Below are 115,343 nucleotides of genomic sequence, written 5' to 3'. Positions count from 1 at the left end.
TTACTTGTCCGAGCCGAATGCCTGGCACCTGCCGTTCCCGTTCGAAGACCTGCCGCCGAATCTGGAAGGCTTCGACACGGTGTTTTCCATGGGCGTCTTCTATCACCGTCGCTCGCCGATCGAGCATTTGCTGGCGCTGAAGGATTGCCTGGTCAAGGGTGGGGAACTGGTGCTGGAAACCCTGGTGGTCGAAGGCGACAAGCACCAAGTGCTGGTGCCGGAAGATCGCTACGCACAGATGCGCAACGTGTGGTTTTTGCCGTCGGTGCCGGCGCTTGAGCTATGGCTGCGGCGGGCCGGATTCACCGATATTCGTTGTGTGGATGTCAGTACCACGACGGTGGAAGAACAACGCGGGACGGAGTGGATGAAGTATCAGTCGCTGAGCGATTTTCTGGATCCTGAGGATCACAGCAAAACCATTGAAGGGCTGCCGGCGCCGATGCGGGCGGTTATCGTCGCCAGGAAGTAAGCGTATTTTCCCATGACCGCGGTGGGCCTACCCCCTCACCCCAGCCCTCTCCCCAGGGAGAGGGAGCTGATTATTGAGCTTTTCAAAACTTGCGTCCGACTCGGTATTTCAGGTCGGCGGATTTGGTCCATCCAACTCGGTCGGTCCCCTCTCCCTCTGGGAGAGGGTTAGGGTGAGGGGCTTTTGGTGCGTCTGGCGCGGAAAAACTCGGTCAGCACCGCACCACATTCTTCAGCCAGCACCCCGCCCTCATACAACACCCGGTGATTCAAAAAGCCCTGGGTAAAAAACTGTCCCTGACTCTGCACAATCCCGGCCTTGGGTTCCAGCGCGCCGTACACCACCCGCGCCACACGCGAATGCACGATCAGCCCGGCGCACATGCTGCACGGTTCCAGCGTCACATACAGCGTGCTGCCCGGCAGGCGATAGTTATCCACTGCCTGCGCGGCGGCGCGGATCGCGACCATTTCGGCGTGGGCACTCGGGTCGCTGGTGCTGATCGGGCAATTGAAGCCGCGACCGATGATCACGCCATACTGCACCAGCACCGCGCCCACCGGCACCTCACCGAGGGCGGCGCCCTGTGCGGCGAGGGTCAGGGCTTCGCGCATGAAGTCGCGGTCGCGGCTGCGGTCGATGATCGCCGCCGGGCGGATCTGGCGCATCATTTCACCTCGATCGCGGCCATCAGGCCGGTTTCCATGTGGTCGATGACATGGCAGTGGAACATCCATACCCCCGGGTTATCTGCCACCAGCGCCACTTGCGCACGCTCGTTCTTGCCCAGCAGATAGGTGTCGGTGAAATACGGAATGACTTTGTGCCGGTTCGACGCGATCACCTTGAAGCTCATGCCGTGCAGGTGGATCGGGTGCTGGTACTGGGTCATGTTCTTCAATTCGAAAATATAGCTCTGACCCAGTTTCAGGCTGGCAATCGGTCGGTCAGCACAGGTCTTGTCGGTGATGTCCCAGGCCTTGCCGTTGATCTGCCAGAGGCTCGGCGGTTTGCCGTTTTCGGTGTTCACCGAGACCGAGCCGACCCATTCGAAATTGAAGTTGAGTTTCTCGGCATTGGCCAGGTCCGGCTCGGCCACCGGGTTGGCCGGCAGGGCTTTCGGCCAGTCCGTCGGCGCATCGGTGTTGGCGACTGAACGCAGCGTGCCAAGACGCACCGGGCCGTTACGCAGCGACAACTCTTCACCGGCCGCCGGCGCCTTGATCGCCAGGCAAATGCGCATGCCGGGGCCGAGCCAGTATTCCTTGCCCAATGGTCGTGGCTCGACCGGGTTGCCATCCAGCGCGTAGATCTTCGCTTCGACACCGGGGATGTTGATGCGATAGGTCAGGGTGTTATCGAGATTGAGCAGACGCACCCGGGTGATCTGCCCGGCCGGCAGATCAATCACCGGCAGCGGCACGCCATTGATCGTCGACAAGCGCCCAGCGGTACCGCCACGGGCCGCTTCGCGGGGGATGCTGAATTCGACGAACTGGCCTTGCTCGTCGATGTGCCAGTTCTTCAGGCTCAGGGTTTTCTCGTACTTGAACCCGGTCGGCTCGCGTTCTTCGATGATCAGCGGCCCGACCAGCCCGCGCCCCAGTTCCTCGCTGCTGCTGACATGCGGGTGATACCAGTAGCTGCCAGCGTCCGGCACGCGGAATTTATAGTCGAAATATTCGCCCGGCAATACCGGCAGTTGCGACACATAAGGCACGCCGTCCATTTCCAGCGGCAGGCGGATGCCGTGCCAGTGGATGGTGGTCGCCACCGGCAGGTGATTGATGAAACGCACCCGCAGCCATTCACCCTGGCGTACACGCAACTCGGTGCCCGGCGCCGACGGGCCGAACGCCCAGGCCTCGGTCTTGTGCCCCGGCACCAGCTCGACATCGAGCGGCGCGGCGATCAGTTCATAGTCGTGGCCGGCCTCGGCGTCGGCCATCTTGCCCAGCCAGTAACGCGACGCGCCTCCCGCGCCCACGCCAACGACAACAAGACCGGCCAGGCCACCGAGGATTTGGCGACGGGTAAAGGACATGAACTCAACTACCTCACGTATCAGCGACAGACCCCGAGGGATCCGCAAAAAGGCGAATACGATACACCCGCAGTTGAGAAACAGTAAGGGCGACCTGCGGCCGCACATCTTTTCTGCCTTATGCGCGCAGCCCGATAATCAGGTGCAGCACACCGCCCTCAAGGCACATGACGCCCGACACACCGGCCATACTCAACGCCTGACGGTCGACACAGGCCGCGTCGTGCAGCGTGACGCGCACCCGGGTCAGCGCCAGCGGTTGCTGCGACTTGAGGTTATCCACACCGCCCAGCGCGGCGACGATCTCGGCGTTCAAGCCGGCAACCGCATCGGCGGTAATGTTTGCCTCATCCGGTACCAGATCCGGCGTCAGTGCTTTCCAGAATGCCTGCTGCAATTTGTCGAACATGTTCAATTCTCCATAACCGGTGAGGCATCGACTTTCGCCCCATGAAACTGCTGCAAGGCTGCGCGCACGTCGGCGGCGCTTTCCAGGTTCGAAACCTGTTCGGCGATGATTCGACAGTCGGCCAGATCCACTTCGCGGACCGCCGACTTGATCGCCGGAATCAACGGCACGCTCACCGACAGCTCATCCACACCCAGCCCCAGCAGCAGCGGCACGGCAAGGCGTTCAGACGCCATCGCACCGCAGACGCCGACCCATTTGCCGTGGGCATGCGCAGCCTTCACCGTCATCGCGATCAGGCGCAGCACCGAAGGGTGAAAGCTGTCCGCCTGACTGGCCAGACGCGGATGATCGCGGTCCATGGCCAGGGTGTATTGAGTGAGGTCGTTGGTGCCGATGGAGAAAAAGTCCACGTGCGGCGCCAGCACATCGGCCATCAGCGCAGCGGCAGGCACTTCGATCATGATTCCCAGCTTTGGCAGATGCGCCAGGCCCAGCACGCGCGCTTCTTGCTCGAGAATCTGCCGCGCCAGACGCAGTTCGGCCAAATTCGTGACCATCGGCAACATGATGTGCAAACGCGTCAGCTCACAGCAGGCGAGGATTGCGCGGAACTGCTCACGCAACAGTTGCGGTCGCTCAAGGCACAGGCGAATGCCGCGCAAACCAAGGAAGGGATTGGTTTCGCTGTCCATCGGCACGTAGGCCAGCGGTTTGTCGCCACCGACATCGAGGGTGCGCACCACCAGATTGTGTGCCGGCCCGATGGTGCGCGCGATGGCGCTATAAGTGGCCACCTGTTCGTCATGGCTCGGCGCCTGTTGACGGCCCAGGTAGAGAAATTCCGAACGCAGCAGGCCAACGCCACTCGCGCCGAGCTCCATGGCCTGGGCGGTTTCGCCCTGCGAGGCAACGTTGGCGGTGACTTCGATGTGCTGACCGTCACGGGTGCAGGCCGCCTCGCTGGCCTGCGCCAGTTCCTGCTGATGACGCTGGCGCTGGCGCTCATGCCGCGTGCGCAATTGATCGATGGACTCGGCGTCCGGGTGCAACTGCAATTCGCCTTTGTCGGCATCGAGCAGCACCCGCGTGCCGTTGCCGAGCCCGAGCATTTGCAATGGCATACCGCAGATCGCCGGCAAACCGCAGGCCCGCGCGAGGATCGCGACATGGCTGGTGGCGCCGCCGCCAACGGTGGCAAACCCGAGCACTTTGCGCGTATCGAGCCCGGCGGTCTGGGACGGGGTCAGCTGATCGGCGATCAGAATGGTGTCGTCCGGCAACTCCAGCGCTTGCTCGTGAACACCAAGGATCAGCTTCAGCACGCGCTGGCCGACATCATCCAGATCCGCCGCGCGCTCAGCCAGCAAGGCATTGCCCAGCGAGCGAAACATCGCCGCCGTTGCGTCGGTGCTGGTCTTCCAGGCAAACGCCGCGCTGTTGCCCGCGTCGATCAGCGCCCTGGCCTGATCCAGCAGGCTCGGATCGGCCAGCAGTTCCTGATGCGCCTTGAAAATCTCCGCCTGCGCCTGGCCGCTGGCGGTGTCGCGCAGATGTTGCAGGGCCATGTCGGCTTCGATCAGGGCTTGGCTCAACGCCTCCAGTTCGATTGGCGGCTCGGCGCCGAACTCGTTGACCATGAGCGACGCTTCGACGATCTGCATGACTTGTCCCAACGCCGAACCGGGCGAGGCGCAGACACCGCGCAGGATGTTCGGCATTTCTGCTGCATCGGCTTCGACCGGCGCGGGCGCTGTGACCGCTTCGCCGCAGCCTTCGCTCAGCAAGCGTGTCAGCGCATCGACGGCGGCTACGGCATCTTCACCTTCGGCGCTGACCTGCACGCTGTCGCCATGGGCCGTCTGCAACGCCATGATTGCCACCAGGGATTTGCCGTTGGCTTGCGCTTGCAACTTGTGCAGATGAATGGTCGCTGAAAATGCTTTGGCCGCTTGGGCAAATACTGCCGCCGGCCGCGCGTGCAGGCCATTGGGATTGGGCAGGTTGATCGGCTGCGAGAACACCGCGTCGCCCGGCACCGGCGCTGGGTGTTCGCCGACGGCTGCCCCGACGACGACGTCCAGCACTGGCTGGCCCACCTCGACCAACCCGGTTGAGCCAACGAGTGAAGCGAACGGCTCGCCGCTCACCACCAGCATGAAGGTCAACAAACTGCGCGCGTGCAGGGCAATGTAGTCAGCATCGAAGTCGATCAGCGCCTGCCCTGCTTCGACCCGCTGCCCCGCTTCAACGCGGCGGGTGAATCCTTCGCCGGCGAGATTCACCGTGTCCAGGCCGATGTGCATCAACACCTGCACACCCGCATCACTGGTGACGGTGAGCGCGTGCCCGCTGGTTTGCACATCGCTGACCACACCGGCCAACGGTGCGCAGAGCGTTGACGAAGTCGGGTCGATGCACAAACCGTCGCCGATGATCCGCCCGGCAAACACCGGATCGGGCACCTGGTCCAGCGCCATCAGCACGCCGGATAAAGGAGCCAGCAGCTGCAATTGTTGGGGTGTGGCCATGACATCACCTGAGCTTGTATTGATTGAATGAGCGGTCGCAGCCGCTTTGCTTATTTCCACCAGTATTCAACCTGCAAGCCGACATTGGCGCCGTGCCGTGCGTTGCCGAAGGCGCCCGTGTCGGACAGCGCCGAACCTTTGGCCAACAGGTTGGCGGCACGCTTGGCTGCCTGGTTCCAGCTGGCATAGGTGTAATACAGACGTACTTCGGGCCGCGCCCAGAATTCCGGGCCTTTCGGTGACCAGGTCGGCGCGAAGGTGAACTTGCTCAGCTTGCGCGTGCCGTCCGCCGCCTCGACCTGATCTTGCCCCAGTTCGGTCACCAGTTTGAACTGCTCGCTCAGCGCATAGGCCGGGCGCACGCCGAGTGACAGCCAGTTCTGGTCGGCGCCGCCCTGACGAATATCTTTCTGATACACCGCCTGGAATTGTCCGCCAAAACGTGGCGTCAGTTGCCAGTCGAAGAACTCGACGATGCGATAGCTCTTGTTGCGGTCATCAAGCCTGACGTTACCGGTATAGCCCAATCCGGTGCCCGGCCCTTCGCCGTATTGCAGCGCCAGTTTGTTCTTGCCACCGAAAAAGTCCTGCTGCACATGCTGGGTGGTGATCGCCCAGCCACGGTGGGCATCGCGGCTGTCGGGCTTGTCGATGTAACTCAGGCCGAACTCCAGTACACCGCCCGGGTTACTGTTGAAACCGCCGACGTTGAAGTCGTGGCGGTTGATGTAATCCTTTTGGTAAAGGTTGTCCTTGCGCGAAAAGGCGTAGCTGTATTTCAGGCCGCCGAGCAACACGTCTTCAATGCCTGCCCCGGTGGCGCTCTGGTTCCAGTAATAGAAATCGGAAATATGGATGTCGTTACGTTTGTAGTAACGCCGCCCTGCCCACAGCGAGCCGCCGTTGAGCGCGGGCATCGCCGACCATTGCGCATACGCCTGCGGCAAACGAATCGAGCCGTTGTCTTCCTTGAACGTCAGGCTGCGGTCGTAGCGGTTATACAGCGAGGCCATGCCGTCGACGCTCAGCACCGAGCCGTCGTCGAGGGTGTACAGATCCTGGCGCAGCTCGAGCTCACCGTACTGCTCGCACTCGTTACCGAGGCGATATTTGGTCTGCGCGCCGGGCAACTGGAAACACGACTGGCTGCCGCTGTTGACCGATGTACCGACACCGCTGCGCAGATAGCCGCCGAACTCCAGCGCATGTGATGACGTGGGCATTGCCAGACAAATCCCCGCGATTGCCAGACTGTAATTTATGGTTGCTCTCATATATGCCACCCGTTGTTTTTATTGTGTGGTTGCACGAATTCAGCGCGCACAAATCCCCCGCGCAGCGTTCTGCGTGTTTTTTCAAAGGTTGTTATTCAGTTAAAAATCAGGGGTCGGTCAGGTGCAGCACGAAGGATTCGTAAGGTCGCAACTGCAGCAATCGCGAGCGTTGCGGGCAGTCCGGGTAGTTGCTGATCAACAGGCGCTGCTCCTGGGCTTCGTCGATCAGTGCCGGTAGCTCGACCTCACAGGCAGTGCCATAGAAGTTGTTCACCGCTAACAGGCGTTCGCCCGTCCCCTCGCGCAGGTACGCCCAGACCTGTGGATGCTCCGGCAACAACTGGCGATAGATGCCATCGGAGATCAACGCTTCAGTGCGGCGTAAAGCGATCAGGCGCCGATAGTGATGCAGCACCGACTCCGGGTCGTGCAGTTGATGCGCGACATTGATCTGTGCGGCATTGGCCGACACACCAATCCATGGTTCGCTGCGCGTGAAGCCGGCGTTGTGCCCGGCGTGCCAGTGCATCGGCGTGCGCCCGTTGTCGCGGGACTTCTGCATGATCGCCGCCATGTTGTCGAGGTCGCTGGTGCCGGCTTCACGCTTGAGGCGAAAGATATTCAGGGTTTCGACGTCACGGTATTGCTCGATGCTCTCGAATCCGGGATTGGTCATTCCCAATTCTTCGCCCTGATAAACGAAGGGCGTGCCCTGCAGAAAGTGCAGCGCGGTAGCAAGCATCTTCGCCGACAGCTCGCGGTATTCGCCGTCATTGCCGAACCGCGAGACCACGCGCGGCTGATCGTGATTACACCAGAAGAGCGCATTCCAGCCACCGCCCGCCTGCATGCCGGTCTGCCAGTCGGACAGGATCTGCTTGAGCTGGAGGAAATCGAAATCGGCGCGGACCCACTTCTGCAGGTTCGGGTAATCGACCTTCAAGTGATGAAAGTTGAAGGTCATCGACAATTCTTTCGACTGCGGATTGGAGTAGCGGATGCAGTGTTCGAGGCGGGTCGAGGACATCTCGCCGACGTTGATCAGCTCATGCCCTTCGAAGACTTCGCGGTGCATCTGCTGCAAGTAGGTGTGTACGTTCGGCCCGTCGGTGTAGAAGCGCCGACCGTCGCTGTCGTCCTCGGGGAAGTCCGCCGGTTTCGAGATCAGATTGATCACGTCCAGACGAAAGCCACCGACACCCTTGTCGCGCCAGAAACGCATCATCTTGAACACTTCGTCGCGGACCTTGGGGTTGTCCCAATTGAGGTCGGCCTGGGTGTGGTCGAACAGGTGCAGGTAATACTGGCCGGTCTGCGCTTCGTACTCCCAGGCCGAGCCGCCGAACTTGGATTCCCAGTTGTTCGGCTGGTCGCGCCAGATGTAGAAGTCGCGGTAAGGGTTGTCGAGGCTGCTGCGCGCCTGCTGGAACCAGACGTGCTCGATCGAGGTGTGGTTGACCACGATGTCGAGCATCAGCTTGATCCCGCGCTTGCCCGCTTCGGCAATCAGCAGCTCACAGTCGGCCATGCTGCCGTAACTCGGATCGACCGCGTAGTAGTCGCTGATGTCGTAACCGTTATCGCGCTGCGGCGAGCGCAGGAACGGCGTGATCCACAGGTAATCGACTCCCAGCCATTGCAGATAATCGAGCTTGGCGACGATGCCGAGCAGATCGCCAGTGGCGTTGCCCGCATGGCTGTGAAAGCTCTTCGGGTAGATCTGATAGATCACCGAACGTTGCCAGTCTTGCATGGCGGATTTCCTCTTGAATTTTGGAGCCGTGTAGTAGCTGCCGAAGGCGGCGATCTTTTGATTTTGAAAGGCAAGATCAAAAGATCGCAGCCTCCGGCAGCTCCTACAGTTGAGTTTCAGGCAACCCGGTAACCCGGACGGACGATCTTCATGCTCAGCACGCAGGTCAGGGCAAACGGCACGAGCATGGCGATCAGCATCCCGATGACGAACATCGGGATGAACTGCGGAATGATCGAGATGAAACCGGGCAAGCCACCGACGCCGATGGCCGAGGCCTGGATCTTGTTCAGTGAGAGGAACATGCAACCCAGCGCCGAACCGGCCAGCGCGGCGTAGAACGGAAACTTGTAGCGCAGGTTGACGCCGAACATCGCCGGCTCGGTGATGCCGAAATACGCAGAAATCGCCGAGGTCGAGGCCATGCTCTTGTCCCGCGCATTGCGCGTCATCCAGAACACCGCCAATGCCGCACTGCCCTGCGCCAGATTGGACATGACAATCATCGGCCAGATGAACGTGCCGCCCTGGCTCGAAATCAATTGCAGGTCCACGGCGAGGAACATGTGGTGCATGCCGGTGATCACCAGCGGCGCATACAACAGGCCGAAAATCAGACCGCCCACCAGCGGCGCCAGATCGAACAGCATCACCAGCCCTTCGGTGATGTAGATGCCGATATGCCGGGTCACCGGACCGATGATCGCCAACGCCAGCACGCCAGTGACAACGATGGTGGTGATCGGCACCACCAGCAACTGCACCGCGTTGGGCACGCGTGCGCGCAGCCATTTTTCGATCACGCTCATTACGTACGCCGCCAGCAGGATCGGCAGGATCTGCCCCTGGTAACCGACCTTTTCCACCTGAAACAGACCGAGGATGTCGAAGTACGGCAGTTGCTGCCCATCCAGCCCGGCCACGGCCTTGCCGTAATTCCAGGCGTTGAGCAGGTCTGGGTGCACCAGCATCAGACCGAGGACAATGCCGAGGATTTCGCTGCCGCCGAAACGCTTGGCCGCCGACCAGCCGACCAGCGCCGGAAGGAACACGAATGAGGTGTTGGCCATCAGATTGATCAGGCTCCACAACCCGTCGAGGTTGGGATAGGCATCGAGCAGGGTCTGGCCCTCGATGAACATGCCCTTGGCGCCGAGCAGGTTGTTGATGCCCATCAACAGGCCGGCAATGATCAGCGCCGGCAGGATCGGCATGAACACATCGGAAAACACCCGCACCAGCCGCTGCATGGCGTTGATCTTCTCGGCGCTTTTCTGTTTAACGTCGGCGATGGTCGACGCCGCAAGGCCTGTCTGCTGGCGCAGTTCGGCATAAACCTTTTCAACATCACCCGGGCCGATGACCACTTGGTACAACCCGCCGGTGAAGAACGAACCCTTGACCAGATCGACGCCATTGAGCGCGGCCACATTCACCAGCGCGGGGTTCTTCAGCGCCAGGCGCAAACGCGTGACGCAATGCGCCGCCTGCTCGATGTTGTCACGGCCACCGAGGCTTTCCAGCAGCTCCTTGGCGATGTTCGGATAGTCATGGCTCATGCTTGTTCTTCCGTCGTGGATTGTTGTTATTGGCAGCACGCCGAAACGAAAAATACTCGTCTGTACGAGTTAATGCAACAACTCGTCTGTACGAGTTTGCATCCGTGGATGAACGTCAGAAAAACGCGGATTCTTCCTACTCTGACCTAAGATGTTTTCCTTCGTCCGCATGGACAAACCCCTACCCTGCCCTTAAGGTTCGGGGTTTTGAGCACCGTCGGCACAGAGTCCAGCCATGAGCAAATACAACCAGATCTACAGCGATTTGCTTGCCAGTATCACCACCCAGCGCCTGGAGCGCGGCGCCCGGCTGCCTTCCGAAACCGAACTGATGGACACCTATCAGGCCAGCCGTGGCACGGTGCGCAAGGCCATCGACCAGTTGCAGGAGCGCGGTTTCGCTCAGAAGATTCACGGCAAAGGCGCGTTCGTGCTGTCGACCAACCCGATCGAATTCCAGCTCGGCGGCATCGTCAGCTTCCAGGAGACCCACCCGCGACTGGGCAACGACGTCAGCACCGAAGTGGTCGAGATGTGTCAGGTGCCGCTTGAAGGTGCATTGCTTGAACATATCAATGCCGAACCCGGCAGCCCGATCACCCGGATCAAGCGGGTACGGCGCATCGACGGCAAACGCGTCATCCTCGACATCAACCACTTCGTCAGCGAGGTGATTCCCGACCTGTCCGCTGACATTGCCGAACATTCGATCTACGCCCATATCGAACAGACCCTGCAACTGCAGATCGCCTACGCCCAGCGCACCATCGAAGCCGTACCGTCCAGCAAGGACGACCAACAACACCTGGACCTCGACGGCCAGAGCCATGTCATCGTGGTCAGCAACCAGACCTTCCTGCAGGACGGCCGCCAGTTCGAGTACACCGAATCGCGGCATACGCTGGACAAGTTCTATTTTTCGGATGTGGCGCGGCGCTGAGGTTCGCCAACAGGCGAGCCCATTTCAAAATATGTGATTCGCTGACAAGCCGCGATGACCTCCGGTAGTATGCCGCCGTGGCTATGGAACACCTTCCTTCTATCCTCCATGAACTAGGGGTTCCGCTCTCCACACCGCGCCTGCTTATTGCAGGCGTTTTCGTATCGATTGCACAGGTGAGCTTCAGCTCACTGGAAACGGCGACCAAGGAAGAAATCATGATGAATCAGGAGCTGTTCCTGCGGCGCCGTACAAAACTGCACGTTCCTGCGGGCTCTGGCGGAGCCACACGCGCGCAGGTCGCATCAGCTGTCAAAGAAGTTACAGCGTTTCGATGCGTTCTCTCCGAGCCGCTGATCGAGCGAATCAGCATGCTCTCTGCGGTCGAACTCAAGAACTGGCTGCGTGAAGTCATTCGAGTCCTGCGGCGGCGCAGCGGTGCTCATGTACATCACCGACCGTTTTATCCTGACTTCCCCAATCAAGTCCTCGAAGCGACAGAGGCGGAGTTGTATCTCAACGCCGTCATTCACTACCACACACTTCGGCGCCTGCCACCCAGCGAACAGGTTCGGCCAGCCATGCTTGAAGGCAACTTCATCCATTGGGTCATCGAACCGGGAAGTGTCAGCGAGTTCGAGGCATTGCTCGAGCCGCTGGTCTCATCACGCACCTCGCTGTCCGAAGAGGAAGCTGCGGATGTCGGCTGGTTTATCCGAACGTACAAAAACGACGTGTTCCGTCTGCTGCCCGATACCATCCCGTTCCGCGAGATTCGCGCGCTGGTCGGCGGCGCGCTGATCCTGCATATCGGTGACGATGCCCGGGTCGAGGAATTCCTTGAGCAAAATGTCGAAACGGCAACGGACGTGCTGCGCGTGGCGATCGCACTGCATGGTGGAGACGTGTCGCTGGCGACAGCGCAGACGCGCTTTCGCAAACTGGATCGTTCGATGCGGCGCAAGCTGTTGCGCCTGCTCGACCGCACGCCCAACGCTACGGACGATGTGATGCGCCAGGCCGAACGCTGGAAACGCCTGGCCGAAGTCCTGCATCCAGGCGATTACGCTGAGAAGTATCCGCGAGCATTTGCGGCCATCACCGCAGCGCGACGCAATGATCCGCCGGCATCGTTCGGGTCGCGGGTGGAAACCATGCTTGCCCAACGCCAGATCGCCGCGCTTACGCCGGTGCTGCAGGATCGTCCCGGAGAATTCGCGCGCCGTCTGGACGTGATGTTACGGCGTGCCACAGAACCGGACGCGGTGCTCGACGCCTTTGCGGCTGTCGCGGCGCAAGTGTCCTCACCTGTGCTGCTGCAATTGCTGGCCCAGGTAAATGCCCCGCGCCCCCTGCCCTTGCGGGCGTTCACACCTAAAGGAGCACTGGCGAAAGTCTTCGGTACTGCTGATCGTCGAGAGTCGATCGCACCGCAGGTATTGGCACGTGCCGCACAGATTTGCGAGAACGCCCTGATCGCGCGTTTCACGTTGCTGCCACCACTGGGGCGTTGTTTCATCGATCCGGCGTTGCGCGAATACCGGGTGCCACTGGCACAGCGCGCCGCAGCGAAGTCGCTGCGAACACTGGTACGCGGCAGTCGGTTGCCAATGCCGGACACGCGATTCATTCGCCTGTTCCTGTGGTGGAAGAATGGTCGTGACCGCACGGACATCGACTTGTCCGCCGCCTTCTTCGACACCGACTTCGTCTTCAAGGAAGCGATCGCCTATTACAACCTCAAAGGTTATGGCGGTTACCACAGCGGCGACATCGTCGACGCGCCCAACGGCGCCTCCGAATTCATCGACCTCGACCTTGATGTTCTCGTCAAAAAGGGCGTCCGCTACGTCGTCACGTCCCTCAATTCGTTTACCTGGCAGCCATATTGCGACCTTCCTGAATGCTTCGCGGGCTGGATGGCCCGTGCCGACACTGCATCGGGGGAAGTGTTCGAGCCTCGCTCCGTGGTCGACCGCATCGATATCGCCTCCGACACGAGTATCTGCCTGCCATTCGTGATGGACCTGGAGGAGCGACGCATGATCTGGGCCGATCTGGGGCTGACTTCATCGCCCCGCTGGAACAACGTCGACAACAACCTCAGCGGAGTTTCGTTGATGCTGCGCGCCCTGGTGCATACACCAAGGCCGGATCTGCACACGCTTTTCGATTTACATGTGCGGGCACGAGGCGAACGAGTGCCCTCTGCAGAGCAGGCGCAGAGGGTGTTCGCACCTGAACAAGGTCTGACTCCGTTCGATACGGATCTGATTCGGTCTGAATATCTTTGATATCTGCGAAAGCATTGGCTCACTTTCAAAAGGACAACACGCAATAGCCGAGTAACACCCTCCCCTTGAGCACATCGGTCACCTTCAGCCTTTGTGTCTCAAGGATGAACACCCGCATGACCGCTCCCGAACGTCGTCTGCTGCCAAACGCAGCGGACAAAACCGCCCTCAAAGCGATCGCCACGACCATTGTGCAGAACTGCCCGAGCCTGCTCGATGCGGCCCGGCAAGTTGCGATCGAACTGCTGACCGACAAAGGGCTATCCGGCCTCGATCCCGACCAGGTTTATTTCCATCGATTCAAAACGGCGCAAAGCAGCACGCTGACCTTTACCGGTTGGGAACACTTGCTGGAAAAGCCTTATGAAACGCTCACCCTCACGCAGTTGGTGATCCATCGATTTCGTGCGACCGATCAAGACAACGCAGATTTGCTGGGCCTTTACTGTGGCTTCTACTCGGATGGCCCGAACGCGGAGAATTTCAATCAGAGCAACGAAGTGCGACTGCTTGGCAGCGATGTGCTGAAGGCATTCTGGGCCGTTGATTTCAGCACGCGTTACAGCGATCAATTGGCCAAATTCTGGCAAACCTCGTCGGAAGACTTCCGCGCCCTGGCCAAGTGCAACTTCCTCGGTCAGGCGGTGCAGGCGCTGCAACAGGGGGACGTTGACGGCAATGATTTTCAACGCATCGTCACCTCGCTGATCGGCCCCGTGACCTGGCCGGTAACCCTGCAAATGCTCCGATCGACGTACCCGGTCGGCGCGCAAGTGCGCACGCTGGATCTGGACGGTCACGTCGCCACTAACGTGCTGCGTCTGGTCGAAGACAGTGGCCGGCAGACCCTTTACCTGCCGGGACAAGCCCAGGCCTTTCGGCTGATGGACACTGCGGCGGATCTGCACTGGTGGTTGCTCGAACAGATGAATTCAGAGCAGAAACGCCCTTTGTTTCTCAAGCACTTCTCGCTGGCTGACAGCAATCACATCACCGAGAACATCACTGATTTGATGAACCGTTTGGTGAGCACCTGGGGTCACAGCGATCATCGGATGATCAACCGCAGCAACGTTGCGATCAGCGGTGATGCCTTCACGTGGTTAAGCGATTCGACTCGCGCGGGCATGGCTGCCGAGGCCCATCTGGTGCTCACGTCCAACAGTGATCTGCGCAAGAAACTCTGGACCGGGTATCTGAGCGCCGGGCTGAAAGTGTTCGGCCCGATGGCGGCCGTGGGCTGGCCGGTGGCTTTGCCCTTGATCGGCGCCGGCGTCGCGAACATGGGGCTGAACATCGATCAGGCGATCAACGGCATTACGGCGACCGAACGTAGAGCCGGGATGATCGGTGCGGTGCTCAGCGCTATCGAAACCGTATTCAATGTGCCGTTCCTGATCGGCACCGGCGCGCAACTGGAAGTCGGGCCACAGGTCGAGTATGCCGAGGCTGAAGAGATGCGCGGGCTGGTCGAACTTGCCTCGGCTGACACGCGATTATTGCCACCTGTGGATCCGCCATTCGTCACAGCGGCTGAAGAAGCAAGCAGCGAGTTGGCAAACGAGATACCCAGCGGGGCGACATTCGTCGACGTCACTGAGCCCTTGAATACGCCTGCTACACGGCAAGGTTCGACATTTCCACAAGTACCTGCCAGCTATCGATGCAACGAGTTACTTGCGCAACATTCCGTAGAGGCGACGCCGGGAAAATACGAAGGCATTTACCGCCTCGACAAAGAGCCCGGCCATGCCATCGAAATGGATGGTGCCGCCTATTACGTGCGCTACTTTGCAGACTCGCAGGACAGCGGCAACTGGGCAATCATCAATCCCGAGCGCCCCAATCAGTTCGCTTATTCGTTGCCGGTCCGCCTGGGAAGCGCTGGCAAGTGGGAGCGCATGCCTGCGCTGCGGCTGCGCGGAGGCGGCCAATGCGTGGGCAAGGCGTGTGCGCCGGAGACAGATTTGAGCCCTTCTGAGGCAACACCATCGGTGGATCTGCCACGCGTCGAACCGCTTCCTGGCGTTCCGTGCCCGCTGCGCCTGGTTACGGCGCTCAAAGATATTTCAGAGACGGAAAAACCCGGAATGAGGAGATGGGCAATGAACTTGCCCAACGCTTCTGCCGAGTCAACAAGCGCTGGACGCCGTTATTTACTGGCTACCGACCGTTACCAGGCGCATTTCAGCGAACAACGAACAGCACTGCTGAACAACGCAGGAGAATTCTTTCGAGAGCTGAAATGGACAAATCTGCCGGGACGGCCGCTCATTCCGCAAATCGATCCCTTGATGCAAACCGAAGAGCTGATAGAGCTGATGTTTGCCAATACCGATGGACTGGCGATCGGTGAAACCCTCGATCGCATCGCCAGCATGCGCTTCATGATCGAGAACATGCCAACGTTCGCGCGGCATATCAGAACGCTCTACGTGCGTGGATTGCTGAGTGATTTCGCCCAAGAGGACCTCAACCATTTCTACCTCTCTGGAGAAATGTCAGAGGACCTCACTACCTATTTGTCCAGCCTGGGTACCGACCCTGAGAACCGGTTCAACATGCTCGAATTGATCACGTCTGCCCAAGCCAATGGCGTCCGCGTCCATGGACTGGACGCAGCACAAACCTGCACGCTGAAAATCCCACTCACTTCGATCGAAGAGCAGATGATCAAGACCCGCCTGGCAACGCAGATCATGGAGCGTGACAAGCTCCTCAACAGACCCGGCAAGTGGGTGGCTCTGGTCGATGCCACGAACACCAATACCTTCAGGGACCTGCCAGGCATAAGCGAACTCAGGGGCGGTATCGGTTTGCGCATCGAAGAAGTCTGGCCCGACGAGGCAGCCGACGTCAGGATTGACCCGGGAGTGGAAGTCGCTCGCGGTCCGTTTCACAACGGGGCGACGACAAGCAACGCCTTCGACCCTCTGTTCGCTGACCTGCGATTGCAGGTCAAGGCCCCCGTGCCGCCATGGAATGACGCTACGCTGGAAAAGCTTCTGCATCGCAATGGCATGTTCGTGATACGAAAAACAGAACCCAGCACATACACACTCGTGCGGCGCAACAGCGCCAGTGACATCGTGCAAACAAGGGTGCATTGCACCGCAGATGGCCGGTTTTATATCTGGGACCAGTCGATGCGCCGCATCACCGGCATGATATTCCGCGACATCGCCGCAGTAGCCGAGCGCCTGATCGAGCTCGGCATGACCCTGCAAAGTCGTTTACCCACCTGACCTGTTTGGAGGGGCCTGAAACGAAAAAACCCTTGGCTTCACGCCAAGGGTTTTTCGTTATTCGAACCGCAGCAGGATCACTCCCACTCAATCGTCGCCGGCGGCTTGCTCGACACGTCGTAAGTAACGCGCGAGATGCCTTCGATTTCGTTGATGATGCGGCCGGATACGGTTTCCAGCAGTTCGTAAGGCAGGTGCGCCCAACGCGCGGTCATGAAGTCGATGGTTTCCACGGCACGCAGGGCCACGACCCAGGCGTAACGGCGGCCGTCACCGACCACGCCGACCGATTTGACTGGCTGGAATACTACGAACGCCTGGCTGACCTTGTGGTACCAGTCGGCCTTGCGCAGTTCTTCGATGAAGATGTGGTCGGCGCGACGCAGCAGGTCGGCGTATTCCTTCTTCACTTCACCGAGGATGCGCACGCCCAGGCCCGGGCCCGGGAACGGGTGACGGTAGACCATGTCGTACGGCAGGCCCAGCTCCAGGCCCAGACGACGGACTTCGTCCTTGAACAGTTCGCGCAGGGGCTCGACCAGTTTCAGGTTCATCTCTTCCGGCAGGCCGCCCACGTTGTGGTGCGACTTGATCACGTGGGCCTTGCCGCTTTTCGCGCCAGCCGACTCGATCACGTCCGGGTAGATGGTGCCCTGAGCGAGGTACTTGATGTTGTCCAGCTTGCAGGACTCGGCATCGAACACGTCGATGAAAGTGCGGCCGATGATCTTGCGCTTCTTCTCCGGGTCGGCTTCGCCGGCCAGGTTGTTGAGGAACTGCTCCTCAGCGTTGGCGCGGATTACCTTGACGCCCATGTTCTCGGCGAACATGGCCATCACTTGCTCGCCTTCGTGCAGACGCAGCAGGCCGTTGTCGACGAAGACGCAGGTCAGTTGATCGCCGATGGCCTTGTGCAGCAGCGCGGCAACCACCGAGGAGTCAACGCCACCGGACAGACCCAGCAGCACGTTGTCGGTGCCGACCTGGGCGCGGATGTTGGCGATGGCGTCTTCAGCGATCTTCGACGGCGTCCACAGGGCTTCACAGCCGCAGATGTCGAGCACGAAGCGCGACAGGATGCGACCGCCCTGTTTGGTGTGGGTCACTTCCGGGTGGAACTGCACGCCGTAGTAAGCGCGGTCGTCGTTGAACATACCGGCGATCGGGCAGCTTGGGGTGCTGGCGAGGATGTGGAAGTCTTCCGGCATCTTCGTGACTTTGTCACCGTGGCTCATCCACACGTCGAGGCCGAACAGGCCGTCGGCGTCAATGTGGTCTTCGATGCCGTCGAGCAGGCGGCTCTTGCCGACCACGTCAACGCGGGCGTAACCGAACTCACGCAGTTCGGAACCTTCCACCTTGCCGCCCAGTTGCTCGGCCATGGTCTGCATGCCGTAGCAGATGCCGAATACCGGAACGCCCAGGTCGAACACTGCCTGCGGGCAGCGCGGGCTGTTGGCTTCGTGCACGGACTCGGGGCCGCCGGCGAGGATGACGCCTTTAGGGGCGAATTCGCGGATCGCATCTTCGTCCATGTCGAACGGGTGCAGTTCGCAGTACACGCCGATCTCGCGCACGCGGCGGGCAATCAGCTGGGTGTATTGCGAACCGAAGTCGAGGATCAGGATGCGGTGAGCGTGAATGTCGAGGGCCATGACTCATTCTCATGTAGTGAATCAGAAACAACTCGGGGCTGAATGAACAGCCCCGGTGATTTAACGTTTTGCTGGAAGCCTCAACCTACGCGGTAGTTCGGCGCTTCCTTGGTGATCTGCACGTCGTGAACGTGGGACTCGGCCATGCCGGCACCGGTGATCCGCACGAACTCGGGCTTGGTGCGCATTTCTTCGATGTTGGCGCTGCCGGTGTAACCCATCGAGGAACGCAGGCCGCCCATCAACTGGTGAATGATCGCGCTCAGGGTGCCTTTGTACGGCACACGGCCTTCGATGCCTTCCGGAACCAGTTTCTCGGCGCCTGCCGAGGAGTCCTGGAAGTAACGGTCGGACGAGCCTTGAGCCTGGGACATGGCGCCCAGCGAACCCATGCCGCGATAAGCCTTGTACGAACGACCCTGGAACAGTTCGATCTCGCCCGGGGCCTCTTCGGTACCGGCGAACATCGAGCCCATCATCACGCAGGACGCACCGGCCACGATGGCCTTGGACAGGTCACCGGAGAAACGGATACCACCGTCGGCGATCAACGGCACGCCAGTGCCTTCAAGGGCGGCGGCGACGTTGGCGATGGCGCTGATCTGCGGCACGCCGACACCGGCGACGATACGGGTGGTGCAGATCGAGCCAGGGCCGATACCGACCTTGACTGCGTCGGCGCCCGCTTCGGCCAGAGCCTTGGCGGCAGCGCCGGTGGCGATGTTGCCGCCGATCACCTGCACTTCAGGGAAGTTCTCTTTGACCCAGCGTACGCGGTCGATCACGCCTTTGGAGTGACCGTGTGCGGTGTCGACCACCACCACGTCCACGCCGGCGTTGACCAGTGCTGTCACGCGATCGCCGGTGTCTTTACCGGTGCCGACCGCAGCGCCGACGCGCAGACGACCTTGATCGTCCTTGCTGGCCAGCGGATAGGCTTTTGCTTTTTCGATGTCGTTGACGGTCATCATGCCTTTGAGGGCGAATTTGTCGTCGACGATCAGCACGCGCTCGATGCGGTGCTTGTGCAGCAGTTCACGGACGTCGTTCTTGTCGGCACCTTCCTTGACCGTGACCAGACGCTCTTTAGGCGTCATCACTTCGCGGACAGTGGCTTCCAGACGGTTTTCGAAACGTACGTCGCGGGAGGTGACGATGCCGACCAGGTCGCCATCGTGCAGGACCGGAACGCCGGAAATGTTGTGCAGACGGGTCAGTTCGAACAGATCACGCACCGTGGCATCGGCCTCGATGGTGATGGGATCCTTGACCACACCGGCTTCGAACTTCTTGACCTTGCGCACTTCGGCAGCTTGCTGCTCGATGGTCATGTTCTTGTGGATAATGCCGATGCCACCTTCCTGAGCCATGGCGATTGCCAGACGGGCTTCAGTAACGGTGTCCATGGCGGCAGAAACCAGAGGAATATTCAGTTCGATGCCACGGGTAAGACGGGTCTTGAGACTGACTTCGTTGGGAAGCACCTCGGAATAACCGGGCACTAGGAGAATGTCGTCGAATGTCAGAGCTTCTTGGCTGATACGCAGCATCGCGGGGGCTCCCGAGCGGGAAAATGGAAGCGCGCCATTATAGTCAGACACCCCCTGCTGTTCAATGTAAAACTCAGCCTAATTGATAGATGGAAAAGCCCGGCCCTACAGCTCCACCTTGACCCAAGAGACAGGTTGATCGAGCCAATCGGCGAACTCGTCGATAAAGCTCTGCTTGAACCCCGCCTCCAGCCAATTATTGAAAATGAAGCCGAGGTTGGAAAACGCGCACTCCTGCAAAAACAGGAAGCCGTTGATGTCGTCCTCATGCCCGCATTCGGGGCAGGTGAAATTGTCGGTGCGCCCTGGAAACCAGTCTTCAAGACTTTCGAACAGCGCCTCGCCCACTTCGCGGCGGCACTCGGCGCAACCAGCCTCCTCGAGAAAGCCCTTGGCCGGTGTGTAGATGCAGCGTTTGGTGACGATCTCCAGGCCATTGGTCGGCTCGCCGAACGGCAGCGCTTCGGGGTACAGCACCACAGCGCGAGCACCGTCGGCGATGGCGTGGGCCATGCGGTTGCCGGTGCGGCCGCAGGTGGTCAGCTGTTCTTCGATGATGTTCTTGCGCACCAGCCAGCGCACGATCGCCCGCGCCCGGGGCTCGTGCACCGGCAGGGTGGAGATTTTCGGGACGATGATGCTTTGCGAGTTCATGGGAAATCCTGCGGTGTGACTTCTGACGCCTTCGCGAGCAAGCTCGCTCCCACAGAGATTGCATGCCAATGTGGGAGCGAGCTTGCTCGCGAAGAGGCCCTGAAGGCCGGCAGCTTAATCCCTGACGAAATCCGGTCAAGTGCTGAAATAGCGCACGATCAACGCGATGCCGCTGGCCAGCACCAGCCAAGTCACCAGCCGCACAAACGCCTCGCGCGACAATCTCATGCTCAGCCGCCGGCCGATCCACAAGCCCAGCGCCATGGCCGGCAACAGACACAGCGCCAGCATCAACAAGGGTAGCTCGGCATACACACCGGCGATGACAAACAGACTCAAGCGCACCACGGTGCTGCAACTGATCAAGGCACTTTGCGTGGCCCGCGCCGCGTCCTTGGGCAGGCGGCTGTTCAGATAGATCGCGTAAAGAAAGCCGCCGCTGCCAAACAACGCGCCGAACAGCCCGCCCACCGTGCCCATCGGCACCGCCCACGCTGCCGACAACTGTGCCGGCCGCGCTTTCACCCACAGGCTGTAAACCGCATAGGCGCTGATAAACAGCCCCATCAAAAGCAGTAACAGATCGGATTTCAGATTCAGCAGGAAGATCACCCCCAACGTGCAGCCGATCGCCATGCACGGCAGCAGCCTGAGCAATTCCGGCTTGGCGACGTCGCGCCGCGAGGGCAGCAGATTGCCGAATGCCGCGACGAAATCGAGCAGCACCAGCAGCGGCACGATTTTCGACAGTGGCATGAACAGGATCAGCATCGGCCCCGCGACCAGCGCCGTGCCGAAACCGGCGATGCCGAATACGATGTAGGCCAAGGCGATGGCCACCCCGATGACCGCCCAACCGCCCGCGCCCCACGACCACGCCCCCAACAGCTCCATCATGCTCATCGTCCGCATCCTTTATAAGACGCGCTGACTGTAGCCAGTAGCGGGCAGCACGACCAGATATCAAATTGATCCCATGTGGGAGCGAGCCTGCTCGCGAAGGCGGAGTGTCATTCCCCGTTGTTGTCCGCTGACACAATGCTTTCGCGAGCAGGCTCGCTCCCACAGGGTTTTGTGCGGTGTCATGGTGATTGGCGGGCAAATGCCTTTAAACTGCGCCCCATGATTAAAGATCCCTTTGCAAGACTTGGCCTGGACCGTGAAGTCCTGACCGTCAGCCAGCTCAACGGCCGCGCGCGGGTGTTGCTTGAAGACGTGTTCAGCAACATCTGGGTCGAAGGCGAAATCTCCAACCTCGCACGCCCGGCGTCCGGCCACGTCTACTTCACCCTCAAGGACAGCGGCGCGCAGGTGCGTTGCGCGCTGTTCCGGCAGAACGCCGCGCGGGTGCGCCAGGCATTGAAGGACGGTCTGGCGGTCAAGGTGCGCGGCAAGGTTTCGCTGTTCGAAGGCCGTGGCGACTATCAGCTGATCCTCGACACCGTGGAGCCGGCCGGTGACGGCGCGCTGCGTCTGGCCTTCGATGCACTGAAGGAAAAGCTCAGCGCCGAAGGCCTGTTCAGTGCCAAACGCAAAGTGCCGCTGCCCGCGCATCCGCAGCGCATCGGCATCATCAGCTCGCCGACCGGCGCGGTGATCCGCGACATCATAAGCGTGTTCCGCCGCCGTGCGCCGCAGGTGCAACTGACCCTGATTCCGACCGCCGTGCAGGGCCGCGAGGCCACCGCGCAAATCGTCCGCGCGCTGAAAATGGCCGATGCCCGTGGCTTTGACGCGCTGATCCTCGCCCGTGGCGGCGGCTCGCTGGAGGACCTCTGGTGCTTCAACGAGGAAGCGGTGGCGCGCGCGGTCGATGCCTGTGTCACACCGATCGTCAGCGCCGTCGGCCATGAAACCGATGTTTCGATCAGCGATTTTGTCGCCGACGTCCGCGCCCCCACGCCCTCGGCCGCCGCCGAACTGCTCGCCCCGGATTCCAGCCATCTGATTCGTCAGGTCGAGAGCCTGCACCGGCGTCTGGTGATGCGCATGCGTGATCGCTTGATGCGTGATCGCCTGCGTCTGGAAGGCATGGCGCGACGATTGCGCCATCCCGGCGAACGTCTGCGCCAGCAGGCGCAACGTCTGGACGATCTGGACATGCGCATGCGCCGCGCATTCGAGCGCAGCCTCAATACGCGTCGAGAACGCCTGATCCGTCTGGAAACCCGTCTCGCCGGGCAACATCCGGGACGCCAATTGGCGATGCTTCGTCAGCGCCTCGACAGCCTCGCCGAACGTCTGCCCCGGGCCATGCGCGATGCTCTGAAACAGCGTCGGCAGCAATTGCACAGTCAGATGCAGACGCTGCACGTGGTCAGCCCGTTGGCGACTCTCGGCCGGGGTTACAGCATTCTGCTCGACGAGCGTGGCCACGCGATCCGCAACGCTGCGCAGACCCACACCGGCCAGCGCCTGAAAGCCAAACTCGGCGAAGGCGAACTGCAAGTGCGCGTCGAGGACAATCACTTGACGCCCGTCACCCTCTCTTTACTGGACTGATCCATGCCGCGTTTTCTCGCTCCGCTGCTGTTGCTCTGCCTGACCTTCAACGCCCACGCCGACAGCTACATCACTCGGCTGCTGAACAAACCGGTGCCGGGCGGCGTCGCCGTGGTGGATCTGGGCACTGCCGCGCAGGCGCCGAAAGCCACTTATCAGGGCAAACCGGTGCTGGTGGTCAAAGAGCAGAACAATTGGCTGGCGATCGTCGGCGTGCCGCTGACGGTCAAGCCTGGCGCGCAGCAGATCAGCAGTGGCGGGCGCAACTTGCCGTTTACCGTGGGCAGCAAGAAATACCCGGAACAGCACATCACCCTGAAGAACAAACAGCAGGTCAATCCGAACGCCGACAACCTTAAGCGCATTGAAAGCGAACTGGCGGAACAGATCGCGGCTTACCGCAGTTTCAGCCCGAACACGCCGAGCAATCTGCTGCTGGACAAACCGGTCAACGGGCCGCTGTCGAGCAAGTTTGGCGTGCGTCGTTTCTTCAATGGCGAAGAACGTAATCCTCATGCCGGTCTCGATTTCGCAGTGCCCGCGGGCACGCCGATCAAGACTCCGGCGGCGGGCAAGGTGATTCTGATCGGCAATTACTTCTTTAACGGCAACACGGTGTTCGTTGACCATGGCCAGGGCTTTATCAGCATGTTCTGCCACATGTCGAAGATCGACGTGAAGAACGGCCAGCAACTGGCCCGTGGCGCGGTGGTGGGCAAGGTCGGCGCGACCGGCCGCGCGACCGGGCCGCATATGCACTGGAATGTCAGCCTGAATGATGCGCGGGTGGATCCGGCGATTTTCATTGGTGCTTTCCAACCTTGAGTATGTGTTGAGGCGACCGGCCTCTTCGCGAGCAGGCTCGCTCCCACAGGGGATCTTTGTTGTGAATAAGATCCAGTGTGGGAGCGAGCCTGCTCGCGAAGGCGGCCTATAAAACGCCGCAATACTCAATGAATCTCCAAAAACTTAATTGCGCCCCAATCTAGCCCCACGCAAACATCAACAACTTCCACCGCCTTAAGCGCAATAAATTCCTGCAAAATCCCGCTTTCCGGGTATTCCTCTCAATTTTTTCCGACTGCTTGCCATCCTTTCCCCTCGCGGTTAGGGTTGAAGCCATGAAAACCTCTCACACCCTCATTCAGCTTCGCCAGCACCGCAGCCTGTGCCTCGTCAGTGCACGACTGCCAGGCTGAATCGCTGCGCCTCGTCCCACGCTTTTCCAAGAACATTCGTTCAACCGGCAGGCCGCCTCTTTTCGGCCCAGACAACAAGGAATTTCCCGATGAGCATGCTCAAAGACCCGTCTTCGAAATACCGCGCGTTTCCCGTCATCAACCTGCCGGATCGCACTTGGCCGTCGAAGACCATCGATGCCGCGCCGATCTGGTGCAGCTCCGACCTGCGTGACGGCAACCAGTCGCTGATCGAGCCAATGGACGCGGCGAAGAAGCTGCGCTTCTGGAAAACCCTGGTGCAAGTCGGTGTGAAGGAAATCGAAGCATCGTTCCCCGCCGCGTCGCAAACCGACTTCGACTTCGTGCGTACCCTGATCGAAGAAGGCCACATCCCGGACGACACCACCATTCAGGTACTGACCCAGGGCCGTGAAGACCTGATCGAGCGCACCTTCGAATCCCTGCGCGGAGCGAAGAAAGCCATCGTTCACCTGTACAACGCCACCTCGCCTTCTTTCCGTCGCATCGTCTTCAACCAGGACAAGGACGGCATCAAAGCCATCGCGGTCAACGCTGCCAAGCTGTTCGTCAAATACGCAGCCATGCAGCCGGAAACCGAGTGGACCTTCGAATACTCGCCGGAAACCTTCAGCGCTACCGAGCTGGAATTCGCCAAGGAAGTCTGTGACGCCGTGATCGAGGTGTGGAACCCGACGCCTGAGCACAAAATGATCCTCAACCTGCCGGCCACCGTTGAATGCGCAACGCCGAACGTTTACGCCGACCAGATCGAGTGGTTCGGCCGCAACATCAACCGTCGTGACAGCGTGATCATCAGCCTGCACACCCACAACGACCGTGGCACCGGCGTCGCGGCCACCGAGCTGGGCCTGATGGCCGGCGCCGATCGCGTCGAAGGCTGCCTGTTCGGCAACGGCGAACGCACCGGTAACGTCGACCTCGTCACCGTCGCGCTGAACATGTACACCCAGGGCGTCGACCCTGAGCTGGACTTCTCCGACATCGACGGCGTGCGCAAAGTCGTCGAAGAGTGCAACCAGATCCAGGTGCACCCGCGTCATCCGTACGTTGGCGACCTGGTGCACACCGCGTTCTCCGGCTCGCACCAGGATGCGATCCGCAAGGGCTTCGCCCAGCAGAAACCGGACACCCTGTGGGAAGTGCCGTACCTGCCGATCGACCCGGCCGACATCGGTCGCAGCTACGAGGCGGTGATCCGCGTCAACAGCCAGTCGGGCAAGGGCGGCATCGCTTACTTGCTGGAGCAGGAATACGGCATCAGCATGCCACGCCGCATGCAGATCGAGTTCAGCCAGGTGGTGCAGCGTGAGACCGATCGCCTGGGCCTGGAGATGACCGCCAAGCAGATTCACTCGCTGTTGATCAGTGAATACCTGCAAGCCAATACGCCGTACGCGCTGGTCAGCCATCGTTTGCAGGAAGAGAACGGCAACAGCGCCGTCGAAGTCGAAGTAGCCAGCAAAGGTCAGGGCGAAACCAACCTGCACTGGCGCGGCAAGGGCAACGGCGCGCTGGAAGCACTGGTCGCCGGCCTGCCGATTCCGGTGGAAATCATGGACTACAACGAACACGCAATCGGCGCGGGCACCAATGCCAAAGCAGCGGCCTACATCGAACTGCGGGTGAACGGTGAACGTGCGGTGCACGGCGTGGGTATCGATGAAAACATCACCACCGCCAGCTTCAAGGCATTGTTCAGCGCGCTGAATCGCTCGCTGAGCCAGCCAGAGGCAAAAGCAGCGTAATCGACCGCTGAAATGCGAAAGGCCCCGGAGTGCAAACTTCGGGGCCTTTTTTGTAGATCAAAGGATGCGATCGTTCCCATGCTCCGCGTGGGAATGCCTCAAGGGACGCTCCGCGTCCAGTGAAGCGGAGCGTCACGGGCTGCATTCCCACGCAGAGCGTGGGAATGATCGGCTGCGTTAGGTGAACTCGAAAGTGTCGGCATCCAGGTTCGCCGGAAAGCGCTCGCGATACGCCGCCAACGGCGCAGCTTCCAGAACCACCTTGAACACGCCATCCGCCTCCCCCGCCGCCAGCAACGTCTCGCCCTGGAAATCCAGCACCTGACTGTCGCCGGTATAGGCGAAGCCTTTGCCATCGCTGCCCACCCGATTTACCGCTGCCACGTAGCAGAGATTTTCAATCGCTCGTGCCGGCAGCAGGCGGTTCCAGTGCAGACGCCGTGCGCCCGGCCAGTTGGCGGTGTACAGCAGCAGATCGGTGTCCTGCGAGTCGCGGCTCCACACCGGGAAGCGCAGGTCGTAGCAGATCAGCGGACGAATCCGCCAACCCTTGAGCTCGAACTGCACCTGCCGCTCGCCGGGCGTGTAATGGTTGTGCTCGCCGGCCATGCGGAACAGGTGACGCTTGTCGTAATGCAGCACTTCGCCGTCCGGCCGCGCCCAGAGCAAGCGGTTGCGATGGCTGCCGTCAGCCGCCTGAATGATCACGCTGCCAGTGATGACCGCATCGAACTTGGCCGCCTGCGCCCGCAGCCATTTACTCGTCGGGCCGTTTTCGGCTTCGGCGAGGGTTTCCGATTCCATCGAGAATCCGGTGGTGAACATCTCCGGCAGGATGATCAGATCGGCGCCCCGGGCCTGCTCCAGCAGCAGCTCGAAATGCTCGAGGTTGGCCTGGCGGTCGTGCCAGGCCAGGCTGGTCTGGATCAACGCGAGGGTCAGGTCTGGCAATGCACTCAGATCACGCATAGTTTTGCCGCCGCTTCACGCAGCGTCTCCTCGCGTTTGGCAAAGCACAGGCGTATCAGGCGCTGGCCTTGCGGTGGATGCTGGTAGAAAACCGACACCGGAATGCTCGCGACACCGTGCTCGCGAGTCATCCACATGGCCATGTCGACATCATTCAGATCAGGACAGATCTGCGAATAATCGACCAATTGGAAATAGGTGCCGGTGACCCGGGTAAAACTGAAGCGCGACGGCGCGAGCAGATCGCAGAACAGATCGCGCTTGGCCTGATAGAAACCCGGCAGCTCTTCAACGTGCTCCGGGTGCTCGGCCATGTAATCGGCCAGCGCGTATTGCAGCGGCGTGACGCCACAGAAACTGACGTACTGATGGACCTTGCGCAGCTCGGCCGTCAGCGCTGGCGGGGCGACGACGTAGCCGGTTTTCCAGCCGGTGACGTGGTACGTCTTGCCGAACGAACTGACCACGAACGCGCGCTGATACAGCTCTTCATGGGCCAGCACGCTGACATGCGGCACGCCGTCGAAAACCAAGTGCTCGTAGACTTCGTCGCTGATCAGATAGATGTCGCGATCACGGATCAACGCCGCCAGTTGATCGAGCTCGGCGCGGCTGATCAATGCGCCGCTGGGGTTGTGCGGGGTGTTGATGACGATCATTTTCGTCCGCGGGCTCAGGGCCGCAGCGAGCTGGTCGAAGTCGATGGAGAAATCGACCGGATTCAGCTGCACATGCACGCAACGACCACCCGCCAGCTCCGTTGCCGGTGCGTAACTGTCGTAGCACGGATCGAAGACGATGACTTCATCGCCGCTGTGGATAACGGCCTGAATCGCGCAGAAGATCGCCTGGGTCGCGCCGGGTGTTACCGTCACTTCATGATCGACATCGACAGTCACGCCGTAGCTGCGGGCGATCTTGGCCGCGATCTGCTGACGCAGCGCCGGCAATCCGGTCATCGGTGAATACTGGTTATGGCCACTGGCGATATGCCGCCCGACCGCATCACGCAACGACTGCGGGCCGTCGAAATCCGGGAAACCCTGGGACAGGTTGATCGCGCCGGTCTGCGCCGCGAGCTGAGACATCTGCGTGAAAATAGTGATGCCGACATTCGGCAGCTTGCTGGTGATCATCGGAGGCCCCTTGCAGGTGAGCTGCAAGTTTCAAGCGTCAAGCTGCAAGCTGCAAGCAAAAACCCCCGCCCACAAAAAAGGGCTTCATACGAAGCCCTCTCTGCTTTACCGCTTTTACTTGCAGCTTGCAGCTTGAAACTCGCAGCTGCTTCTACTTCTTGTCGCGGCGCTTCTTGCTGGCTTTCTTGTTGTGCGACATCAAGCGACGCTTCTTGTTGACCTGGCGGTCGGTCAGCGTGTTCTTGTTGCCTTCGTACGGGTTCTCGCCGCCCTTGAACTCGATGCGGATCGGCGTACCGACCAGCTTGAGTACACGACGGTAAGTGTTTTCCAGATAGCGCACGTAGGACTTCGGCACTTTCTCGATCTGGTTACCGTGGATCACGATGATCGGCGGGTTCGCACCACCGAGGTGAGCGTAACGCAGCTTGATCCGGCGGTTGTTGACCATTGGCGGCGCGTGCTCGCCCACCGCATCTTCCAGAATCTGGGTGAGACGGTTGGTCGGCCAGCGGGTCACCGCGGACTTGAACGAGTTCTGCACCGAGGCGTAGAGGTTGCCCACGCCCGTGCCGTGCAACGCCGAGATGAAGTGAATGTCGGCGTAGTCGACGAAGAACAGCCGGCGTTGCAGCTCGACTTTGACGAAGTCGCGCTCGCTCGGCGTCATGCCGTCCCACTTGTTGATCGCGATGACCAGCGCACGACCGGATTCGATCGCGAAGCCCAGCAGGTTCAAGTCGTGATCGACCACACCCTCGCGGGCGTCCATCACGAAGATCACCACGTTGGCGTCTTTGATCGCCTGCAGGGTTTTGACCACGGAGAATTTTTCGACTTCTTCGTGGATCTTGCCGCGCTTGCGCACACCGGCGGTGTCGATCAGCGTGTACTTCTCTTCATTGCGCTCGAACGGAATGTAGATGCTGTCGCGGGTGGTGCCCGGCTGGTCATACACGATGACGCGGTCTTCACCGAGCATGCGGTTGACCAGGGTCGACTTGCCGACGTTCGGACGACCGATGATGGCGATCTTGATCCCGTCTTTCTCGCTCGGGCCAGGGATGCGCTTGGCTTCCTCGCCTTCGGCAACGACTTCTTCCTCTTCGCCTTCAGCCGGCTCGTCATCATCACGCGGGAATTCGCTCAGAGCGGCTTCCAGCAATTGCGTGATGCCACGGCCGTGGGCGCCGGCGATCGGGATCGCGTGGCCCATGCCCAGCGGGGCGAATTCGGCGCGGGCCATTTCCGGGTCGATGTTGTCGACCTTGTTGGCCACCACGTGGGAACGCTTGTTACGTTTGCGCAAATGCTCGGCGATCATCTGGTCGGCAGCGGTAAAACCGGCCTTGGCATCTACCAGAAACAGCACCACATCGGCTTCTTCGATGGCCAGCAGCGACTGCTCGGCCATTTTTTCGTCCATACCATGTTCGTCACCGGAGATACCGCCGGTGTCGATCAGAATGTAGGAACGCCCTTGCCACTTGGCCTCACCGTACTGGCGATCACGGGTCAGACCGGACAGGTCGCCGACGATGGCGTCACGAGTCCTGGTCAGGCGGTTGAACAAGGTGGACTTGCCGACGTTCGGTCGGCCCACCAGGGCGATTACGGGAACCATGCGGCTCTCCACTTCGTTATTTCAGAAAATACAAAAGCCGCTGCGAGGCAGCGGCTGGTGCTCGGGGCAACACCCGGGGGCGCTGCAAACCCTGCTGATGCAGGGCCGCTTGGGGATGAACCCCAAGCATAGTTGTTACTTGATGGTCAGGGCTTCCAGTTTGCCGCTGTTGCCATACACATAAATCGTGTCGCCCACCACCAGCGGACGGGCACGCAGGCCGTCGCTGTCGATGCGCTCACGGCCGACGAAACGACCGTCGACCTGACTCAGCAGATGCAGATAACCTTCCAGGTCACCCACAGCTACGTAGCTGGAGAACACTTCCGGTGCCGACAGTTGACGGCGAGCCAGCGAGTCGTTGCTCCACAGTGCGGTGGTGGAACGCTCGTCGACGCCTTCAACGGTGCCCGAAGACAGGCTCACGTAGACGCTGCCGAAACCTTGAGCGATACCGGCGTAGCTCGACGCATCGCGCTGCCACAGTTGACGACCGCTTTCCAGGTCCAGTGCCGCAACGCGACCCTGATAACTGGCCACATACAGCGTGCCGCCGGACAGCAGCAGACCGCCGTCGATGTCGACCACGCGCTCCAGTTCCGAACGACCCTGTGGAATGGCGATGCGTTGTTCCCACACCGGCACGCCGTTGGAGATGTCCAGCGCGACCACTTTACCGGTCGACAGGCCAGCTACCGCCAGACGGTTGGTGACCAGCGGAGCACTGGTGCCACGCAGGGTCAGGACCGCCGGGGTGCTGTCATACACCCAGCGCTGGTTGCCGGTGGCAGCGTCCAGACCGATCAGACGATCGTCCTGGGTCTGCACAACGACCACCTCGCCATTGTTGGCCGGCGGCGCGAGGACTTCACTGTTGACGCGGGCACGCCACTTCTCTTCACCGTTGCTGGTGTCCAGAGCGACGACTTCGCCACGCAGGGTACCGATCAGTACCAGACCGTAACCCACGCCAACGGCGCCGGAGACAGGCAGTTCCAGATCCTGGTCCCACTTCACGTCGCCGTTGCTGCGATCCAGCGCCATTACCACACCGGTCACATCAGCGGCGTAGATGGTGTCACCGTCGATCGCCGGCACCAGCATGTTGTAGGTCTCGCCCTGACCGTCACCGATCGAGCGGCTCCACTGCTTCTGCAGAACGACTTCTTCTTTGAAGTCGGTCAATTCGGCCGGTGGCAATTCTTTCTTGCTGTTGCTGCTGCAACCCGCGGCCAGAAGGGCCAGAGCCAGCAATGCTGCATGCTTCCAACGGATCACGTCACGCATCCCCTTTGGCCAGGTCGTCGAGCTTGATTTGAAGGCCACCGACCGCCGCTTCATCCGACAGTGCCGCCTTGGCTTTTTGATACGCCTTGTTCGCGTCATCGGTACGGCCCAAGCGCACCAGCAGGTCGCCCTTGAGTTCTTCGCGAGTGGCCAGGAACGCTTTGTCGGCATCGCCGTCGAGCAGTTTCAGGGCGTCTTCGGCCTTGTCCTGCGCGCCCAGCACCTGCGCCAGACGCTGACGGGCGATTTCGCCCAGCGCCGGGTTGGCCGGCTTGTCGACGATGGCTTTGAGTTCGGTTGCCGCGTCGTCCAGCTTGCCGCTGTCGACCGCTACTTTGGCGACGAACAGGCTGCCGTACTGCGCGTAGGCCGAACCGCCGTATTCGCTGTTGAGCTTGCCGGCCAGATCCGCAACGCGGGCGGCATCAGGCTTGCCGTCAGGCGTCAGCGTGGTTTCCAGCAATTGCTGATAGAGCACCGAGGCGCCTTGCGACTGGTTGCTCTGGTATTTGTGATATGCCTGCCAGCCGAACACGATGACCAGCGCCAACAGGCCGCCGGTGACCAGAGGTTTGCCGTTGCGTGTCCACCAGTCCTTCAAATCCGCCAACTGTTCGTCTTCGGTACTCGACACCCCAATACTCCTTAATCGCTAAATCGGCTGTTAAGACAGCTTCAACCCTGCACGACGCAGGTGGCCAGGTGAGCGGCGAGCGCATCCCAGGCAATGCTTTGTTGTTCGCCCTGGCCACGCAGGGGTTTGAAACCTACCACTTGCTGGGCCATTTCGTCGTCACCGAGGATCAATGCGTACAGCGCACCGCTCTTGTCGGCCTTCTTGAACTGGCTTTTGAAACTGCCGGCGCCGGCATTGACTTGCAGGCGCAGGTTTGGAAGTTCATCGCGAACCCGTTCAGCCAGGGCCAGACCGGCCAGCTCGGCCTCTTCACCGAAGGCGCAGAGGTAGACGTCGACCTGACGGGAAATTTCCTGCGGGATCTGCTCGAGGGTTTCGAGCATCAACACCAGACGCTCGATGCCCATGGCGAAACCGACGCCCGGGGTTGGCTTGCCGCCCATCTGCTCGACCAGACCGTCGTAACGGCCGCCCGCGCACACGGTGCCCTGGGCGCCGAGCTTGTCGGTGACCCATTCGAAAACGGTTTTGCTGTAGTAATCGAGGCCACGCACCAGTTTCGGGTTGAGCACGTAAGGAATGCCGACGGCATCCAGACGCGCCTTCAGGCCTTCGAAGTGAGCGCGGGACTCGTCGTCGAGGTAGTCGGCCATTTTCGGCGCATCGACCAGCACGGCCTGGGTGTCGGCATTTTTCGTGTCGAGCACGCGCAGCGGGTTGGTTTTCAGACGACGCTGGCTGTCTTCGTCGAGCTTGTCGTGGTGCGCCGAGAGGTACTCGACCAGCGCTTCACGATAGCGACCACGGGATTCGCTGGTGCCGAGGCTGTTGAGTTCGAGCTTGACCGCATCACGGATGCCCAGCTCGCCCCACAGGCGCCAGGTCATGATGATCAGCTCGGCGTCGATGTCCGGACCGTCGAGGTTGAACACTTCCAGACCGATCTGGTGGAACTGGCGATAACGGCCTTTCTGCGGACGCTCGTGGCGGAACATCGGGCCGATGTACCAGAGTTTCTGCACCTGACCGCCGCCGGTGATGCCGTGCTCGAGCACTGCACGTACGCAGGCTGCGGTGCCTTCCGGGCGCAGGGTCAGCGAGTCGCCGTTGCGGTCTTCGAAGGTGTACATCTCTTTTTCGACGATATCGGTGACTTCGCCGATCGAGCGCTTGAACAGCTCGGTGAACTCGACGATGGGCATGCGGATCTGCTTGTAACCGTAGTTATCCAGCAGACGCGCCACGGTGCCTTCGAAATAACGCCACAGCGGGGTCTGTTCGGGCAGGATGTCGTTCATGCCACGAATGGCTTGCAGAGACTTGCTCACAAAATTTCCTTAATTCGTTCGATCAGCCGCGCGCGATAACGGCAGCGTCAGCTTCGACCTTTTCGGCCGCTTTCTGGCGGATCAGCTTTTCCAGCTCGTCCACCAGATTGTCATTCGTCAGCTTCTGCGACGGCTTGCCGTCGATGTAAATCAGGTTGGGCGTGCCGCCGGTCAAGCCGATATGGGCTTCCTTGGCTTCGCCGGGGCCGTTGACCACGCAACCGATGACCGCGACATCCAGCGGCACCAGCAGGTCTTCAAGGCGCCCTTCCAGCTCGTTCATGGTTTTCACCACATCGAAGTTCTGCCGCGAGCAGCTCGGGCAGGCGATGAAGTTGATGCCACGGGAACGCAGATGCAAAGACTTGAGAATGTCGTAACCGACCTTCACTTCCTCGACCGGGTCGGCCGCCAGCGAGATGCGGATAGTATCGCCAATCCCTTCGGCGAGCAGCATACCTAGGCCCACGGCGGATTTCACCGTGCCCGAACGCAAACCGCCAGCTTCGGTGATGCCCAAGTGCAGCGGCTGAACGATTTCTTTCGCCAGCAAGCGGTAGGCTTCGACGGCCATGAACACGTCAGAGGCTTTCACGCTGACCTTGAAGTCCTGGAAATTCAAGCGTTCGAGATGTTCAACGTGGCGCAGCGCGGATTCAACCAGCGCCGCCGGGGTCGGCTCGCCGTATTTCTTTTGCAGGTCTTTTTCCAGGGAACCGGCATTGACGCCGATGCGGATCGGAATACCGCGATCACGGGCCGCATCGACCACGGCACGCACACGATCTTCACGACCGATGTTGCCCGGATTGATACGCAGGCAATCCACACCCAGTTCGGCCACGCGCAAGGCGATTTTGTAGTCGAAGTGGATGTCAGCCACCAACGGCACTTTGACCAGTTGCTTGATCTTGCCGAACGCCTCGGCGGCGTCCATGTCCGGCACCGAGACGCGAACGATGTCGACGCCGGCGGCTTCCAGACGATTGATCTGCGCCACGGTCGCAGCGACATCATTGGTATCGCTGTTGGTCATGCTCTGCACAGCGATCGGCGCGTCGCCGCCCACCGGTACGTTGCCGACCCAGATCTTGCGCGATTCGCGACGTTTGATTGGAGATTCGCCGTGCATGACTTATTGACCCAACTTCAGGCGAGCAGTCTCGCCACTGGTGAACGGAGCGATATCGACCGGTTGGCCGTTGTAGCTGACCTGTGCTGCGCGGGCAACGCCCAGACGCACATTGAGCGGCGGTTTGCCGGAAACGGTCACGCTGTCGCCTTTATGCTTCAGACCACTGAAAATCACTTTGCCACGGCCATCGGTCACCTGTGCCCAGCAATCGCCGGTGAACTGCAATTGCACCTGGCCTTCGCCGGCAACCGGAGCAGCTGCTTCAGCGCTTGGCGCTTGGGCGACCGGCGCGGTCGGGGCAGGTGTCGCTGGGACATTCGGCGCTGGAGTGGCCGGAGCCGCCACCACTGGCGCAGGCGTCTGTGCCGGTGCGCTTGGCGCAACTGCCGGGGCAGCCGGCTCGGCTGCTGGCGCAGCAGATTCGGCGCCGGTGGATTCAGCACTGGTTTCCGACTGCGGCAAGGCCAGCGATGTCGAATTGTCAGCCTGATTTTCGGCGACAGCCTGGTCTTCCGGCTCGTCGATCGGGTGGATCTGCGTGGTGCCGTCAGCGCCTTCGACTTCGACGTGTTCCGGTGCGAGGCTGGTCAGATCGCGGGTGCGCTGCGAGGTTTGATCCTGCCACCAGACGAATCCGCCGCCGATGACCGCGATCAGCAGCAACAGGCTGACGATACGCAAAATGGTGTGGGAAACCCGCACCGGCTCTTCGATACGACCGAGGGCGTGAACGTTGCTGCCCTGGGAGTCGGTGCCAGTGGACTGGTCGAATTGCTGAACCAGAACGGTCTGGTCCATGCCGAGCAATTTGGCATAGGCGCGAATGTAACCGCGAGCGAAGGTATGCCCCGGCAGCTTGTCGAAAGCGCCGGCTTCAAGATTGCTCAGGGATGTCACGGTGAGGTTGAGCTTGAGGGCCACTTCGGCCAGCGACCAGCCATTGCTTTCGCGGGCCTGGCGCAGGGTCTCACCGGGATTTACGCGATTCGCTGCTACAACTTCGGGATGCGCCGCTTTCATCATTGCTCCGACAGGTATTGCTGATATTCCGGCGTACCGGGATAGAGTCGTTTTAATTGCAGACCGTAACTGGCTGCCTTGTCGCGATCTTCAAACACTTTTGCCAGCCGAACGCCGAGCAATAGACTACGTGCATTTTGTTCGGTGAGCTGGCTGAAACGGTCGTAATAGTCACGCGCGGGCACATAATGCCTGTCTTCGAAGGACAACTCAGCCATTTCCAGCAATGCGCGTGGTTGTTGGCGATTCAGGCGCAGGGCTTTTTCCAGCTGTTGCTGGGCCAGATCACGCTGGCCAAGCTTGGCGGCGGTCATGCCGAGATTTTCGAAGACCCGCGAGCGCTCAGGATACAGGGTATCGGCGGCCGCTTGTTCAAAACGCTCGTAGGCTTCCTTGTAGCGCTGTTCTTCGTAGAGGAAACTGCCGTAGTTGTTGAGGATGCGCGCATCGGCGGGACGTGAGGACAGGGCCTTGCGAAAGTGCTCGTCGGCCAGTGCCGGCTCCATTTCCGCCTGGAACACCAGACCGAGGGCCGCATTGGCGTCGGGGTCGGAACCGTCCAGCTCCAGCGCTTTCTTCAATGGCACCTTGGCGCGCTCGGTCATGCCTTGCTGCAGATAGCCCAGCCCCAGCTGCACGTAGGCAGCCCGCGCTTCATCGCGGCCCTTGCTGGTCTTCATCGGGTTGTAGTCACCCGACAGGACACAACCAGCACACAGGCTGGCCAACAGCAACAGCAGCGCAAAGCGCAGGGACATAGAGATCCTCTCTTAGTTAGTGTTCGCGGCGTTCTGTGCCAGATCGCTGTCGGCGCTCAACTCGCGCACGGCGATGTAACGTTCGCTGCGACGGGTGCGATCCAGCACCTGCCCTACCAATTGACCACATGCGGCATCGATGTCTTCACCACGGGTGGTGCGCACGGTGACGTTGAAACCGGCCTGATGCAACTGATCCTGGAAGCGGCGGATGGCATTGTTGCTCGGCCGCTCGTACCCGGAGTGCGGGAACGGGTTGAACGGGATCAGGTTGATCTTGCACGGGATATCTTTAAGCAACTCGATCATTTCCACCGCGTGCTCAAGCTTGTCGTTGACGTCCTTGAGCAAGGTGTACTCGATGGTCAGCACACGTTTCTCGCCAAGGGCGGACATGTAGCGCTGGCACGACTCGAGCAGCATCTTAAGCGGATATTTCTTGTTGATCGGCACCAATTGGTTACGCAATGCGTCATTCGGTGCGTGCAGGGACAACGCCAGGGATACGTCGATGTGCTTGGCCAGCTCATCGATCATCGGCACCACACCCGAGGTGGACAGGGTCACGCGGCGCTTGGAGATCCCGTAGCCGAGGTCATCCATCATTAGATGCATGGCGGCGACGACGTTGTCGAAGTTCAGCAACGGCTCGCCCATGCCCATCATCACCACGTTGGTGATCGCACGGTCGACGGTGGCCGGGACGCTGCCGAAAGATTTGTTGGCAATCCACACCTGACCGATGACTTCGGCGGCGGTGAGGTTGCTGTTGAAGCCTTGCTTGCCGGTGGAGCAGAAACTGCAATCCAGGGCGCAGCCTGCCTGGGACGAAACGCACAAGGTGCCGCGTTTGCCCTGGGGAATGTACACGGTCTCGACGCAGCTGCCGGACGCCACGCGCACCACCCATTTACGGGTGCCGTCGCTGGAGATGTCCTCGCTGACCACTTCCGGACCACGCACTTCAGCAATGGCCTTGAGCTTGTCGCGCAAGGCTTTGCTGACGTTCGTCATGGCGTCGAAATCATCGACGCCAAAGTGGTGAATCCATTTCATTACCTGACCGGCACGGAAACGCTTCTCCCCGATTGAGTCGAAGAATTTTTCCATTTCCGGCTGGGTCAGACCCAGCAGGTTTGTTTTAACAGTCGATGTAGTCATGGATTCACCTTCACTCTGCAAGCAATGCTTAGCGAGTGGTTACTTCAGTAGCTGCGAAGAAGTAAGCGATTTCGCGAGCGGCAGCAGCTTCGGAGTCCGAACCGTGAACGGCGTTGGCGTCGATCGATTCAGCGAAGTCAGCACGGATGGTGCCGGCAGCAGCTTCTTTAGGGTTGGTAGCGCCCATCAGCTCACGGTTGCGAGCGATAGCGTTTTCACCTTCCAGAACCTGAACGACAACCGGACCGGAAGTCATGAAAGCAACCAGGTCACCGAAGAAACCGCGCTCGCTGTGCTCAGCGTAGAAGCCTTCGGCTTCGGCTTTGGACAGTTGCTTCAGTTTCGAAGCTACAACGCGCAGGCCAGCGTCTTCGAAGCGAGTGGTGATCTTGCCGATCACGTTTTTAGCAACGGCGTCAGGCTTGATGATGGAGAAAGTACGTTGAACAGCCATGGTGTAACTCCAGAAACAGTAATTTGCGAAAAATTAAACCCGCGAATTATACGCGGGTTCTTGGGTATTGCCTAACCTGCGAGACGATCAGTCCAATTCTGCGGCCCAGAGCTCCTGAACCGCTTCGAGCACCTTCTCGCCGACCCGGCCGGAAGTAGCGTCGAAGTCAGGCAGTTCAAGAATCATCTGCTGCAAACGGACAAAACCTACAGAGTACGGGTCGAGTCCCTCGTGGGCCTCGGCCAGCTCTTCTGCAATGCGTTGAACATCATTCCAACCGTAGCTCATGACAGTCTTACCAGTCAGTGCGGCGCTTCGGCCGCATGGTTAAGCGAATATTTCGGAATCTCGACGGTGAGGTCTTCCTCACCGACGATGGCCTGGCAAGCCAGACGCGATTGCGCCTCAAGGCCCCAGGCACGGTCGAGGAAGTCTTCTTCCAGCTCGTCGGCCTCTTCCAGCGAGTCGAAACCTTCGCGGATGATGCAGTGGCACGTGGTGCAGGCGCAGACGCCGCCGCACGCGCTTTCCATCTCGATATGGTGTTCGTGGGCCAGTTCGAGAATCGATGTGCCGGGCGCAGCCTCGACCACCATGCCTTCAGGGCAGAACTTCTCGTGGGGCAGAAAAATGACCTGCGGCATCAGATATCCTCGATTTCATTCAGGTTGCGCCCCGACAGAGCGGCTTTCACCGTCAGATCCATGCGGCGGGCAGCAAAAGCATCGGTCACTTGCGACAGACGTTTGGTCTGCTGCTCGATGGCGTAACCATCGGTACCTTTCATCAGTTCGGCCAGTTCCTGCATTTGCAGTTCGATGACCATGCGCTCTTCGGCGTCGAGCAGACGCTCGCCATCGGCCTCCAGCGCGCCCTGCACTGCTTCGAGCAGGCGCTGGGCATCGACTTGCTGCTCACGCAGAACGCGGGCGACCTTGTCGTCATTGGCATGCTGGAACGAATCTTTGAGCATCTTGGCGATTTCGCCATCGGTCAGACCATAGGAAGGTTTGACCTGAATGCTCGCTTCAACGCCCGATCCCAATTCACGGGCAGACACGCTGAGCAGACCGTCGGCGTCGACCTGGAAGGTCACGCGAATTTTCGCCGCGCCCGCCACCATTGCCGGAATGCCACGCAATTCGAACCGTGCCAGAGAGCGACAATCGCTGATCAGCTCGCGCTCACCCTGCAACACGTGGATCGCCATGGCCGACTGGCCGTCTTTATAGGTGGTGAAATCCTGAGCGCGGGCGACGGGAATGGTAGTGTTGCGCGGAATCACCTTTTCCATCAGACCGCCCATGGTTTCCAAACCAAGGGAAAGCGGAATCACATCGAGCAGCAGCAGTTCGCCGCCATCGCGCTTGTTGCCAGCCAGGGTGTCAGCCTGGATCGCGGCACCGATGGCCACCACTTGATCCGGGTCGATTTCCGTCAATGGTTGACGACCGAAGGCTTCGGCAACGGCTTCGCGAACGCGCGGCACACGGGTCGAACCGCCGACCATGACCACAGCGTGGACGTCTTCCAGTTCAATACCGGAATCGCGAACGGCGCGGCGGCAGGCTTTCAGGCTGCGCGCGACCATCGGTTCGATCAGCGCATCGAAGGCTTCACGGGTCAACTGGGCTTTCCAGTCGCCGTAAGCCACTTCAACGCTGGCGGCGTCGGTCAAAGCTTCTTTGGCCGCACAGGCAGTTTGCAGCAGATTGCGCTGTGCGCCCGGATCGAGATCGGCGGACAGGCCAGCGCTCTCGATGATCCAGCCGGCAATCGCGTGATCGAAATCATCGCCGCCCAGCGCGCTGTCGCCGCCAGTGGCCAGAACTTCAAAGACGCCGCCGGTCAGACGCAGAATGGAGATATCGAAAGTACCACCGCCCAGGTCATAAATCGCCACCAGACCTTCAGCGTGCTGATCCAGACCGTAAGCCACCGCAGCCGCAGTCGGCTCGTTGAGCAGACGCAACACGTTAAGACCAGCGAGCTTGGCCGCATCTTTGGTGGCCTGACGCTGCGCATCGTCGAAGTAGGCAGGAACGGTGATCACCGCGCCAACCAGCTCGCCACCCAAGGTCGCCTCAGCGCGCTGACGCAGGACCTTGAGGATATCGGCGGAGACTTCAACCGGGCTTTTCGGGCCTTGCACGGTATCGATGAACGGCATGTGCGATTCGCCGCCGACAAAGCGATACGGCAACTGCTCGCCCAATTGCTTGACGTCGGACAGACCACGACCCATCAAGCGCTTGACCGAGAGCACGGTGTTCAGGGGATCGGAGGCTGCTGCCAGCTTGGCGGACTCACCGACTTCGACGCGGTCGGCGTGATAACGCACGGCGGACGGCAGGATGACCTGCCCGTTGGCGTCGGCCAGCGGTTCGGAAAGACCACTGCGCAGCGCAGCGACCAGCGAATTGGTAGTACCCAAGTCGATGCCCACAGCCAGGCGACGCTGGTGCGGTTGAGGACTTTGGCCGGGTTCGGCGATCTGCAGTAGAGCCATGGTGATCAGGTCTTGTCTGTCTGTCAGCGTGCAATCAGGGCAGCACTGGGTTAATCGTCGAGGCGCTCTTCCAGCTGGCGCACTTCGTAGGTGAGCTTGTCGAGGAACTGCATGCGCCGCATCAGGCGTTCGGCCTGCTCGCGTTGCGCTGCATCATCCCAACAGGCTGCGAAGCTTTCGTTGAGCTGCTCCTGAGCCGCCTTCAAGCGACGCTTGAACACGGCAACACCGTCGAGGTCGGCGCTGTCCTGCAGATCTTCGAGCTCTTCGCGCCATTGCATCTGCTGCAGAAGGAATTCGGGATCGTGGACAGTGACTTCCATCGCCACTTCATGCCCGCTGATTTTCAGCAGGTAGCGTGCGCGCTGGGCCGGGCTCTTGAGCGTCTGGTAGGCGTCGTTGAGCCGCGCCGATTGCTCGAGCGCCGAGCGCTGCTCGCGTTCGGATGCATCGGCAAAACGGTCAGGATGGACGCCGCGCGCCAACTCACGGTAGCGCGTGGCCAACTGCTCGAGATCCAGGCGGAAGCTCGGTTGCAGCTCGAATAAAGCGAAATGACAAGGAATACCCACGACCAGCCTCAGATGTTGAAGCTTTCGCCGCAGCCACATTCACCGCGCACGTTGGGGTTGTTGAACTTGAAGCCTTCGTTCAACCCTTCCTTGACGAAGTCGAGCTCGGTGCCGTCCAGGTAGGCCAGGCTTTTCGGGTCGATGATCACTTTTTCGCCGTGACTCTCGAACACCTGATCTTCCGCCACTACCTCGTCGACAAACTCCAGCACGTAGGCAAGGCCGGAACAGCCTGTGGTGCGAACACCCAGACGAATCCCTTCACCTTTGCCGCGCCCGTCGAGGGAGCGCCGCACGTGTCGAGCAGCCGCTTCTGTCATGCTGATAGCCATCGTTGACTCCTTACTCGTCGCCGAATCTTGAAATTCAGATCAAGCCTTTCTTCTGCTTGTAGTCGCGAACTGCCGCTTTGATAGCGTCTTCTGCGAGCACGGAGCAGTGGATTTTCACTGGCGGCAGGGCCAGTTCTTCGGCCAGCTGAGTGTTCTTGATGGTTTCGGCTTCGTCCAGGGTCTTGCCCTTCATCCACTCGGTGGCGAGGGAGCTGGAGGCGATTGCCGAACCGCAACCGTAGGTCTTGAACTTGGCGTCTTCGATAACGCCCTGATCGTTGACCTTGATCTGCAGACGCATCACGTCGCCGCACGCCGGAGCGCCGACCATGCCGGTGCCGACATCAGGATCTTCCGCGTTCATCTTGCCGACGTTGCGCGGGTTTTCGTAGTGGTCGATGACCTTTTCGCTGTAAGCCATGATTCTCAATCCTCACTCATCAGGGCCGCTCTTGAGACCCTGCAACTGCGCTGCGTTAACGCCGCGTCGCTACAGGATCTGTATCCGGCGGCTTCTATAGTTAGTGTGCCGCCCACTCGATTTTCGAGATATCGACGCCGTCTTTGTACATGTCCCACAGCGGCGACAGAGCGCGCAGCTTGGTAACGGCCTCGCAGACTTTCTGCGCGGCGTAGTCGATTTCTTCTTCGGTGGTGAAACGGCCGAAGGTAAAGCGGATCGAGCTGTGTGCCAGTTCGTCGTTGCGGCCCAGGGCGCGCAGTACGTACGAAGGCTCCAGCGAAGCCGAGGTGCAGGCCGAACCGGACGATACCGCCAGATCCTTGAGCGCCATGATCAGCGACTCGCCTTCAACGTAGTTGAAGCTCAGGTTCAGGTTGTGCGGAACGCGGGCGGTCAGGCTGCCGTTGACGTACAGCTCTTCCAGATGCTCGACCTGCTTGTAGAAGCGATCGCTCAAGGCTTTGATGCGCACGTTTTCAGCGGCCATGTCTTCCTTGGCTACGCGGAACGCTTCGCCCATGCCGACGATCTGGTGGGTCGCCAGGGTGCCGGAACGCATGCCACGCTCGTGACCGCCGCCGTGCATGGTCGCTTCGATGCGCACACGCGGCTTGCGGCTGACGTACAGCGCGCCGATGCCTTTAGGGCCATAAGTCTTGTGGGCGGAGAACGACATCATGTCGACTTTCAGCTTCTGCAGATCGATTTCGACCTTGCCGGTGGACTGAGCCGCGTCGACATGGAACAGCACGCCTTTGGCGCGCAGCATCTCGCCGATTGCAGCGATGTCGTTGATGGTGCCGATTTCGTTGTTGACGTGCATCACCGACACCAGAATGGTGTCTTCGCGCAGTGCAGCATCGATCATTGCCGGGGTGATCAGACCGTCTTCGGTCGGCTCGAGGTAAGTCACTTCGAAGCCTTCACGCTCCAGCTGGCGCATGGTGTCGAGGACAGCCTTGTGCTCGATCTTGCTGGTGATCAGGTGCTTGCCTTTGGAGGCGTAGAAATGTGCCGCGCCCTTGATCGCCAGGTTGTCGGATTCGGTGGCACCGGAGGTCCAGACGATTTCGCGCGGGTCGGCATTGACCAGATCGGCCACTTGACGACGAGCGTTTTCGACGGACTCTTCAGCCTTCCAGCCGAACACGTGGGAGCGGGACGCCGGGTTACCGAAGTTTCCGTCGACCAGCAGGCATTCACTCATTTTCTGCGCAACGCGCGGATCAACCGGGGTGGTTGCAGAGTAATCAAGGTAAATCGGCAATTTCATGGACTATCTCCTAAATCAGGGCTGGCGTGCCGCGGGTAGCTCTTCGGCTGTCATTCGACGGCGGACGCTTCAATCTTGTCCAGGCGTGGCGCCTTGCTGCTGCAACGGCGCTGGTCCTGACGCTGGGCCACTTCTTGTACCTCACGGCGAGTCACAAGGTCGGCCAAGCTGATACCGCTCAGAAATTCGTGAATCTGCAGGCTCAAATCGCACCACAGATGATGGGTCAGGCAGGTATCGCCGGAATGGCAATCGCCCTGGCCCTGGCACTTGGTGGCATCGACCGATTCGTTCACCGCATCGATCACCTGGGCGACCTGGATGCCCTGCATGTCGCGGGACAACTGGTAGCCACCACCCGGACCGCGAACGCTGGAAACCAGGTTGCTGCGGCGCAGCTTGGCGAACAGCTGTTCGAGGTAGGACAGGGAGATGCCTTGGCGCTCGGAGATATCGGCCAGAGACACCGGCCCGTGCTGCGCGTGCAACGCCAGGTCAAGCATGGCGGTCACGGCGTATCGGCCTTTTGTAGTCAGTCGCATGGACAGTTACCACGGAGTTCGGAATGGGCGGGAGTATGCAATTCCCGAGCATTTAAGTCAACTATAAGACCTAGTGCTTTAGTCGGGTTTACCCGCAAAAGAGCGCGCGCACTATAGCAAAGACGGGGCGCGGACAGCCAGCGCAACCGCGTGATCGTTCTTCGCGAGCAGGCTCGCTCCCACATTGGAATGCATTGCTCTTGTGGGAGCGAGCCTGCTCGCGAAAAGCAGCGCCGCAGTTCAGCCGGCTTTCGATTCGTCCTTGCCCTTGACGCAAGCGAAGTCTTCTTCACGCAGCTCAGGCAGATCTTTCGCACAGTAATTGCTGCCCAGATCCTTCAGCGCGCCGCACATGCCTTCCAGGCGCCCATCCACCGCTTGCAGATGGTCGAGCAACTGGCCGATGGCGCGGGCCACCGGGTCGGGCATGTCTTCGCTGACACCGTAGGCGTCGAAACCGATCTTTTCCGCCATGGCTTTGCGCTTGGCGTCCTGCTCTTCGTCGCTCTTGACGATGATCCGCCCCGGAATCCCCACCACCGTGGCGCCCGGCGGCACTTCCTTGGTGACCACAGCGTTGGAGCCGACTTTGGCGCCGGCACCCACCATGAACGGACCGAGAACCTTGGCCCCGGCACCGACTACAACGCCGTCTCCGAGAGTCGGGTGGCGCTTGCCTTTGTTCCAGCTGGTGCCGCCGAGGGTCACGCCTTGATAGATGGTGACGTCGTCGCCGATCTCGGCGGTTTCACCAATAACGATGCCCATGCCGTGGTCAATGAAGAACCGCCGACCGACCTTGGCGCCCGGATGAATCTCGATCCCGGTCAGCCAGCGACCGAAGTTCGACACCAGTCGCGCCAGCCATTTCAACTCATTGCGCCAGAGCATTCCGGCGAGGCGATGAATCCAGATCGCATGCATGCCGGGGTAGCAGGTCAGGACTTCAAAAGCGTTACGCGCCGCCGGGTCTCGATGGAATACGCTCTGGATATCTTCACGCAAACGCTCAAACATCATTTAATCCTTCCGCTTTAGAAGCTCGCCACGGGCCGCTTTCTGGGTTTCCGTGAGGATGCCACGCAAAATATTCATTTCCGCCCGGCTGACCGAGCTGCGTCCGTACAACCGGCGCAGGCGCGCCATCAAGTGGCGTGGCTTTTCCGGGTCGAGGAATTCGATGGCAACCAGCGTCTGCTCCAGGTGCTCATAGAATCGCTCCAGCTCATCCATGGTCGCCAGCTCGGCGCTTTTCACCGAGGCCACTTCTTCTTTCTCGACCTTGCTCGGCTGACCCTGTGCGGCCAGCCAGGCCATGCGCACTTCATAGCTCAATACCTGCACCGCCGCCCCGAGGTTCAGCGAACTGAACGCCGGGTCGGAAGGGATGTGCACGTGAAAATGACATCGCTGCAGCTCTTCGTTGGTCAGGCCGGAATCTTCACGGCCGAACACCAAAGCAATCTCGGCGCCCTGCCCGGCTTCCTCGACCACTTTGTTGCCGCATTCGCGCGGATCGAGCAGGGGCCAGGGAATGCGCCGGTCGCGGGCGCTGGTGCCGAGCACCAGATTGCAGCCGACCAGAGCATCTTCCAAGGTGGCGACGATTTGCGCGTTTTCAAGGATGTCACCAGCACCGGAGGCGCGGGCGTCGGCCTCGTGGTGCGGGAAGACCCGCGGTTCGACCAGCACCAGTCGCGACAGACCCATGTTTTTCATGGCGCGCGCGGCCCCGCCGATGTTGCCGGGGTGACTGGTGTTGACCAGGACGACACGAATGTTCTGCAGCAAGGGAGGCGCTCTCGGACACAGGAAAGGGGGGCAAATCTTACAGAACAGCCTACCGTTAAGCTATGAAAGCGAACAGCGTCCTTCACCTGAAGAAAAGTTCTGATAGAATGCGCGGCTTTCTTTAACAACCTTAGGTGACACATCCATGCAGCCCATGCTGAATATCGCGCTGCGCGCCGCCCGCAGCGCCAGTGAACTGATCTTCCGCTCCATCGAGCGCCTGGATACCATCAAGGTCGACGAAAAAGACGCCAAGGATTACGTATCCGAGGTCGATCGCGCCGCTGAACAGAAAATCATCGATGCCCTGCGCAAGGCTTACCCGAATCACTCGATTCAGGGTGAAGAAACCGGCCTGCACGCTGGCACCGGCATCGAAGGCGAAGAGTACCTGTGGATCATCGATCCGCTGGACGGCACCACCAACTTCCTCCGTGGCATTCCGCACTTTGCAGTGAGCATTGCCTGCAAATATCGTGGTCGCCTGGAACACGCAGTGGTTCTGGACCCGGTCCGCCAGGAAGAATTCACCGCCAGCCGTGGTCGCGGCGCTCAACTGAACGGTCGTCGTCTGCGCGTAAGCGGTCGCACCAGCCTCGACGGCGCCCTGCTCGGCACTGGCTTCCCGTTCCGCGACGATCAGATGGACAACCTCGACAACTACCTGGGCATGTTCCGCGCTCTGGTTGGCCAGACTGCCGGCATCCGCCGCGCCGGTTCGGCGAGCCTGGACCTGGCTTACGTGGCTGCCGGTCGTTTCGATGCGTTCTGGGAATCGGGCTTGTCCGAGTGGGACATGGCGGCAGGCGCCCTGCTGATTCAAGAAGCCGGCGGCCTGGTGAGCGACTTCACCGGTGGTCACGACTTCCTTGAGAAAGGCCACATCGTTGCTGGCAACACCAAATGCTTCAAGGCAGTGCTGACGGCGATCCAGCCGCACCTGCCGGCCTCGCTGAAGCGCTAAGCTTTCCGCGAAACCAGAAAGCACCCTCCGGGGTGCTTTTTTTATGCCTGCAATTCCAAACAGCACAATTCCCCGTGGGAGCGAGCCTGCTCGCGAATGGGCGCGCCAGCAAAGGAACTATCAACTGTTGGACCGCATTCGCGAGCAGGCTCGCTCCCACAGGTGAGAATCGCGCGCTGCCCTGAATCGCGGGTATAAAAAAAGCACCCCGCAGGGTGCTTCTTTTCACAACCGTAAATCCTTACTGAGCCGGCTCATTCTGCGACAGGATCAGCTTGCCTTCCTTGTCGACCGGAATCTGGTTGCCCGGATCGCGATCCATCCGCACTTTGCCTTCCTTGCCATCAAGCGAGTAACGCACGTCGTAACCGACGACCTTGTCGCTGATGTCATTGACCGTGTTGCAGCGGGTTTGCGTGGTGGTGTAGGTGTCACGCTCCTGCATGCCCTCCTGCACCTTGTTGCCCGCATAACCGCCACCGACCGCACCGGCCACCGTGGCAATCTTCTTGCCGTTACCGCCGCCAATCTGGTTGCCCAGCAAACCACCGGCCAGCGCGCCGACCACGGTACCGGCGATCTGGTGTTGATCTTTTACCGGTGCCTGACGGGTCACCGTTACATCCTTGCATACTTCACGTGGAGTCTTGATCTGTGTCTTGACCGGCTCAACGGCTAATACTTGCGCATACTCAGGGCCGCTTTTAACCAGGCTGTAGGTGGCAACAGCACCCCCGGCTGTGACACCGACAGCACCCAATACCGCACCAACCAGCAACGACTTGTTCACATGAACCTCCTGACCATCACATGCGGGACGCGCCCGCGCTTCTCCCAGCCTTGGAGCACAAAAAAAGGCGCGAGTTCAACTCGCGCCTTTTGTTGGCTGACAGCCGGGAAATCGCTGACCGTTATGGACGATCGTCGACTTCCTTGTCGGTGTTGGCCGGAGGAATCAGATCCTCGGTGGTCAGGTTCAGCCAGATCAGCACCACGTTGGCGATGTAGATCGACGAGTAGGTACCCGCCAGTACACCGATGAACAGTGCGATGGAGAAGCCGAACAGGTTGTCGCCACCGAAGAACAGCAGCGCCGCGATCGCCAGCAGAGTGGAGATCGACGTCGCCATGGTGCGCAGCAGGGTCTGGGTGGTCGAGATGTTGATGTTCTCGATCAGCGTCGCCTTGCGCAGCACGCGGAAGTTCTCACGCACCCGGTCGAAGACCACGATGGTGTCGTTCAGCGAGTAACCGATGATCGCCAGCACTGCCGCCAGCACTGTCAGATCGAAGGTGATCTGGAAGTACGAGAGGATACCCACGGTCACGATCACGTCGTGGATCAGCGACACAATGGCGCCGACCGCGAACTTCCACTGAAAGCGGAACGCCAGGTAGATCAGGATGCCGCCGAGCGCCAGCAGCATGCCGAGGCCGCCCTGGTCGCGCAGCTCTTCACCGACCTGCGGACCGACGAACTCGACACGCTTGACCGTCGCCGGGTTGTCACCGCCGACCTTTTGAAGCGCTTCCGCTACTTGATGGCCCAACTGCGGGTCTTCACCCGGCATGCGCACCAGCAGATCGGTGGTCGCACCGAAGTTCTGCACCACGGCTTCGTGATAACCGGAAGTCGCCAGTTGCTCGCGCACCTTGGTGACGTCGGCCGGACGCTCGTAGGTCAGCTCGATGAGCGTACCGCCGGTGAAGTCCAGGCCCCAGTTCATGCCCTTGGTGGCGACACTGAACAAGGCAATGACGGTAAGCAGCAATGTGACGCCGAACGCGAAGTTGCGAACGCCCATGAAGTTGATTGTACGTAACATGGCAGCCCCTTAAATCCACAACTTCTTGAAGTCACGTCCGCCAAAAATCAGGTTGACCATTGCGCGGGTCACCATGATGGCCGTGAACATCGAGGTAAAGATCCCGAGGGACATCGTCACTGCGAACCCCTTCACCGGGCCGGTGCCCATGGCGAAGAGAATGCCGCCGACCAGCAAGGTGGTCAGGTTGGCGTCGAGAATCGCGGTGAATGCCCGGCCGAAGCCTTCGTTGATTGCCCGCTGCACAGTCATGCCGGCGGCGATCTCTTCACGAATCCGCGAGAAGATCAGTACGTTAGCGTCGACCGCCATACCCATCGTCAGGACGATACCGGCGATACCCGGCAGGGTCAGCGTGGCGCCCAGCAAGGACATCAACGCCAGCAGCAGCACCATGTTCACCGCCAGAGCGACGGTGGCGATGACGCCGAAGAAGCGGTAGATGGCGATGATGAACAGCGATACGAACAGCATGCCCCACAGGGAAGCATCGATACCTTTGGTGATGTTGTCAGCACCCAGGCTCGGACCGATTGTGCGCTCTTCAGCGAAGTACATCGGTGCAGCCAGACCACCGGCACGCAGCAGCAGCGCCAGTTCGGACGACTCGCCCTGACCGTTCAGGCCAGTGATGCGGAATTGCGCACCCAGCGGCGACTGAATGGTCGCCAGGCTGATGATCTTCTTCTCTTCCTTGAACGTCTGCACCGCAACGTCTTTCTCGACGCCATCAACCACTTGCTTGGTGTAAGTGGTGACCGGACGCTGTTCGATGAAGATCACCGCCATGCTGCGACCGACGTTGGAACGGGTCGCGCGGCTCATCAGCTCGCCACCATGACCATCCAGACGGATGTTCACTTCAGGCGTGCCGTGCTCGCCGAAACCGGCCTTGGCGTCGGTGACCTGGTCACCGGTGATGATCAGGCCACGCTCGATCTGCGCTGGCGGACGGTTGCCTTCGCGGAATTCGAACGATTCGGAAGTGGCTTTCGAAGCGCCCGGCTCGGCGGCCAGACGGAACTCAAGGTTGGCCGTCTTGCCGAGAATACGCTTGGCTTCGGCAGTGTCCTGCACGCCCGGCAGCTCAACCACGATGCGGTTGGCGCCCTGACGCTGCACGATCGGTTCGGCAACACCCAGCTCGTTGACGCGGTTACGTACCGTGGTCAGGTTCTGCTTGATGGAGTATTCACGGATTTCCGCCAGCTTGGCCGGGGTCATCGCCAGACGCAGCACCGGTTGACCGTTGAGGTCGGCCGGAACAATGTCGAAATCGTTGAAATTCTTGCGGATCAGCGCACGGGCCTGTTCGCGGGAGTCTTCATCGCTGAAGCCCAACTGAATGGCACCGCCCAGTTGCGGCAGGCTGCGATAGCGCAGCTTCTCTTTGCGCAGCAGGCTCTTGACGTCGCCCTCGTAGACTTTCAGGCGCGCATCGAGGGCTTTGTCCATGTCCACTTCGAGCAGGAAGTGCACACCACCGGACAAGTCCAGACCCAGCTTCATCGGGTGCGCACCGAGGTTGCGCAGCCATTGCGGGGTGGTCTGTGCCAGGTTCAGCGCGACGACGTAGTCATCACCCAATGCCTTGCGTACAACGTCCTTGGCCGGCAGCTGATCTTCAGCCTTGCTCAGACGGATCAGACCGCCCTTGCCGCCCGCCGTCAGCGTAGCCGCCTTGACGTTGATGCCGGACTCTTTCAGCGCTGTGCTGACGCGAGCCAGATCGGCGTCATTGACCTGCAGAGCCGTGCTGGCGCCGCTGATCTGAATGGCCGGGTCATCGGGGTAAAGATTGGGAGCGGAATAAATCAGACCGATCGCCAGCACCGCCAGGATCAGAATGTATTTCCACAGAGGGTATTTGTTCAGCATCACGCCGCCCGTTATGAACGCGGGGCGCCTTGCGCGCCCCGTCGATTGAGTAGAAGTTGTTGCTCTTAGATCGCTTTCAGCGTGCCTTTTGGCAGCGTGGCGGCGATGGCGCCTTTCTGGAACTTCATTTCCACGGTGTCGGACACTTCCAGAACCACGAAGTCATCGGCAACCTTGGTGATCTTGCCGGCGATGCCGCCAGTGGTCACGACTTCGTCGCCCTTCTGCAGGCTGCTCAGCAGGTTCTTCTGCTCTTTGGCGCGCTTGGCCTGTGGACGCCAGATCATCAGGTAGAAGATGACCAGGAAGCCGACCAGGAAAATCCACTCGAAGCCGCCGCCCATTGGGCTTGCAGCAGCCGGTGCAGCTGCGTCAGCCATGGCGTTAGAGATAAAAAAGCTCATTTAGCACTCCAGTTGCAAATGTTGAATCTTGGGGTCAGAAAACTCAGTCCAAAGGCGGAACGGGAAGTCCGCGTTTGGTGTAGAAGGCATCGACAAAGGCGGCCAATGTACCCTGTTGAATAGCCTCGCGCAAACCAGCCATCAGCACCTGATAATGGCGCAAGTTATGGATGGTATTGAGCATGCTGCCGAGCATTTCGCCGCACTTGTCCAGGTGATGCAGATAAGCGCGCGAGAAGTTCTGGCAGGTGTAGCAATCGCAGGTCGGATCCAGCGGCGATTCATCGTGGCGATGGAACGCGTTACGGATCTTCAGCACACCGGTATCGATGAACAGATGCCCATTGCGGGCATTACGGGTTGGCATCACGCAATCGAACATGTCCACCCCGCGGCGCACACCCTCAACCAGATCTTCCGGTTTGCCAACGCCCATAAGGTAACGAGGTTTGTCAGCGGGCATCTGGCCCGGCAGATAATCCAGCACCTTGATCATTTCGTGCTTCGGTTCGCCCACCGACAGACCGCCGATGGCGAGGCCGTCGAAGCCGATCTTGTCGAGGCCTTCGAGCGAGCGCATGCGCAGGTTTTCATGCATGCCGCCCTGGACGATGCCGAACAGCGCCGCGGTGTTGTCGCCGTGGGCATTCTTCGAACGCTGCGCCCAGCGCAGCGACAGCTCCATCGATACCCGCGCGACGTCTTCGTCAGCCGGATACGGCGTGCATTCGTCGAAGATCATCACAATGTCGGAACCGAGATCGCGCTGCACCTGCATCGACTCTTCCGGGCCCATGAACACTTTGGCGCCGTCGACCGGAGAAGCGAAGGTCACGCCCTCCTCCTTGATCTTGCGCATCGCGCCGAGGCTGAACACCTGGAAGCCGCCGGAGTCGGTGAGGATCGGGCCTTTCCACTGCATGAAATCGTGCAGGTCGCCATGTTCCTTGATCACTTGAGTGCCGGGACGCAACCACAGGTGAAAGGTGTTGCCCAGAATGATTTCCGCGCCAGTGGCGACGATGTCGCGCGGCAGCATGCCCTTGACCGTGCCGTAGGTGCCGACCGGCATGAACGCCGGGGTCTCGACGGTGCCACGGGGGAAGGTCAGGCGACCACGACGAGCCTTGCCATCGGTGGCCAGCAGCTCAAAGGACATTCGACATTCGCGACTCATTCTGTTTCCTCTGGGCCTGTCTGTTCAGGGGCAGTTGGAGCGGGATTGCGGGTGATGAACATCGCATCCCCGTAACTGAAAAAGCGGTAGCCGTTTTCCACGGCGGCCTTGTAGGCAGCCATGGTTTCGGGATAACCGGCAAACGCGGAAACCAGCATCAACAGCGTGGATTCCGGCAAATGGAAATTGGTCACTAGGGCATCGACCACATGAAACGGCCGGCCCGGATAGATAAAGATGTCGGTGTCGCCACTGAACGGCTTGAGCACACCATCGCGCGCCGCGCTCTCCAGCGAACGCACGCTGGTGGTGCCGACCGCAATCACCCGACCGCCACGCGCACGGCACGCCGCCACCGCATCGACCACATCCTGGCCGACTTCCAGCCACTCGCTGTGCATGTGGTGATCTTCGATCTTCTCGACACGCACCGGCTGAAACGTCCCCGCGCCCACATGCAACGTCACGAACGCAGTCTCGACGCCCTTGGCGGCAATCGCCTGCATCAGCGGCTCGTCGAAATGCAGCCCCGCCGTCGGCGCCGCCACCGCGCCCAGGCGCTGGGCATACACGGTCTGATAACGCTCGCGATCCGAGCCTTCATCCGGGCGGTCTATATAAGGAGGCAACGGCATGTGCCCGACGCGGTCGAGCAACGGCAAGACTTCCTCGGCAAAACCCAGCTCGAACAGCGCATCATGACGCGCGAGCATCTCGGCTTCGCCACCGCCGTCGATAAGGATCTTCGAACCCGGCTTCGGCGACTTGCTGGAGCGCACATGGGCCAGCACGCGGTGCGCATCGAGCACGCGCTCGATGAGAATTTCCAGCTTGCCGCCGGACGCTTTCTGCCCGAACAGCCGCGCCGGAATCACCCGGGTATTGTTGAACACCATCAAATCGCCCGGGCGCAAATGCTCAAGCAAATCAGTGAATTGACGGTGTGCCAGGGCGCCGCTCGGCCCATCAAGGGTCAGCAGGCGACTACCGCGACGCTCGGCCAACGGATGGCGGGCGATCAGCGAATCAGGAAGCTCGAAAGTAAAGTCAGCAACGCGCATGATGGGGTTCGTCTAGCAGGGCCGGAAAGTCTAGCGGAAATATCAAAAATTGACCATGAAACGTGATTGACCAACGGTATTCACCTCTCTATACTTCGCCGCCATTGAGCCCTGATGGCGGAATTGGTAGACGCGGCGGATTCAAAATCCGTTTTCGAAAGGAGTGGGAGTTCGAGTCTCCCTCGGGGCACCACATAGCAGTATCTGAGAGTCTCTACCAGCCTCTCAGACCCAGAGAAACCGGCCACTTGGCCGGTTTTTTTGTGTCTGCCTGTTTACCCTTGTCTCCCCTTATCCGTTGTATCCCTGTATCCCTCCTTGTATCCTGAGAAAAATACCGAACTTTGGGATACAAGGATGAAGCGCGCAGACATCAAGCGCCGCCCTCTCGCTGACACGACACTTGCGGGATTGGAGCCGGAATCAAAGGAATACCGAGAGCTGGATGGGAACGGCTTATATTTCCGGGTCAAACCGGATGGGGGCAAGTCATGGCAACTCCGGTACAAGCGGCCTGCAGGTAACTGGGCATGGATGGGCCTCGGCGGCTATCCAGAAGTCAGCGGCGCACTTGCCCGCGAAAAGGCAGTCGATCTACGAAAGGTTGTCAGTAGCGGTGCCGACCCTCTTGAACGAAAGCGCTCGGCAAAAGCCGCAATCGATGCAGCTCGAACTCGAACCTTTAGAGCGGCTGCGGAAGCTTGGCTGAAGGCAAAGGAGGAAAAAGGTCTCGCCCCCTCCACCCTCAATAAAATCCGCACCTATCTCGACAAGGACATTCTTCCAGCGCTTGGTGATAAACCTCTGGACGAAATAACCCGAACCGATTGTGCAAATCTCCAGGCCTCCCTCGAAGCTCGGGAGGCACATAACGTTGCTGAAAAATGTCGGACATGGGTCAATCAGATCTTCGGCAGAGCAATCGGCTTGGGACTTACAGAAAACGATCCCGGTAGCCGTCTACGCGACATCGCGGCTCAAGCGCCGAAGACTCAACAACATCCTCATCTCCTAGAGCCCGAACTCGGCGAGTTTCTCACCGCCTTGACGAATACCCCCAGCAGACTCACCGCCCGAACGGCGGCATGGCTTTGCATATGGACAGCCTCAAGGCCGGGAATGGTTCGTTTAGCGGAGTGGAAGGAGTTTGATCTCGATAAAGCTCTGTGGACTACACCTGCATCGAAGATGAAGATGCGCCGAGATTTCGTGTGTCCCCTTCCGCGCCAAGCACTGGTCGCACTTAGAGAGCTGCACGCTTTAACCGGGCGCAGCCGCTGGCTATTTCCTGGGGTTGGTGCAAAGAATCCGACTATAAGTGAGAACACGATCAATAAGGTATTCGCGACCATAGGCTACAAAGGACGTCTTGTTGGTCACGGCACACGGCACACGGCGAGCACACTGCTCCGCGAACACGGATGGCCAAAGGAACATGTCGAGGCGCAATTGGCCCACAAAGAAGAGGGCATCTCAGGGGTCTACAACAAAGCTCAGTACCTCGAGCAACGAACAGCCATGATGCAGTGGTATGCCGATCACCTGGAGAAATTGCAGAATGGGAACGTCGTGTCGGGCCAGCTCAGAGAAGCCATCTGAACATGCGAATCCTGAATCCTCAAACACGCGGTGTTCCATGTGTTCCATGTGTTCCATGTGTTCCGAAACTGGTGAAAGCCATTAATTTCGGGGCTTTCAACGATGGAACACAAATAGCGCTCAGCTGGAACACATGGTCGATGGCACACAAAAGGTGTTCCAAAGACGGCAGCACTTCGAAGCAGCATCTCCCCAACCTCACTGGCGGTCTTCTAGCCTCGCCGGGCGCACGTCGTCGCGTTTTATTGACTGCAAAGACGGGGCGAGGGGTGAGTGTTGAGTAGAGTTTTTTACTTGAGCGATCCCCTCAACATTGAAGGTTGGGAGATTGTTGAGACGTTCGAGCGATTCACGCTCTACGAAGAGTTTGCCGAACGCATCGATGATGCCCTCGACCTCATACGAAATGGCCAAGAGCATTGGGCGAGCCACCTAAAAGATGGGGAGTGGTCCGTTGAATCCGTCCGCATACTGGCAAATGTAAGACGACTCTCCAGCAACATAAGTCAACAATTTGAACGTTCTAGGGACGACCTGCCTCGCTGCATCCGCTGGGTAGCAGGGGAGTCGGCCAATTCGGCGATAAATGATAGCCAGTATATTGCTGCGCTGGCGATTGACCGCGCTTGCCGGGCTATTGAGACGCTTGAGAGGTGGTTGAGTGGCTTCGATACAGATGTGTGCTCAGGAAATTTTGAGAGCTTTGCCGCACTTAATGCAGAGGCGTCGAACGACGTCGCAGAATTCATGATGGAGGTACGCCATGAGCTGGCAGACCTGGAAATCGAAGCTCGGGAGGCCGTGGCGGACTTGATAGGGACCGCCCGGAATTACATGACTTTGGCTAACGTCTATGCTTCACCGGTGCTGAGCAGCGCCGATAAAATCCGGATCAGCGCGACCGCACGCAAAGCAGGCTATAGCTCGGCAAACATACGTCGCGAGGCCGTCATAGACCGCAATCAGAGCATTTGCTCCCACGCTAAGCGTCTGCTCAGTGATGGACGATCAGACCGAGAGGTTGTAGGAGTTATTGTCGGTACTGACTCAGCGCTCAAAACGCCGAGCGGTGCAGCCAAGCTGTCCACCAAACAAATACGGAACATTTTGGTCGAGGGCGGAGTACTCAGCGCCGCTGTAAGAAAATAACTATTTGTCAAACATGGGAAGTTAGAGATGAGCAAACCAGAAATCGCACTAATTTACGAGGACACTTTACCAAAAGATTTATTTCAAGATTTTGAAGACTCTATACTAGATGAACGACTAACTCTAAATGTCCAATCCAGACCCCCCCTCGGCCCTCAAGCGAGTCTCGAATGGTTGGTCCTTCCTTTAGTTGCTGCTTACATTTCAAAGCCATATATCGATGGTTTTTTTGGCGAGATGGGTAAAGACCATTATCGACTTCTCAAGCAAAAACTTTTCGAAACATCCAAAAAGGTAATGTCCAAACCTAGGATTGAGCCAACCTTAGTCGGTTCAACAGGAAAGCTGAAGAAAGACAATCCCTACACCTCGGCATTTTCAATTTATGCCGACGCAAATGAAAGGATAAAATTCAAACTTCTAATACCGAAACATACCGACAATAACAACTATAAGGAGATCGTAGATATATTTTTAGATTTTCTAATGGACTATCACTGCGATGCAAAACCTCTCACCGCGATTGGCTTCGACTTGAGCACTCCCCCTCTAGGCGGACTAATACTTGTGCAGGTTAATCAGCAAACCAAATGCGTAGAATGGCGGGACCCAATGCAAATAAACTAAACTATCGCGAGCTGAACATACCTTTTTGGCTCGCTATCAAATTAATCCTCAATCATTACTATTTAATTAGTCCGCGATAGGTCAAGCCTCCCAAAAAATTTGCAGCGATTCGAATGGGAAGTGAACCACCGTTCGTTTCCATTTCTCCAATTAGCGTTAGCCCTGTAACTCTTAACGACTACAGGAAACGCTCAATGACTGCCGCGACGCTTCAATCCATCATCCCGCTTTCACCCTCCGCCACTGATTTACTCACTCCCGATCAGGTGGCAGCGACTCTGGGTCTTTCGCATCGCACGCTCGCCGCTTGGCGCAGTTCGCGCCGCAATCCGCTGCCGTATGTAAAAGTCGGAAGCCGCGTGCGTTATCGACCTAAGGATGTATCTGCGTGGCTCGATAGCCGCACGCATAGCGCTGATGGAAGTGTGAGAAACGTGCAATGAAAACCTCTCGCCTCCACTCCTTTGCAAACGACTCCACACCAAGCGACCCATCGCTGACGCTCATCCGAATCGCCGAGGTCATGGCCATCGTCGGTCTCGCACGCCCCACCATCTACAAGCTCATGAATGAGCCTGAGAGTGGCTTTCCTAAAACCGTAAAGCTCACCAACAGCAACGCCCGTGGCGCACCGGTCGCCTGGGTTTTGTCGGAAGTTCAAGCGTGGGCACGTGGTCGCATTGAAGCACGTGATGAGGTGGCCGCATGAGCCGCTCGATTGCCAATCAAGCCTTGATGCATCCCTTTTCAGTGCTACGCCGCATCGGCTTTTCAGCCGCCACGATGCAGCGCCTCGAGCGCTATCGCGGACGACAAGACAGACAGGGTCGCGTGGTCAGCGTACTTAGCTGGGCCGACGGTACATGGTGCGCCCTCGCGCTTCATTGCGAAAAATTTGGTGCGGTGATCGTTGATGAAGGCCAGCAAACGGAAGCCTACGAAGACGCCCGCTCCATGATCCATGACGGCTTCCTCCCCCTGCTCAAGCTGCGCTGGGAAGCCCACGCCTGAAACGAAAACGCCCCCGGCGGCAACCGGGGGCGTTTGAGGTCAATCTGTATGCCCGGTCAATTTATGTCGCATCAAAAAAATGCGCAAGGCTTCGTGCCGGTTGCGCTAATAAAATCTCGGGGTTATTCTGCCGGTGTCGCTGCAAATTCAGTGACCGGGTTTGGCGACCCGAGATACTTGGCGCACAGGCGCCCCATACGACAGCAGGCGCTTTTTTTGTGCCCGCCGTTTCGTGTTATGGCAGCTGTGCGTGGGAGACCTTCGGGTCTGCCGGGTTCCAAGTTCCCGGTTCGCCAACCTGCGCACAGCTGCCACCTTAAATCGTTTGGCGACGATCAGTGGCAGCTCCATCTTCAAACTTGGAGCTACACCTATGCACGCCCTCATTCCGTCCAAAAATCGCGCCGCTGCTCACCGTGCAATGGCTCTCGCCGCTCTACACGCCAACTCCAGTCTTGCTACACGTCTCGCCCGCTACAACGCACACATGGCCAAAGCTCGCGCTCTCGAAGCCGCAGGCGGTGCCCAATGAACAACGCCCTGAGTTTTGCCCTGCCCGAAGACATTCTCAGCGTCAGTCAGCGCGCCGGGGCTGGTGTGCCGATTGACGCTATCGCCTGCGCAATTGAGCGCGCGGACTCGGTGCTGACGTTGCTCGAAGACCACTTTGAAGGTGAGTCGCGCCTCTCCAACCGTGTTATTGCCGCCGTCATTTGGGATGTTCGCGGCACCCTCGGCTTGATTAAAACCCTCGCTCTGCACGGTGATACCACTTCCGTTCCAGCGGAGCACGAAGGCGGTGCGCTATGAACGCGTTGACCACGATTGGCCGCACGGATTTTTCGCCTGCTAATGCCAGCGGCTTGAAATTATTTCGCATCAACGCAGGCATCCCCATCGAAGATGCTCTGGAGCTAGCCTCTCAGTTGCAAGACCACGTGAACCTGCTGAACCGCGACGCCGCCATGAGCGATCAATGCGAACGGTTTAGTTGGCCTGCTCTTTATCTAGGTGAAATGGCAAAAGCGCTGCTTGATGACGTGGCTGACACCCTGTTCTCGCCGAGGGCCGACACATGAGCCAGCACCAGAGCAGCAAAACGAAACGACCGAGCTTCGCCGACGTAAAAGCTGCCTCGCAGAAGGACATTGAACGTGTCCTCGCGCACTGGCTGCCCAACGGAAAGCGTGTCGACGGCGGCAAGGAATACACCGCCCCCAATCCGACTCGCACCGATAAGCGCGCCGGCTCGCTCAAGGTCAATTTGAACAAAGGCACCTGGGCTGACTTCGCTACTGGAGACAAAGGCGGCGACCTGATTGATTTAGTCCGCTACTTGGACGGCGGCACCGATGTCGAGGCGTGCGCGAAGCTCACCGAACTGCTGAGCGTGAGTGTCGGTGCTGCGCGGTCGGCTCCTACTCAAGGTAAAACCAAAGCGCCAACATGGACCGCCATACAGCCGATCCCCGCCGAAGCGATGCAACGTTGCCCGGTCCGCCATCGAGATCACGGTGCTCCGTCGAAGGTCTGGATCTACAGTGACGCTAGCGGTCAGCCACTCATGGCGCTTTACCGCTTTGATCTCGGTCCAGATGAAGACGGCAAGCCTAAAAAAGTCTTCGCTCCACTGACTTGGTGCCAGCGCTCCAACAGCGAAACCACGCAATGGAGATGGCAGGGATTGCCTGACCCGCGTCCGCTCCTGCGCTTGGAAGAATTGGCACTGCGCGATTCTGCACCTGTCGTGTTGTGCGAGGGCGAAAAAGCCGCCGATGCGGCAAGCGAATTGATGCCGGACTTCGTGGCCACTTGCTGGCCGAACGGGTCTAACTCTTGGCACAAGGCAGACCTGGCACCACTCAAAGGACGTCATGTTGTGCTTTGGCCGGACAACGACAGCAGCGGCTCAGCGTGCATGGAAGAGGTCGCCAAAAAGCTGCTCGAGATCGGTGCCGAATCGGTGCGATTCGTTGAACTGGCTACGTTCAAGCGCAAACCCACGCTAAAGGATGGTCTAGCCGCGTTTGCCAAAGGCGGTAAGTGGGACGAAGGCGACGATGCCGCCGACGCGCTGGCCAAAGGTTGGACGGCAGCACACGTCGCCGAGCTGGAGCGCAGCGGTGAGTTTTTCGTCTCCCTCAAACACGAGCAGTCCGACGAACCTGCAGAACCAAAAGCAGCAGCCAAACAACCGGCAAAATCGAAAACAGATTTGCTGCCCGGTGGATTTCGACTGGCCCCCGAAGGCGTGTTCTATACCGGCGATGATGGTGAGTCGCGGCCAGTGTGTTCCTCCTTGGAGATTCTCGCCCGCACTCGCGATGACAAGGGTCACAACTGGGGTTTGCTGGTTGAGTTCGACGATCCAGACGGCGCTAAAAAGCGCTGGAACATTCCCGCTCGTAACATGACCGGTGACTTCGGCAAAGACGTTTTAGGGCCGCTGGTGGATATGGGACTGCGCTTGTCTGGAACGCGCTCCGGTCGCAATGCGCGCAACGATCTCCAAAGTTACCTGCAAGGGTTCGACAGCAACGAGCGGGCACGCTTAGTCACTCGCCTTGGATGGCATGGACCTGCATATCTGCTACCAGATCAGCAAATCGGCAACAGCCATGAGCATCTGTTCTTTTGTGATTCCGGTGCGCAGCTTCCTCCCATCAGCGAGGCCGGCACATTGGAGCAATGGCAACAGCAGATCGGCGCGCTTTGCGTTGGGAATCAACGCTTGGCGTTTGTCGCCAGCGTTGCCTTTGCCGGACCGCTTTTGCATTTGCTGGGGCATGAATCAGGTGGCTTCCATCTATACGGAGACAGCTCCGGCGGTAAGACGACACACCTGCAAGTTGCCGCCTCGGTCTATGGCGGACCGCGACTGGTCCGGTCCTGGCGATCGACGGATAACGCATTGGAGTCGATTGCCGCTGCGCATTCGGACGGTGTTCTGGTACTCGACGAAATCGGTATGTGCGATCCGCGCATTATCGGTGAAACGGTGTACATGCTCGGCAACGGCACGGGTAAAGCGCGCGCCAATGATCGAGGGCAAGCAGGCCGTCAGGTGCAAGAGTGGCGCTTGCTATTTCTCTCGACCGGCGAAAAGACACTGGCGCAGCACATGGCCGACGCGAACAAAGAGCTAAAGGCAGGGATGGAAATCCGCATGCTCGCAGTGCCTGCGGATGCGAGCAAAGGGCTGGGCATGTTCGACGTGCTGAACGGGTTCGAAGACGCCGCCGCCCTGTCGGACGCACTCAAAGCACGAGTAGGCAAATACTACGGTACGCCGCTTACCGCGTTCCTGTCAGCGCTGTGCAAGCCAGGTGAAATGCTCGGCTGGACAGCTGTGCTGCGGCGCACGGTGGAGCGCTTCATCGCCAAGGCTCTTCCTGCTTCCGCCAGCGGTCAAGCGCATCGTGCCGCTGCTCGCTTCGGTCTTGTCGCTGCCGCAGGTGAACTCGCGACAGCGCTCGGTGTAACAGGCTGGCCGGAGGGCACCGCGACCACAGCGGCGCAAGTTTGCCTGAATGCTTGGCTCGAGGAGCGCGGTGGCGCCGGGAACATGGAAGGTGACGCCATCGTGAGTCGATTGCAGCAAGTCATCGAGCGATTCGGTGAAAGCCGCTTCACACGCTGGGACGGTCTTGCCGCCAAAACCGACGATCACGCACCACGAACCACCGACCGCCTCGGTTTCCGGCGCACAGTTGAACACGGCATGGGCGATGGCGTTTATACGTTGGTCACCTACTACTTCCTGCCCACCGCGTGGAGGGCGGAAGTGTTCAAAGGCATGAGCCTCACCTTGGTCAACCGGGAACTGATCGAGCGCGGGATTCTGGAAGCCAGCGCGGAAGGTCGTGCTGCGCAATCGGTGCGGCTCCCCGGGCTCGCCAAAACGAGAGCGTACGTGGTGCATGCCAACGCCCTCCTCTCCTCTGAAACCGAAGCCGCGTGAAGTTGGCGGATCGAGGAGAGCTGCCGGCCGCCTCGGGTCTGGCCCGCCCGGAATCCAATCGAACGAATATCAAAAACTGAAATGGAAGACTTTTAATGAGCGACTACCAAAAGCAAATCAAGCAACATCAAATCGAGATGGAACAACTCGAAAAGCAGCTGCCGAAACTCACTACAGCGGCCAAGGAAGCAAAGAGCTTGTATGAACATACGCGCCACAATCGAGCGCCATACCCACATGACGTGATCAATGCTCTCAGCAACGCGAAATCCGAAATAGCTCGCCATGCTTCCGAGATCAGACGTCTGCAAACGTTGGTCGATTGGGAAGACGGAATTCGATCTGCCAGTAGCAACATTAAAAAGGCACAGAAAGAAATCAGCCAGGTGCAAAACGATCTGCGAAAGCAGCAAGACAAACGCGCCAAGCTTTCGAGCAAACTCGAAAGACTGGAAGAAGAGAAACGTACTGAAATTGAAAAGGCTCAATATGTCGAAAAACAAGCGGCTGCGAGCTACTCCGTAGCGTTGAGCGATGGGGATGACGCGGAAGAACAACGAGCGGAAAAGGCGCTCAGACAAGCCTCAGAGGCGCTTGCAGAGGCAACCCGTGACAAGCGGGGCATTGCAACTGCAACGCAAGCTTTGAAAGATGAAGTGGAGAAGCTCGAAACAGCCATTGCAGAGAGTAACCAGACCTTGAAGGATCTGCGACACCAGCAGCTACGTGCAGCACGGTTCATGTGGGCCGACCGTCTAGACAAAGCAGCTCAGGACTTCGCAGCCATCGCAGCACACCTGCATGCGACGGAAAAGGCGATGGGGCGTTCGAGCTCTCTAACTGACCTCTACGTACCACTACTCGTACCGTTCGGACCGATGGCCATCAATGAAGATACGGTCACTGCGAAGGCGGGTGCAATTTCCATTGAGCAACTGATCGCCGCTTGATTGCCCGCGTCGCGACTATCAGTCGTGACGCTCCCTCCTAAACCGGAGCATCACTCGCGGAACACCAAACGTGTTCCGCATTACTGGTGTTCCGGCTTATCGCATTTGGTGTTCCACCTCTGAAAGCCTTTATTTACTTGGCTTCTAGCGTTTCTGGAACACATGGAACACATGGAACACATGGAACACCGCATTTTCGCCACCCAAGGATTAGGATTCCCCTCGCCCCTTTTCACGGCGTGAACCTTCAGCGCAAGCAGACGCGACGGATCGCTCCAGATCCACCGATCTACTGTGTCTAACCCTCCCAGGCGAAGGAGTCGGAGCGGCGGATTTTATGGGTCCTCCCTAAGGGGGGGCTCCTACACGGGTTATCAGACTCGCAGGTTTCCTCTAGCTGAATTTTTGGCAGCAATGTCCGTCTTTATTAAAAAAAGGAAAACCCACTGACACAACGCCAACTAGCAACACGCCAAACAAATAACCCCTGGCAAACTTAGATTCAAGACAACCAAACAACCCAACCTCATATCCCAATCAATGAAACACAACTTCCAACACAAGCCATATAATTAATAACACCAAATTCAGAAACCAACTTGCGAGGCGCATTCAGATAATCTACATATAAGATAAAGCAGCTACTGCAATACACTCCACACAACCTACTAGATCAGATATAAGCGCTTGCTCTAGATTTAGATTTAGATTTAGATTTTTCACATCAGGATGCTCAGTAACTATTGCACTGCTACCTTATCTCATAATGACATTAACCCAGAGAAGAAAAAGGGGACAGATGTATTTTCAATAAAAAGTAAATCCCCCCCCTTTTTCTGAGCCCTATTTTTCTGAGAAAACTGCAAGCGGAAAAACGGGCCCCTTGGGACCCGTTTTTTTGGTAGACACATTCAAAATATTACCAACAACAACAGATACCGTCAGCATGCCTTCAGGCTAGAGGTTTATGATTCATTCAAGCTGCAATCAATCTATACATAAAACATTATCTTTACCAAACCACACTTTGGCTGCATCAACAACCTGATCAGACGGCTGATGATAGAAAAGAGCGAGATTCTCCATAGCCCGAGTACAACAGACGTATAGAATTTTCCTCGTGCGATTCACAACGCTTTCCTTATCAGCTCTTTCCGTAAACAAATAATCAAAGTTGTACGAGTTCCAATTCCCATTATTCAAAACTACTAGAACATTAGGAAACTCCCTCCCCTTTGTCTTATGCTGAGTAGAAAATGGTGTAAACCCTTCCAAATACTCGAACAATTTTTGAAACTCGCTATACCTCAAGGCCATCACTTGCTCGTAAACATACCTCCGGGTTTCCTTAAAGTTTTTAAGGCGATCATCAATTCTAACGATGCCACTTTTATGGGCTTCCTCGACAACCTGCCGGATAGTTTTATCGTGGACATTTGACAAACTGATAATTTTTTCCCTTAAAAGCATTTTATCCTTCTGAGATGAGACAGCATGCTCTGTAACCCTCAGAAATTCATTATGATTACCTTCTAGGTATAAACGAACGTTTTTTTGAATCTTAAACAGATGCTTAATCAAATCATCTCTATTAGATCCTGCCCGCGACAAATCGCCTTGATCTGTTTTCTTGTCATCTATGAGTTGATCTTTATCAACATAAATTGATGCCAAGTCGCTATACGGCATATTGAGTGCCGCCTGGTATAAATCTTGGTAATTCTCAATGTAAACGCTCATCCCATCTGTTGGCTCAACCTCCTTCAATAGCTTACCAACCTTGCCAGCCTTAATCTCATCTAAAACCTGCCCAAAAGACTTACCCTCCGCAATAAAATCCGGAAGTTTTAATTTAATATATTTTTTTATCCTCTTAACGTAATCAAGGATCTTGTCTCCATCATAGATCCGCATAAGCTCACCAAAACCGGCCTTCGAAGCGATTAAGTTATGGGTTAAATTCAACTCCTTAGTATTTTTAACATTCGCAAAATCCCAACCAAGAAAATCCTTAACCGCATTTACATCATCACTACTCGAATATAAAAATTTTACGGCACCCAGCTTGACGCCCCCATCAGGCAACATATTCGGAGCTTTAGGATCAGTAGAAGGAACTTGTGAAAGCCCATCATTTCGAAGTGAGTTAGCAAGTTTTATGATCGCGAGTGGATTTCGACGATTCTGTTCTTTCATAACTTCTACAACGTTGCCGATCGCATCCCCCTTATAACAATCCAAATCACCGACTCCGCTATCATAGATTGCTTGCATAGCGTCACCAAAAAAGCCTACTACATTTGACTTACCATTTTTTGTAAGCTGATTAAGCAATATATCTACTACTTGAGGATGTGTATCTTGATATTCATCAACCAAAACAAATGGATAACAATCCCTTAAAATCCTACACAATTTATCGTGGCGCTTAAACATTTCACTCGCGACAACAATAATCTCATCATGGGAAATTACACCATCACGGAGCCTCACATACTCCTTATAACGGATATCACCTTCGATGAAAGTCAATCCCTCTGGTTCGCCATACCTATCTAAAACATCAAACCCCTTTGACGCTGGATCATTAATCAAATCGAGCAATACGCCCTTCAGCTCTACCTGGAAATGCTTTATGGCATCCCAAAGAAAGTCATGGATAGTAGATACGCGCAGATTTGGATGGAGCGCTCGTTCTTCAATTTCTCGTACAGCTGCATTTGTATAAGTTATACAAGCGATTCGCGATAACGGCTTTCTTTCGGTAAGAGAAGTTATTACCTCAACAAGAGAATATGTTTTACCGCTACCCGCACCGCCACTCAGTAAAAAACTTTTTCCTTGTTCGGCAAGCGCTAATAACTGGGCAGTCTCCGAGATAGGTGAGGTCTGTTGAATCACTTGCGTAACCATTCTAAGCCCTCCTGAATATAATGAGGTGTTCTCCAATTCGAAAAATCGACATCACCCGTCGGAACACTGTTCAGCAATATCTCTATTGCAAGGGATGGTTTACTCCCCACCGCTTTTTCAGAGAAAACAAAAACGTCACACTTACCTTCAACATATTCATCAAACCATTTTTGTGTCAAGGAAGGAAACTTCGATGCATCTCGCCCAAGAAATTCTTTATTTATTGAAAAGAAAGCATCCTCAAAACTACGTCCATGACAACCATCCTCTTCAGTCTGATAAGCTATAAACAAGTACCCATCCTCACGCACTTCCCACTGTCCATCAATTTTGGAAAGGGCCTTACCCTCAGTTTGGAGCGATAAAAAATACATTAAGTCTTCACGCTGCTTACCATGATAGAAAACCAACGCTCCATTTGAAGTATGATCGGCCAGAGGATCATTTGGCGTGCATTTTTTTGTTTCCTTTTTTGGAGAACCATTTTGATGAAAAACGGGGGTGATCCCATCCTCATCAAATAACGGTCTGGTGAAACCACTATCAATATCCGTCAAAATTAAAGCTTTGATTCCAATAAAGTGAATAAACCTTTCAAATATTTGGGAGTGAGCCCCAACTTCAACGAGTGAAATATTTTGAGATAAAAGCGGAGCATAAGCTTCATCATGATATTCCTGATCTAGCTTTCTCATCATTGCAGGTAGTAAAACTCGCTCTGTCTCTCCCTCAATGAGTATTGCCTTATCTGCAAAGAACAACTCCGCTCGATTCAGTGTCAAATACTGCTTCAGAAACTTATAATGCTGCTCGGCCTCGATATTCTTCAATGGTTCTTCTGATCTGTATTCAAACTTTAGATCTTTAAGATTCTTTGCATCGACACCATTTTTACCAGGCAACCTCCTCAGATACTTGATATCATCAAAATCACACTCTGAAACAATATGAGAGGAATGAGTACTGATAACCGTTTGAAGGTGAATTTCTATTCCATCTTCACGCTTTCTACTTTCCTTGAGCAAGGACTTGATGTTCTTAATAAAAACGTACTGCATTTGAGGATGTGTATGTGCCTCTGGCTCTTCAACAAAAAGTAGGTTAATAGCAGCCGGCCGTTCTTTTATTGAGCGACGAAATGAAGTCATCAGCATCTCAATCTCAAAAATCATGCTAATGAGATTCATATAACCAAGCCCATTGAAGTGCTCTGGCAAATCATGACTATCATGGCTATACATGACAGTAGTATTACCATCTAACAGCTCACGATGCTGCAATGTGGACGCGATCTTAATATTTGTCTCTGCTAGCTTTGCCCCGCCAAATTTTGCAACCCTACCTAAAACTCCAGAAAACATGGTCTGGTATATTCCGGATAAGTCTTTATCAGTAGCACGCAATTGCCTTTTAAATTCTTCAACAGCGGCTTGCTGCTCTTGGCTTTCAGATGTCTTTTTATAAATCGTGGCAGTTTGTGTAGAAAGTGTCTTATCATTTTCCTTGTTGGTAACACTCCTTTTCGCACTTATCGACTTAAAAGAGACAACCTCATCTAAGCTAATTTTCTCCTTCGTAAGATCAGTAAACACACTATGATCTATGCTAGACAAACTTTTTCGTCTTATCTGATCGAAAAACTCATGTTGATTCTCCTTTAGAAAAAGCGAAGGGTCTCCGTCATACTTGTCACTTGTATTGCGATACTCGTCGCGCATCGCTAAAAGCTGCGCATATCCAATAACATACTCAAATGACAATATTATATTGTCATCATCTGGATCCAAACTCATTATCAGCTGAGCAACTTGTGCCAAATCATCGCCCGCATCGTATTTGATGAAGAGTTTCAAAATTATTCCTAGCGGTTCGAATTCCTCTTCATCCCCCAAGTCCTCTTCACCGCTTACCAACTTGATCAGTCTTTCTCTCAAATCAACATTAAAATCATCAAAAGTTATACGATTCCTATCTGATGAATTTATAAACTTGTCCAAAACAGACAACAACGAAGTTTTACCAGCGTTGTTTTTCCCAAGGACTAACGAAAGATCACTCTCAAGATCAAGCCTAAACCGTTGCAAAAGCCTAAAATTAAAAACCTCGATGCTTGCTATCTTCATTTCTTCCCCCGCCCAAACTCAATAATTACAAGAAAATATTTTAATCCGAATCAGCATACTGACTCACCCCAGAAAAAAACCGAGCATTGCGACTGCTTCAATAAACATAATAGTCATACCTTAACTCCTTGAAATTTTAAACTCCTGCCCTGCATTTAATCCTACAATTTTGCCGACTTCAGAAATGCTATATATGTCAAACCAGGCTAAATTTTTATCTTGTAACGGCCTAGTGCCTTTGCTAAATCACATGCCAAAATATCCACACTTGGGGCAGCAGCAGTTAGTCGCGTGCTTACCTCCAAAGTAACCACATATAGAGCAGCAGCAATTGGTTGCATGCTTTCCACCAAAATATCCGCATTGTGGGCATGCGCAATTCGTCGCGTGCACACCTCCATATTGGCCACAAATGGAACAGGAGCAGTTTGAGGCGTGCTTTCCGGTCCTTTTCACTTTGTTCTGACTCATGCTATGTCCATCCCTCTACTTTATTTTTTATTCATCACCTGCAAAATAGCTGACGATTTGGAGAAGTCAGCGCACAGGTTGAATCCCCGCCTTGAGTAACACTGTAGGACAGAAAAGATAAAACATGCATTAATTCAGTAAAACAACACGATCGTGGCGAATGTATAACATCCGTTCATCCTGTCACACGGGTAAACGCATCAAACGGACGATGTGCTAGTCAATATAAATGTCTTTAAAAACAACGGCATAGATAGGTGCGTAACGCCTGTAACTCTTGTAACAGGCGATTAATGCACGCTACCCCATCCCCTGATCATGATACGTTCAGCGAAATTCGAGATGTGGGGGGCCCTGAGGAGTTCTTGCTCATACGGGGTCGGAAACCCGCCGGACTTTGTTAGCGGACAGGTACCCAGCTTAGTGAACAGGTGAACCGGGTGAACACACAGTTCACCAGTGCAATTGCACAAGATGATGAGGTCGCCGGGGACCCTGAGCATTTCTGAATGACACGGGGCACAAAACCCGCGCGATCTTGGTAGTGGCTGAATTTTCTACATTGGTTGACCGGTTGACGGCCCAAGGTGTCCATAATCATCAACACAAAAGGCCATCGTTACCAATGCGGTAATGATGGCCTCTTTTCAGCAGAATTCTTTCGATTTCAATGACTAAAATTTCAGTAACTTTGAAAACCTTCCACTAACAAAGCCCCGCGGGTTTCCGACCCCGTACCGCGAGGATTGCCTCAGGGTCCCCGGCAGCTTTCGAACAAAAAGCGTCAGTCTCAATCGGTACCGAGATCGAATGCCAATAGTGAGATGGTCACCCTTCTTTCATTATCCTGCGGCAAAGAAAACACATAACGGTCACTGGTTTCATCCAAGTTTAAAGGGCCGCTCACGTAGCGAGGATGGCTCTTTATCAACACACGCATCTTCTGAACTACCGCTGTGAAGCTGGAATTCCGATTGAACATCACAATCGCTGTCTTAGTGTCACGCCAAGAGAGGTAGCTCAGCAGCTGATCAATCGTGGCCAGGAAACGCTTGTCCCCACCCCAGATCTTGAACTCGGCTACAAAGAGGTTGCCCTCGCCATGACGTATGAGCACGTCGGTTTTACCTTGATAGTTGAATGCCTCTCCTGTGGCAGTTCCGAAATGGGCATTCAGGGGTACCAAGAAAAGATCTCTGAGCGATTCTTCATCTAGCTTTCGCGTGCGCGATGAGCTTTGCTCGATACTTCTACCCGCACCTCTCACAAGGCCCAGGATCGTTTCGTATTGCTTCAAATCTAGTGTTGGCTCAGGAGCGACGGCGGGAGTCATTGGAGGTAGCTGAGGGATTACCTTTTGCTTTACGGTCGGAGGAATGTAGCTACGAGCATCTCCTTCCTTTTCTTTTAGGCGAATCCCCATGCCAGAGAGCTTCGAGGCATTTTCCTTTTGCGCAAGGAGCTTGCTGCGGCGTGCATCGATCTCAGCTCTCACCGCATTTGCCAATTGCTGGTGGAAGCCTGCCCACTGACGGCGATGTGATTCTAAATATTTTTCAATCGAAGCTAGGGTCGAATCTAACGCAGCCTTTATCGCTTCCGGCGTTAGTGACCGATCCGAGATGGTAAAGGCCAGGTGCTGCTTTCGAACCAGCGCTCTCGGAGGTGACATGTCGAATGAGTTGGGGCGCAGTTTAAAAATATCCGCCTCCCCCACGAAAGGGACTTCAAAATCGTAAGCTTCACCGGGCACCAGCCTGACCTGCTTATCCCAATGATCGTAGATCTCGACTTGACGTTCATGCTGAGACGCCACGATTTCATCGCGAAGCAGCGTAGGTATTTCAACGTCGTACTTTTCTACGAAGTAAGTAACCAGCGCGTCAGGATCAGTCTCAAGTAAACGGCGTTCAGGCAGCTTGCTTGCTTCAACACAAGCGCCGTTGATTTGGGCTGTCATGGAGTTCGATGCGTCCCCATCACAAAAAAGATAATCTCTCACTTCCCTACGATTCATCAGTGCGCCCTGCAGTATGATCAAATTGCCATCGAAGCTAATCGTGATTTGACTCACAAGCAACGTCGAGTACAAACGAAGCAGTGTGCGTTATGTATCCCTAGGTGTATCCCTAATTTCAAAACCCGGCTGAAACCCTTGTAGAATATGGCAGAAGCGAGTCTCCCTCGGGCACCAACACAGAGAAAAAGGTCTTGCGAAAGCAGGGCCTTTTTTTTCGTCTGGAGGAAAGTGGAGGGTTGTATTTGTCTTTTTTCCAAAACAATCAGGGCAACCAGCTTTTCACTCTTGCGGCGCCGGGGCCAACGCGCCACCGGCTAGCCTAATGCCCAACCGTCTAGGGCAACAAGCCCATCAAAAAACCTCAATCGAACCTGCAGTAATTGCTCTGACTCCATGTCCTGACGCTGGGGAACTGGCCGGATCGGTTACGTGCCGCAGGTTTTGCCAAACGCCCTGTCATAATCGCCTGATCCCGGCTAGTTCGAGCTCAAAGCCTACTTTCGATTTCCTCCCAGATGTACGCGTAGTGGTACTTCAACCAACGAACCAGCACTTTATCGAACTGGCGACGAAACCAGTTTCGCTCTCTAGCTGCCAGCCTTTCCTCAATCGATTCTCTGAGTATGTCGGGGTCGAAACCCGTCCATATCGGAGGCACAGGTGCAACGAGATTGGTAAAGCACACCGGCGCGACCTCGGAATAAAGAATTGAGTAAAGGATTTCAGGGTCGACACCTCTCACCTTATTCGCCAAATAATCATATTCCACGGGAAAATCATTGAATGGCTCGGAAAGAGCGGCTCTAACTTTTGTCAATTGTGGCTCGGTCAGAAGATATCCCAATGTGTGAGCTCCTCTAACTCTTCATCCAATGAACTCGCTACCGCTTCGCCTGCAATACCACCGGCAGGCGAGCTGCGGGCAAACCATCGAAGAAAACGTCAGGCGAACCTGTCGCGATGGGGTTCGTTCCGTGCCCTGGAACAGGACAGCTGGAGGGATCGCTTTTACGAGCGGCTGGGTTAGCCATGGATGACTCCTGTCAAAAAAATCCTTTTCGAGAGGTAAACCTATCACGAAATTCAGCCTGGACGGCCGCATCCGATCATTCAAAAAAGTGCTTGTTCACCAGACCGCGCTACCTGTTTCTCCGGTTAACGCGGTTGGTACTTCGCTGGCGTTTTCTACCTTGCCATCAACTCAAGTTTCAGAATGGGACGCGGCTCCTCCCTACTCCTTGACTGCAAACATCCGCTCAGCAATCTCCCGCCCCCGCTCCAACCCTTCCTCCGTCAACCATATCGACTTGTTCCTGTTCACCGGATTACTGATCAAACCCTGCTCGTGCAAGCGGTTCATGATCTCGAAGTCATAGCCCTTCCACGCATTGCCGTCGTCGGAGCTATAAGCTGCCAGAAGAGCAAGGACGGCGTCGTCGATCAGTTTCATGTCGTATTCCATGATGGTCACTCCGCTGATGTTCAGTGTTTGTAATCAAAGCGTCGTATCAAAGTGGATGTCAATGCTGCGCGAGCTTGTAGGTTTTAGATGCCCGATTGCTGGTTGCCTCGACTGCGATCCCCGCCCGTATAATCACGCCCGCACGGCAAACCTCCTCTGGCCTTTCGCGCATTGGTTTCAAGCCTTCCACTTCACTGACAGACATCCCCATGGAAACCTCACTGGAAACCGTCGCCCTCTTCTCCCTCAAACTTGCCTACGAAGAAGAAGGCCTGAGCCCGATCCTGCGCGATGACATGGTCATGGGCGATTATCAGAAAGACGTTTTCGAGTTACTGGTGAAACGCGGCGATGTCGAGGCCATCCAGTTCAAGATGAACGAATGCCTGAATCTGGCGCTGGATGCTTTGGGCGGGGTCGAGAAGCCGTTGGGGCGGGAGTTGCGCAAGTTGTCGGTGGAGTTGGCTCAGGCGCGGTCGGTGGAGCAGCTGGGTCAGCCGCTGCTCGCGCTGAAGGGGTATCTGCGCGACATTCTTTGAGTGGCGCGCTACAGCCATGCCGCTATCTCGTCCGATCAGCGACGCGCCTTCAGCACCCGAATATCCGTTGGGAAGCCGTCAGCGCCAACCAGTTTTTTCCAGCCCATGTATTGAAATTCGCCATTGGGATCAATGTAGTCGCCCTTCTCTGGTTGCCCTCCGCCAACTATCGCCACACGCTTCACTTCGCCACAGCCGCCATCCGACGGGCGAACCGTGTAGATCACATAGGGCTTCACGTATTGCGTGGCGCGGAAGTACTGGCCGCAGATTTCGTCGACGGTGATGAGCATGGTTTTCAGGCGGGCTTCGCCGTCGGTGTCTTCGTGCAGTTTCAGGAAGGAGATGTCGCCGACGTCGCTGTAGCCGAGGGAACGGGCGCGTTGGTAGGCGGGGGAGTTCTGGTGCGCAATACGGCCCTCCTCCACACCCCGTTGCATTTGCGCGGCGAACTCGGCTTTGCCTTGGGCCAGGGTTGCCTCGGCGTGGGCGGCGACGTTTTCGCAGTGAGCGTACTCGCTGGAGTCGAGGTGTTGCGGTAGCAGGTTGAGGCGGCGCTCGTTCATGGAGGCGAGGCTGTCTTGCAGGCCCGACGTGGCTGCATAGGCAGCAGAGACGCGACCGCTCTGGACGTCGGCGATTGTCTCCTGCATCCGCTGGCAATTGGCGAGGTAGTAATCCCAGCTGGCTTGCGGGTGTTCTTTCGCGAAGCAGAAGGCTGGGGTAATGGAGACGGCAAGGGTGAGAGCGCCGAGCAGTTGCAGCAAACGGGTTGTGGAAAACATGGGTAGTCCATTACAGAGAAGGCATGGCTGGACGCTACTATTTTGCTATCGTGCCGTCCACTCTCTACAGGCGAGCACGTTGCCGCCTCTGTCTCGTAGCCAGGAAAGAAATCCGATGGATGCTGTGTTGTGTTTGGTAGTCATGGCTGCAATGTGGTTCTGGGTGGTGCGACAGCGCGGGCATTGGAATCTGTTGTTGGCAAACCTTGCCGGAGCGGGCAGCGCTGTGGTCGCGGGCATTGTCTTCGCGCTGCTTTACGACGGGCTGTTCGGCACCACCATGGCAGCGCCGGGACTGCATAACAGCCTGGTGGTGTTCATGACCAGCGCGGGCGTTCTGGCGGGTGTGTGGTTGTGGATCGCCAAGCGTCGTCAGCCAGCGCATCCGGTTGCACGTCAACTGCTCGCGGGCGCCTGTGGCGTTGCCGCAGGCATGGTCACGTTGATTTTTCTGGCGGCGAATTATTTTCCGCAACCGTAGCCGGACGGCGCGTCTATTTTGCTATCTTGCCGCGCATCGTCGGGGCTTGCTGATCGTCTCGCGCCGCGCTTGGATTGTTGAAAGGTAAGGAAAGGATCAAATGGAGTTTCTGCGTTTTCTGGCGTTCGTTGCTGTCTGGGGTTTCATGTGGCGCTGGGTGGTGAAGAACCGCGGCAGCTGGAATATTTTCTACGGCAACATCGTTGGCGCGGCGGGTGGGTTCATTGTCGGGCTGGTGATGTTGTCGATCACCTTTTCGCTGTTTCCTTCGTCGTTCGATCACGAGGCGCAGGCGCAAAACACGCCAGTCGTCGAGTCGACCTCTGTGTTGCCTGAAGCCGAGGCAGTCACGCCCGCCACTGAACTGAAAGATGCGCCGGTTTTTGCTGCCATCGAAGCGGATGACAAGCCTTCCCCGCCGGACTCCGCACTGTTGCCGAATAACGTCAGCCGAGCGCCGAAATCAATGGCGGTACAAACGGTGCTGAATCAGAGCGACTACGAGGGTCGCATGGCCCTGGCCGCGCTGAACAAGAAATTGCGCGGCGACGCACAGGCCGACAAGTCGATGATCGCGTATGTCATGTGCAGCCCGTTTGTCACCAGCACCCTGCGTTATCCCGCTTCGGCGCGTTTTGCCGACAGCAAAGCGCTGGTCAGCCATCGCTACAAGGATCAGGTCTACAGCTTCAGCAACAGCGTCACTGCGCGCAACATGAATGGCGACGATGTCACCTACCGTTTTGATTGCTCCGTGCAAGAATTGCCACGGGTTGATGCGACGGCTGGGGAATGGCGTTTGCTGGCGCTGAAACTGCAAAAAGCCGACTCTTAAGGCTGATTTAAGGGATCAAGGCGCCGGCTGCGCTATCATCGCCGGCCTGTGCGCCTTGAACTTATCCTCAATGTTTCCAACACCCGATAACCTGATCTCGCTGCCTCCTGTCCTGGCCGGCCCGTTGCTGCGGCGGCTGGAGCCGACGCGCGTGGTGCTGTGGCTGGTGGGCTCGCGTGAACTGGCGCTGACCTTGCGCCTGCAGGGTGTAGGAGATATCCCGCTCGACTCGGAGAAATGCACGGTCATTGCCGTAGGCCGTCATGCGTTCGTGCATCTGATAGACGTTCAACTTGAATGCGCCCTGCCCTGCGACACGTTTATCGATTACGACCTGCTGATCGATGACGCCATCGGTATGGCTGAGTGGGCGCCTCATCTGCTTTACCCCGGCGCTACCTGCGCGAACCTCGTCGTGCGTTCGCGGATCGATCAATTGCTCCACGGTTCCTGCCGCAAGCCGCATCATCCGGCAACCGATGGTTTGCTCTGCGTCGATCAATTGCTGGCCGACGAAGCCGATGCGCAACGACGTCCGGCGTTGCTGATGATGAGCGGTGATCAGGTCTATGCCGACGACGTCGCCGGGCCGATGCTGCGGGCGATTCATGCCTTGATCGAGCGTCTGGGTCTGTTCGATGAGCACCTTGACGGTGCCGTGGTCAGCGACAGCGCCAAGCTCTATGAGCACCCGGCCAGCTACTACCACCGTGCGGATTTGTTACCGGCGCTGGAGAGCAACGAGACCTTGCGCGAGCGATTTTTCGGTGGCGCGCGTAAGCCGATTTTCACCAGCAGCAGTGCCGACAATCACCTGGTGACGTTCGCCGAAGTCATGGCCATGTATATGCTGGTGTGGTCGCCGACGCCGTGGTCGCTGATCAATCCGAGCGCGCCGACGCTGACGCCTGAACGCCGCAAGCGCTACAACCTCGAGCAGACGCGCATCGATGCTTTCAAGGCGGGCCTGGGCAATGTCGCGCGGGCGCTGGCGCATCTGCCGAGCCTGATGATTTTCGATGATCACGACATCACCGATGACTGGAATCTTTCTGCGCAATGGGAGGAAACCGCCTACGGCCATCCGTTCTCCAAGCGCATCATTGGCAATGCGCTGATTGCCTATTTGTTGTGTCAGGGCTGGGGCAACAATCCGGACGCTTTTAAAGGAATGCTGGAGCAGACCGCGCAACTTAGCGCCAGCGGTGATGACGGCTATCTGGACATGCCAGTGCAGGACAATCTGATTGATCAGTTGCTGCGTTTTCAGCAGTGGCATTTCGTATTGCCGAGCACTCCGGCACTGGTGGTGATCGACACGCGCACCCGGCGCTGGCGCAGCGAGATGGCGCTCAAGCAACCGTCGGGCCTGCTCGACTGGGAAGCCTTGAGCGAACTGCAACAGGAACTGCTCGATCACCCGTCGGCAATCATCGTGTCGCCGGCACCGATCTTCGGCGTGAAGCTGATTGAAACCGTGCAGAAAGTGTTCAGCTGGTGCGGTTATCCGCTGCTGGTCGACGCGGAAAACTGGATGGCCCATCGCGGCGCGGCGCAGGTGATCCTGAACATTTTCCGACACTCGCGCACACCGGGGAACTACGTGGTGCTGTCCGGCGATGTGCATTATTCCTTCGTCTACGAAGTCCTGATTCGCCACCGCAAGGCCGGCCCCCGGATCTGGCAGATCACCAGCAGCGGCATCAAGAACGAGTTCCCGCCGACCCTGCTGGAATGGTTCGACCGCCTCAACCGCTGGCTCTACTCACCGCGCTCGCCATTGAACTGGTTCACCAAACGCCGCTTGATGCGCATCGTCCCGTATACGCCGGAACATGCCGAGGCCGGGGAACGGCTGTGGAATTCGGCGGGGATCGGACAGGTGTTTTTCAATGAACAGGGGCAGCCGAGCGAGATTGTTCAGCACAACTCGAATGGGGCGGAAAAGACGAGGATGCTGGCGCCGGAGTTGGGGGACGGGCTGCATTGAGGCCAGACTCTGAGCATTGGTGGAGTACCTGCAATGGGCACTCCACCTGCTGACAATTACCGCTGATAAGGATTACAAGCCTCTCGGAAACGTCTCCGAAGTGCTTGAGTGATACTGGGCGCAATAACAGTCGACCTCACTGTGTACCGACCACTCGCAGGGCTACATCATGCAAACCACCACCTGCAGCAAAGCCACAGCCCACTTGGCCTTATCGATGGACCAAGTAACTAATGACCGCGAACCGTTGCTGATTACCAAGCGCAGTGCCGAACCGGTTGTAATGATAGGTCTGGCTGATTATGAGTCACTTTTGCGGACGGCCAACTCACTACCCTTACCAGACACACCGCAGCAGTGATTAGAACGATGGGGCTGACGACAACGCGCGTCCAACCCCTCTGACAATCATCCCCACCTCGCGCTCATCAATCGTCAGCGGCGGCAGCAACCTGATGGTCTTGCCACGAGTCACGTTGATCAACAAGCCGTGATCCCGTGCGGCGATCAGCGTCAGGTCGCGCACCGGTTGTTTCAGCTCGATGCCGATCATCAGGCCCTGCCCCCGGATTGCCAGCACGTTCGGGTTGTCTGCCAATTCGGCGCGCAAGCGTTCCAGCAGCCGTGCGCCCTGCACCCGCGCATTCTCCAGCAAACCTTGTTCTTCGATGATGTCCAGCACCGTGCAGCCGACCCGGCAGGCCAGCGGATTGCCGCCGAAAGTGCTGCCGTGGCTGCCCGGGGTGAACAGGTCGGCCGCGCGGCCACGGGCCAGGCAGGCGCCGATCGGCACGCCATTGCCCAAGCCCTTGGCCAAAGTCATGACGTCGGGCACGATGCCTTCGTGTTGACAGGCGAACCACTGCCCGGTGCGGCCGATGCCGGTCTGGATTTCATCGAGCATCAGCAGCCACGCGTGGCGATTGCACAGGTCGCGCAGGGCCTTGAGATAACCCGGCGGTGCGACTTGTACGCCGCTTTCGCCCTGGATCGGTTCGACCAGAATCGCCACGATGCGCGCGCCGTGTTTGCGCTGTATTTGCTCCAGCGCCGGGAGATCGCCGAACGGCACTTTGACGAAGTCCCCTGGCAGTTCGTTGAATCCCAGGCGCACTGCCGGGCCATCGCTGGCAGACAGCGTGCCGAGGGTGCGGCCATGGAAAGCGTTCGCCATGACCACCACCAGCGGCTGCTCGATGCCTTTGCGCCAGCCGTACAGGCGCGCCAGTTTCAGTGCCGTCTCGTTCGCTTCGGCGCCGGAGTTGTTGAAGAACGCGCGCTCCATCCCCGACAACACAGTCAGCCGCTTGGCCAGTTGTTGTTGCCAGTCGATGCTGTACAGGTTGGAGGTGTGCAGCAGCAGCCCCGCTTGCTCGCTGATCGCCGCGACGATGCGCGGATGCGAGTGCCCGACATTGGTCACTGCCACACCGGCAACGGCATCCAGATATTCGCGCCCCGCCTGATCCCACAGCCGCGTGCCCAGGCCCTTGGTGAAACTCAGGGCCAGGGGTTGGTAGGTGTTCATCAGGGCGGCGGTCATGACGTGAAACTCCATTGCGGGTCGGTGTTTTTGCAGTATGGTTAGCCACCTGAGCTGGATAAACTCGGAAAAACTTCAATCATTTAAAAGCCGGGCTTGATAATGGATTTGTTTCAGTCGATGGGCGTCTACGTCAAAGTGGTCGAAACCGGGAGCATGACGGCCGCCGCTGCGAAGTGTGAAATGTCGACGACGATGGTGGGCAATCATCTGCGCGCGCTGGAGCAACGGCTCGGCGTGCAACTGCTGCAACGCACTACGCGCCGCCAGCGCCTGACCGAATTCGGCAGCGTCTATTATCAGCGCTGCCTGGAAGTGCTCGGCCTGGTGGCCGACTCCGAACGCCTTGCCGAACAAGCGTCGGACGAGCCGCGCGGCTTGCTGCGTATCACCGCGCCGCTGACCTTCGGCGTCGAACGACTGACCCCGGCTCTCAGCGAATACTCCTTGCTCTATCCGCAAGTGAAGCTCGACGTGGTGCTGACCAACAGCCGTCCGGATCTGCTGGAGAACGGCCTCGATGTCGCATTCCGCCTGGGCAATTTCGACCAATCCAACCTGATCGCCCGGCCCTTGATCGACTACACCCTGACCGTCTGCGCTTCCCCTGATTACATCGCGCGGCGCGGCATGCCGCATACGCCACAGGATTTGCAGCAACACGATTGCCTGTCCTTCGCCTACCCGGCTGGGGATGACTGGCAATCGGTGGAAAAACGCTGGCGTCTGAGCGGTCCGGAAGGCGAAGTCCTCGTCGACGTCAGCGGACCGATGCTGATCAACAGCTCCGCCGGTTTGCACCAGGCAGCGCGCAACGGCATGGGCATCATGATGCTGCCCGACGCGCTGGTGGAACAGGATCTGCGCGACGGCAAACTGGTCAGGGTAATGACGGACTACCAACCGCCAAGCAGGCCGATGCATCTGTTGTATGCGCAGGATCGCTATCGATTGCCGAAGCTGAGACGCTTTGTCGAGTTTGCGATGCGTACTTGGGGGAAACCCGCTGACGCCATGCTCGGAAAATAACGCACGCCGGGAAAAATCCCGACCACCAGACCGTTGCTCCGTGACAACGCCGCCCCGCTCCCCTAAATTAGTCGGCCTGAAAAAGACCTCGTGCTTTCTCGCCTCAACTCAAGTTAAAAAGTAGTGAAATTTCAATGTCCGATTTCAACACCGCTGAATCCGTAGTCACCCAGTCGTCCAAAGCGGAATACGAAAACTCCATCAATCTTTCACAACACCTGCCACAAGCCAAAATCATCAGCGAGATGGTCCTGGACGCGTTCCAGTCGACCCGCGAAAGCGACCAGATCCGCGAATTGCGTGCGGCGATCCGTCAGGCGCATGACAGCTTTGATGACGACAAGGCGTACGAACTGATGGGCGAACTCAAGCGCCTGAAAGACGCCGAGGCAGCCGACATCGCCGCGCTGGAAGACCTGAGCAGCAAGTTCTCGATCGGACGCATTCTGTCCAGCTTCAAGGACGATCCGGCATTTCAGGAAATCGTCTATGGCCTGGCGCTGAAGGTGCTGAATCAGACCCATCAGGCGATCAGCAATCCGAGCGGCGGCAAGAGCAAAGCTGCGAAGAAGAAAGAAGTGGAAGTCTTCACCATCAGCAAGGACGGCGCCAGCGTGACCCTGCCAATGCGCACCCCGCGTTCGCGTCTGAACGTTGATCGTGAGGCGCTGGAATTCCTCGGTTTCACCTTCGTGGGTGAAGGCGATGAAGCCGAGCTGGAGAGCGAAACCTTCGTCGATAACGCCGGTACGGAACAGGCGGTGAACCGCAAGAACATCATCACCGCGCTGCAGCAGCAGACTGCGTTTGATGGGTACAGCATCGCGGCGCAGTAATCTGCCAAGCGCTTGCCAAAAAGCCCCGCGCTGAGTGATCAGGCGGGGCTTTTTGCTTGAGGCGGGGATAACCTCAAGCCGAAGGATGCAACGCGGCAATCATGTCCACTTCAATCGCCGCATTCTTCGGCAACTGATAGACGCCGATGGTCGTACGTGTATGCCGTCCGGCATCGCCCAGCACATGGCTGAACACGTCCGAAGCGCCGTTGGCCACTTCGCTCAGGTCGACAAAGTCAGCAGTCGACTTCACATACACCGTGACCCGCAACAACGCGCGAATCTTGTCCAGCGAACCCACCGCATCGACGATCAGCGCCAGGCAACGCATGGCGCTGATGCTCGCCGCTGCTTGCGCATCCTTGAGGTTCAATTCCAGCCCCACGCGACCGGGATACAGGATCTTGCCATTGACCCGCGGCACCATACCGCTGATGTACAGCTCATCGTGATGACGGATCAGCGGCGCGTAATTGCCACCGGCGGTGTTCTCGCCATAGATGTCGTAGTTGAGTTCTTCAGCCAGGGCGATAAAGCGCTCATCGCAGGTCATCCGTTCGGTCATTGCGCCCAGCCTTCTGATCAATGCACGGGTTAGGACAGTCGACCACCGGGGGATGGCGTGGAGCTACTACTGTCGGGGTTGGATCCAAATCTAGGGTGTTTGCGTAAGTTGTGCAACCAGCGTAGATGGAACAAAAAGCCCCAAACCTTCGGATGCCCCGGACCACAAGCTGATCTTCAGCGGCGCTCAAACAGTGTTCAAGCGCTCAACCATATCTGGAAATTTTTCAACCAGTCGTATCAATAAGGCTGCTTGAGCATTGGGCTTCGACTTTTCCTGCTCCCAATTTCGAAGGGTGTTTGGACTTGTCCTGATTCGACTGGCAAAAACAGCTTGAGACATATGCAGTTTTTCTCGAAGAGCCACAATTTCCTGTGCGCCCACTTCAGGTACAGGCTTGTCCTCAAGCACTGTATTGCGCAGTGTGATCTTGCCCTCGCGTTGAGCCGCCATCTCATCAACGCCCTGCATTAACTCTGCAAACAGGTCGCGTTTTTTCATGGGGTACCTCGTTTTTTCAACTCTTTATCAATGGCTGTCCTGAGTGCCCTCTCCTGCTCGGCAGTCAGCTTCTCAACCTCATCTTTGTCGTAAATGGCGAACATCCAGAACTGACCATCATTCATAAGCCAATAGTAGAGAACCCGCAAGCCGCCCCGTCTTCCCTTGCCACGGCGAGAATCAGCCCAGCGCAGCTTACGGAAGCCACCCGTTCGAGGCATTACATCGCCCGCAAGCGGATTGCTCTGAAGGTAGTTCTGCATTGTTCGATATTCGTCGTCCGTCAGATAGCGGCCAACGCTTGTGGTAAATATCGTGGTTTCAAAAAAGATTGTTCGCATAGTCAAACTATAAGCAGCTTGACTATAGGTAGCCTATCAACAAATTGCTGCTCGAATAAACAAAAAACCCCGCACATCTCTCAACGTGCGGGGTTTTTCCTGAAGCTTGCAAACCTTACGGCGCGTACGTCAGCAACAGCTCTGTCGGCACCTTGAAGTCCAGGGACATCATGACGCTCAACGCAGTGATGGTGAAGATCGAGAACACGAACAGCTTGCGTGCCCAGACGGTGTCATCGACTGCCTTGTAGCCGGTCCAGGCCATGTACAGCCAGTACATGCCCATGGCGGCGGCAACGGCGAGGTAGCTCATGCCGGCGTAGCCGCTGAAGGTCAGCATCAAGGTCGCCACGAGGAACGCCAGGATGTAGAGCAGGATGTGCTTCTTCGCCACTTGAATGCCGCGTTTCACTGGCAGCACCGGAATCGATGCGGCCAGGTAATCGTTGAAACGGAAAATCGCGATGGCGTAGGAATGCGGCATCTGCCACAGGCTGAACATCACCAGCAGGGTCAGTGCGGCCATGTCGAAGCTGTTGGTCACGGCAACGTAACCGATCACTGGCGGCATGGCGCCCGACAGACTGCCCACCAGCGTGCCGTGAACCGACTTGCGCTTGAGGTACAGGCTGTAGAAGCCAACGTAGATGATGAAGCCGATTACCGCGAACAAGGCAGCCAACGGGTTGGCCACCTTGTACAACAAGGCAACGCCGAGAACACCCAGAATGGTCGCGTAAACCAGGGCCAGTTTCAGGGAGATGAGGCCCTGGACCAGCACACGGTTCTTGGTGCGTTCCATCTTCAGGTCGATGTCGCGGTCGATGCAGTTGTTGAACACGCAACCGGAGGCCACGACCAGGGACGTACCGATCATGGCGGCCAGAAACACCGCCAGATCGACATGCCCTTTCGAGGCCAGGAAGAACCCGCCTGCCACAGAAAGCACGTTACCGAAAATGATCCCCGGTTTGGTGATTTGGATAAAGTGCTTGAGCGACATCGGGTCTACCTCACTTCGCCATCATGTACGTGTGGATGCTGAACATGATCCACAGCGACAGGCCAACCAGCAGCACGATCACGATCGCCGTAAAGACGAATGCGATCACGTTGTTACGCTGTGCAATGGAACGGTCCAGGTGCAGGAAGTAATACAGGTGAACGATCACCTGGATCACTGCGAACAGCAGAACGATTGCCAGCGTCGTCGACTTCGGCAGGGTCGGGTACATCACCAGACCGAACGGAATGACGGTCAGGATTACCGAGAGAATGAAGCCGATGGCGTACGACTTGACGCTGCCGTGGCCAGCATCGTGGCTGTCATGGGAGTGTGCATTAGCCATTACAGAGTCCCCATCAGGTAAACAACGGTGAAGACGCAGATCCAGACCACGTCCAGGAAGTGCCAGAACAGGCTCAGGCAGCTCAGACGGGTCTTGTTGGTCGACGTCAGGCCATGCTTGTTGACCTGATACATCATGATGCCCATCCAGATCAGACCGGCCGAAACGTGCAGACCGTGGGTACCGACCAGGGTGAAGAACGCCGACAGGAAGCCCGAACGGCTAGGACCAAAGCCCTCGGAGATCAGCAGGTGGAACTCGTTGATCTCCATGGCGATGAAGCCCGCGCCGAGCAGGAAGGTCATGAACAACCAGCCCAGGACCGCCTGCTTCTTGCCCTTGTACAACGCCAGCATGGCGAAGCCGTAGGTGATCGAACTGAACAACAGCAGAGCGGTTTCGCCCAGCACGTAAGGCAGTTCGAAGATCTCGTGGCCCGACGGGCCACCGGCAACGTTGTTTACCAGTACTGCGTACACCGCGAAGATCGACGCAAACAGAATGCAGTCGGTCATCAGGTAGAGCCAGAAACCGTATACGGTCATCTCGCCCGAGTCGTGGTGATGGTCATCGTGCCCATGGTCACCATGGGCGTGTCCAACATTGGTCACTAAGTTCGACATGGTTTAAGCCTGTTCCAACGAGGTTTCAACACGGGTGGCATTGGCCGGGATTTTCCCTGCCGCGACCAGACGCTTGTGCTGCTCGGCTTCGATACGCTCGATCGTTTCAACCGGAACCATATAGCCCTGGTCGTCACGTGCAGCGTGGATCACGAAGTAAACGACGGTGCCCACCAGGCTCGCGATCGCCAGCCACCAGATGTGCCAGATCATCGCGAAACCGAAGACGGTCAACAGCGCGCCCATCACCACGCCAGTGGCGGTGTTGTTCGGCATGTGGATCGGCTCGTACTTGGCCGGACGCTGGTACGCAGTACCGTTTTCCTTGGCTTCGGTGAACGGGTCGATGCAGTCAGCCTTAGGCAGCACAGCGAAGTTGTAGAACGGTGGTGGCGACGAGGTCGACCATTCCAGGGTGTGTGCATTCCACGGGTCACCGTGATCGCAAACGTTCTCTGGCTTGTTGCGGTCACGCACACTGACGTACAGCTGGATCAGTTGGCAGGCGATACCGACAGCGATCATCACCGCACCGAACATGGCAACGTACAGGTACGGTACCCACTCAGGGTTGGTGGTGGCGTTCAGACGACGGGTCATGCCCATGAAGCCCAGTGCATAGAGCGGCATGAACGCGACGAAGAAGCCCGAGATCCAGAACCAGAACGCTGCTTTACCCCAGCCTTCGTGCAGCTTGAAGCCGAACGCTTTCGGGAAGTAGAACGCGAAGCCAGCGATGTAACCGAATACCGCACCGCCGATGATCACGTTGTGGAAGTGCGCGATCACGAACAGGCTGTTGTGCAGCACGAAGTCAGCACCCGGGATGGCCAGCAGTACGCCGGTCATGCCGCCGATGGCGAAGGTCACCATGAAGCCCAGAGTCCACATGACCTGGCTGGTGAAGCGCAGACGGCCCTGGTAGATGGTGAACAGCCAGTTGAACAGCTTCACACCCGTCGGGATGGAAATCAGCATCGTCGCCAGACCGAAGAAGGCGTTGACGCTTGCACCCGAACCCATGGTGAAGAAGTGGTGCAGCCAGACCATGAAGCCCAGTACCGAGATCGCGCCCGAGGCGTAGATCATCGAGTGGTGGCCGAACAGTTTCTTGCCGGTGAAGGCCGAGATCACTTCCGAGAAGATGCCGAAGGCCGGCAGGATCAGGATGTAAACCTCAGGGTGGCCCCACGCCCAGAACAGGTTGACGTACATCATCGGATTGCCACCAAGTTCATTGGTGAAAATGTGGAAATCCATGTAACGGTCAAGGGTCAGCAGTGCCAGGGTAGCGGTCAGGATCGGGAACGAAGCCACGATCAGAACGTTTGCCCAGGTGCAGGTCCAGGTGAAGATCGGCATGTCCATCAGTTTCATGCCAGGGGTACGCATTTTCAGTACGGTCGCGAGGAAGTTGACCCCGGTTAACGTCGTACCCAATCCGGATAGCTGTAGCGCCCAGATGTAGTAATCCATACCCACGCCAGGGCTGTATTGCAGACCCGACAGCGGCGGATACGCAACCCAACCGGTCTTGGCGAATTCACCGATACCCAGCGACAGGTTGATCAGCACAACGCCGGACACCAGCAGCCAGAAGCTCAGGGAGTTCAGGAACGGGAACGCAACGTCACGCGCGCCGATCTGCAGCGGCACTGCAAGGTTCATCAGGCCGGTGAAGAATGGCATCGCCATGAAGATGATCATGATCACACCGTGAGCGGTGAAGATCTGGTCATAGTGTTCAGGTGGCAGGTAGCCAGGCGAACCCTCGGTGGCCATGGCCAGCTGGGTACGCATCATGATCGCGTCGGCAAAGCCGCGCAGCAGCATGACCATGGCGACGATGATGTACATCACGCCGATTTTCTTGTGGTCGACCGAAGTCAGCCACTCAGTCCACAGGTACGTCCACTTCTTGAAGTAAGTGATCGCAGCGAACAGCGCCAGACCACCGAGGGCGATCATGGCGATGGTCACCATCACGATCGGCTCGTGGAATGGGACTGCTTCCCAACTTAATTTACCAAACATCGTTTACTCCTCTGCCCCGGCAGCTGAATGCGAACCCGCGTCAATATCCGTGGCCGCCACTTCTTTCTCTTTCTTCTCGTGCTTCAGCGGCTTGCCCGGCTTCATACCTTCGTACTTGTCGACGATGATCTGGAACTGGTTCGGCGTGACCGACGAGTAGAGTTCGACTGGGTTGTTCTGGCTCGGTTTGGCCAGGGCCGCGTATTCAGCCTGATCAAGCTGTTTAGGCGACTTCTTGACTTCACTTACCCAGGCGTCGAAATCTTCCTGAGTAGTGGAGATAGCCTTGAATTTCATACCGGTGAAACCGGCACCGCTGTAGTTGGCGGAGATACCGTCCATTTCAGCGTTGCGGTCAGCGATCAGGTGCAGCTTGGTCTGCATGCCCGCCATCGCGTAGATCTGGCCGCCCAGGCCCGGGATGAAGAACGAGTTCATCACGGCATCGGAGGTGATCTTGAAGTTGATTGGCGTGTGCGCCGGGAACACGATCTTGTTGACCGTGGCAATGCCTTGTTCCGGGTAGATGAACAGCCACTTCCAGTCCAGCGCGACGACTTCGATGGTCACCGGCTTGACGTCAGACTCGATCGGACGATACGGGTCCAGCTCGTGAGTCGAGATGTAAGTGATGTAGCCCAGGGCGATGATGATCAGCACCGGGATGGTCCATACGGCCACTTCGATCTTGGTCGAGTGCGACCACTTCGGCGTGTAGACCGCGTTCTTGTTCGAAGCGCGGTACTTCCAGGCAAACAGGAAGGTCATGACGATGACCGGCACGACGACCAACAGCATCAGCAGCGTGGCGGTGATGATCAGGTTGCGCTGTTCCAGGCCGACCTGGCCCGTTGGATTGAGCAAGGTCATGTTGCAGCCTCCCAGCAACAACGTGCCGAGCAGCGGCACTAGGCCTAGTAATCTGGGGTACCTGTTTTTACTCATCTCACGACCTCTAAAGCAGCTTGCGCAATGCAGTTGGGTTTTGATCGCCAACACTTCACCCTGCCAAGGGTTGGCATTTTCTTTGGATTGAATAAGGGCCGCCCGTCGCGCGTCTCACGCTCGACAAAACCTTGGGACAGCGTTCAGTTCTTATTCGAATTCGTGGTCAAAGGCCTTGTTACAGACCAATTCCATTTGGTGCGGAAAATTGGAAAGGCACCGACACCAGGGTGTCTCGAAAACCTCGCGGCTCGCTCGACACCCGACCTCCTGATCAGTTCCTTGATAAAGGCTGAACAGCGTCGGGAATTCAGTGCGGGCGATTGTAGATAGGTAGCGCCCTATACACCATGTCTTATCCCGAAATAATTTTTATCACTCAGAGCAACAATCCATCGCCATTTTTGCAAAAGTTGCGCAAGTTATCGAAAGCGCTTCTCAATAAAAGCGGCAAAATCTGCCAGCGTAACCGCCTCAAATCAGACAGCTCTGCACCCGATCTACAAACGCTGGAGCGGCGCAAAGCCCGATGTTCCAAGGGCTTCGCCCATCTGCCGGCGCCTGTTAAAACTGCCTGCTCTGGTACGTCCGTGCTCAAGCCCGAAAACGCTGAAGCTGGCCAATGTTTTTATGTAACAGGCGGCCAATCCGCCGCATCCCGAGTCCCTGCGACAGCCCCTGTGTGACAACATGTCGCACATTTGCCGCACGCTTCATTGCCGTTCGTCACGGTGTTTTCACAAACGCTCTGAAATGCAAAACGCCCCGATTTTCAGCAGCGAAAATCGGGGCGTTTTGTTTATCGGCAGCTCTGCCGAGAAGTTGAATCAGTGCAGCGCTTTTCGATTACGCGAAGTCAGCAGAGGCACCAGAATGACCACCAGCACGAAGGCCACCAGCGCCCATTGCGCCAGCGACAGACCGAGGATCGGCGGATACGGCGTCGAGCAGAAACCGTCAACCTGAAAGCCCAGCGGGAAAATCTTTGCCAGCGGCAGATCATCGACAATCGGCTGCAGCACATCGACGCCACAGCTCACCGCCGGATAGAACTGCGTATAGACGTGATGCCCGGCCACACCAGCCCCGGCGATCGCACAGATCACCACCAGCGTCTCGAACACGGTGATGCTGCGACGGCTGCGCATGCCCGCGCCAATGAAGGCGAACAGTGCAATCAGCAACAGTGCATAGCGCTGCAGGATGCACAGAGGGCAAGGTGCTTCCCCTAGCACGACCTGCATGTAAAGTGCGCCGCCGATCAATGCCAGGCAGATGATCCCCAGCAACACCAGATAGCGCCGCTCACGCCCCAACCGCATCGTTTCCTCGCTCATTGCCTTTCCTTTGTAAGTCCATGGTCCAGCCGGCCGGCGGCTGAAATTGTCGCAAGTCTACACCGGGGCAATAAACGATAGAGCGGTTAAGGAATGATTAACCAACATGGCTTTTGCGGCGCGCAGAAGATTCGCGAGCAGGCTCGCTCCCACAATGGAACTGCGTCGAACGCAAATCCGGTGGGAGCGAGCCTGCTCGCGAACGAGACAACTCGGTCTCGGATCACTCCAGAGCAGCAGCCGGGCCGAAGAACTCGTAACGGCTCTGTTTCTCCGGCACGCCCAACGCTTTCAGATGCCGCTTGATCGCGCCCATGAACCCCTTCGGTCCCAAGAAGTACGCATCGACATCACGCTGCGCCGGCAGCCACTGGCCGAGCAGTTCTTCGCTGAGCAGGCCAACCTTGTCCGCCGCCGGGCTGATCCCATCTTCTTCGGCGTAGCAATAGAAGCGCTTGAGTTGCGGATGACGCGCCGCCAGCGCATCGACCCAGTCACGGAATGCGTGGACGCTGCCATTGCGCGCGCAGTGGATAAAGTGCACCGGACGTTCGGTGGCCAGCGCTGCTTCCAGCATCGCCAGCGTCGGGGTGATGCCGACGCCGCCACTGATCAGCACCAGTGGTTTGTCGCTGGCCGCCAGGGTGAATTCGCCCGACGGCGGGAACAGTTGGATGCTCGCGCCGACGTGCAGTTGATCATGCAGGTAGTTGGACGCGCGACCATTCGGTTCACGCTTGACGCTGATGCGGTACTGACCATTGTTGGCCAGTGCCGACAGCGAATAGTTACGACGGATTTCTTCGCCGTCGAGGATCAGCTTCATGCCGATGTACTGACCCGGTTCGGCCGCAAGAATCGGCCCTTTGTCCGCCGGTTCGAAGTAGAACGAGGTGATTTCGGCGCTCTCTTGCACCTTCGCCGCAACGATGAATTCCCGCGCACCGCGCCAGCCGCCGACGGCTTGCTCCTTCTGGTCATAGATCGCGGTTTCCGCGCCGATCAGGATGTCGGCCAGTTGCCCGTACGCAGCGCCCCAGGCACTCATCACCTCAGGCGTGGCGATCTCTTCGCCGAGCACTTCGGAAATGGCGCGCAGCAGGCAGGTGCCGACGATCGGGTAATGCTCCGGCAGAATCTGCAGGGCGACGTGTTTGTTGATGATCTTCGCCACCAGATCGCCCAACTGGTCGAGCTGATCGATGTGCCGGGCGTACATCAGCACGCCGTTGGCCAAGGCACGCGGCTGATCGCCACTGGCCTGATGCGCTTGGTTGAACAGCGGGCGCACTTGCGGGTATTCGGAGAGCATCATGCGGTAGAAATGCGTGATCAACGCCTCGCCGCCGCTTTCCAGCAGAGGCACGGTGGATTTGATGATGGCACGATCCTGGACGCTAAGCATAAGGTGACTCCTGCGCTTTCTTGAAAGATTGCATCAGGGATATCAGCTTTCGTGCCAACTAATTAATCCTTTGAATTCAACAGCTTGAAACCTACCTAGTCATTTGGACACAAATGAACGTATAGTCATCGCGACTACACCTTGTCTCTTTGACTACATAACCATGACCGCTAAATCCCTGCTTACCGCCCTGCTGCCCCTGGTCGCCGACCTCTCCCGCGAACTGCCCGAAGGTGAGCGCTACCGGCGTTTGCTCGAGGCCATGCGCGCCTTGTTGCCCTGCGATGCCGCCGCGTTGTTGCGTCTGGATGGCGAATCATTGGTGCCGCTGGCGGTGGATGGCTTGAGTACCGACACCCTCGGCCGGCGCTTCAAGGTCAGCGAGCATCCGCGTTTTGAAATCCTGCTGGCCGGCGCCGGGCCGACGCGCTTCGCTGCCGACAGCGACCTGCCCGATCCTTATGACGGATTGGTCGATGGCCTCGACGATCATCTTGAAGTTCACGACTGCCTCGGCTGTCCTTTATTCGTCGATGAAAAACTCTGGGGCCTGATCACCCTCGACGCGCTGGACCCGGAGCGTTTCGAGCCGATCGAACTCGACGCCCTGCAAGCCTTCGCCAGCCTCGCCTCGGCCACGGTCAATGCGGCCGAACGCATCGAACGTCTGGCCACCCGCGCCGAAGACGAACATCAGCGCGCCGAGGTCTACCGTCAGGCCAGCGGTCAGCAGCACCGCGAAATGATCGGCCAGAGCAAGGCGCATAAACGTTTGGTGGAAGAAATCAATCTGGTCGGCGGCAGTGATCTGACTGTTCTGATCACCGGCGAAACCGGGGTCGGCAAAGAGCTCGTGGCCCAAGCCATCCACGCCGCCTCCGCGCGCGCCGACAAACCGATCATCAGCCTCAACTGCGCCGCCCTCCCCGACACGCTGGTGGAAAGCGAACTGTTCGGCCACGTGCGCGGCGCCTTCACCGGCGCCACCAGCGACCGGCGCGGCAAGTTCGAACTGGCCAATGGCGGCACGCTGTTTCTTGATGAAGTCGGCGAGCTGTCGCTGACGGTCCAGGCCAAGTTGCTGCGCGTATTGCAGAGCGGTCAATTGCAGCGCCTGGGCTCGGACAAAGAGCACCAGGTCGACGTGCGTCTGATTGCCGCGACCAATCGTGATCTGGCCGAAGAAGTGCGCAGCGGTCGCTACCGTGCCGACTTCTATCACCGCTTGAGCGTGTACCCGCTGCGGGTGCCGGCCCTGCGCGATCGCGGGCGCGACGTGTTGCTGCTCAGTGGCTTCTTTCTCGAGCAGAACCGCTCGCGCATGGGCCTCAATAGCCTGCGTTTGAACAGTGATGCTCAGGAAGCGCTGCTCGCCTACACCTGGCCGGGCAATGTGCGCGAACTGGAGCACTTGATCGGGCGCAGTGCGCTAAAAGCGCTGGGTAACTGCAAAGTGCGGCCGAAGATTCTGAGTCTGAGCGCGGCGGATCTGGATTTGCCGCGTGAGGTTGTGGATAAAGTGGTTGCGCCTGCCAGTGCCGACTTGGTCAACGTGCTGCCGATGATCAGCGGGGATCTGCGCACTGCCACCGATGAGTTTCAGCGGCGGCTGATCAGTGCAGCGCTGGAGCGTCATCAGGATAACTGGGCGAGTGCGGCCCGGGAGTTGGGGGTGGATCGGGCGAATCTGGGGCGGATGGCCAAACGACTAGGCATGAAGAGCTAAAAGCACACCCTCACCCTAGCCCTAGCCCTCTCCCAGAGGGAGAGGGGACTGATTGGGGGATATTGAAGAATTCCACTGACGTGAAAGATTTCTTCCGAATCCATAATCGACTCGGTCGTTCAGGTCGGTGTAAAACGCCAGACACCTCCGTCGGCCCCCTCTACCTCTGGGAGAGGGCTGGGGTGAGGGGCAGTGATAGAGAGAACAGCGATCAACTCAAGCCGACTACCCGACAACTAACCTAAAGCCCATCCCTTTAACGCCGATAACACGGCATCAAAAGTTTCTGGCGATTCCCACTCTCGCCCCACAGAAGGTTCTTATGTCCTCCACCAAAGCCCGCGCAGATTCACTTTCGCTTCTGCTGTTTACCTTGCGCAGCGGCAAGCTGATGGCGATCAACCTGCTGAAAGTCAGTGAAATCATCCCCTGCCCGCCGCTGACCAAGCTGCCGGAGTCGCACCCGCACGTTAAAGGCATCGCCTCGCTGCGCGGTGCATCGCTGTCGGTGATCGATCTCAGCCGCGCGATCGGCGAGCGGCCTCTGGAAGATCCCAACGGTGGCTGCCTGATCGTCACCGATGTCAGCCGTTCCAAGCAGGGTCTGCATGTGCAGGCGGTCAGCAAGATCGTCCATTGCCTGACCACCGACATCAAGCCGCCACCGTTCGGCTCTGGCGGCTCGCGCGCCTACATCACCGGCGTGACCTCGGTGGACGGTACGCTGGTGCAGGTGTTGGATATCGAAAAAGTCATCCACAGCATCGCCCCGGCGCAGATCGAAATGGCGCCGACCGACCTGACCATGGAAGACGCTGAAGTGCTCGGCAACGCGCGCATTCTGGTGGTCGATGACAGCCAGGTGGCCCTGCAGCAATCGGTGCACACCCTGCGCAACCTCGGCCTGCAATGCCACACCGCGCGCAGTGCCAAGGAAGCCATCGACTGCCTGCTCGACCTGCAAGGCACCGCGCAGCAGATCAATCTGATCGTCTCCGACATCGAAATGTCGGAAATGGACGGCTACGCCTTCACCCGAACCCTGCGCGAGACCCCGGACTTTGCGCACTTGTACGTCTTGCTGCACACCTCCCTCGACAGCGCGATGAACAGTGAAAAGGCCCGACTGGCCGGTGCCAATGCGGTGCTGACCAAGTTCTCCTCGCCGGAGCTGACCCAACGCCTGATCGAAGCCGCCAAGCACGTCGCGGCCAATGGGCACTGAGTCTTGGCCGAGACGTTTTGCTTTCTGCTGCGGCGCGACTTGAGTGGGGTTCTGCCGGATGCGCAGTGGCCGGACGGGGTTGAGCTGTCCGTCTACTGCGAGGAGCTGGCGCCGGCGGTGCATCAGTTGATGCAGCTCGGACAGCTGGAAGGTGGCGGTCGAGTGCCGTCACTGGACGACTGGCGTCAGCGCTTTGCCAGCGACCCTGAATACGATCCAGCTTTGTGTTTCGTGGCCTGCGATGCCGAGGGCGTGGTGGGCGTGGCGCAGTGCTGGACCAGTGCGTATATCAAGAATCTGGTAGTGCACCCGCGAATGCAGGGCCGGGGGCTTGGACGCGCGTTGTTGCTGCATGCCTTCAGCGTCTTTCAACAGCGGCGCGAGGGGTTTGTCGATTTGCGGGTTCTGGAGGACAACCTGCGGGCGCGGCGGTTGTATGAGAGTGTCGGGATGGTTGTGGTTCGGCGCGAGCTTGTGCCCGACTGATCTACCGCTTTCGCGAGCAGGCTCGCTCCCACAGATGGATTGCATTTCAAACTGTGGGAGCGAGCCTGCTCGCGAAGGGCAGCACTGGCAACTTCCGCTATCCGACAGACTCCAACCTTGGCCATAACCAAGGATGCCCCAACCATGAAAGCCATCACCCTAGCGCTGCTCAGCCTCACCGCCCTCGCCTCCCAGGCCCACGCCTCCAGCCCCGACGCCTGGGCTGCCTATGACAAGACCGTACTCGCCAGCTGCACCAAGGCCAGTGGCCTGAAAAACGTCAAACCGGTCGGCACACCTGCGCAATTCGATGACCGCGTCGGTTACACCGCTGTCCTGCTGCAAGGCCAATACCCGCAAAAACACTTGAAAGGCCAGCAAGGCAGCGAGCTGTGTCTGTACAACAAACAGTCGAAAACCGCGTTCGTCACCGAGTGGGATTCGATTCGTCCGGTCACGAAAACCCACTGAGTGGCGCAGTCCTTGCTTCGATCCGGTTCTGTGCGATGGTTTTCTGCCGTCGTTTCACACCCTGATTGAAGACAGATCGCTCAATGAATACGACGTTTTCCTGCGTAGGTTGCGGCAAATGCTGCACTGACCACCATGTCCCGCTGACGCTGGCCGAAGCCCGCATGTGGGCGGCGGATGGCGGTCAGGTGATCGTGCTGGTCGAGGCGTTTCTCGGCAATGGCCTGGGCCTGCCAGCGCAGCAGCGCGAACATGCCGAGCGCCGTTCGGCGGTGGTCCGCAGTGGCACTACTGATGCTCACGTGGCGATCACCTTTGCCGCCTACAACGTCGGCCCCTGCCGGAATCTTGACGACGACAAGCGCTGCCGGATCTACGAGCGGCGCCCGCTGGTGTGCCGGATTTACCCGGCGGAAATCAATCCGCACATTCCGCTCAATCCAGCTGCCAAGGATTGCCCGCCAGAGTCCTGGGAGCAGGGGCCGGAGCTGATCGTGGGCGGTGAGTTGGTTGATCGGGAACTGGTTGAGCTGATCCAGCGTTCGCGTCAGGCGGATCGGGATGACATCAGACTCAAGGATGCGATCTGCGCAACGTTGGGGATTCGCACCACGGCGCTCAAGGGCGACGGGTTCACCGCGTACTTGCCGAACATGGATGCGTTTGCAGCGGTGATCGACCAGGTGAGCGCGCAACCGATGGCGGCGCAAACCAGTGAATGGCTGTTTCATTTGTCTGGCGATGATGTGGCCGGACAGGTACTGGCTGCGGGTGGGCAGGTGGTGACGGAACCGGCGCAGACTTATGCGTTTATTTCATTGCGCGCGGCTTGATCTGGTATTTGTGCTGTAGCGGATGTCGCTTTCGCGAGCAGGCTCGCTCCCACAGGTTTGGGTTCTACACAAATCCAATGTGGGAGCGAGCCTGCTCGCGAAGAGGCCAGCACAAGCACCATCACTTTCCGATGTCAGCGCTTGCCCATCGACCGACGCGTCCCCGGCGGCGCCATGCCCGGGGTTTTGGTGTGGCCATTCTTCGCGCCATTCTTGTACCACGGCTGATTCGAGCCTTTCGCCGAAGCCAGCTCGCCCGGCTTGAACGGGAACTTGAACGCCGGGATCTCGGCCTTGGTTTCGCTGGCGTCAGCCACTTCAGCCGGGACGTCGCTCACAGCGTCGTCAACCGGCGGTTGGGTCGGGGAAGTCATAAAAGCTCCGGGAACAAAAAGTCGGCCCGATCAGTGAGCCGCAAAGGCGCGCAGTATACCTGTGCGCTCTGGCTCGGCATCTGAAGATTTGCGCGATGCGCTGAATGGTTCCCTGGCACTGACACTGCGTGATGATATTTCAGTTCATGCGATGCTGAACGTCACCCAACAATTGCGACGTGCTCTCCAGCAATTGCTCAAGAAGCGCGTCATCTTCATCCATATAGCCTTCGTATTCGGCGAGATTGCGCCGCTCATGGCACAGCGCAAACAATCGCACCTGAACCTTGCTGCTTTGCGTGGTATGGATCAGGCACTGGAATACCAGATAGCGCTTGTCCGATCGATAGCCACTCAGGCGAAGAGCTGTCAGCGCCAGCGCGTGAGCGGCGTTGTAGGCCAAATCGAACCGGCTGGAAAACGACAGTGTGCAGGTGTGCGCATCCTTGAGCCTATCCAGAGCCGAGCGCATCAGCCCCTCACACTCCTTGCGGTCAGGTGGCTCCGCTTTCAGTACACCGCTACGTAGAAGATTCTCCAGACTCTCGTTGCTGCCCATCCTTGGACTCCAAAGGGTTTGCCCCTGACAGATCGATTTTTTCCTGCTGCATCACTCGCATGACAAAACTGTTCTGTGCCGCCAGCTTCGTAGCCCAGTCTTGCGGGGTGTATAGCGTCGGGTTGATGGGACGCCCCAATTGCTCCTCCAACGGCATGAGTCGCTCCATCAACTCACTGTAGTGCAGGCCTTCGCCAATCAGCATGAGATCTATGTCACTGAGTGTGTTCGCCGAGTTTTTGGCGATGGAGCCATACACGAACGCCCACGTGATCTGTTCGGCAAACGGTTCTAATGCCTGACGAAGAGGCTCGGCAACACCGAATGTCTTGCGCGTGATGCCCAGAAGCTCCGCGTAGATAGGACATGCGGGGTTGGCCTGGTAATGGGTCTGGTTACCCACTCGAGTCATACTGAGGATCCCGGCTCGTTGCAATCGATCGAGTTCACGCATCAGGCCGCCTTTGCCAACCCGTGCCCAGCGCACAATTTCGTTGGCGTAGAACGTCTGGTCAGGCTTGCCGAACAACAATCCCAACACTTTTTGCTGGGTGGCGGTGAACAGGGCTTCGCTTAAAGAAAGGTTTTCCACTGGCGCAAACCGAAGAGTCCCAAAACAGGAACGATAGGTCCCTTTTAGGGACTTATCAACTCAACGGTAATCGCAGCCAGAGCAATTAACGTCGGAAACTGACAATCCTGACAGCCAGCCGTCACCCTGCCGACCGCCTGACCGGTTTATAACTGGTCAATCTGCCCAAACTCCAGACTTCGGCGCCGCGCATGTCCATCCAGAAAAACAAAATCCTGCTGGCCACTCTCCTGATTCTGCTGGCAGCCGCCGGCCTGTGGTTCGCGCTGAAACCGGCGCCGGCCAAACTGGCTACACCGACTGCCATTCCGGTGCGGGTGGTGACGGTCAGCGCCAAAGACGTGCCGCGCTATACCAGCGGCATCGGCTCGGTGCTGTCGCTGCACAGCGTGGTGGTGCGTCCGCAGATCGACGGGATCCTGACGAAAATTCTGGTCAAGGAAGGCCAACTGGTCAAAGCAGGCGACCTGCTCGCCACCATCGACGACCGCTCGATCCGCGCCAGCCTCGACCAGGCCCGGGCGCAGTTGGGCGAGAGTCGGGCGCAGTTGCAGGTCGCGCTGGTCAATCTCAAGCGCTACAAACTGCTCAGCGTCGACGACGGCGTGTCGAAGCAGACCTTCGACCAGCAGCAAGCGCTGGTCAATCAGCTCAAGGCCACCGCGCAAGGCAATCAGGCCTCGATTGATGCGGCGCAGGTGCAACTGTCCTACACGCAGATTCGCTCTCCGGTCACCGGGCGCGTCGGTATTCGTACCGTCGATGAAGGCAACTTCCTGCGCATGACCGACACCCAGGGCCTGTTCACCGTCACGCAGATCGACCCGATCGCCGTCGAATTCTCCCTGCCGCAGCAGATGCTGCCGACCCTGCAGAGTCTGATCAGCGATCCGCAACGCGCCCCGGTCAAGGCGTACATCGGAGCCGATACTGATGGCGAAACCGGCAATCTGCTCGGCGAAGGTCAGCTGACCCTGATCGACAATCAGATCAACGCCAACACCGGCACCATCCGCGCCAAGGCCGAATTCGCCAATGCCAGCCAGAAGCTCTGGCCGGGTTTGCTGGTGACGGTAAAAATTCAGACGGCTGTGGATAAAGATGCGCTGGTGGTTCCGCCCACCGTCGTACAGCGTGGCCTCGAACAACACTTTGTTTACCGCGTGAAGGACGACAAGGTCGAGGCGGTGCCGGTGCAAATGGTTTATCAGGGCAGCGGCCAGGACATCATCAAAGGCGTCAACGCTGGTGACGTGCTGGTGACCGACGGCCAGTCGCGACTCAAACCGGGCTCGAGCGTGCAAATCATGAGTGAGCCGCCGCAAGTGGTGCAGGCGGAGCCCAAGCCATGAACTCGCACAAGGGCATCTCGACCTGGTGCATCGATCACCCGGTGGCGACGATTTTGCTGACGTTCGCTCTGGTACTGGTCGGCGTAATTGCCTTCCCGCGTTTGCCAATTGCGCCACTGCCGGAAGCGGAATTTCCTACGATCCAGGTCTCGGCACAGTTGCCCGGCGCCAGCCCCGACACCATGGCTTCCTCAGTGGCCACGCCGCTGGAGGTGCAATTCAGCGCCATCCCCGGCATGACCCAGATGACCTCCAGCAGCGCGCTGGGCTCAACTCTGCTGACCCTGCAATTTACCCTCGACAAAAGCATCGACACCGCCGCCCAGGAAGTACAGGCGGCGATCAACACCGCCGCCGGCAAGTTGCCAAAAGACATGCCGACGTTGCCAACGTGGAAGAAGGTCAACCCGGCCGATAGCCCGGTGCTGATCCTCAGCGTCAGCTCGACACAGATGCCCGGCACCGAACTCAGCGACCTGGTGGAAACCCTGCTCTCGCGTCAGATCAGTCAGGTCGACGGCGTCGGCCAGATCAACATCACCGGTCAGCAACGTCCGGCGATTCGCGTACAAGCCTCGGCGGACAAACTCGCGGCCATCGGCCTGACGCTGGCCGACATTCGGCTGGCGATCCAGCAGACCAGCCTTAACCTGGCTAAAGGTGCGCTGTACGGCGAATCGAGCATCTCGACGCTGTCGACCAACGACCAGTTGTTCCACCCCGAGGATTACAGCCAGCTCATCGTTTCCTACAAAGATGGCGCCCCGGTCCACCTGCGCGATGTCGCCAAAGTCGTCAACGGTGCGGAAGATGCCTACGTGCAGGCCTGGGCCGGAGATCGCCCCGGTGTGAATCTGGTGATTTTCCGCCAGCCCGGCGCCAACATTGTTGAAACCGTCGACCGCATTCAGGCCGCCCTGCCCGGCCTCGAAGCGATGCTGCCGGCCTCGGTGCAGGTGAAAACCCTGATCGACCGCACGCAAACCATTCGCGCCTCGCTGCATGAAGTCGAGATCACTTTGCTGATCGCGATCCTGCTGGTGGTCGCGGTGATGGCGCTGTTCCTGCGGCAGTTATCGGCGACGCTGATTGTTTCGGCGGTGCTCGGCGTCTCGCTGATCGCCAGTTTCGCCCTGATGTACGTCCTCGGCTTCAGCCTGAACAACCTGACGCTGGTGGCGATCGTCGTCGCGGTCGGCTTCGTCGTGGACGATGCGATTGTGGTGGTGGAAAACATCCATCGCCATCTCGAGGCCGGCGATGATATGCGCGAGGCGGCGATCAAGGGGGCCGGCGAGATTGGCTTCACCGTCGTTTCGATCAGTTTTTCACTGGTGGCGGCATTCATTCCGCTGCTGTTCATGGGCGGTGTGGTCGGGCGTCTTTTCAAGGAATTCGCCCTGACAGCGACTTCGACGATCATGATTTCCGTGGTGGTGTCGCTGACCCTGGCGCCAACCCTTGCCGCGCTGTTTATGCGTAAGCCGGTACATCACGCCAACGCCAAACCCGGTTTCAGCGAACGCCTGCTCGGCTGGTACGAAAAAGGCCTGCGCCGCGCCCTCGACCACCAGAAACTGATGATTGGTGTATTTGGCCTTTCGCTGGCGTTGGCGGTCGCCGGGTACATTTTCATTCCCAAGGGGTTCTTCCCGGTGCAGGACACCGGGTTCGTCCTCGGCACCACCGAAGCCGCTGCGGATATTTCCTACGGCGACATGGTGAAAAAACACTTGGCGATGGCCGAAATCGTCGCCGCCGATCCGGCGGTGCAGGCGTTTTCCCATTCGGTCGGGGTTTCCGGCAGCAATCAGACCATCGCCAACGGGCGCTTCTGGATCGCCCTGAAAAAACGTGGCGATCGCGATGTCAGCGCCAGCCAGTTCATCGATCGCATCCGCCCGCAACTGATGAAAGTGCCCGGCATCGTCCTTTATTTGCGCGCCGGGCAGGACATCAACCTCAGCTCCGGCCCCAGCCGTGCGCAGTACCAATACGTACTCAAGAGCAACGACGGCGCGACCCTCGCCACCTGGACCCAGCGCCTGACCGAGAAACTGCGCAGCAACCCGGCATTCCGCGACATATCCAATGACCTGCAACTGGGCGGCAGCATCACTCACATCAGCATCGACCGCAGCGCCGCCGCGCGTTTCGGCCTGACCGCCAGCGATGTCGACGAGGCGCTGTACGATGCATTCGGCCAACGGCAGATCAATGAATTCCAGACCCAGGTCAACCAGTACAACGTGATTCTCGAGCTGGACACCAAGCAGCGCGGCAAGGCCGAAAGCCTCAACTATTTTTACCTGCGCTCGCCACTGAGCGGCGAGATGGTGCCGCTGTCGGCGCTGGCAAGGTTTGACGCGCCAACCATCGGTCCGCTGTCGATTGCCCATGACGGCATGTTCCCCGCCGCCAATATGTCATTCAACCTCGCCCCCGGCGTGGCATTGGGCGATGCGGTGATTCAGCTCAACCAGGCCAAGGCCGAGATCGGCATGCCCACCGCGATCAGCGGCAATTTCCAGGGTGCGGCGCAGGCGTTCCAGAGTTCGCTGGCCAGCCAGCCGTGGCTGATTCTGGCGGCGCTGGTGGCGGTGTACATCATTCTCGGCGTGCTTTATGAAAGCTTCGTGCATCCACTGACGATCATTTCGACCCTGCCGGCGGCAGGTCTGGGCGCGGTGATCATGCTGTGGATCTGCGGCCAGGACTTTTCGATCATGGCGTTGATCGGTCTGGTGCTGCTGATCGGCATCGTCAAAAAGAACGGCATCCTGATGATCGACTTCGCGCTCGAGGCGCAGCGCCAGCGCGGTCTGCCGCCGCAGGAGGCGATTTTCGAAGCGTGCATCACCCGGTTCCGGCCAATCATCATGACCACCCTCGCCGCCCTGCTCGGCGCATTGCCGCTGATGCTCGGCTACGGCACCGGCGCCGAACTGCGCCAGCCGTTGGGGATTGCCGTGGTCGGCGGTTTGCTGGTCAGCCAGATGCTGACGCTGTTCACCACGCCGGTCATATACTTATGGCTCGAGCGGCTGTTTCACCGGCACTCACACCCACCAGCCCCAACGCCCGCAACGGCACTGGCGACCACAGACTGAGGCGGTCATGCGCGTTCTGATCATCGAAGACGAAGAAAAAACCGCGGATTATCTGCACCGTGGCCTGACCGAACAGGGCTACACCGTCGACCTTGCCCGCGACGGTGTCGAAGGCCTGCATCTGGCGCTGGAATGCGACTACGCCGTGATCGTCCTCGACGTCATGCTGCCGGGGCTCGATGGCTTCGGCGTACTGCGCGCATTACGTGCGCGCAAGCAGACCCCGGTGATCATGCTCACCGCCCGCGAGCGCGTCGAAGACCGCATCAAGGGCCTGCGCGACGGCGCCGACGATTACCTCGGCAAACCGTTTTCCTTTCTCGAACTGGTCGCCCGGCTGCAAGCACTGACCCGCCGCAGCGGCGGCCATGAGCCGGTGCAAGTGACCATCGCCGACCTGTGGATCGACCTGATCAGCCGCAAAGCCACCCGCGCCGGCACGCGCCTGGATCTGACCGCGAAAGAGTTTTCCCTGCTCAGCGTGCTCGCCCGTCGCCAAGGCGAAATCCTTTCGAAGACCGCAATCGCGGAAATGGTCTGGGACATCAATTTCGACAGTGACGCCAACGTCGTCGAAGTCGCGATCAAACGCCTGCGCGCCAAGCTCGACGGGCCGTTCAACGAAAAACTGCTGCACACCATTCGCGGTATGGGTTATGTGCTGGAGAGCCGTGGTGTCCAGTAACTCGATTGCCTTGCGCCTGAGCGGCATGTTCACGCTGGTGGCGCTGGTGGTGTTTCTGTTGATTGGCGGCGCGCTGTATCAGCAGGTCGACAAAGGTCTGGGTTTGTTGCCCGAAGCCGAGCTGGATGCGCGGTACAGCGTGCTCGAATCCACCGTCGGCCGTTACGGCACGCCGGAGCATTGGGTGAAGATCAACAACAAGCTCAAGCTGCTCGGCGAGGAAGACAAGCGCATCAGCTTCTGGATCAGCAGCGGTGATCCGCGCTACGAATACGGCAACCTTACGCCGCAGATTCGTGCCGCGATCAATGGCCCGTTGGGCATGCACGATCTGCAACTGCCCGATCAACCCTACCCACTGAAAGTGCTGGTCAGTCAGTTCCCCGCCAAGGACCAGCGTCCGCCGTTGCGCTTCATGATCGGCATCGACACCGAGACGCTGCATCAGACCCAGCATCACTTGCTCATCGCCCTGATCAGTCTGGCGATTGTCGGGGTGCTGCTGGCCTCTGCATTGGGCTATTGGGTTGCAAGAATCGGTCTGAAGCCGCTGATCAAACTGTCGCAGGAAGCCCAGCGTCTGGCACCACCGCTGCGCGCCGGACGCTTGCGCCTGTCGCCGCTGCCGCCGGAACTGGAACAGTTTGTCGAGTCGTTCAACTCGACCCTGGAACGGGTCGAACTGGCCTATTCACGGCTGGAATCATTCAACGCCGACGTCGCCCATGAACTGCGCTCGCCGCTGACCAACCTGATCGGCCAGACCCAGGTCGCACTGACTCGCGGGCGCTCCGCCGAACACTATTTCGAAGTGCTGCAATCGAACCTCGAAGAGCTGGAGCGGCTGCGTTCGATCATCAACGACATGCTGTTTCTCGCCAGTGCCGATCAGGGCAACAAGGCGACCAAACTGACCTCGACGTCACTGGCTGATGAGGTGGCGACGACACTGGACTATCTGGATTTCATTCTTGAAGACGCGCAGGTTGAAGTGCAGGTCAGCGGCGATGCGCAAGTGCAGATCGAGGTCGCGCATCTGCGCCGGGCATTGATCAATTTACTCAGCAACGCGGTGCAGCATACCGAACCGGGCCAGGTGATCGAGGTGCGCATCGAGGTTGAAGAACATCAGGTAAGCATTGGCGTAGCCAATCCCGGGACGCCGATTGCCAGCGAGCATCTGCCGAGGTTGTTCGAGCGGTTTTATCGGGTTGATGCCTCGCGTAGCAACAGCGGCAATAACCACGGGCTGGGGCTGGCCATCGTCAAGGCGATTGCGCTGATGCATGGCGGGGATGTGTTTGTGCGCAGTGACCGGGGCATGAACACCTTCGGCATCAACCTCCCGGTCTGATTTTTTGTCGAGCGATCGTTCCCACGCTCCGCGTGGGAATGCAGCCCGGGACGCTCTGCGTCCCTTCCAAACCGAACGCGGAGCGTCCGTGGAGACATTCCCACGCGGAGCGTGGGAACGATCAACTCGACGGGATGATCTTTGCTTTTGCTGTAACAGTCATTTATGAAAATCACGCTGTTTCCCAACCCTCGGCAACCTTATCTTTGCCCGCACCAAACAGCACTCGCCAAGCGAGAAGGTTTTCAAGATGTCCAACAGTATGGGTATTGCCAGCGCATTCGTTTTGTCCTCATTGATTCTGTCGCCGATGGCGATGGCTGAAGAATCGCAAGCGTTCGTGGCGCACAACGTCGCTCGCGCGCAGGCATTCGATCAGCATCAGGCCGAAGTGATGGCCAAGGCTCAAGACGCGACGCAATCCCAGCAGGCCGCTACTTCCCAGGCTCAAGCGCTCGAGAAAGACAGCTGAGTCGCACCGCGAAAGGTTTCCCTCGACGCGGTTGTTTGGCTCTTCCCGTTCAACCGTCGTCACTCCAGGCCGCTGCCATTCAGCGGCCTTTTTTCGTTGTGGTCTGAAAGCCGTCTGCTGCGTCTGTAACAACAAGAAACATCAAGCCGCTCAAGAAACAGAGCGGCCCGCTGACCCAAGGAGCCCCACCGCACGTGTTTTACCCTGTCCGCCTCACCCCGCTGTTCATTGCAATTGCCGCAACGATTGCCCCCGCTGTCCACGCCGATGAGCCAGCCCAACAGGGCTTCGTCGCAGGCTCGAGCCTCAACCTCAACGCCCGCAACTACTACATGAATCGCAACCGCTTGCAGAAGGCGGACGACAATATCGAGTGGGGTCAAGGTTTTCTCGGCGTGTTCCAGTCCGGCTACACCGAAGGCACGGTCGGCTTCGGCGTCGATGCCCACGCCATGCTCGGCCTGAAACTCGATGGGGGTGGCGGGACCGACGGTTCGAGCATCCTGCCGATCAGCGATGGCAACGGCAAAGCGCCGGGCTCGTTCTCCACCGCAGGCGGGACGTTGAAGCTGCGCGCCTTCGATACCGAGTTGAAGGCCGGTGATCTGTTCCTCACCAACCCGGTCATCGCCGGCGGCGACACGCGGATGCTGCCGCAGACCTTTCGTGGCATCAGCCTGAGCAACCACAGCTTCGACGGCTGGCTGATCGAAGGTGGCCAGGCCAGTTTCACCAAGCCGTATAACCAGAGCGGTCATACCCGCATCGGAACGTCATACGGCACCCTCGCCGACGGCGACAAAAGCCAGCACCTGAACTGGGCCGGTGTGGCCTGGAGCGGCGTTGAGGGCCTGACCAGCAGCCTTTACGCGTCCGAGCTCAAGGACATCTGGAACCAGTACTACTACGACCTCGACTACACCTGGCAACTGAACGATCTGGTCAGCCTCAACCCGGGCCTGCACTTCTATCACACGCAAGACACCGGTGATGCGCTGCTCGGCGATATCGATAACAACACCTGGAGCACGCATCTCACCGTCGGCATCGGCAGCCACAGCGTCACTGCCGCCTATCAGCGGGTCAACGGCAATACGCCGTTCGACTACATCAGCCAGGGCGACAGCGTTTATCTGGACAACTCGCAGCAGTATTCGGACTTCAACGGCCCGAACGAACGTTCCTGGAAGCTCAAGTACGCCTACGACTTCACCGGTGCCGGCATGCCCGGCCTGACTTCGGCGCTGTCTTATTCACGCGGCACGGTGGATCTGACCAAAGCCGACACGGACAGCCCAGGCTATTCGAGCTGGTACAGCGCCGATGGCCGCAACGCCAAGCATTGGGAACGCGACATCGATTTGCAGTACGTCGTACAAAGCGGCCAGGCCAAGGATCTCGCGGTGCGCCTGCAATGGGCGACCAACCGGGGCGGCAACGGCTACGGCGCGATTGATTCGGATACAGATGAATACCGCGTGATCATCGACTACCCGGTCAACGTCTTCTAAGATCGCCGCTGCGTTTTTCAGATCCTCTGATCTACCCTGTGGGAGCGAGCCTGCTCCGGGCGGCGTTCCGACGAAAGCTGATTGTCAGTCAACATCTGTGTTGAATGACACACCGCTTTCGCGAGCAGGCTCGCTCCCACAAGGTTGTCCGGCGTCAGCCCTACTAAGCTTACGAAACCACTCCTACCGACAGCCCATCATGATCACCAGCCGCACGCCGTCCATCACAGGCCTTACCGGTCGCCCCGAGCGCCTGCTGATCCTCGGCAGCCTGCTGACCGTGATTGCGATGGTGTGCATCGTCACCTTCCTGCTGATCCGCGAGTACGCCAGTGCGCAGGAAGTCGCCACGCGCCGCGCCACGACCATCGCGCAATTGATCGATGCCGATGTGCTGCGCACCGTCGAGCTGTACGACCTGACGCTGCAAGGGCTGATCGCCGCCGCCCAGCGTGACGACCTGCAGAACGTCTCGCCGCAGATCCGTCATCTGGCGTTGTTCGATCGCTCTGCCACCGCGCGCTTCAAGGGCGACATCCTGCTGCTCGACAAGCATGGCGAGGTGATCGCCGACTCCTCGCGCATCGAAGCGAAACCGGGCAATTTCGCCGACCGCGATTATTTCCTTGCCCACGCCTTCAACCGCGACATCGGCATGTTCATCAGCCGCCCGTTCAAGACCCGCTGCGATTGCGAAGAGGCTGATCAGTGGCGCATCAGCTTCAGCCGGCGCATTTCCTCGCAGACCGGCGAATTCCTCGGCGTAGCAGTGGCGTCGCTGAAACTCGACTACTTCGACGACCTGTTCAAAAGCCTCGACATCGGCACCGACAGTACGTTGAACATCATCAACAGCGATGGCGTGCTGCTTGCGCAGAAGCCGTATCTGCAGAGCGATTCGGTCGGCAAGAGTTTCGGCAACCGCCCCAATGTCGTGCGGATTCTCAACGATCGCGATGGCAGCGGCAGTTTCACCAGCACTTCGAGCATGGATGACCAGCGGCGGCTCTATACCTACTCGCGGGTCGGCAATCTGCCGTTGACCGTGATGGTCGCGCTGTCCAGCGAGGAAGTGTTCGGCACCTGGCGGCGCACGGCGATCCTGATCAGCGGCGCCACCGGCGTGTTGTGCCTGGGGCTGTTGTGGCTGACCTGGCTGCTCGCTCGGGAACTGCGTTTGCGCCATCGCGCCGAACGCGAACTGGCGCAACTGGCTGCCACCGATGACCTGACCGGAGTAGCCAACCGGCGCATGCTCGACCAGACCCTGCGCCACGAATGGTTCCGCGCCCAGCGCTCCGGCCAGCCGCTGTCGGTGATGATGATCGATGCCGACCACTTCAAGGCCTTCAATGATCGCCATGGCCATCAGGCTGGGGATCAGGTGTTGCGTGAACTGGCCAAGGTGATCACGGCGAACGTGCGACGCCCGGCGGATTTGGTCGCGCGGTATGGCGGTGAAGAATTTTCGGTGATTCTCGCCGAGACCGACAGCGCCGGGGCGCAGCAGATCGCCGAGCAGATTCGCCAGGCTGTGGAAAACTTGCCCTGGGTTGAAGGCGCTGAGCGGGCGATGACCGTGAGTATCGGCATTGCTACGTGGACATCGGCGAGCGAGATGACACTGGAGCAGCTGCTGTTTTCAGCGGACAAGGCGCTGTATCAAGCCAAGGAAGGCGGGCGTAATCGCGTTGTAGTGTCAGCCTGATGTTTCCAGGGTGATGGCGCCGCCACCTTCGCGAGCAGGCTCGCTCCCACAGTTGGAATGCATTTCAAAGGTGGGAGCGAGCCTGCTCGCGAAGAGGCCTGATCAGGCACTAGAGAAACCACAGGCATAAAAAAAGGCCATCCGAGGATGGCCTTCAAAAAACTAGAGAGGTTTTTTACTTACACCGCCGCAACCGGGCGCATGTAAGAGATTGGTGCGGTGCTGGCGTCTTCGAACGTCACCACTTCCCACGCGTCTGTCTGCTCAATCAATTTGCGCAGCAGCTGGTTGTTCAGTGCATGACCGGACTTGAAGCCTTTGAACTCACCAATCAGGCTGTTGCCCAGCAGGTACAGGTCGCCAATCGCATCGAGGATCTTGTGTTTGACGAATTCGTCTTCATAACGAAGACCGTCTTCGTTCAACACGCCATCAGCGTCGACCACGATCGCGTTTTCCACGCTGCCGCCGAGTGCGAGGTTGTGCTTGCGCAGGTACTCGATGTCACTCATGAAACCAAAGGTACGGGCGCGGCTGACTTCTTTTACAAACGAAGTGCTGGAAAAATCCACGCTTGCACTCTGGGTGCGGTCCCGGAATACCGGGTGATCGAAATCGATCTCGAAGCTCACCTTGAAGCCTTCGAAAGGGACGAAAGTGGCGCGCTTGTCGCCGTCTTCCACTGTCACTTCACGCAGGATGCGGATGAATTTCTTGGCGGCGTCCTGTTCTTCCAGGCCTGCCGATTGAATCAGGAATACGAAGGGTCCAGCGCTGCCATCCATGATCGGGACTTCGGACGCGGAGAGCTCGACGTAGGCGTTATCGATGCCCAGGCCAGCCATGGCCGAGAGCAAGTGCTCTACCGTGTCCACTTTGACGTCGCCATTGATCAGCGTCGTCGACATAGTGGTTTCACCAACGTTTTCCGCGCGGGCAGGAATCTGCACCACAGGGTCGAGGTCAGCGCGACAAAACACAATGCCAGTGTCGACAGGCGCAGGCTTGAGGGTCAGATAGACCTTCTCACCGGAGTGCAGGCCTACACCTGTGGCACGGATAATATTTTTCAGTGTGCGTTGTTTAATCATGGCTTGGGCCGCTTCAGCGCAAATTGCGAACTGGTATCAACAAAGGCTGGCGATGATAGCAGACCATGCCTTTGCTGAACACCAATCACCTTCATAGCCCTGATACATTCCATCAATCGGCCTGACGACGCAGGAATGCCGGAATGTCCAGGTAATCCAGGTCATCCTGCGGATTCATCTTCGCGGCAGCCGCAGCACCGGCCTGAGCCTGGTTGCGCATGACGGTCGGACGGTCCAGATCACGGTAGTTCACCGCTGGCTGCTCCTGACGGGCCGGAGCCGGTTGTTGCACCTGCGCCGAAGCCATCGAGGTGTGCACGGTGTTGTCGATAACCTTCACAGGCTTCTCGATTTTCGCGCCCAGACCGGTGGCAACCACGGTTACGTGCAGCTCGTCGCGCATGTCCGGATCGATAACGGTACCGACCTTGACCATCGCGTGCTCGGAAGCGAAGGCTTCGATGATCGAACCCACGTCGGAGTACTCACCCAGGGACAGGTCAGGACCGGCGGTGATGTTCACCAGAATGCCGCGCGCGCCTTGCAGGTTGACGTCTTCCAGCAGCGGGTTGCGGATTGCCGCTTCGGTAGCTTCACGTGCACGGTTCGGACCGCTGGCGCAGCCAGTGCCCATCATCGCCATGCCCATTTCGCTCATCACGGTGCGTACGTCGGCGAAGTCGACGTTGATCATGCCCGGACGTTTGATGATGTCGGAGATACCGCGAACGGCACCGGCCAGTACATCGTCAGCCTTGGCGAAAGCCGACAAGAGGCTTGCGTCTTTGCCGAGGATGGTCAGCAGTTTTTCGTTCGGAATGGTGATCAGCGAGTCGACGCTTTCCGAAAGCATGCGAATGCCTTCGTCGGCGATCTGCATACGCTTGCGGCCTTCGAACGGGAACGGACGGGTCACGACCGCAACGGTCAGAATGCCCATTTCCTTGGCCACTTCAGCGATGATCGGCGCTGCACCGGTACCGGTACCGCCGCCCATGCCGGTGGTGATGAACACCATGTTGGTGCCGGCCAGCACTTCAGCGATGCGCTCGCGGTCTTCCAGAGCGGCTTGACGGCCGACCTCAGGATTGGCGCCGGCACCCAGGCCTTTGGTCACGCCGGTGCCCAGTTGCAGGATGGTCCGCGCGCCGATGTTTTTCAGCGCTTGAGCATCGGTGTTGGCGCAGATGAACTCAACGCCTTCGATGTTGCTCTTGACCATGTGATTGACAGCGTTGCCGCCGCCACCGCCGACACCGATAACTTTGATTACCGGGCTTGCGGGGATGTTGTCTACGAGTTCGAACATTTTCCCTCTCCTTACATTCTCTAGTTTTTTCGCCTACTGCTGTTTGTAGCGGTGTATCTACTGCAGTTGCTTGCCGCTTGAAGCTTGTCGCTCCAGGCTGCTTTTAAAAGTTGCCCTGAACCCACTTTTTCAGTCGGTCCAGCAGCGGCGCCTGAGGCTCTTCGCTGTTGTAGCTGTCGCGGCTGCCGATGCCGGAGAACGAAACTCCGTCGGACTGCTTCTGCAGGCCGTACATCAACAAACCAACGCCAGTGGAATAAATCGGGTTGCGCACCACGTCATCCAGACCTTTCACGCCATGCGGCACACCGAGGCGCACCGGCATGTGGAAGATCTCTTCGGCCAGTTCAGTGGCGCCTTCCATTTTCGACGTACCACCGGTGAGCACGATGCCCGCCGGGATCAGGTCTTCGTAGCCGCTGCGACGCAGCTCGGCCTGGATCAGGGTGAACAGTTCGTCGTAACGCGGCTCGACCACTTCGGCCAGGGCCTGACGCGACAGTTCGCGCGGTGGACGGTCGCCGACGCTCGGCACCTTGATGGTTTCGCCGGCACCGGCCAGTTTGGCCAGGGCGCAGGCGTAACGGATCTTGATCTCTTCGGCGTACTGGGTCGGGGTGCGCAACGCCATGGCGATGTCGTTGGTCACCTGATCACCGGCAATCGGGATTACGGCGGTGTGACGGATCGCGCCTTCGGTGAAGATCGCGATGTCGGTGGTGCCGCCGCCGATGTCGACCAGACACACGCCCAGTTCTTTTTCGTCGTCGGTCAGCACCGAGTAGGCCGAGGCCAGTTGCTCAAGAATGATGTCGTCGATTTCCAGACCGCAGCGACGCACGCATTTTTCAATGTTCTGTGCAGCGTTGACGGCGCAGGTGACCACGTGAACCTTGGCTTCCAGACGCACGCCGGACATGCCCAGCGGCTCACGCACGCCTTCCTGGTTATCGATCACGTAATCCTGCGGCAGGGTGTGCAGCACGCGCTGGTCAGCCGGTATCGCTACGGCCTGAGCGGCGTCGAGCACACGCTCAAGGTCAGCCGAGCTGACTTCGCGATCACGGATCGCAACGATGCCGTGGGAATTCAGGCTGCGGATGTGATTGCCGGCCACGCCGACGAACGCGGAGTGAATGCGGCAGCCGGCCATCAGTTGGGCTTCTTCGATCGCGCGCTGGATCGACTGCACGGTGGATTCGATGTTGACCACCACGCCCTTCTTCAGACCGCGGGACGGATGCGTGCCGATCCCGACGATTTCCAGCTGGCCGTCGTCCGCGACCTCGCCTACCAGCGCCACCACTTTGGAGGTGCCGATATCCAGACCGACGATCATTTTGCCGCTTTGCACGTTTGCCATGGGTCCTGCCTCTTCTTAATTCTTTGCGACAGCGGGTTGGGCTGTCGTCGGCGCTACGGGTTCCCGCCAGCCAACAGCGAGGCCGTTGGCGTAGCGCAGATCGATGCGCGCAATGTTCGTAATCTGCTCTTTCAGCGTCTTGTCATAGATGGCGATGAAGCGGCGCATCTTTTCCACCAGGTTGCCGCGTCCCAGCAGCAACTCGATGCCGGGGCCGGAACTGCCGGCACCGGTGGTCAGGAACCAGCTGCCGCGTTCACGCAATTCCAGGCGTGCAATCGAAAAACCCAGCGGCCGCAGCAGTTGGCTCAGCACCTGATACTGCTGCATCACCTGCTGCTGAGCCCGTTGTGGGCCGAACAGCTGCGGCAGGTGTTCGTAGTTCGCCAGCTCTCTGGGGGTAAATGCCTGACCCTGATTGTTCAGCAGCGACTCGTCGCCCCATCGGGCCACCGGCAATTGCTCTTCGAGGCGGATCACCACCTGGTCCGGCCACACCCGGCGCACTTCGGCATGAGCGATCCATGGCATCTGTTCCAGCTCTTTGCGCATGCCGGCGAGGTCGATGGTGAAGAAGCTCGACGCCACGAACGGCGCGATTCGCTGCTGCACCGCCTGCTGGCTGATGTAACTCAGGTCGCCCTGCACCGCGACCTTGCTGATCGGCCGGTCGGCGTACGGCAGCAGACGCTGCGCGCCTTCGTAGGTGCCAAAGCCCAGCGCCACCAGCAGCACTGGCCAGAACAGGCTTTTCAGAAAGCTGAAATTGGCTTTCGGCAGGCGCGCGGACATCGGCTCTTTCGCCACCATTCGGCTGGCACCCCGCGGCACCGGCTTGCGGCCGGGTGCGGGTGGCTGATGTCTGAGATGAGCGCCTTGCATGGTCTTAACCTCGCGCCTCTGTTGCGCCTGCGTCTTCAACGCTGGCGGCCAGAATGGCCAGAACCAGTTGCTGGAAATCCAGACCGGCAGCCCGCGCCGCCATCGGCACCAGGCTGTGATCGGTCATGCCCGGTGCGGTATTGACTTCGAGGAACCAGAACTGCCCGTCGGCGTCCTGCATCACGTCCGCCCGGCCCCAACCGGCGATACCCAGCGCCTCACAGGCCTTGGCCGTGAGTTCCATGAGTTCCTGTTCCTTGGCCGCGTCAAGCCCGCACGGAATGCGGTACTGGGTATCGTTGGCGATGTACTTGGCGTCGTAGTCGTAGAACGTGTGCGGTGTACCCAGGGCGATAGGAGGCAACACCTGGTCACGCAGGGTGGCGATGGTGAACTCCGGACCTTGAATCCATTGCTCGACCAACACTTGCGAATCGTAGGTACTGGCCGCTTTCCATGCGTCGATCAACTCGGACGCAGAATTCACTTTGGCCATCCCGATACTTGAACCTTCATGCGCCGGTTTGACGATCAAAGGCAGGCCCAGTTCCGTCGCTGCGGAAATACAATCGGCTTCGCTGCACAGTACGGCGTGACGCGGCGTCGGAATCCCGAGACTGTGCCAGACCTGCTTGGTGCGCAGCTTGTCCATCGCCAGTGCCGAGGCGAGGATGCCGCTGCCGGTGTACGGGATGTCCGCGCACTCGAGCAGGCCCTGCATGCTGCCGTCTTCACCGCCGCGACCGTGGAGAATGATGAACGCGCGGTCGATCTTTTCGCTGAGCAGACGCTGCAGGAAGTCTTCGCCCACATCGATGCCGAACGCGTCGACGCCAGCGCTTTGCAGCGCTTCGAGCACGGCGTTGCCGGATTTCAGCGAAACCTCACGCTCGGCACTCAGGCCGCCGAAGAGCACGGCGACGCGGCCGAAGTCTTTCGGCGCGATGGTGGAGAACAGCTTGGCGTAGGCAGCAGTCATTTCAACTTCCCCTCGACCGGCGCCGCCACGGCGCCGGCGAACAATTCACTTTTCAACAGCTTCGGCGCGAGACCGCCGATATCACCAGCGCCCTGGCACAGCAGAATGTCGCCGGCGCGCAGCAGCGGCTTGACCAGCGGCGCCAGGTCAACGCCCCGCTCGATGTAGATCGGGTCGAGCTGACCGCGCTGGCGGATGCTGTTGCACAGCTTGCGGCTGTCGGCGCCCGGGATCGGCTCTTCGCCGGCCGGATAGACTTCCATCAGCAGCAGCACGTTGGCGTCGGCCAGTACATTGACGAAGTCGTCGTACAGATCACGGGTGCGGCTGTAGCGATGCGGCTGGTAGACCATCACCAGACGACGCTCCGGCCAGCCACCGCGCACGGCTTTGATCACCGCAGCGACTTCGGTCGGGTGGTGCCCGTAGTCGTCGACCAGCATCACGTTGCCGCCGTCCACCGGCAGTTCGCCGTAGACCTGGAAGCGCCGACCAACACCCTGGAAGCCCGACAGGCCCTGAACGATGGCTTCATCGCTGACGCCTTCGTCGGTGGCGATGCAGATGGTCGCCAGCGAGTTGAGCACGTTGTGGTTGCCGGGCATGTTCACCGACACGTCCAGCGGCTCGCGATCCGGGCGCAGCACGGTGAAGAACGTCTGCATGCCTTGCTGGCGCACATTGATTGCGCGCACGTCGGCATCTTCGCTGAAGCCATAGGTCACGGTCGGACGTTTCACCAGCGGCAGGATTTCACGCACCACCGGATCGTCCAGGCACATCACCGCCAGCCCGTAGAACGGCAGGTTGTGCAGGAATTCGACGAAGGTTTTCTTCAGTTTGTTGAAGTCACCGTCGTAGGTCGCCATGTGGTCGGCGTCAATGTTGGTGACCACGGCCACCAGCGGCTGCAGATGCAGGAAGCTCGCATCACTTTCGTCGGCTTCGGCGATCAGGTAACGGCTGGTGCCAAGCTGGGCATTGGTGCCCGCTGCATTCAGGCGACCACCGATAACGAACGTCGGGTCCAGGCCACCGGCGGCGAACACCGAAGCGATCAGGCTGGTGGTGGTGGTTTTGCCGTGGGTACCGGCGACGGCAATACCGTGGCGATAGCGCATCAGTTCGGCGAGCATTTCGGCACGCGGCACCACTGGAATGCGGCGCTCAAGGGCAGTCGCCACTTCCGGGTTGGACGTGTTCACTGCGCTCGACACCACCAGCACGTCGGCGGTAGCGGCGTTCTCGGCACGGTGACCGATGAAGATCTGCGCGCCAAACGACTCCAGGCGTTCGGTGACCGGGGACGCTTTCAGGTCGGAACCGGAGACTTGATAGCCCAGGTTCAACAACACTTCAGCGATACCGCACATGCCCACGCCGCCGATGCCGACGAAGTGGATGCGACGGATGCGGCGCATTTCCGGTTGTGGCATGGCTTTCTGATTCTCAACCATGGGCCACCTCCAGACAGGTATCGACCACGCTACGGGTGGCATCGGGTTTGGCCAGTCGGCGGGCCGCTTGGGCCATTGCTTCGAGTCGTTGCGGTTGCATCAAGACCTCTGTCAGGCGCGCGGCAAGATCCGCGGCACCAGTCGTTCTTTGCGGCATCAGGAAGGCAGCGCCTTCGCGGGCCAAATAATCGGCGTTGCGGGTCTGGTGATCGTCGATCGCGTGGGGCAAAGGCACCAGCATCGAGGGCAGACCGGCGGCCGCCAGCTCACTGATGGTCAACGCGCCAGCGCGGCACACCACCAGGTCAGCCCAGCCATAGGCCTGGGCCATGTCTTTGATGAACGGCTGCACCTGCGCTTCCACACCCACGGCGCGGTAACGCTCGGCAGTCACTTCATCGTGATTTTTGCCGGCCTGATGAAACACTTCCGGGCGCAGGTCGGCAGCGACTTGGGCCAGGGCTTCAGGCAGCAATTTGTTCAACGGTTCTGCGCCCAGGCTGCCGCCAAGGATCAGCAAACGCGCTTTGCGCCCGGCCAGTGCCGGCCGCGATGTGTCGAGGAACAGCTCGCTGCGCACCGGATTTCCGGTGGTACGGCGGCTGTCCGACAGAGTAAAGGTGTCGGGGAACGCTTCACACACTCGGGCGGCGAACGGCACCAGCAACCGATTGGCGGTGCCGGCGACAGCGTTCTGCTCGTGAACGATCACCGGCACGCCAGCCAGTTTCGCGGCAAGACCACCAGGGCCAGTCACATAACCGCCGAAGCCGACCACGCACACCGGCTTCAGACGGCGCATGATCGCCCGCGCCTGCCACACCGACTTCAGCAGCATCAGCGGCGCCTTGAGCAGCGACAGCTTGCCCTTGCCGCGCAGACCGCTGGCGTTGATGCGGTGCAGTTCAAGTCCTGCCGCCGGAACCAGTTCGTTTTCGATCCCGCGTGGCGTGCCGAGCCAGTGCACGGTGTAGCCGCGCGCCTGAAACTCGCGGGCACAGGCCAGCGCCGGGAACACGTGACCGCCGGTACCGCCGGCCATGATCAATACGTTAGCGCCCATGAGTCGGCTCCTCGGCGAAGTCGCTCTCCTGGAATTCCATCTCTTCGCTGCCCAGGTGGGTCCGACTCTCCCACTCGATGCGCAGCAACAGACCCAGACAGGCGCAGCAGATCACCAGCGAGCTGCCGCCGTAACTGAGGAACGGCAAGGTCAGCCCCTTGGTTGGCAGCAGGCCGACGTTCACACCGATGTTGATCAGGAACTGACCAATCCACAGGAACGACAAGCCGTAAGCCACGTAAGCGGCAAAGAACTGCTTGGCCTTCTCCGCCCACAGGCCGATGTACATGCCGCGAATACACACGAACACGAACAGCGCGACGGTGCACAGCGAACCGACCGCACCGAGTTCTTCGGCGAGTACCGAGAACACGAAGTCGGTATGCGCTTCCGGCAGGTAGAACTGCTTCTGCACGCTGTTGCCCAAGCCGACGCCCAGCCACTCGCCGCGACCAAACGCGATCAAGGCCTGCGACAACTGATAACCGGCGCCGAACTGGTCGGCCCACGGGTCGGCGAAGTTGGTCAGACGCGCCATTCGATAGGGCTGCATCTGGATCAGCAAAACCACCGCGCCAACCGCCAGCACCACCATCAGCGAGAAACGGAACAGCCCGACCCCGCCAAGAAACAGCATCGCCGCCGCCGCGCCCATCATGACTACGGTGGCACCGAAGTCCGGTTCCATCAGCAACAGACCGGCCATCGGCAGCAGGACGATGAACGGCTTGAAGAAGCCCATCCAGCTTTCGCGTACTTCTTTCTGCCGGCGCACCAGATAACCGGCGAGGTAGATCACCACGAACACCTTGGCGATTTCCGACGGCTGCACGTTGAAGAAGCTGAAACCGATCCAGCGCATCGAACCGTTCACTTCGCGACCGATGCCGGGAATGATCACCATCACCAGCAGGCCGAACGCACCGATCAGCATCATCCAGCCGAGGCGCTGCCAAGTGGCGATCGGGATCATCATGGTGACAATGCACGCGCCCAGACCCAGCACCACATAGATAAGGTGGCGAATCATGTAATACAGCGGACTGCCCGACTGCGCCGCCGCCACTTCGGTGGACGCCGAAGCGATCATGATCAGGCCGAGACCAAGCAGCGCCAGGCAACCGGCGAGCATCGGGAAGTCGAGGTCGATGCCACGCCCGGTGATCAGCGGCGACGGGTACGGCTTGATGATGTTTCTCAGGTTCATGCCAGTTCCTCCACAGCGCGGACGAACTGGTGACCACGGTCTTCGTAATTCTTGAACATGTCGAAACTGGCGCAGGCCGGCGACAGCAGCACCACATCGCCCGGTTGGGCAGCGGCGCGGCATTGCGCAACAGCGTCGATCAGCGAGCTCGCGCGAATCAGCGGTACGGCGTCGCCAATGGCTGCGCCGATCTTGTCGGAGTCGCGGCCCATCAGCACCACAGCGCGGCAGTTGGCCGCCACCGGATCACGCAGATCATTGAATTCGGCGCCTTTGCCGTCACCGCCGGCGATCAGAATGACCTTGCCGTCGATGTCTGCGCCCAAACCTTCGATGGCGGCCAGAGCGGCGCCAACGTTGGTGGCTTTGGAATCGTTGTAATAGGCCACGCCGTCGAGATCGCGCACCCACTGGCAGCGATGCTCAAGGCCGGCAAACGTACGCAATGCAGAGAGCATGGCGTCGAACGGCAGGCCCACCGCGTGCCCCAGTGCCAATGCGGCGAGAGCGTTGGACTGGTTGTGCGCGCCGCGAATCTTCAGTTCACGCACCGGCATCAGGTTCTGGAATTCGAAGGCGAGGTACTTCTCGCCGTCTTCTTCGCGAATGCCGAACGCCTTGAAATCCGGTTTGCTCAGGCCAAAGGTCCAGCATGGCTGGCCTTCGCCGATCAATGGACGGCTCAGGGCATCCTGACGGTTGACCACAAACTGCTTCGCGCCCCGGAAGATCCGGTGCTTGGCCAGGTGATAGGCCGGCAGACCGCTGTAGCGATCCATGTGGTCTTCGCTGATGTTCAGTACGGTGGCGACTTCGGCGTTGAGCTGGTCGGTGGTTTCCAGCTGGAAACTCGACAACTCCATGACGTACAACTCGACATCATCGCTGAGCAGATCCAGCGCCGGCGTGCCTAGGTTGCCGCCAACGGCGACGCGCTTGCCGGCCGCAGCCGCCATCTCGCCGACCAGAGTAGTGACGGTGCTTTTGGCGTTGGAACCGGTGATCGCGACGATCGGCGCCCGCGCATTACGCGCGAACAGTTCGATGTCGCCGGACATTTTCACGCCACGGGCAGCGGCGGCTTGCAGGGCCGGGGTCGCCAGCGCCAGGCCGGGGCTCACGTAGAGCTCGTCGGCACGGCAGAGGAATTCGACGTCCAGCTCGCCACAACGCACTTCCACGTGCGGATAGTCACGTTTGAGCGTGGCCAGTTCCGGTGGATTTTCCCGCGTGTCGGCCACAGCAAACGACGTGCCCCGGTTCGCCAGGAAGCGAACCAGGGACATGCCGCTCTTGCCGAGGCCGACAACGATGCGGAAGTGGTCAGAAGCGATCAGAGACACTCGTTCTACCTCAGCTTCAGGGTGGCAAGGCCGACCAGGACGAGAATCACGGTGATGATCCAGAAACGGACGATCACGCGCGGCTCGGGCCAGCCCTTGAGTTCAAAGTGGTGGTGAATCGGCGCCATGCGGAACACGCGGCGACCGGTCAGCTTAAAGGAGGCAACCTGAATGACCACTGACAGGGTTTCCATCACGAACACGCCGCCCATGATGAACAGGACGATTTCCTGACGGACGATCACCGCGATGGTGCCCAGTGCCGCGCCGAGTGCCAGGGCACCGACGTCGCCCATGAACACTTGCGCCGGATAGGTGTTGAACCAGAGGAAACCGAGGCCGGCACCGATCAGCGCACCGCAGAACACGATCAATTCGCCCGCGCCCGGCACGTAAGGAATCAGCAGGTATTCGGCGAATTTCACGTTACCCGACAGGTAGCAGAAAATCCCCAGGCCGCCGCCGACCATCACAGTTGGCATGATCGCCAGGCCGTCGAGGCCGTCAGTCAGGTTGACCGCGTTGCTCGAACCGACAATCACAAAGTAGGTCAGCACGATGAACCCGGCGCCCAGAGGAATGCTGTAGTCCTTGAGCATCGGCAGGATCAGCGTGG

The 115,343-nt window shown here is 58.6% G+C and carries 105 protein-coding genes, 1 tRNA gene and 1 pseudogene (2 of these 107 cut by a window edge); 38 read left to right on the top strand and 69 right to left on the bottom strand.

Annotated features, from left to right (window positions below; all coding sequences use genetic code 11):
- Positions 1-472, top strand: the 3' portion of a protein-coding gene (gene cmoB, locus D8U71_RS16695) for a tRNA 5-methoxyuridine(34)/uridine 5-oxyacetic acid(34) synthase CmoB (protein ID WP_130888248.1). The gene continues 485 nt to the left of window position 1, outside the view; the window shows 472 of its 957 coding nt (coding positions 486-957); the start codon falls outside the window, past its left edge; its stop codon occupies positions 470-472.
- A gap of 167 nt (positions 473-639) precedes the next feature.
- Here the strand turns inward: cmoB and tadA are convergent, their stop codons facing one another.
- The 7 genes from tadA to treP form a co-directional block, all read right to left on the bottom strand.
- Complete coding sequence (gene tadA, locus D8U71_RS16690; protein WP_130888247.1) at positions 640-1,140, bottom strand: tRNA adenosine(34) deaminase TadA; 501 nt, start codon at positions 1,138-1,140, stop codon at positions 640-642.
- On the bottom strand, positions 1,140-2,516 hold the full coding sequence (locus D8U71_RS16685; RefSeq protein WP_024014196.1) for a multicopper oxidase family protein: 1,377 nt from the start codon (positions 2,514-2,516) through the stop codon (positions 1,140-1,142). Before D8U71_RS16685 ends, tadA begins: the two co-directional genes overlap by 1 nt.
- A 118-nt stretch (positions 2,517-2,634) precedes the next feature.
- Positions 2,635-2,925 (bottom strand): PTS transporter subunit EIIB, encoded by a 291-nt coding sequence (locus tag D8U71_RS16680; RefSeq protein WP_130888246.1) that lies wholly within the window; start codon positions 2,923-2,925, stop codon positions 2,635-2,637.
- Positions 2,926-2,927: 2 nt separating this feature from the next.
- Positions 2,928-5,456 (bottom strand): phosphoenolpyruvate--protein phosphotransferase, encoded by a 2,529-nt coding sequence (gene ptsP / locus D8U71_RS16675; RefSeq protein WP_130888245.1) that lies wholly within the window; start codon positions 5,454-5,456, stop codon positions 2,928-2,930.
- Between the two features lie 50 nt (positions 5,457-5,506).
- The gene (locus D8U71_RS16670) at positions 5,507-6,730 is read right to left on the bottom strand and encodes a carbohydrate porin (RefSeq protein WP_130888244.1); all 1,224 of its coding nucleotides are present in this window, start codon (positions 6,728-6,730) and stop codon (positions 5,507-5,509) included.
- Between the two features lie 106 nt (positions 6,731-6,836).
- A complete protein-coding gene (gene treC / locus D8U71_RS16665; protein ID WP_130888243.1) occupies positions 6,837-8,483 on the bottom strand; it encodes an alpha,alpha-phosphotrehalase in 1,647 nt (548 codons plus the stop codon).
- 116 nt (positions 8,484-8,599) lie between these two features.
- Positions 8,600-10,042, bottom strand: coding sequence for a PTS system trehalose-specific EIIBC component (treP, locus tag D8U71_RS16660; protein WP_041479919.1), 1,443 nt, complete (start codon positions 10,040-10,042; stop codon positions 8,600-8,602).
- A 235-nt stretch (positions 10,043-10,277) separates the two neighbouring features.
- Here treP and treR point away from each other — a divergent pair, with 235 nt between their 5' ends.
- The 3 genes from treR to D8U71_RS16645 all read left to right on the top strand — a co-directional run bounded on the left by treR (position 10,278) and on the right by D8U71_RS16645 (position 16,521).
- On the top strand, positions 10,278-10,982 hold the full coding sequence (treR, locus tag D8U71_RS16655) for a trehalose operon repressor (protein ID WP_130888242.1): 705 nt from the start codon (positions 10,278-10,280) through the stop codon (positions 10,980-10,982).
- A gap of 83 nt (positions 10,983-11,065) precedes the next feature.
- Positions 11,066-13,276 carry a TerD family protein gene (locus D8U71_RS16650; protein ID WP_241664236.1) on the top strand — a complete coding sequence of 737 codons (2,211 nt, stop codon included), beginning with the start codon at positions 11,066-11,068 and terminating at the stop codon, positions 13,274-13,276.
- A gap of 116 nt (positions 13,277-13,392) precedes the next feature.
- The gene (locus tag D8U71_RS16645) at positions 13,393-16,521 is read left to right on the top strand and encodes a membrane-targeted effector domain-containing toxin (RefSeq protein ID WP_130888241.1); all 3,129 of its coding nucleotides are present in this window, start codon (positions 13,393-13,395) and stop codon (positions 16,519-16,521) included.
- Positions 16,522-16,598: 77 nt separating this feature from the next.
- Here D8U71_RS16645 and guaA read toward each other — a convergent pair whose 3' ends face one another.
- The 4 genes from guaA to D8U71_RS16625 form a co-directional block, all read right to left on the bottom strand.
- Positions 16,599-18,176, bottom strand: a complete 1,578-nt coding sequence (guaA, locus tag D8U71_RS16640; RefSeq protein WP_016773344.1) for a glutamine-hydrolyzing GMP synthase — start codon at positions 18,174-18,176, stop codon at positions 16,599-16,601.
- An 80-nt stretch (positions 18,177-18,256) separates the two neighbouring features.
- Complete coding sequence (gene guaB / locus D8U71_RS16635; protein ID WP_016773343.1) at positions 18,257-19,726, bottom strand: IMP dehydrogenase; 1,470 nt, start codon at positions 19,724-19,726, stop codon at positions 18,257-18,259.
- A gap of 105 nt (positions 19,727-19,831) precedes the next feature.
- The gene (locus tag D8U71_RS16630) at positions 19,832-20,380 is read right to left on the bottom strand and encodes a sugar ABC transporter ATPase (protein ID WP_130888240.1); all 549 of its coding nucleotides are present in this window, start codon (positions 20,378-20,380) and stop codon (positions 19,832-19,834) included.
- Between the two features lie 135 nt (positions 20,381-20,515).
- A complete protein-coding gene (locus tag D8U71_RS16625; RefSeq protein WP_130888239.1) occupies positions 20,516-21,283 on the bottom strand; it encodes a sulfite exporter TauE/SafE family protein in 768 nt (255 codons plus the stop codon).
- Positions 21,284-21,502: 219 nt separating this feature from the next.
- On the opposite strand from D8U71_RS16625, the gene xseA reads away from it, so the two are divergent.
- From xseA to leuA, 3 genes are all read left to right on the top strand, one after another.
- Positions 21,503-22,882, top strand: coding sequence for an exodeoxyribonuclease VII large subunit (gene xseA / locus D8U71_RS16615; protein WP_130888238.1), 1,380 nt, complete (start codon positions 21,503-21,505; stop codon positions 22,880-22,882).
- A 3-nt stretch (positions 22,883-22,885) separates the two neighbouring features.
- Positions 22,886-23,707, top strand: coding sequence for a peptidoglycan DD-metalloendopeptidase family protein (locus D8U71_RS16610; RefSeq protein WP_076564044.1), 822 nt, complete (start codon positions 22,886-22,888; stop codon positions 23,705-23,707).
- A 463-nt stretch (positions 23,708-24,170) separates the two neighbouring features.
- Positions 24,171-25,850 carry a 2-isopropylmalate synthase gene (gene leuA / locus D8U71_RS16600; RefSeq protein ID WP_130888237.1) on the top strand — a complete coding sequence of 560 codons (1,680 nt, stop codon included), beginning with the start codon at positions 24,171-24,173 and terminating at the stop codon, positions 25,848-25,850.
- 177 nt (positions 25,851-26,027) lie between these two features.
- Here the strand turns inward: leuA and D8U71_RS16595 are convergent, their stop codons facing one another.
- From D8U71_RS16595 to trmJ, 21 genes are all read right to left on the bottom strand, one after another.
- Positions 26,028-26,819: an amidohydrolase gene (locus tag D8U71_RS16595; protein WP_130888236.1), complete on the bottom strand. Its 792-nt coding sequence runs from the start codon at positions 26,817-26,819 to the stop codon at positions 26,028-26,030.
- A complete protein-coding gene (locus tag D8U71_RS16590) occupies positions 26,807-27,955 on the bottom strand; it encodes a pyridoxal phosphate-dependent aminotransferase (RefSeq protein WP_130888235.1) in 1,149 nt (382 codons plus the stop codon). Before D8U71_RS16590 ends, D8U71_RS16595 begins: the two co-directional genes overlap by 13 nt.
- 151 nt (positions 27,956-28,106) lie before the next feature.
- A complete protein-coding gene (gene der / locus D8U71_RS16585; protein WP_024014210.1) occupies positions 28,107-29,579 on the bottom strand; it encodes a ribosome biogenesis GTPase Der in 1,473 nt (490 codons plus the stop codon).
- 135 nt (positions 29,580-29,714) lie between these two features.
- Positions 29,715-30,866, bottom strand: a complete 1,152-nt coding sequence (gene bamB, locus D8U71_RS16580; protein ID WP_130888234.1) for an outer membrane protein assembly factor BamB — start codon at positions 30,864-30,866, stop codon at positions 29,715-29,717.
- Positions 30,859-31,500 (bottom strand): tetratricopeptide repeat protein, encoded by a 642-nt coding sequence (locus tag D8U71_RS16575; RefSeq protein ID WP_016773334.1) that lies wholly within the window; start codon positions 31,498-31,500, stop codon positions 30,859-30,861. Before D8U71_RS16575 ends, bamB begins: the two co-directional genes overlap by 8 nt.
- Positions 31,501-31,541: 41 nt before the next feature.
- On the bottom strand, positions 31,542-32,831 hold the full coding sequence (gene hisS / locus D8U71_RS16570; protein ID WP_024014212.1) for a histidine--tRNA ligase: 1,290 nt from the start codon (positions 32,829-32,831) through the stop codon (positions 31,542-31,544).
- A 22-nt stretch (positions 32,832-32,853) separates the two neighbouring features.
- Complete coding sequence (gene ispG, locus D8U71_RS16565) at positions 32,854-33,963, bottom strand: flavodoxin-dependent (E)-4-hydroxy-3-methylbut-2-enyl-diphosphate synthase (RefSeq protein ID WP_016773332.1); 1,110 nt, start codon at positions 33,961-33,963, stop codon at positions 32,854-32,856.
- A gap of 3 nt (positions 33,964-33,966) precedes the next feature.
- Complete coding sequence (locus D8U71_RS16560) at positions 33,967-34,986, bottom strand: RodZ family helix-turn-helix domain-containing protein (RefSeq protein ID WP_130888233.1); 1,020 nt, start codon at positions 34,984-34,986, stop codon at positions 33,967-33,969.
- Positions 34,986-35,744 carry a type IV pilus biogenesis/stability protein PilW gene (gene pilW, locus D8U71_RS16555; RefSeq protein ID WP_016773330.1) on the bottom strand — a complete coding sequence of 253 codons (759 nt, stop codon included), beginning with the start codon at positions 35,742-35,744 and terminating at the stop codon, positions 34,986-34,988. The genes D8U71_RS16560 and pilW overlap by 1 nt, the downstream gene beginning before the upstream one ends.
- 12 nt (positions 35,745-35,756) lie before the next feature.
- Positions 35,757-36,905, bottom strand: a complete 1,149-nt coding sequence (rlmN, locus tag D8U71_RS16550; protein WP_024014215.1) for a 23S rRNA (adenine(2503)-C(2))-methyltransferase RlmN — start codon at positions 36,903-36,905, stop codon at positions 35,757-35,759.
- A 28-nt stretch (positions 36,906-36,933) separates the two neighbouring features.
- Positions 36,934-37,359, bottom strand: coding sequence for a nucleoside-diphosphate kinase (gene ndk / locus D8U71_RS16545; RefSeq protein WP_024014216.1), 426 nt, complete (start codon positions 37,357-37,359; stop codon positions 36,934-36,936).
- 87 nt (positions 37,360-37,446) lie between these two features.
- A complete protein-coding gene (iscX, locus tag D8U71_RS16540) occupies positions 37,447-37,647 on the bottom strand; it encodes a Fe-S cluster assembly protein IscX (protein ID WP_016773328.1) in 201 nt (66 codons plus the stop codon).
- A 14-nt stretch (positions 37,648-37,661) separates the two neighbouring features.
- On the bottom strand, positions 37,662-38,003 hold the full coding sequence (gene fdx, locus D8U71_RS16535) for an ISC system 2Fe-2S type ferredoxin (protein WP_016773327.1): 342 nt from the start codon (positions 38,001-38,003) through the stop codon (positions 37,662-37,664).
- Positions 38,003-39,868, bottom strand: a complete 1,866-nt coding sequence (gene hscA / locus D8U71_RS16530) for a Fe-S protein assembly chaperone HscA (protein WP_073473310.1) — start codon at positions 39,866-39,868, stop codon at positions 38,003-38,005. Before hscA ends, fdx begins: the two co-directional genes overlap by 1 nt.
- 50 nt (positions 39,869-39,918) lie before the next feature.
- Positions 39,919-40,440 carry a co-chaperone HscB gene (gene hscB, locus D8U71_RS16525; RefSeq protein ID WP_130888232.1) on the bottom strand — a complete coding sequence of 174 codons (522 nt, stop codon included), beginning with the start codon at positions 40,438-40,440 and terminating at the stop codon, positions 39,919-39,921.
- 8 nt (positions 40,441-40,448) lie between these two features.
- A complete protein-coding gene (gene iscA, locus D8U71_RS16520) occupies positions 40,449-40,772 on the bottom strand; it encodes an iron-sulfur cluster assembly protein IscA (RefSeq protein WP_003227904.1) in 324 nt (107 codons plus the stop codon).
- Positions 40,773-40,806: 34 nt separating this feature from the next.
- The gene (gene iscU / locus D8U71_RS16515) at positions 40,807-41,193 is read right to left on the bottom strand and encodes a Fe-S cluster assembly scaffold IscU (RefSeq protein ID WP_003227907.1); all 387 of its coding nucleotides are present in this window, start codon (positions 41,191-41,193) and stop codon (positions 40,807-40,809) included.
- 100 nt (positions 41,194-41,293) lie between these two features.
- Positions 41,294-42,508: an IscS subfamily cysteine desulfurase gene (locus D8U71_RS16510; protein WP_016773324.1), complete on the bottom strand. Its 1,215-nt coding sequence runs from the start codon at positions 42,506-42,508 to the stop codon at positions 41,294-41,296.
- A gap of 50 nt (positions 42,509-42,558) precedes the next feature.
- Positions 42,559-43,050, bottom strand: coding sequence for a Fe-S cluster assembly transcriptional regulator IscR (gene iscR / locus D8U71_RS16505; RefSeq protein ID WP_016773323.1), 492 nt, complete (start codon positions 43,048-43,050; stop codon positions 42,559-42,561).
- Between the two features lie 240 nt (positions 43,051-43,290).
- Positions 43,291-44,067: a serine O-acetyltransferase gene (cysE, locus tag D8U71_RS16500; protein ID WP_130888231.1), complete on the bottom strand. Its 777-nt coding sequence runs from the start codon at positions 44,065-44,067 to the stop codon at positions 43,291-43,293.
- Positions 44,068-44,070: 3 nt separating this feature from the next.
- A complete protein-coding gene (gene trmJ, locus D8U71_RS16495) occupies positions 44,071-44,841 on the bottom strand; it encodes a tRNA (cytosine(32)/uridine(32)-2'-O)-methyltransferase TrmJ (protein ID WP_130888230.1) in 771 nt (256 codons plus the stop codon).
- Between the two features lie 145 nt (positions 44,842-44,986).
- On the opposite strand from trmJ, the gene suhB reads away from it, so the two are divergent.
- The gene (gene suhB / locus D8U71_RS16490; protein WP_016773320.1) at positions 44,987-45,805 is read left to right on the top strand and encodes an inositol-phosphate phosphatase; all 819 of its coding nucleotides are present in this window, start codon (positions 44,987-44,989) and stop codon (positions 45,803-45,805) included.
- A 241-nt stretch (positions 45,806-46,046) separates the two neighbouring features.
- On the opposite strand, the gene D8U71_RS16485 is transcribed toward suhB, so the two are convergent.
- The 6 genes from D8U71_RS16485 to queA form a co-directional block, all read right to left on the bottom strand.
- Positions 46,047-46,595: a glycine zipper 2TM domain-containing protein gene (locus tag D8U71_RS16485; protein ID WP_130888229.1), complete on the bottom strand. Its 549-nt coding sequence runs from the start codon at positions 46,593-46,595 to the stop codon at positions 46,047-46,049.
- Between the two features lie 121 nt (positions 46,596-46,716).
- Positions 46,717-47,631, bottom strand: coding sequence for a protein translocase subunit SecF (gene secF, locus D8U71_RS16480; protein ID WP_016773319.1), 915 nt, complete (start codon positions 47,629-47,631; stop codon positions 46,717-46,719).
- A gap of 9 nt (positions 47,632-47,640) precedes the next feature.
- A complete protein-coding gene (gene secD / locus D8U71_RS16475) occupies positions 47,641-49,509 on the bottom strand; it encodes a protein translocase subunit SecD (RefSeq protein ID WP_016773318.1) in 1,869 nt (622 codons plus the stop codon).
- 65 nt (positions 49,510-49,574) lie between these two features.
- Complete coding sequence (gene yajC, locus D8U71_RS16470) at positions 49,575-49,913, bottom strand: preprotein translocase subunit YajC (RefSeq protein ID WP_016773317.1); 339 nt, start codon at positions 49,911-49,913, stop codon at positions 49,575-49,577.
- A 43-nt stretch (positions 49,914-49,956) separates the two neighbouring features.
- The gene (gene tgt, locus D8U71_RS16465) at positions 49,957-51,072 is read right to left on the bottom strand and encodes a tRNA guanosine(34) transglycosylase Tgt (RefSeq protein WP_177434918.1); all 1,116 of its coding nucleotides are present in this window, start codon (positions 51,070-51,072) and stop codon (positions 49,957-49,959) included.
- A 14-nt stretch (positions 51,073-51,086) separates the two neighbouring features.
- Positions 51,087-52,151, bottom strand: coding sequence for a tRNA preQ1(34) S-adenosylmethionine ribosyltransferase-isomerase QueA (gene queA, locus D8U71_RS16460; protein WP_016773315.1), 1,065 nt, complete (start codon positions 52,149-52,151; stop codon positions 51,087-51,089).
- Between the two features lie 108 nt (positions 52,152-52,259).
- On the opposite strand from queA, the gene D8U71_RS16455 reads away from it, so the two are divergent.
- The 11 genes from D8U71_RS16455 (at position 52,260) to D8U71_RS16405 (ending at position 61,448) form a co-directional block, all read left to right on the top strand.
- Positions 52,260-52,344 (top strand) — tRNA-Leu (locus D8U71_RS16455).
- A gap of 164 nt (positions 52,345-52,508) precedes the next feature.
- A complete protein-coding gene (locus tag D8U71_RS16450; RefSeq protein WP_130888227.1) occupies positions 52,509-53,750 on the top strand; it encodes a tyrosine-type recombinase/integrase in 1,242 nt (413 codons plus the stop codon).
- A 294-nt stretch (positions 53,751-54,044) separates the two neighbouring features.
- The gene (locus D8U71_RS16445; RefSeq protein WP_130888226.1) at positions 54,045-54,899 is read left to right on the top strand and encodes a hypothetical protein; all 855 of its coding nucleotides are present in this window, start codon (positions 54,045-54,047) and stop codon (positions 54,897-54,899) included.
- 27 nt (positions 54,900-54,926) lie between these two features.
- The gene (locus tag D8U71_RS16440) at positions 54,927-55,526 is read left to right on the top strand and encodes a hypothetical protein (RefSeq protein ID WP_130888225.1); all 600 of its coding nucleotides are present in this window, start codon (positions 54,927-54,929) and stop codon (positions 55,524-55,526) included.
- A 113-nt stretch (positions 55,527-55,639) separates the two neighbouring features.
- Positions 55,640-55,969, top strand: coding sequence for a helix-turn-helix domain-containing protein (locus D8U71_RS16435; RefSeq protein ID WP_347233379.1), 330 nt, complete (start codon positions 55,640-55,642; stop codon positions 55,967-55,969).
- On the top strand, positions 55,966-56,235 hold the full coding sequence (locus D8U71_RS16430; RefSeq protein ID WP_130888223.1) for an AlpA family phage regulatory protein: 270 nt from the start codon (positions 55,966-55,968) through the stop codon (positions 56,233-56,235). Before D8U71_RS16435 ends, D8U71_RS16430 begins: the two co-directional genes overlap by 4 nt.
- The gene (locus D8U71_RS16425) at positions 56,232-56,537 is read left to right on the top strand and encodes a hypothetical protein (protein ID WP_130888222.1); all 306 of its coding nucleotides are present in this window, start codon (positions 56,232-56,234) and stop codon (positions 56,535-56,537) included. The genes D8U71_RS16430 and D8U71_RS16425 overlap by 4 nt, the downstream gene beginning before the upstream one ends.
- Positions 56,538-57,065: 528 nt before the next feature.
- A complete protein-coding gene (locus D8U71_RS16420; RefSeq protein WP_130888221.1) occupies positions 57,066-57,347 on the top strand; it encodes a hypothetical protein in 282 nt (93 codons plus the stop codon).
- Positions 57,344-57,616: a DUF3077 domain-containing protein gene (locus D8U71_RS16415; RefSeq protein ID WP_130888220.1), complete on the top strand. Its 273-nt coding sequence runs from the start codon at positions 57,344-57,346 to the stop codon at positions 57,614-57,616. Before D8U71_RS16420 ends, D8U71_RS16415 begins: the two co-directional genes overlap by 4 nt.
- Positions 57,613-60,498, top strand: coding sequence for a DUF927 domain-containing protein (locus D8U71_RS16410; protein WP_130888219.1), 2,886 nt, complete (start codon positions 57,613-57,615; stop codon positions 60,496-60,498). The genes D8U71_RS16415 and D8U71_RS16410 overlap by 4 nt, the downstream gene beginning before the upstream one ends.
- 95 nt (positions 60,499-60,593) lie before the next feature.
- Entirely contained in the window at positions 60,594-61,448 is an 855-nt protein-coding gene (locus D8U71_RS16405) for a hypothetical protein (RefSeq protein ID WP_130888218.1), read from the top strand.
- 987 nt (positions 61,449-62,435) lie between these two features.
- Here D8U71_RS16405 and D8U71_RS16400 read toward each other — a convergent pair.
- The 6 genes and pseudogenes from D8U71_RS16400 to D8U71_RS16375 all read right to left on the bottom strand — a co-directional run bounded on the left by D8U71_RS16400 (position 62,436) and on the right by D8U71_RS16375 (position 70,425).
- Positions 62,436-64,361, bottom strand: coding sequence for a UvrD-helicase domain-containing protein (locus D8U71_RS16400; RefSeq protein WP_130888217.1), 1,926 nt, complete (start codon positions 64,359-64,361; stop codon positions 62,436-62,438).
- Positions 64,346-66,484: an ATP-dependent endonuclease gene (locus tag D8U71_RS16395; RefSeq protein WP_130888216.1), complete on the bottom strand. Its 2,139-nt coding sequence runs from the start codon at positions 66,482-66,484 to the stop codon at positions 64,346-64,348. The genes D8U71_RS16400 and D8U71_RS16395 overlap by 16 nt, the downstream gene beginning before the upstream one ends.
- A gap of 1,261 nt (positions 66,485-67,745) precedes the next feature.
- On the bottom strand, positions 67,746-69,029 hold the full coding sequence (locus tag D8U71_RS16390) for a hypothetical protein (protein ID WP_241664235.1): 1,284 nt from the start codon (positions 69,027-69,029) through the stop codon (positions 67,746-67,748).
- Between the two features lie 433 nt (positions 69,030-69,462).
- Positions 69,463-69,819: a hypothetical protein gene (locus tag D8U71_RS16385; RefSeq protein ID WP_122611845.1), complete on the bottom strand. Its 357-nt coding sequence runs from the start codon at positions 69,817-69,819 to the stop codon at positions 69,463-69,465.
- Between the two features lie 67 nt (positions 69,820-69,886).
- Positions 69,887-70,006 (bottom strand): annotated as a pseudogene (locus D8U71_RS16380) (PAAR domain-containing protein); the annotation flags it as partial.
- A 200-nt stretch (positions 70,007-70,206) separates the two neighbouring features.
- Complete coding sequence (locus D8U71_RS16375; protein ID WP_232245565.1) at positions 70,207-70,425, bottom strand: DUF6429 family protein; 219 nt, start codon at positions 70,423-70,425, stop codon at positions 70,207-70,209.
- A gap of 221 nt (positions 70,426-70,646) precedes the next feature.
- Here D8U71_RS16375 and D8U71_RS16370 point away from each other — a divergent pair, with 221 nt between their 5' ends.
- On the top strand, positions 70,647-70,976 hold the full coding sequence (locus D8U71_RS16370; protein ID WP_130888215.1) for a hypothetical protein: 330 nt from the start codon (positions 70,647-70,649) through the stop codon (positions 70,974-70,976).
- Positions 70,977-71,011: 35 nt separating this feature from the next.
- On the opposite strand, the gene D8U71_RS16365 is transcribed toward D8U71_RS16370, so the two are convergent.
- Entirely contained in the window at positions 71,012-71,761 is a 750-nt protein-coding gene (locus tag D8U71_RS16365) for a hypothetical protein (protein ID WP_110603665.1), read from the bottom strand.
- A 115-nt stretch (positions 71,762-71,876) separates the two neighbouring features.
- On the opposite strand from D8U71_RS16365, the gene D8U71_RS16360 reads away from it, so the two are divergent.
- The 3 genes from D8U71_RS16360 (at position 71,877) to D8U71_RS16350 (ending at position 75,067) form a co-directional block, all read left to right on the top strand.
- Positions 71,877-72,242, top strand: a complete 366-nt coding sequence (locus D8U71_RS16360; RefSeq protein WP_130888214.1) for a hypothetical protein — start codon at positions 71,877-71,879, stop codon at positions 72,240-72,242.
- Positions 72,243-72,342: 100 nt separating this feature from the next.
- Entirely contained in the window at positions 72,343-73,077 is a 735-nt protein-coding gene (locus D8U71_RS16355; protein WP_071173532.1) for a hypothetical protein, read from the top strand.
- Positions 73,078-73,147: 70 nt separating this feature from the next.
- Entirely contained in the window at positions 73,148-75,067 is a 1,920-nt protein-coding gene (locus D8U71_RS16350; RefSeq protein WP_130888213.1) for an alkaline phosphatase D family protein, read from the top strand.
- A gap of 361 nt (positions 75,068-75,428) precedes the next feature.
- Here D8U71_RS16350 and D8U71_RS16340 read toward each other — a convergent pair whose 3' ends face one another.
- Complete coding sequence (locus D8U71_RS16340; RefSeq protein ID WP_130888212.1) at positions 75,429-76,610, bottom strand: aspartate aminotransferase family protein; 1,182 nt, start codon at positions 76,608-76,610, stop codon at positions 75,429-75,431.
- Positions 76,611-76,712: 102 nt separating this feature from the next.
- On the opposite strand from D8U71_RS16340, the gene D8U71_RS16335 reads away from it, so the two are divergent.
- Positions 76,713-77,639: a LysR family transcriptional regulator gene (locus D8U71_RS16335; RefSeq protein ID WP_016773308.1), complete on the top strand. Its 927-nt coding sequence runs from the start codon at positions 76,713-76,715 to the stop codon at positions 77,637-77,639.
- A 134-nt stretch (positions 77,640-77,773) separates the two neighbouring features.
- On the top strand, positions 77,774-78,475 hold the full coding sequence (locus tag D8U71_RS16330; protein WP_130888211.1) for a hypothetical protein: 702 nt from the start codon (positions 77,774-77,776) through the stop codon (positions 78,473-78,475).
- 73 nt (positions 78,476-78,548) lie between these two features.
- On the opposite strand, the gene D8U71_RS16325 is transcribed toward D8U71_RS16330, so the two are convergent.
- The 8 genes from D8U71_RS16325 to cyoA all read right to left on the bottom strand — a co-directional run bounded on the left by D8U71_RS16325 (position 78,549) and on the right by cyoA (position 84,833).
- Positions 78,549-79,040 (bottom strand): RidA family protein, encoded by a 492-nt coding sequence (locus D8U71_RS16325; RefSeq protein ID WP_016773306.1) that lies wholly within the window; start codon positions 79,038-79,040, stop codon positions 78,549-78,551.
- Positions 79,041-79,226: 186 nt separating this feature from the next.
- Complete coding sequence (locus tag D8U71_RS16320; protein ID WP_041479944.1) at positions 79,227-79,541, bottom strand: helix-turn-helix domain-containing protein; 315 nt, start codon at positions 79,539-79,541, stop codon at positions 79,227-79,229.
- Positions 79,538-79,882 (bottom strand): toxin, encoded by a 345-nt coding sequence (locus D8U71_RS16315; protein ID WP_130888210.1) that lies wholly within the window; start codon positions 79,880-79,882, stop codon positions 79,538-79,540. The genes D8U71_RS16320 and D8U71_RS16315 overlap by 4 nt, the downstream gene beginning before the upstream one ends.
- Positions 79,883-79,997: 115 nt before the next feature.
- Positions 79,998-80,885, bottom strand: a complete 888-nt coding sequence (gene cyoE / locus D8U71_RS16310; protein WP_016773305.1) for a heme o synthase — start codon at positions 80,883-80,885, stop codon at positions 79,998-80,000.
- A gap of 10 nt (positions 80,886-80,895) precedes the next feature.
- Entirely contained in the window at positions 80,896-81,231 is a 336-nt protein-coding gene (cyoD, locus tag D8U71_RS16305; RefSeq protein WP_011335842.1) for a cytochrome o ubiquinol oxidase subunit IV, read from the bottom strand.
- The gene (gene cyoC, locus D8U71_RS16300; protein WP_024014230.1) at positions 81,231-81,854 is read right to left on the bottom strand and encodes a cytochrome o ubiquinol oxidase subunit III; all 624 of its coding nucleotides are present in this window, start codon (positions 81,852-81,854) and stop codon (positions 81,231-81,233) included. The genes cyoD and cyoC overlap by 1 nt, the downstream gene beginning before the upstream one ends.
- A 3-nt stretch (positions 81,855-81,857) precedes the next feature.
- The gene (cyoB, locus tag D8U71_RS16295; RefSeq protein ID WP_016773302.1) at positions 81,858-83,888 is read right to left on the bottom strand and encodes a cytochrome o ubiquinol oxidase subunit I; all 2,031 of its coding nucleotides are present in this window, start codon (positions 83,886-83,888) and stop codon (positions 81,858-81,860) included.
- A 3-nt stretch (positions 83,889-83,891) separates the two neighbouring features.
- Complete coding sequence (gene cyoA / locus D8U71_RS16290) at positions 83,892-84,833, bottom strand: ubiquinol oxidase subunit II (RefSeq protein WP_024014231.1); 942 nt, start codon at positions 84,831-84,833, stop codon at positions 83,892-83,894.
- Between the two features lie 350 nt (positions 84,834-85,183).
- Between cyoA and D8U71_RS16280 the strand changes: the two genes are divergently transcribed.
- Entirely contained in the window at positions 85,184-85,519 is a 336-nt protein-coding gene (locus D8U71_RS16280) for a hypothetical protein (RefSeq protein WP_130888209.1), read from the top strand.
- A gap of 141 nt (positions 85,520-85,660) precedes the next feature.
- Here D8U71_RS16280 and D8U71_RS16275 read toward each other — a convergent pair whose 3' ends face one another.
- Both D8U71_RS16275 and hmpA read right to left on the bottom strand, forming a co-directional pair.
- Complete coding sequence (locus tag D8U71_RS16275) at positions 85,661-86,170, bottom strand: disulfide bond formation protein B (RefSeq protein WP_122507825.1); 510 nt, start codon at positions 86,168-86,170, stop codon at positions 85,661-85,663.
- 223 nt (positions 86,171-86,393) lie between these two features.
- Positions 86,394-87,575, bottom strand: coding sequence for an NO-inducible flavohemoprotein (gene hmpA, locus D8U71_RS16270; protein ID WP_130888208.1), 1,182 nt, complete (start codon positions 87,573-87,575; stop codon positions 86,394-86,396).
- Positions 87,576-87,738: 163 nt separating this feature from the next.
- Between hmpA and norR the strand changes: the two genes are divergently transcribed.
- The 5 genes from norR to D8U71_RS16245 all read left to right on the top strand — a co-directional run bounded on the left by norR (position 87,739) and on the right by D8U71_RS16245 (position 92,316).
- Positions 87,739-89,301, top strand: coding sequence for a nitric oxide reductase transcriptional regulator NorR (gene norR / locus D8U71_RS16265; RefSeq protein WP_130888207.1), 1,563 nt, complete (start codon positions 87,739-87,741; stop codon positions 89,299-89,301).
- 322 nt (positions 89,302-89,623) lie between these two features.
- Positions 89,624-90,526, top strand: coding sequence for a chemotaxis protein (locus tag D8U71_RS16260; protein WP_016773296.1), 903 nt, complete (start codon positions 89,624-89,626; stop codon positions 90,524-90,526).
- Between the two features lie 3 nt (positions 90,527-90,529).
- Entirely contained in the window at positions 90,530-91,012 is a 483-nt protein-coding gene (locus D8U71_RS16255) for a GNAT family N-acetyltransferase (protein WP_024014234.1), read from the top strand.
- A gap of 144 nt (positions 91,013-91,156) precedes the next feature.
- Complete coding sequence (locus D8U71_RS16250; protein ID WP_130888206.1) at positions 91,157-91,483, top strand: hypothetical protein; 327 nt, start codon at positions 91,157-91,159, stop codon at positions 91,481-91,483.
- A gap of 83 nt (positions 91,484-91,566) precedes the next feature.
- Positions 91,567-92,316 carry a YkgJ family cysteine cluster protein gene (locus D8U71_RS16245; protein WP_122880687.1) on the top strand — a complete coding sequence of 250 codons (750 nt, stop codon included), beginning with the start codon at positions 91,567-91,569 and terminating at the stop codon, positions 92,314-92,316.
- Positions 92,317-92,450: 134 nt separating this feature from the next.
- Here D8U71_RS16245 and D8U71_RS16240 read toward each other — a convergent pair whose 3' ends face one another.
- From D8U71_RS16240 to D8U71_RS16230, 3 genes are all read right to left on the bottom strand, one after another.
- A complete protein-coding gene (locus D8U71_RS16240; RefSeq protein WP_016773292.1) occupies positions 92,451-92,690 on the bottom strand; it encodes a hypothetical protein in 240 nt (79 codons plus the stop codon).
- 139 nt (positions 92,691-92,829) lie between these two features.
- Positions 92,830-93,249, bottom strand: coding sequence for a hypothetical protein (locus D8U71_RS16235; RefSeq protein WP_122507832.1), 420 nt, complete (start codon positions 93,247-93,249; stop codon positions 92,830-92,832).
- Entirely contained in the window at positions 93,212-93,841 is a 630-nt protein-coding gene (locus D8U71_RS16230; RefSeq protein WP_130888205.1) for a nucleotidyltransferase domain-containing protein, read from the bottom strand. Before D8U71_RS16230 ends, D8U71_RS16235 begins: the two co-directional genes overlap by 38 nt.
- A gap of 191 nt (positions 93,842-94,032) precedes the next feature.
- On the opposite strand from D8U71_RS16230, the gene D8U71_RS16225 reads away from it, so the two are divergent.
- The 7 genes from D8U71_RS16225 to D8U71_RS16195 all read left to right on the top strand — a co-directional run bounded on the left by D8U71_RS16225 (position 94,033) and on the right by D8U71_RS16195 (position 104,033).
- Positions 94,033-95,193, top strand: coding sequence for an efflux RND transporter periplasmic adaptor subunit (locus D8U71_RS16225; RefSeq protein WP_130888204.1), 1,161 nt, complete (start codon positions 94,033-94,035; stop codon positions 95,191-95,193).
- Positions 95,190-98,303, top strand: coding sequence for a multidrug efflux RND transporter permease subunit (locus D8U71_RS16220; RefSeq protein WP_130888203.1), 3,114 nt, complete (start codon positions 95,190-95,192; stop codon positions 98,301-98,303). The genes D8U71_RS16225 and D8U71_RS16220 overlap by 4 nt, the downstream gene beginning before the upstream one ends.
- A 7-nt stretch (positions 98,304-98,310) precedes the next feature.
- Positions 98,311-98,988 carry a heavy metal response regulator transcription factor gene (locus D8U71_RS16215; protein ID WP_016773287.1) on the top strand — a complete coding sequence of 226 codons (678 nt, stop codon included), beginning with the start codon at positions 98,311-98,313 and terminating at the stop codon, positions 98,986-98,988.
- Positions 98,978-100,342, top strand: coding sequence for a heavy metal sensor histidine kinase (locus tag D8U71_RS16210; RefSeq protein WP_122611824.1), 1,365 nt, complete (start codon positions 98,978-98,980; stop codon positions 100,340-100,342). Before D8U71_RS16215 ends, D8U71_RS16210 begins: the two co-directional genes overlap by 11 nt.
- Positions 100,343-100,592: 250 nt before the next feature.
- Positions 100,593-100,814: a hypothetical protein gene (locus D8U71_RS16205; RefSeq protein WP_130888202.1), complete on the top strand. Its 222-nt coding sequence runs from the start codon at positions 100,593-100,595 to the stop codon at positions 100,812-100,814.
- A gap of 194 nt (positions 100,815-101,008) precedes the next feature.
- On the top strand, positions 101,009-102,325 hold the full coding sequence (locus D8U71_RS16200) for an OprD family porin (protein WP_130888201.1): 1,317 nt from the start codon (positions 101,009-101,011) through the stop codon (positions 102,323-102,325).
- 199 nt (positions 102,326-102,524) lie between these two features.
- Positions 102,525-104,033, top strand: a complete 1,509-nt coding sequence (locus D8U71_RS16195) for a sensor domain-containing diguanylate cyclase (protein WP_130888200.1) — start codon at positions 102,525-102,527, stop codon at positions 104,031-104,033.
- A 179-nt stretch (positions 104,034-104,212) separates the two neighbouring features.
- On the opposite strand, the gene lpxC is transcribed toward D8U71_RS16195, so the two are convergent.
- The 10 genes from lpxC to mraY all read right to left on the bottom strand — a co-directional run.
- Entirely contained in the window at positions 104,213-105,124 is a 912-nt protein-coding gene (lpxC, locus tag D8U71_RS16190) for a UDP-3-O-acyl-N-acetylglucosamine deacetylase (protein WP_007916984.1), read from the bottom strand.
- Positions 105,125-105,236: 112 nt separating this feature from the next.
- On the bottom strand, positions 105,237-106,433 hold the full coding sequence (gene ftsZ / locus D8U71_RS16185) for a cell division protein FtsZ (protein ID WP_016773283.1): 1,197 nt from the start codon (positions 106,431-106,433) through the stop codon (positions 105,237-105,239).
- 103 nt (positions 106,434-106,536) lie between these two features.
- The gene (ftsA, locus tag D8U71_RS16180) at positions 106,537-107,796 is read right to left on the bottom strand and encodes a cell division protein FtsA (protein ID WP_130888199.1); all 1,260 of its coding nucleotides are present in this window, start codon (positions 107,794-107,796) and stop codon (positions 106,537-106,539) included.
- Between the two features lie 15 nt (positions 107,797-107,811).
- A complete protein-coding gene (locus D8U71_RS16175) occupies positions 107,812-108,678 on the bottom strand; it encodes a cell division protein FtsQ/DivIB (protein WP_016773281.1) in 867 nt (288 codons plus the stop codon).
- A gap of 4 nt (positions 108,679-108,682) precedes the next feature.
- Positions 108,683-109,657 (bottom strand): D-alanine--D-alanine ligase, encoded by a 975-nt coding sequence (locus tag D8U71_RS16170; protein WP_130888198.1) that lies wholly within the window; start codon positions 109,655-109,657, stop codon positions 108,683-108,685.
- Positions 109,654-111,114 (bottom strand): UDP-N-acetylmuramate--L-alanine ligase, encoded by a 1,461-nt coding sequence (gene murC, locus D8U71_RS16165; RefSeq protein ID WP_039761387.1) that lies wholly within the window; start codon positions 111,112-111,114, stop codon positions 109,654-109,656. The genes D8U71_RS16170 and murC overlap by 4 nt, the downstream gene beginning before the upstream one ends.
- Positions 111,107-112,177 carry an undecaprenyldiphospho-muramoylpentapeptide beta-N-acetylglucosaminyltransferase gene (gene murG, locus D8U71_RS16160; RefSeq protein WP_016773277.1) on the bottom strand — a complete coding sequence of 357 codons (1,071 nt, stop codon included), beginning with the start codon at positions 112,175-112,177 and terminating at the stop codon, positions 111,107-111,109. Before murG ends, murC begins: the two co-directional genes overlap by 8 nt.
- Positions 112,167-113,378 carry a putative lipid II flippase FtsW gene (gene ftsW / locus D8U71_RS16155; protein ID WP_172667897.1) on the bottom strand — a complete coding sequence of 404 codons (1,212 nt, stop codon included), beginning with the start codon at positions 113,376-113,378 and terminating at the stop codon, positions 112,167-112,169. The genes murG and ftsW overlap by 11 nt, the downstream gene beginning before the upstream one ends.
- Positions 113,379-113,380: 2 nt before the next feature.
- Positions 113,381-114,727: a UDP-N-acetylmuramoyl-L-alanine--D-glutamate ligase gene (murD, locus tag D8U71_RS16150; RefSeq protein WP_130888197.1), complete on the bottom strand. Its 1,347-nt coding sequence runs from the start codon at positions 114,725-114,727 to the stop codon at positions 113,381-113,383.
- Between the two features lie 5 nt (positions 114,728-114,732).
- A protein-coding gene (gene mraY / locus D8U71_RS16145) for a phospho-N-acetylmuramoyl-pentapeptide-transferase (RefSeq protein WP_016773275.1) crosses the window boundary here: on the bottom strand, positions 114,733-115,343 show its 3' portion. 472 nt of this gene lie beyond the right edge of the window; the window shows 611 of its 1,083 coding nt (coding positions 473-1,083); its start codon lies beyond the right edge, outside the window; it ends in the stop codon at positions 114,733-114,735.

The sequence above is a fragment of the Pseudomonas sp. Sample_21 genome, from assembly GCF_004307525.1.
GTDB lineage: Bacteria > Pseudomonadota > Gammaproteobacteria > Pseudomonadales > Pseudomonadaceae > Aquipseudomonas > Aquipseudomonas atacamensis.
Note: the sequence above shows the minus strand (reverse complement) of the source record. Positions and strands in the feature narration are given on the sequence as shown.

What these genes read in the sequence shown, in the direction of transcription:
- D8U71_RS16215 (WP_016773287.1), top strand. Translation starts at nt 98,311, where the DNA reads ATGCGCGTTCTGATCATCGAAGACGAAGAAAAAACCGCGGATTATCTG.
- D8U71_RS16335 (WP_016773308.1), top strand. Translation starts at nt 76,713, where the DNA reads ATGGATTTGTTTCAGTCGATGGGCGTCTACGTCAAAGTGGTCGAAACC.
- D8U71_RS16420 (WP_130888221.1), top strand. Translation starts at nt 57,066, where the DNA reads ATGAACAACGCCCTGAGTTTTGCCCTGCCCGAAGACATTCTCAGCGTC.
- D8U71_RS16275 (WP_122507825.1), bottom strand. Translation starts at nt 86,170, where the DNA reads ATGAGCGAGGAAACGATGCGGTTGGGGCGTGAGCGGCGCTATCTGGTG.
- D8U71_RS16175 (WP_016773281.1), bottom strand. Translation starts at nt 108,678, where the DNA reads ATGCAAGGCGCTCATCTCAGACATCAGCCACCCGCACCCGGCCGCAAG.
- D8U71_RS16400 (WP_130888217.1), bottom strand. Translation starts at nt 64,361, where the DNA reads ATGGTTACGCAAGTGATTCAACAGACCTCACCTATCTCGGAGACTGCC.
- D8U71_RS16650 (WP_241664236.1), top strand. Translation starts at nt 11,066, where the DNA reads ATGGAACACCTTCCTTCTATCCTCCATGAACTAGGGGTTCCGCTCTCC.
- hscA (WP_073473310.1), bottom strand. Translation starts at nt 39,868, where the DNA reads ATGGCTCTACTGCAGATCGCCGAACCCGGCCAAAGTCCTCAACCGCAC.
- suhB (WP_016773320.1), top strand. Translation starts at nt 44,987, where the DNA reads ATGCAGCCCATGCTGAATATCGCGCTGCGCGCCGCCCGCAGCGCCAGT.
- murG (WP_016773277.1), bottom strand. Translation starts at nt 112,177, where the DNA reads ATGGGCGCTAACGTATTGATCATGGCCGGCGGTACCGGCGGTCACGTG.
- D8U71_RS16410 (WP_130888219.1), top strand. Translation starts at nt 57,613, where the DNA reads ATGAGCCAGCACCAGAGCAGCAAAACGAAACGACCGAGCTTCGCCGAC.
- norR (WP_130888207.1), top strand. Translation starts at nt 87,739, where the DNA reads ATGACCGCTAAATCCCTGCTTACCGCCCTGCTGCCCCTGGTCGCCGAC.
- ptsP (WP_130888245.1), bottom strand. Translation starts at nt 5,456, where the DNA reads ATGGCCACACCCCAACAATTGCAGCTGCTGGCTCCTTTATCCGGCGTG.
- bamB (WP_130888234.1), bottom strand. Translation starts at nt 30,866, where the DNA reads ATGCGTGACGTGATCCGTTGGAAGCATGCAGCATTGCTGGCTCTGGCC.
- tadA (WP_130888247.1), bottom strand. Translation starts at nt 1,140, where the DNA reads ATGCGCCAGATCCGCCCGGCGGCGATCATCGACCGCAGCCGCGACCGC.
- D8U71_RS16205 (WP_130888202.1), top strand. Translation starts at nt 100,593, where the DNA reads ATGTCCAACAGTATGGGTATTGCCAGCGCATTCGTTTTGTCCTCATTG.
- hmpA (WP_130888208.1), bottom strand. Translation starts at nt 87,575, where the DNA reads ATGCTTAGCGTCCAGGATCGTGCCATCATCAAATCCACCGTGCCTCTG.
- leuA (WP_130888237.1), top strand. Translation starts at nt 24,171, where the DNA reads ATGAGCATGCTCAAAGACCCGTCTTCGAAATACCGCGCGTTTCCCGTC.
- guaB (WP_016773343.1), bottom strand. Translation starts at nt 19,726, where the DNA reads ATGCTGCGTATCAGCCAAGAAGCTCTGACATTCGACGACATTCTCCTA.
- D8U71_RS16195 (WP_130888200.1), top strand. Translation starts at nt 102,525, where the DNA reads ATGATCACCAGCCGCACGCCGTCCATCACAGGCCTTACCGGTCGCCCC.
- D8U71_RS16435 (WP_347233379.1), top strand. Translation starts at nt 55,640, where the DNA reads ATGGGAAGTGAACCACCGTTCGTTTCCATTTCTCCAATTAGCGTTAGC.
- D8U71_RS16680 (WP_130888246.1), bottom strand. Translation starts at nt 2,925, where the DNA reads ATGTTCGACAAATTGCAGCAGGCATTCTGGAAAGCACTGACGCCGGAT.
- iscA (WP_003227904.1), bottom strand. Translation starts at nt 40,772, where the DNA reads ATGGCTATCAGCATGACAGAAGCGGCTGCTCGACACGTGCGGCGCTCC.
- ftsZ (WP_016773283.1), bottom strand. Translation starts at nt 106,433, where the DNA reads ATGTTCGAACTCGTAGACAACATCCCCGCAAGCCCGGTAATCAAAGTT.
- rlmN (WP_024014215.1), bottom strand. Translation starts at nt 36,905, where the DNA reads ATGACTACATCGACTGTTAAAACAAACCTGCTGGGTCTGACCCAGCCG.
- D8U71_RS16630 (WP_130888240.1), bottom strand. Translation starts at nt 20,380, where the DNA reads ATGAACTCGCAAAGCATCATCGTCCCGAAAATCTCCACCCTGCCGGTG.
- D8U71_RS16595 (WP_130888236.1), bottom strand. Translation starts at nt 26,819, where the DNA reads ATGCGTGATCTGAGTGCATTGCCAGACCTGACCCTCGCGTTGATCCAG.
- cyoE (WP_016773305.1), bottom strand. Translation starts at nt 80,885, where the DNA reads ATGTCGCTCAAGCACTTTATCCAAATCACCAAACCGGGGATCATTTTC.
- cysE (WP_130888231.1), bottom strand. Translation starts at nt 44,067, where the DNA reads ATGTTTGAGCGTTTGCGTGAAGATATCCAGAGCGTATTCCATCGAGAC.
- D8U71_RS16510 (WP_016773324.1), bottom strand. Translation starts at nt 42,508, where the DNA reads ATGAAATTGCCGATTTACCTTGATTACTCTGCAACCACCCCGGTTGAT.
- fdx (WP_016773327.1), bottom strand. Translation starts at nt 38,003, where the DNA reads ATGCCGCAGGTCATTTTTCTGCCCCACGAGAAGTTCTGCCCTGAAGGC.
- D8U71_RS16685 (WP_024014196.1), bottom strand. Translation starts at nt 2,516, where the DNA reads ATGTCCTTTACCCGTCGCCAAATCCTCGGTGGCCTGGCCGGTCTTGTT.
- D8U71_RS16315 (WP_130888210.1), bottom strand. Translation starts at nt 79,882, where the DNA reads ATGCGAACAATCTTTTTTGAAACCACGATATTTACCACAAGCGTTGGC.
- D8U71_RS16280 (WP_130888209.1), top strand. Translation starts at nt 85,184, where the DNA reads ATGTCTTATCCCGAAATAATTTTTATCACTCAGAGCAACAATCCATCG.
- D8U71_RS16240 (WP_016773292.1), bottom strand. Translation starts at nt 92,690, where the DNA reads ATGACTTCCCCGACCCAACCGCCGGTTGACGACGCTGTGAGCGACGTC.
- D8U71_RS16340 (WP_130888212.1), bottom strand. Translation starts at nt 76,610, where the DNA reads ATGACCGCCGCCCTGATGAACACCTACCAACCCCTGGCCCTGAGTTTC.
- D8U71_RS16375 (WP_232245565.1), bottom strand. Translation starts at nt 70,425, where the DNA reads ATGAAACTGATCGACGACGCCGTCCTTGCTCTTCTGGCAGCTTATAGC.
- secF (WP_016773319.1), bottom strand. Translation starts at nt 47,631, where the DNA reads ATGTTACGTACAATCAACTTCATGGGCGTTCGCAACTTCGCGTTCGGC.
- treR (WP_130888242.1), top strand. Translation starts at nt 10,278, where the DNA reads ATGAGCAAATACAACCAGATCTACAGCGATTTGCTTGCCAGTATCACC.
- cyoB (WP_016773302.1), bottom strand. Translation starts at nt 83,888, where the DNA reads ATGTTTGGTAAATTAAGTTGGGAAGCAGTCCCATTCCACGAGCCGATC.
- D8U71_RS16670 (WP_130888244.1), bottom strand. Translation starts at nt 6,730, where the DNA reads ATGAGAGCAACCATAAATTACAGTCTGGCAATCGCGGGGATTTGTCTG.
- D8U71_RS16250 (WP_130888206.1), top strand. Translation starts at nt 91,157, where the DNA reads ATGAAAGCCATCACCCTAGCGCTGCTCAGCCTCACCGCCCTCGCCTCC.
- D8U71_RS16325 (WP_016773306.1), bottom strand. Translation starts at nt 79,040, where the DNA reads ATGACCGAACGGATGACCTGCGATGAGCGCTTTATCGCCCTGGCTGAA.
- D8U71_RS16330 (WP_130888211.1), top strand. Translation starts at nt 77,774, where the DNA reads ATGTCCGATTTCAACACCGCTGAATCCGTAGTCACCCAGTCGTCCAAA.
- iscU (WP_003227907.1), bottom strand. Translation starts at nt 41,193, where the DNA reads ATGGCTTACAGCGAAAAGGTCATCGACCACTACGAAAACCCGCGCAAC.
- D8U71_RS16370 (WP_130888215.1), top strand. Translation starts at nt 70,647, where the DNA reads ATGGAAACCTCACTGGAAACCGTCGCCCTCTTCTCCCTCAAACTTGCC.
- tgt (WP_177434918.1), bottom strand. Translation starts at nt 51,072, where the DNA reads ATGTCCTTTGAGCTGCTGGCCACCGATGGCAAGGCTCGTCGTGGTCGC.
- lpxC (WP_007916984.1), bottom strand. Translation starts at nt 105,124, where the DNA reads ATGATTAAACAACGCACACTGAAAAATATTATCCGTGCCACAGGTGTA.
- D8U71_RS16360 (WP_130888214.1), top strand. Translation starts at nt 71,877, where the DNA reads ATGGATGCTGTGTTGTGTTTGGTAGTCATGGCTGCAATGTGGTTCTGG.
- D8U71_RS16440 (WP_130888225.1), top strand. Translation starts at nt 54,927, where the DNA reads ATGAGCAAACCAGAAATCGCACTAATTTACGAGGACACTTTACCAAAA.
- D8U71_RS16610 (WP_076564044.1), top strand. Translation starts at nt 22,886, where the DNA reads ATGCCGCGTTTTCTCGCTCCGCTGCTGTTGCTCTGCCTGACCTTCAAC.
- cyoD (WP_011335842.1), bottom strand. Translation starts at nt 81,231, where the DNA reads ATGGCTAATGCACACTCCCATGACAGCCACGATGCTGGCCACGGCAGC.
- D8U71_RS16395 (WP_130888216.1), bottom strand. Translation starts at nt 66,484, where the DNA reads ATGAAGATAGCAAGCATCGAGGTTTTTAATTTTAGGCTTTTGCAACGG.
- secD (WP_016773318.1), bottom strand. Translation starts at nt 49,509, where the DNA reads ATGCTGAACAAATACCCTCTGTGGAAATACATTCTGATCCTGGCGGTG.
- D8U71_RS16235 (WP_122507832.1), bottom strand. Translation starts at nt 93,249, where the DNA reads ATGGGCAGCAACGAGAGTCTGGAGAATCTTCTACGTAGCGGTGTACTG.
- cyoC (WP_024014230.1), bottom strand. Translation starts at nt 81,854, where the DNA reads ATGTCGAACTTAGTGACCAATGTTGGACACGCCCATGGTGACCATGGG.
- pilW (WP_016773330.1), bottom strand. Translation starts at nt 35,744, where the DNA reads ATGTCCCTGCGCTTTGCGCTGCTGTTGCTGTTGGCCAGCCTGTGTGCT.
- treP (WP_041479919.1), bottom strand. Translation starts at nt 10,042, where the DNA reads ATGAGCCATGACTATCCGAACATCGCCAAGGAGCTGCTGGAAAGCCTC.
- D8U71_RS16220 (WP_130888203.1), top strand. Translation starts at nt 95,190, where the DNA reads ATGAACTCGCACAAGGGCATCTCGACCTGGTGCATCGATCACCCGGTG.
- D8U71_RS16355 (WP_071173532.1), top strand. Translation starts at nt 72,343, where the DNA reads ATGGAGTTTCTGCGTTTTCTGGCGTTCGTTGCTGTCTGGGGTTTCATG.
- D8U71_RS16350 (WP_130888213.1), top strand. Translation starts at nt 73,148, where the DNA reads ATGTTTCCAACACCCGATAACCTGATCTCGCTGCCTCCTGTCCTGGCC.
- D8U71_RS16425 (WP_130888222.1), top strand. Translation starts at nt 56,232, where the DNA reads ATGAGCCGCTCGATTGCCAATCAAGCCTTGATGCATCCCTTTTCAGTG.
- murC (WP_039761387.1), bottom strand. Translation starts at nt 111,114, where the DNA reads ATGGTTGAGAATCAGAAAGCCATGCCACAACCGGAAATGCGCCGCATC.
- D8U71_RS16225 (WP_130888204.1), top strand. Translation starts at nt 94,033, where the DNA reads ATGTCCATCCAGAAAAACAAAATCCTGCTGGCCACTCTCCTGATTCTG.
- cyoA (WP_024014231.1), bottom strand. Translation starts at nt 84,833, where the DNA reads ATGAGTAAAAACAGGTACCCCAGATTACTAGGCCTAGTGCCGCTGCTC.
- xseA (WP_130888238.1), top strand. Translation starts at nt 21,503, where the DNA reads ATGATTAAAGATCCCTTTGCAAGACTTGGCCTGGACCGTGAAGTCCTG.
- D8U71_RS16590 (WP_130888235.1), bottom strand. Translation starts at nt 27,955, where the DNA reads ATGATCACCAGCAAGCTGCCGAATGTCGGCATCACTATTTTCACGCAG.
- D8U71_RS16560 (WP_130888233.1), bottom strand. Translation starts at nt 34,986, where the DNA reads ATGAAAGCGGCGCATCCCGAAGTTGTAGCAGCGAATCGCGTAAATCCC.
- D8U71_RS16430 (WP_130888223.1), top strand. Translation starts at nt 55,966, where the DNA reads ATGAAAACCTCTCGCCTCCACTCCTTTGCAAACGACTCCACACCAAGC.
- iscR (WP_016773323.1), bottom strand. Translation starts at nt 43,050, where the DNA reads ATGCGACTGACTACAAAAGGCCGATACGCCGTGACCGCCATGCTTGAC.
- D8U71_RS16415 (WP_130888220.1), top strand. Translation starts at nt 57,344, where the DNA reads ATGAACGCGTTGACCACGATTGGCCGCACGGATTTTTCGCCTGCTAAT.
- ndk (WP_024014216.1), bottom strand. Translation starts at nt 37,359, where the DNA reads ATGGCTGTTCAACGTACTTTCTCCATCATCAAGCCTGACGCCGTTGCT.
- D8U71_RS16245 (WP_122880687.1), top strand. Translation starts at nt 91,567, where the DNA reads ATGAATACGACGTTTTCCTGCGTAGGTTGCGGCAAATGCTGCACTGAC.
- D8U71_RS16405 (WP_130888218.1), top strand. Translation starts at nt 60,594, where the DNA reads ATGAGCGACTACCAAAAGCAAATCAAGCAACATCAAATCGAGATGGAA.
- der (WP_024014210.1), bottom strand. Translation starts at nt 29,579, where the DNA reads ATGGTTCCCGTAATCGCCCTGGTGGGCCGACCGAACGTCGGCAAGTCC.
- treC (WP_130888243.1), bottom strand. Translation starts at nt 8,483, where the DNA reads ATGCAAGACTGGCAACGTTCGGTGATCTATCAGATCTACCCGAAGAGC.
- D8U71_RS16320 (WP_041479944.1), bottom strand. Translation starts at nt 79,541, where the DNA reads ATGAAAAAACGCGACCTGTTTGCAGAGTTAATGCAGGGCGTTGATGAG.
- queA (WP_016773315.1), bottom strand. Translation starts at nt 52,151, where the DNA reads ATGCGCGTTGCTGACTTTACTTTCGAGCTTCCTGATTCGCTGATCGCC.
- D8U71_RS16645 (WP_130888241.1), top strand. Translation starts at nt 13,393, where the DNA reads ATGACCGCTCCCGAACGTCGTCTGCTGCCAAACGCAGCGGACAAAACC.
- D8U71_RS16260 (WP_016773296.1), top strand. Translation starts at nt 89,624, where the DNA reads ATGTCCTCCACCAAAGCCCGCGCAGATTCACTTTCGCTTCTGCTGTTT.
- yajC (WP_016773317.1), bottom strand. Translation starts at nt 49,913, where the DNA reads ATGAGCTTTTTTATCTCTAACGCCATGGCTGACGCAGCTGCACCGGCT.
- ftsA (WP_130888199.1), bottom strand. Translation starts at nt 107,796, where the DNA reads ATGGCAAACGTGCAAAGCGGCAAAATGATCGTCGGTCTGGATATCGGC.
- D8U71_RS16625 (WP_130888239.1), bottom strand. Translation starts at nt 21,283, where the DNA reads ATGAGCATGATGGAGCTGTTGGGGGCGTGGTCGTGGGGCGCGGGCGGT.
- D8U71_RS16450 (WP_130888227.1), top strand. Translation starts at nt 52,509, where the DNA reads ATGAAGCGCGCAGACATCAAGCGCCGCCCTCTCGCTGACACGACACTT.
- ispG (WP_016773332.1), bottom strand. Translation starts at nt 33,963, where the DNA reads ATGCACGGCGAATCTCCAATCAAACGTCGCGAATCGCGCAAGATCTGG.
- guaA (WP_016773344.1), bottom strand. Translation starts at nt 18,176, where the DNA reads ATGGCCCTCGACATTCACGCTCACCGCATCCTGATCCTCGACTTCGGT.
- D8U71_RS16170 (WP_130888198.1), bottom strand. Translation starts at nt 109,657, where the DNA reads ATGACTGCTGCCTACGCCAAGCTGTTCTCCACCATCGCGCCGAAAGAC.
- D8U71_RS16365 (WP_110603665.1), bottom strand. Translation starts at nt 71,761, where the DNA reads ATGTTTTCCACAACCCGTTTGCTGCAACTGCTCGGCGCTCTCACCCTT.
- iscX (WP_016773328.1), bottom strand. Translation starts at nt 37,647, where the DNA reads ATGAGCTACGGTTGGAATGATGTTCAACGCATTGCAGAAGAGCTGGCC.